This is a genomic window from Ramlibacter rhizophilus (assembly GCF_004681965.1).
Classification (GTDB): domain Bacteria; phylum Pseudomonadota; class Gammaproteobacteria; order Burkholderiales; family Burkholderiaceae_C; genus Ramlibacter; species Ramlibacter rhizophilus.
In genome coordinates this window covers 278,041-390,162 of the sequence record NZ_SMLL01000004.1, presented here as the reverse complement: position 1 = coordinate 390,162, position 112,122 = coordinate 278,041, and the positions used below count along the sequence as shown (strand labels likewise).

General features: G+C 68.8%; 102 protein-coding genes, 1 tRNA gene, 1 other RNA gene and 2 pseudogenes (2 of these 106 cut by a window edge). 18 read left to right on the top strand and 88 right to left on the bottom strand.

Translation table 11 applies throughout. The annotated features are described in order from the left end of the window. From EZ242_RS11755 to EZ242_RS11740, 4 genes are all read left to right on the top strand, one after another. Positions 1-344, top strand: the 3' portion of a protein-coding gene (locus tag EZ242_RS11755) for a gamma carbonic anhydrase family protein (RefSeq protein WP_135285346.1). Its footprint begins 181 nt before the window's first position; only the last 344 of its 525 coding nucleotides appear in the window; the start codon falls outside the window, past its left edge; the stop codon is at positions 342-344. A gap of 123 nt (positions 345-467) precedes the next feature. Then, positions 468-1,493 carry an alpha/beta fold hydrolase gene (locus EZ242_RS11750; RefSeq protein ID WP_135285345.1) on the top strand — a complete coding sequence of 342 codons (1,026 nt, stop codon included), beginning with the start codon at positions 468-470 and terminating at the stop codon, positions 1,491-1,493. Positions 1,494-1,611: 118 nt separating this feature from the next. Then, complete coding sequence (locus EZ242_RS11745; protein ID WP_167784732.1) at positions 1,612-2,544, top strand: extracellular catalytic domain type 1 short-chain-length polyhydroxyalkanoate depolymerase; 933 nt, start codon at positions 1,612-1,614, stop codon at positions 2,542-2,544. A 10-nt stretch (positions 2,545-2,554) separates the two neighbouring features. After that, entirely contained in the window at positions 2,555-3,427 is an 873-nt protein-coding gene (locus EZ242_RS11740) for a class I SAM-dependent methyltransferase (protein ID WP_167784731.1), read from the top strand. Positions 3,428-3,523: 96 nt separating this feature from the next. Here EZ242_RS11740 and EZ242_RS11735 read toward each other — a convergent pair whose 3' ends face one another. Then, positions 3,524-4,303 (bottom strand): SDR family oxidoreductase, encoded by a 780-nt coding sequence (locus EZ242_RS11735; RefSeq protein ID WP_135285342.1) that lies wholly within the window; start codon positions 4,301-4,303, stop codon positions 3,524-3,526. A gap of 512 nt (positions 4,304-4,815) precedes the next feature. Here EZ242_RS11735 and EZ242_RS11730 point away from each other — a divergent pair. The 3 genes and pseudogenes from EZ242_RS11730 (at position 4,816) to EZ242_RS11720 (ending at position 6,743) form a co-directional block, all read left to right on the top strand. Next, positions 4,816-5,979, top strand: coding sequence for an alpha-hydroxy acid oxidase (locus EZ242_RS11730; RefSeq protein WP_135285341.1), 1,164 nt, complete (start codon positions 4,816-4,818; stop codon positions 5,977-5,979). Between the two features lie 115 nt (positions 5,980-6,094). Further along, positions 6,095-6,289, top strand: a pseudogene (locus tag EZ242_RS22415) (3,4-dihydroxyphenylacetate 2,3-dioxygenase); the annotation flags it as partial. A gap of 46 nt (positions 6,290-6,335) precedes the next feature. After that, the gene (locus EZ242_RS11720; RefSeq protein WP_135285340.1) at positions 6,336-6,743 is read left to right on the top strand and encodes a 5-carboxymethyl-2-hydroxymuconate Delta-isomerase; all 408 of its coding nucleotides are present in this window, start codon (positions 6,336-6,338) and stop codon (positions 6,741-6,743) included. A gap of 430 nt (positions 6,744-7,173) precedes the next feature. Here the strand turns inward: EZ242_RS11720 and EZ242_RS11715 are convergent, their stop codons facing one another. The 8 genes from EZ242_RS11715 to hcaB are packed head-to-tail and all read right to left on the bottom strand — an operon-like array spanning position 7,174 to position 16,361. Further along, positions 7,174-9,768 carry a branched-chain amino acid ABC transporter ATP-binding protein/permease gene (locus EZ242_RS11715; RefSeq protein ID WP_167784730.1) on the bottom strand — a complete coding sequence of 865 codons (2,595 nt, stop codon included), beginning with the start codon at positions 9,766-9,768 and terminating at the stop codon, positions 7,174-7,176. Positions 9,769-9,779: 11 nt separating this feature from the next. Beyond that, on the bottom strand, positions 9,780-10,670 hold the full coding sequence (locus EZ242_RS11710; protein ID WP_135285338.1) for a branched-chain amino acid ABC transporter permease: 891 nt from the start codon (positions 10,668-10,670) through the stop codon (positions 9,780-9,782). 3 nt (positions 10,671-10,673) lie between these two features. Then, positions 10,674-11,186 carry an aromatic-ring-hydroxylating dioxygenase subunit beta gene (locus tag EZ242_RS11705; RefSeq protein WP_135285337.1) on the bottom strand — a complete coding sequence of 171 codons (513 nt, stop codon included), beginning with the start codon at positions 11,184-11,186 and terminating at the stop codon, positions 10,674-10,676. Next, positions 11,183-12,493 carry an aromatic ring-hydroxylating dioxygenase subunit alpha gene (locus EZ242_RS11700; RefSeq protein ID WP_135285336.1) on the bottom strand — a complete coding sequence of 437 codons (1,311 nt, stop codon included), beginning with the start codon at positions 12,491-12,493 and terminating at the stop codon, positions 11,183-11,185. Before EZ242_RS11700 ends, EZ242_RS11705 begins: the two co-directional genes overlap by 4 nt. A 12-nt stretch (positions 12,494-12,505) precedes the next feature. Next, the gene (locus EZ242_RS11695; protein WP_167784729.1) at positions 12,506-13,723 is read right to left on the bottom strand and encodes an ABC transporter substrate-binding protein; all 1,218 of its coding nucleotides are present in this window, start codon (positions 13,721-13,723) and stop codon (positions 12,506-12,508) included. Between the two features lie 29 nt (positions 13,724-13,752). Further along, a complete protein-coding gene (locus tag EZ242_RS11690) occupies positions 13,753-14,577 on the bottom strand; it encodes an alpha/beta fold hydrolase (protein ID WP_135285334.1) in 825 nt (274 codons plus the stop codon). Positions 14,578-14,605: 28 nt separating this feature from the next. Further along, on the bottom strand, positions 14,606-15,478 hold the full coding sequence (locus EZ242_RS11685; protein ID WP_167784728.1) for a VOC family protein: 873 nt from the start codon (positions 15,476-15,478) through the stop codon (positions 14,606-14,608). A 22-nt stretch (positions 15,479-15,500) separates the two neighbouring features. Next, positions 15,501-16,361 (bottom strand): 3-(cis-5,6-dihydroxycyclohexa-1,3-dien-1-yl)propanoate dehydrogenase, encoded by an 861-nt coding sequence (hcaB, locus tag EZ242_RS11680; protein WP_135285332.1) that lies wholly within the window; start codon positions 16,359-16,361, stop codon positions 15,501-15,503. 257 nt (positions 16,362-16,618) lie between these two features. On the opposite strand from hcaB, the gene EZ242_RS11675 reads away from it, so the two are divergent. Further along, positions 16,619-17,344 carry a GntR family transcriptional regulator gene (locus tag EZ242_RS11675; RefSeq protein ID WP_135285331.1) on the top strand — a complete coding sequence of 242 codons (726 nt, stop codon included), beginning with the start codon at positions 16,619-16,621 and terminating at the stop codon, positions 17,342-17,344. A gap of 263 nt (positions 17,345-17,607) precedes the next feature. Here EZ242_RS11675 and EZ242_RS11670 read toward each other — a convergent pair whose 3' ends face one another. From EZ242_RS11670 to EZ242_RS11640, 7 genes are all read right to left on the bottom strand, one after another. Next, the gene (locus tag EZ242_RS11670; protein ID WP_167784727.1) at positions 17,608-18,054 is read right to left on the bottom strand and encodes a LuxR C-terminal-related transcriptional regulator; all 447 of its coding nucleotides are present in this window, start codon (positions 18,052-18,054) and stop codon (positions 17,608-17,610) included. Positions 18,055-18,296: 242 nt separating this feature from the next. Continuing rightward, a complete protein-coding gene (locus EZ242_RS11665; protein WP_135285329.1) occupies positions 18,297-19,766 on the bottom strand; it encodes an aldehyde dehydrogenase family protein in 1,470 nt (489 codons plus the stop codon). 58 nt (positions 19,767-19,824) lie between these two features. Further along, entirely contained in the window at positions 19,825-20,583 is a 759-nt protein-coding gene (locus tag EZ242_RS11660; protein WP_135285328.1) for an SDR family NAD(P)-dependent oxidoreductase, read from the bottom strand. A gap of 58 nt (positions 20,584-20,641) precedes the next feature. Beyond that, complete coding sequence (locus EZ242_RS11655) at positions 20,642-21,904, bottom strand: TRAP transporter large permease (protein ID WP_135285327.1); 1,263 nt, start codon at positions 21,902-21,904, stop codon at positions 20,642-20,644. Beyond that, positions 21,901-22,497, bottom strand: coding sequence for a TRAP transporter small permease (locus EZ242_RS11650; protein ID WP_240787059.1), 597 nt, complete (start codon positions 22,495-22,497; stop codon positions 21,901-21,903). The genes EZ242_RS11655 and EZ242_RS11650 overlap by 4 nt, the downstream gene beginning before the upstream one ends. A 62-nt stretch (positions 22,498-22,559) precedes the next feature. Continuing rightward, positions 22,560-23,537: a TRAP transporter substrate-binding protein gene (locus EZ242_RS11645; RefSeq protein ID WP_135285326.1), complete on the bottom strand. Its 978-nt coding sequence runs from the start codon at positions 23,535-23,537 to the stop codon at positions 22,560-22,562. Positions 23,538-23,738: 201 nt separating this feature from the next. Next, complete coding sequence (locus EZ242_RS11640; protein ID WP_240787058.1) at positions 23,739-24,581, bottom strand: fatty acid hydroxylase family protein; 843 nt, start codon at positions 24,579-24,581, stop codon at positions 23,739-23,741. Positions 24,582-24,740: 159 nt separating this feature from the next. Between EZ242_RS11640 and EZ242_RS11635 the strand changes: the two genes are divergently transcribed. Then, positions 24,741-25,367, top strand: coding sequence for a TetR/AcrR family transcriptional regulator (locus tag EZ242_RS11635; RefSeq protein ID WP_135285325.1), 627 nt, complete (start codon positions 24,741-24,743; stop codon positions 25,365-25,367). Here the strand turns inward: EZ242_RS11635 and EZ242_RS11630 are convergent, their stop codons facing one another. The 9 genes from EZ242_RS11630 to EZ242_RS11590 all read right to left on the bottom strand — a co-directional run bounded on the left by EZ242_RS11630 (position 25,368) and on the right by EZ242_RS11590 (position 36,189). After that, the gene (locus EZ242_RS11630) at positions 25,368-26,216 is read right to left on the bottom strand and encodes an AraC family transcriptional regulator (RefSeq protein ID WP_135285324.1); all 849 of its coding nucleotides are present in this window, start codon (positions 26,214-26,216) and stop codon (positions 25,368-25,370) included. Between the two features lie 51 nt (positions 26,217-26,267). Continuing rightward, positions 26,268-27,074, bottom strand: a complete 807-nt coding sequence (locus EZ242_RS11625; protein WP_135285323.1) for an enoyl-CoA hydratase/isomerase family protein — start codon at positions 27,072-27,074, stop codon at positions 26,268-26,270. 39 nt (positions 27,075-27,113) lie between these two features. Continuing rightward, positions 27,114-27,728 (bottom strand): UbiX family flavin prenyltransferase, encoded by a 615-nt coding sequence (locus tag EZ242_RS11620; RefSeq protein ID WP_135285322.1) that lies wholly within the window; start codon positions 27,726-27,728, stop codon positions 27,114-27,116. Next, the gene (locus EZ242_RS11615) at positions 27,725-29,176 is read right to left on the bottom strand and encodes a UbiD family decarboxylase (RefSeq protein WP_135285321.1); all 1,452 of its coding nucleotides are present in this window, start codon (positions 29,174-29,176) and stop codon (positions 27,725-27,727) included. The genes EZ242_RS11620 and EZ242_RS11615 overlap by 4 nt, the downstream gene beginning before the upstream one ends. Before the next feature lie 26 nt (positions 29,177-29,202). Continuing rightward, positions 29,203-30,780 carry an AMP-binding protein gene (locus tag EZ242_RS11610; RefSeq protein WP_135285320.1) on the bottom strand — a complete coding sequence of 526 codons (1,578 nt, stop codon included), beginning with the start codon at positions 30,778-30,780 and terminating at the stop codon, positions 29,203-29,205. Between the two features lie 3 nt (positions 30,781-30,783). Then, positions 30,784-31,305: a (2Fe-2S)-binding protein gene (locus EZ242_RS11605; protein WP_135285319.1), complete on the bottom strand. Its 522-nt coding sequence runs from the start codon at positions 31,303-31,305 to the stop codon at positions 30,784-30,786. Next, a complete protein-coding gene (locus EZ242_RS11600; protein WP_135285318.1) occupies positions 31,302-32,132 on the bottom strand; it encodes an FAD binding domain-containing protein in 831 nt (276 codons plus the stop codon). The genes EZ242_RS11605 and EZ242_RS11600 overlap by 4 nt, the downstream gene beginning before the upstream one ends. Then, the gene (locus EZ242_RS11595; RefSeq protein ID WP_135285317.1) at positions 32,129-35,110 is read right to left on the bottom strand and encodes a xanthine dehydrogenase family protein molybdopterin-binding subunit; all 2,982 of its coding nucleotides are present in this window, start codon (positions 35,108-35,110) and stop codon (positions 32,129-32,131) included. Before EZ242_RS11595 ends, EZ242_RS11600 begins: the two co-directional genes overlap by 4 nt. 104 nt (positions 35,111-35,214) lie before the next feature. Continuing rightward, positions 35,215-36,189, bottom strand: coding sequence for a Bug family tripartite tricarboxylate transporter substrate binding protein (locus EZ242_RS11590; RefSeq protein ID WP_135285316.1), 975 nt, complete (start codon positions 36,187-36,189; stop codon positions 35,215-35,217). Positions 36,190-36,345: 156 nt separating this feature from the next. On the opposite strand from EZ242_RS11590, the gene EZ242_RS11585 reads away from it, so the two are divergent. After that, positions 36,346-37,266: a LysR family transcriptional regulator gene (locus EZ242_RS11585; protein ID WP_135285315.1), complete on the top strand. Its 921-nt coding sequence runs from the start codon at positions 36,346-36,348 to the stop codon at positions 37,264-37,266. A gap of 35 nt (positions 37,267-37,301) precedes the next feature. Here the strand turns inward: EZ242_RS11585 and EZ242_RS11580 are convergent, their stop codons facing one another. From EZ242_RS11580 to EZ242_RS11475, 22 genes and pseudogenes are all read right to left on the bottom strand, one after another. Beyond that, positions 37,302-38,012: an ABC transporter ATP-binding protein gene (locus EZ242_RS11580; RefSeq protein ID WP_135285314.1), complete on the bottom strand. Its 711-nt coding sequence runs from the start codon at positions 38,010-38,012 to the stop codon at positions 37,302-37,304. After that, positions 38,009-38,758 carry an ABC transporter ATP-binding protein gene (locus EZ242_RS11575; RefSeq protein WP_135285313.1) on the bottom strand — a complete coding sequence of 250 codons (750 nt, stop codon included), beginning with the start codon at positions 38,756-38,758 and terminating at the stop codon, positions 38,009-38,011. Before EZ242_RS11575 ends, EZ242_RS11580 begins: the two co-directional genes overlap by 4 nt. Continuing rightward, positions 38,755-39,792, bottom strand: coding sequence for a branched-chain amino acid ABC transporter permease (locus tag EZ242_RS11570; protein ID WP_135285312.1), 1,038 nt, complete (start codon positions 39,790-39,792; stop codon positions 38,755-38,757). Before EZ242_RS11570 ends, EZ242_RS11575 begins: the two co-directional genes overlap by 4 nt. Continuing rightward, the gene (locus EZ242_RS11565; RefSeq protein ID WP_167784726.1) at positions 39,785-40,678 is read right to left on the bottom strand and encodes a branched-chain amino acid ABC transporter permease; all 894 of its coding nucleotides are present in this window, start codon (positions 40,676-40,678) and stop codon (positions 39,785-39,787) included. The genes EZ242_RS11570 and EZ242_RS11565 overlap by 8 nt, the downstream gene beginning before the upstream one ends. Before the next feature lie 18 nt (positions 40,679-40,696). After that, a complete protein-coding gene (locus tag EZ242_RS11560) occupies positions 40,697-41,872 on the bottom strand; it encodes an ABC transporter substrate-binding protein (RefSeq protein ID WP_167784725.1) in 1,176 nt (391 codons plus the stop codon). Positions 41,873-41,903: 31 nt separating this feature from the next. Beyond that, a complete protein-coding gene (locus EZ242_RS11555; protein ID WP_420821250.1) occupies positions 41,904-42,710 on the bottom strand; it encodes an enoyl-CoA hydratase/isomerase family protein in 807 nt (268 codons plus the stop codon). Between the two features lie 206 nt (positions 42,711-42,916). Next, positions 42,917-43,795 (bottom strand): helix-turn-helix domain-containing protein, encoded by an 879-nt coding sequence (locus EZ242_RS11550; RefSeq protein ID WP_135285311.1) that lies wholly within the window; start codon positions 43,793-43,795, stop codon positions 42,917-42,919. 150 nt (positions 43,796-43,945) lie between these two features. Continuing rightward, the gene (locus EZ242_RS11545; RefSeq protein WP_135285310.1) at positions 43,946-44,647 is read right to left on the bottom strand and encodes a fumarylacetoacetate hydrolase family protein; all 702 of its coding nucleotides are present in this window, start codon (positions 44,645-44,647) and stop codon (positions 43,946-43,948) included. A 231-nt stretch (positions 44,648-44,878) separates the two neighbouring features. After that, entirely contained in the window at positions 44,879-45,922 is a 1,044-nt protein-coding gene (locus EZ242_RS11540) for a TRAP transporter substrate-binding protein (protein ID WP_135285309.1), read from the bottom strand. A gap of 70 nt (positions 45,923-45,992) precedes the next feature. Continuing rightward, entirely contained in the window at positions 45,993-46,748 is a 756-nt protein-coding gene (locus EZ242_RS11535; protein ID WP_135285308.1) for an SDR family NAD(P)-dependent oxidoreductase, read from the bottom strand. A 43-nt stretch (positions 46,749-46,791) separates the two neighbouring features. Next, positions 46,792-48,021 carry an NAD(P)/FAD-dependent oxidoreductase gene (locus EZ242_RS11530; protein ID WP_205960633.1) on the bottom strand — a complete coding sequence of 410 codons (1,230 nt, stop codon included), beginning with the start codon at positions 48,019-48,021 and terminating at the stop codon, positions 46,792-46,794. Between the two features lie 5 nt (positions 48,022-48,026). Further along, positions 48,027-48,350: a 2Fe-2S iron-sulfur cluster-binding protein gene (locus EZ242_RS11525; protein WP_135285306.1), complete on the bottom strand. Its 324-nt coding sequence runs from the start codon at positions 48,348-48,350 to the stop codon at positions 48,027-48,029. 34 nt (positions 48,351-48,384) lie between these two features. Then, positions 48,385-49,614, bottom strand: a complete 1,230-nt coding sequence (locus EZ242_RS11520) for a cytochrome P450 (protein WP_135285305.1) — start codon at positions 49,612-49,614, stop codon at positions 48,385-48,387. Positions 49,615-49,756: 142 nt separating this feature from the next. Continuing rightward, entirely contained in the window at positions 49,757-50,650 is an 894-nt protein-coding gene (locus EZ242_RS11515; RefSeq protein WP_135285304.1) for a fumarylacetoacetate hydrolase family protein, read from the bottom strand. A gap of 24 nt (positions 50,651-50,674) precedes the next feature. Beyond that, complete coding sequence (locus EZ242_RS11510) at positions 50,675-51,871, bottom strand: FAD-dependent monooxygenase (RefSeq protein ID WP_135285303.1); 1,197 nt, start codon at positions 51,869-51,871, stop codon at positions 50,675-50,677. Then, a complete protein-coding gene (locus tag EZ242_RS11505) occupies positions 51,868-52,875 on the bottom strand; it encodes a cupin domain-containing protein (RefSeq protein ID WP_135285302.1) in 1,008 nt (335 codons plus the stop codon). Before EZ242_RS11505 ends, EZ242_RS11510 begins: the two co-directional genes overlap by 4 nt. Positions 52,876-52,910: 35 nt before the next feature. Beyond that, positions 52,911-53,747, bottom strand: coding sequence for an IclR family transcriptional regulator (locus EZ242_RS11500; RefSeq protein WP_135285301.1), 837 nt, complete (start codon positions 53,745-53,747; stop codon positions 52,911-52,913). Between the two features lie 340 nt (positions 53,748-54,087). Next, positions 54,088-54,390: pseudogene (locus EZ242_RS22410) on the bottom strand (tyrosine-type recombinase/integrase); the annotation flags it as partial. A gap of 1,341 nt (positions 54,391-55,731) precedes the next feature. Next, entirely contained in the window at positions 55,732-56,889 is a 1,158-nt protein-coding gene (locus EZ242_RS11490) for a hypothetical protein (protein ID WP_135285299.1), read from the bottom strand. Positions 56,890-58,032: 1,143 nt separating this feature from the next. Continuing rightward, complete coding sequence (locus EZ242_RS11485) at positions 58,033-58,479, bottom strand: hypothetical protein (RefSeq protein WP_135285298.1); 447 nt, start codon at positions 58,477-58,479, stop codon at positions 58,033-58,035. Between the two features lie 2 nt (positions 58,480-58,481). After that, positions 58,482-59,762, bottom strand: a complete 1,281-nt coding sequence (locus tag EZ242_RS11480) for a tyrosine-type recombinase/integrase (protein ID WP_167784723.1) — start codon at positions 59,760-59,762, stop codon at positions 58,482-58,484. 193 nt (positions 59,763-59,955) lie between these two features. Next, a tRNA-Ser gene (locus tag EZ242_RS11475) sits at positions 59,956-60,046 on the bottom strand. Between the two features lie 126 nt (positions 60,047-60,172). Between EZ242_RS11475 and EZ242_RS11470 the strand changes: the two genes are divergently transcribed. Continuing rightward, entirely contained in the window at positions 60,173-60,589 is a 417-nt protein-coding gene (locus tag EZ242_RS11470) for a VOC family protein (protein ID WP_240787057.1), read from the top strand. Positions 60,590-60,637: 48 nt separating this feature from the next. Here EZ242_RS11470 and serS read toward each other — a convergent pair whose 3' ends face one another. Further along, on the bottom strand, positions 60,638-61,948 hold the full coding sequence (serS, locus tag EZ242_RS11465; protein WP_135285296.1) for a serine--tRNA ligase: 1,311 nt from the start codon (positions 61,946-61,948) through the stop codon (positions 60,638-60,640). 153 nt (positions 61,949-62,101) lie between these two features. Between serS and EZ242_RS11460 the strand changes: the two genes are divergently transcribed. After that, positions 62,102-62,329: a CsbD family protein gene (locus EZ242_RS11460; RefSeq protein ID WP_135285295.1), complete on the top strand. Its 228-nt coding sequence runs from the start codon at positions 62,102-62,104 to the stop codon at positions 62,327-62,329. A gap of 19 nt (positions 62,330-62,348) precedes the next feature. Here the strand turns inward: EZ242_RS11460 and EZ242_RS11455 are convergent, their stop codons facing one another. From EZ242_RS11455 to EZ242_RS11445, 3 genes are read right to left on the bottom strand one after another with little or no spacing between them, the layout of a single operon-like run. Then, positions 62,349-64,787, bottom strand: coding sequence for a DUF3482 domain-containing protein (locus tag EZ242_RS11455; protein ID WP_135285294.1), 2,439 nt, complete (start codon positions 64,785-64,787; stop codon positions 62,349-62,351). Beyond that, positions 64,787-65,752 (bottom strand): 4-hydroxy-3-methylbut-2-enyl diphosphate reductase, encoded by a 966-nt coding sequence (ispH, locus tag EZ242_RS11450; RefSeq protein WP_135285293.1) that lies wholly within the window; start codon positions 65,750-65,752, stop codon positions 64,787-64,789. Before ispH ends, EZ242_RS11455 begins: the two co-directional genes overlap by 1 nt. Then, a complete protein-coding gene (locus tag EZ242_RS11445; protein ID WP_135285292.1) occupies positions 65,749-66,258 on the bottom strand; it encodes an FKBP-type peptidyl-prolyl cis-trans isomerase in 510 nt (169 codons plus the stop codon). The genes ispH and EZ242_RS11445 overlap by 4 nt, the downstream gene beginning before the upstream one ends. Before the next feature lie 94 nt (positions 66,259-66,352). Between EZ242_RS11445 and radC the strand changes: the two genes are divergently transcribed. After that, positions 66,353-67,030, top strand: a complete 678-nt coding sequence (radC, locus tag EZ242_RS11440; RefSeq protein WP_135285291.1) for a RadC family protein — start codon at positions 66,353-66,355, stop codon at positions 67,028-67,030. Between the two features lie 91 nt (positions 67,031-67,121). On the opposite strand, the gene EZ242_RS11435 is transcribed toward radC, so the two are convergent. The 3 genes from EZ242_RS11435 to EZ242_RS11425 are packed head-to-tail and all read right to left on the bottom strand — an operon-like array spanning position 67,122 to position 69,438. After that, a complete protein-coding gene (locus EZ242_RS11435; protein ID WP_167784722.1) occupies positions 67,122-67,910 on the bottom strand; it encodes a class II aldolase/adducin family protein in 789 nt (262 codons plus the stop codon). A gap of 7 nt (positions 67,911-67,917) precedes the next feature. Further along, positions 67,918-68,901: a Bug family tripartite tricarboxylate transporter substrate binding protein gene (locus tag EZ242_RS11430; RefSeq protein WP_135285290.1), complete on the bottom strand. Its 984-nt coding sequence runs from the start codon at positions 68,899-68,901 to the stop codon at positions 67,918-67,920. Positions 68,902-68,937: 36 nt separating this feature from the next. Further along, on the bottom strand, positions 68,938-69,438 hold the full coding sequence (locus EZ242_RS11425) for an aromatic ring-hydroxylating oxygenase subunit alpha (RefSeq protein WP_135285289.1): 501 nt from the start codon (positions 69,436-69,438) through the stop codon (positions 68,938-68,940). A 120-nt stretch (positions 69,439-69,558) separates the two neighbouring features. Between EZ242_RS11425 and EZ242_RS11420 the strand changes: the two genes are divergently transcribed. Further along, entirely contained in the window at positions 69,559-70,458 is a 900-nt protein-coding gene (locus tag EZ242_RS11420) for a LysR family transcriptional regulator (protein WP_135285288.1), read from the top strand. Between the two features lie 12 nt (positions 70,459-70,470). On the opposite strand, the gene EZ242_RS11415 is transcribed toward EZ242_RS11420, so the two are convergent. The 3 genes from EZ242_RS11415 to EZ242_RS11405 are packed head-to-tail and all read right to left on the bottom strand — an operon-like array spanning position 70,471 to position 76,114. Continuing rightward, the gene (locus tag EZ242_RS11415; RefSeq protein WP_135285287.1) at positions 70,471-71,886 is read right to left on the bottom strand and encodes a TolC family protein; all 1,416 of its coding nucleotides are present in this window, start codon (positions 71,884-71,886) and stop codon (positions 70,471-70,473) included. Beyond that, positions 71,883-74,999, bottom strand: a complete 3,117-nt coding sequence (locus EZ242_RS11410; RefSeq protein ID WP_135285286.1) for an efflux RND transporter permease subunit — start codon at positions 74,997-74,999, stop codon at positions 71,883-71,885. Before EZ242_RS11410 ends, EZ242_RS11415 begins: the two co-directional genes overlap by 4 nt. Continuing rightward, on the bottom strand, positions 74,996-76,114 hold the full coding sequence (locus tag EZ242_RS11405) for an efflux RND transporter periplasmic adaptor subunit (RefSeq protein WP_135285285.1): 1,119 nt from the start codon (positions 76,112-76,114) through the stop codon (positions 74,996-74,998). The genes EZ242_RS11410 and EZ242_RS11405 overlap by 4 nt, the downstream gene beginning before the upstream one ends. 94 nt (positions 76,115-76,208) lie before the next feature. On the opposite strand from EZ242_RS11405, the gene EZ242_RS11400 reads away from it, so the two are divergent. Beyond that, complete coding sequence (locus EZ242_RS11400; RefSeq protein WP_135285284.1) at positions 76,209-76,844, top strand: Smr/MutS family protein; 636 nt, start codon at positions 76,209-76,211, stop codon at positions 76,842-76,844. A 15-nt stretch (positions 76,845-76,859) separates the two neighbouring features. On the opposite strand, the gene EZ242_RS11395 is transcribed toward EZ242_RS11400, so the two are convergent. Together EZ242_RS11395 and EZ242_RS11390 are read right to left on the bottom strand one after the other, a co-directional pair. Continuing rightward, positions 76,860-77,264 carry a group II truncated hemoglobin gene (locus EZ242_RS11395; protein ID WP_135285283.1) on the bottom strand — a complete coding sequence of 135 codons (405 nt, stop codon included), beginning with the start codon at positions 77,262-77,264 and terminating at the stop codon, positions 76,860-76,862. Further along, positions 77,236-77,928 (bottom strand): alpha/beta hydrolase, encoded by a 693-nt coding sequence (locus EZ242_RS11390; RefSeq protein ID WP_167784721.1) that lies wholly within the window; start codon positions 77,926-77,928, stop codon positions 77,236-77,238. The genes EZ242_RS11395 and EZ242_RS11390 overlap by 29 nt, the downstream gene beginning before the upstream one ends. 105 nt (positions 77,929-78,033) lie before the next feature. Between EZ242_RS11390 and ruvC the strand changes: the two genes are divergently transcribed. Then, positions 78,034-78,582 (top strand): crossover junction endodeoxyribonuclease RuvC, encoded by a 549-nt coding sequence (ruvC, locus tag EZ242_RS11385; RefSeq protein WP_135285281.1) that lies wholly within the window; start codon positions 78,034-78,036, stop codon positions 78,580-78,582. Here the strand turns inward: ruvC and EZ242_RS22000 are convergent, their stop codons facing one another. The 26 genes from EZ242_RS22000 to dapF all read right to left on the bottom strand — a co-directional run bounded on the left by EZ242_RS22000 (position 78,583) and on the right by dapF (position 107,382). Then, positions 78,583-78,759, bottom strand: a complete 177-nt coding sequence (locus EZ242_RS22000; RefSeq protein ID WP_167784720.1) for a hypothetical protein — start codon at positions 78,757-78,759, stop codon at positions 78,583-78,585. It lies immediately after the preceding gene. An 8-nt stretch (positions 78,760-78,767) separates the two neighbouring features. Beyond that, the gene (gene lpxC, locus EZ242_RS11380; protein ID WP_135285280.1) at positions 78,768-79,691 is read right to left on the bottom strand and encodes a UDP-3-O-acyl-N-acetylglucosamine deacetylase; all 924 of its coding nucleotides are present in this window, start codon (positions 79,689-79,691) and stop codon (positions 78,768-78,770) included. Between the two features lie 200 nt (positions 79,692-79,891). Then, positions 79,892-81,112: a cell division protein FtsZ gene (gene ftsZ, locus EZ242_RS11375; protein ID WP_135285279.1), complete on the bottom strand. Its 1,221-nt coding sequence runs from the start codon at positions 81,110-81,112 to the stop codon at positions 79,892-79,894. Between the two features lie 162 nt (positions 81,113-81,274). After that, complete coding sequence (ftsA, locus tag EZ242_RS11370; RefSeq protein ID WP_135285278.1) at positions 81,275-82,504, bottom strand: cell division protein FtsA; 1,230 nt, start codon at positions 82,502-82,504, stop codon at positions 81,275-81,277. 9 nt (positions 82,505-82,513) lie between these two features. Then, positions 82,514-83,308: a cell division protein FtsQ/DivIB gene (locus tag EZ242_RS11365; RefSeq protein ID WP_135285277.1), complete on the bottom strand. Its 795-nt coding sequence runs from the start codon at positions 83,306-83,308 to the stop codon at positions 82,514-82,516. Continuing rightward, positions 83,305-84,273, bottom strand: a complete 969-nt coding sequence (locus EZ242_RS11360; protein WP_135285276.1) for a D-alanine--D-alanine ligase — start codon at positions 84,271-84,273, stop codon at positions 83,305-83,307. Before EZ242_RS11360 ends, EZ242_RS11365 begins: the two co-directional genes overlap by 4 nt. Beyond that, positions 84,270-85,685, bottom strand: coding sequence for a UDP-N-acetylmuramate--L-alanine ligase (murC, locus tag EZ242_RS11355; RefSeq protein ID WP_135285275.1), 1,416 nt, complete (start codon positions 85,683-85,685; stop codon positions 84,270-84,272). Before murC ends, EZ242_RS11360 begins: the two co-directional genes overlap by 4 nt. Beyond that, on the bottom strand, positions 85,682-86,752 hold the full coding sequence (murG, locus tag EZ242_RS11350; RefSeq protein ID WP_135285274.1) for an undecaprenyldiphospho-muramoylpentapeptide beta-N-acetylglucosaminyltransferase: 1,071 nt from the start codon (positions 86,750-86,752) through the stop codon (positions 85,682-85,684). Before murG ends, murC begins: the two co-directional genes overlap by 4 nt. Next, a complete protein-coding gene (gene ftsW / locus EZ242_RS11345; RefSeq protein ID WP_240787071.1) occupies positions 86,749-87,984 on the bottom strand; it encodes a putative lipid II flippase FtsW in 1,236 nt (411 codons plus the stop codon). Before ftsW ends, murG begins: the two co-directional genes overlap by 4 nt. Positions 87,985-88,004: 20 nt before the next feature. Continuing rightward, complete coding sequence (gene murD, locus EZ242_RS11340) at positions 88,005-89,516, bottom strand: UDP-N-acetylmuramoyl-L-alanine--D-glutamate ligase (protein WP_135285272.1); 1,512 nt, start codon at positions 89,514-89,516, stop codon at positions 88,005-88,007. 5 nt (positions 89,517-89,521) lie between these two features. After that, positions 89,522-90,700 carry a phospho-N-acetylmuramoyl-pentapeptide-transferase gene (mraY, locus tag EZ242_RS11335; RefSeq protein ID WP_135285271.1) on the bottom strand — a complete coding sequence of 393 codons (1,179 nt, stop codon included), beginning with the start codon at positions 90,698-90,700 and terminating at the stop codon, positions 89,522-89,524. After that, a complete protein-coding gene (locus tag EZ242_RS11330) occupies positions 90,691-92,073 on the bottom strand; it encodes a UDP-N-acetylmuramoyl-tripeptide--D-alanyl-D-alanine ligase (RefSeq protein WP_420821249.1) in 1,383 nt (460 codons plus the stop codon). Before EZ242_RS11330 ends, mraY begins: the two co-directional genes overlap by 10 nt. Next, positions 92,073-93,551: a UDP-N-acetylmuramoyl-L-alanyl-D-glutamate--2,6-diaminopimelate ligase gene (locus EZ242_RS11325; RefSeq protein ID WP_135285269.1), complete on the bottom strand. Its 1,479-nt coding sequence runs from the start codon at positions 93,549-93,551 to the stop codon at positions 92,073-92,075. Before EZ242_RS11325 ends, EZ242_RS11330 begins: the two co-directional genes overlap by 1 nt. Beyond that, on the bottom strand, positions 93,551-95,281 hold the full coding sequence (locus tag EZ242_RS11320) for a peptidoglycan D,D-transpeptidase FtsI family protein (RefSeq protein ID WP_135285268.1): 1,731 nt from the start codon (positions 95,279-95,281) through the stop codon (positions 93,551-93,553). The genes EZ242_RS11325 and EZ242_RS11320 overlap by 1 nt, the downstream gene beginning before the upstream one ends. After that, positions 95,278-95,571 carry a cell division protein FtsL gene (ftsL, locus tag EZ242_RS11315; RefSeq protein ID WP_135285267.1) on the bottom strand — a complete coding sequence of 98 codons (294 nt, stop codon included), beginning with the start codon at positions 95,569-95,571 and terminating at the stop codon, positions 95,278-95,280. The genes EZ242_RS11320 and ftsL overlap by 4 nt, the downstream gene beginning before the upstream one ends. After that, complete coding sequence (rsmH, locus tag EZ242_RS11310) at positions 95,568-96,479, bottom strand: 16S rRNA (cytosine(1402)-N(4))-methyltransferase RsmH (protein ID WP_135285266.1); 912 nt, start codon at positions 96,477-96,479, stop codon at positions 95,568-95,570. Before rsmH ends, ftsL begins: the two co-directional genes overlap by 4 nt. A gap of 11 nt (positions 96,480-96,490) precedes the next feature. Further along, positions 96,491-96,919, bottom strand: a complete 429-nt coding sequence (mraZ, locus tag EZ242_RS11305; RefSeq protein ID WP_135285265.1) for a division/cell wall cluster transcriptional repressor MraZ — start codon at positions 96,917-96,919, stop codon at positions 96,491-96,493. A gap of 324 nt (positions 96,920-97,243) precedes the next feature. Continuing rightward, the gene (hslU, locus tag EZ242_RS11300; RefSeq protein WP_135285264.1) at positions 97,244-98,554 is read right to left on the bottom strand and encodes an ATP-dependent protease ATPase subunit HslU; all 1,311 of its coding nucleotides are present in this window, start codon (positions 98,552-98,554) and stop codon (positions 97,244-97,246) included. 61 nt (positions 98,555-98,615) lie between these two features. Further along, positions 98,616-99,182 (bottom strand): ATP-dependent protease subunit HslV, encoded by a 567-nt coding sequence (gene hslV, locus EZ242_RS11295; protein WP_135285263.1) that lies wholly within the window; start codon positions 99,180-99,182, stop codon positions 98,616-98,618. 59 nt (positions 99,183-99,241) lie between these two features. Further along, positions 99,242-100,969, bottom strand: coding sequence for an STAS domain-containing protein (locus EZ242_RS11290; protein WP_135285262.1), 1,728 nt, complete (start codon positions 100,967-100,969; stop codon positions 99,242-99,244). A gap of 24 nt (positions 100,970-100,993) precedes the next feature. Further along, entirely contained in the window at positions 100,994-101,740 is a 747-nt protein-coding gene (gene dksA / locus EZ242_RS22405; protein ID WP_240787070.1) for an RNA polymerase-binding protein DksA, read from the bottom strand. A 790-nt stretch (positions 101,741-102,530) separates the two neighbouring features. Continuing rightward, the gene (locus tag EZ242_RS11280) at positions 102,531-103,589 is read right to left on the bottom strand and encodes a CobW family GTP-binding protein (protein ID WP_135285261.1); all 1,059 of its coding nucleotides are present in this window, start codon (positions 103,587-103,589) and stop codon (positions 102,531-102,533) included. Between the two features lie 67 nt (positions 103,590-103,656). Then, the gene (locus EZ242_RS11275; RefSeq protein WP_135285260.1) at positions 103,657-104,841 is read right to left on the bottom strand and encodes a class I SAM-dependent rRNA methyltransferase; all 1,185 of its coding nucleotides are present in this window, start codon (positions 104,839-104,841) and stop codon (positions 103,657-103,659) included. Positions 104,842-104,882: 41 nt separating this feature from the next. Then, positions 104,883-105,812, bottom strand: coding sequence for a tyrosine recombinase XerC (locus EZ242_RS11270; protein WP_135285259.1), 930 nt, complete (start codon positions 105,810-105,812; stop codon positions 104,883-104,885). A gap of 14 nt (positions 105,813-105,826) precedes the next feature. Next, positions 105,827-106,528 (bottom strand): DUF484 family protein, encoded by a 702-nt coding sequence (locus tag EZ242_RS11265; protein WP_135285258.1) that lies wholly within the window; start codon positions 106,526-106,528, stop codon positions 105,827-105,829. Continuing rightward, entirely contained in the window at positions 106,525-107,382 is an 858-nt protein-coding gene (dapF, locus tag EZ242_RS11260) for a diaminopimelate epimerase (protein WP_135285257.1), read from the bottom strand. Before dapF ends, EZ242_RS11265 begins: the two co-directional genes overlap by 4 nt. 45 nt (positions 107,383-107,427) lie before the next feature. Here dapF and EZ242_RS11255 point away from each other — a divergent pair, with 45 nt between their 5' ends. Continuing rightward, positions 107,428-109,068, top strand: coding sequence for an MBL fold metallo-hydrolase (locus EZ242_RS11255; protein WP_135285256.1), 1,641 nt, complete (start codon positions 107,428-107,430; stop codon positions 109,066-109,068). Here EZ242_RS11255 and rnpB read toward each other — a convergent pair. Next, positions 109,063-109,395: RNase P RNA component class A (rnpB, locus tag EZ242_RS11250), an RNA gene on the bottom strand. The genes EZ242_RS11255 and rnpB overlap by 6 nt on opposite strands. Positions 109,396-109,461: 66 nt before the next feature. Here rnpB and EZ242_RS11245 point away from each other — a divergent pair. Next, on the top strand, positions 109,462-111,129 hold the full coding sequence (locus EZ242_RS11245) for an NAD(P)/FAD-dependent oxidoreductase (RefSeq protein WP_135285255.1): 1,668 nt from the start codon (positions 109,462-109,464) through the stop codon (positions 111,127-111,129). On the opposite strand, the gene EZ242_RS11240 is transcribed toward EZ242_RS11245, so the two are convergent. Next, positions 111,101-111,988, bottom strand: a complete 888-nt coding sequence (locus tag EZ242_RS11240; protein ID WP_135285254.1) for an amino acid ABC transporter substrate-binding protein — start codon at positions 111,986-111,988, stop codon at positions 111,101-111,103. The two genes, EZ242_RS11245 and EZ242_RS11240, sit on opposite strands and share 29 nt — an antisense overlap. Before the next feature lie 133 nt (positions 111,989-112,121). Beyond that, on the bottom strand, position 112,122 holds a 1-nt sliver of the coding sequence (htpX, locus tag EZ242_RS11235) for a protease HtpX (RefSeq protein WP_135285253.1). 869 nt of this gene lie beyond the right edge of the window; only 1 of the gene's 870 nt is visible here; its start codon lies off the right edge, out of view — the gene reads right to left on this strand; only part of the stop codon is in view: it crosses the right edge, with 1 base visible at position 112,122.

The window sequence follows — 112,122 nt, the reverse complement described above, 5'->3', positions numbered from 1 at the left end:
GCGCCGTCCTGCATGCGGACCCGGGCTACCCGCTGACCGTCGGCCAGCATGTGACGGTGGGCCACCAGGCCATGCTGCACGGCTGCACGCTGGGCGACGGCGCGCTGGTGGGCATCCAGGCGGTCGTCCTGAATGGGGCGGTGATAGGCGCCGACAGCCTCGTAGGCGCCGGCGCGGTCGTGACGGAGCGCAAGACCTTCCCGCCGCGTTCACTCATCGTGGGCGCGCCGGCGCAGGTCAAGCGCGAGCTCACGCAGGCAGAGGTGGCCGGCCTGCGCGCCAGCGCACAGGAGTACGTGCGGCGCGCCGCGCAATTCGCAGAGGAACTGGAGCGCGTGGACTGAAGGCCCGGGGGCCCGCGACACAAGGTCAAGCCCCGCTGCTACGCCCGCACAAGTGAAGCGGCCTTACGTGTTCTCACCCTGTCCGCCGACCCACCGGGTGGGCTATCGCGGTCAAGCTGTCGCATGAAGACCACGACATCGAAGACGCTGCGGCGTCCCGCCTTCCTCCTTTCCGGGCTGCTGGCCGCGACTGCTGCAGCGGCAACAGCCTGGTGGGTCCACCGCAAAGCCATCCGCGCGGACGCTGACCACCCGCCGCAGGGGAAGATCATCGTGATCGACGGGGTGCAGCTGCATTACGTCTCGCGCGGCGAGGGGTCCCCGGTGGTGCTGCTGCATGGCAATGCCGTGACCCACGCCGACTTCGAGGCCAGCGGCCTCATCGACCGACTCGCAAGGGACCACCTCGTCATCGCCTTCGACCGGCCGGGTTTCGGCCACAGCAGCCGGCCACGCGATCGCCTGTGGACGCCTACGGCGCAGGCGGCCCTCGTCCGTCGTGCGCTCGCAAAGCTCGGGATCGACAAGGCGGTCGTGGTGGGGCATTCGATGGGGGCCATGGTGGCGGCCGCGTTCGGGCTTGATCATCCGAGTGCCGTGCGCGGACTCGTCCTGGTGAGCGGCTACTACTACCCGGAAATCCGCTTCGACGCGCTGGCGACGGCCCCCGTCGCCGTCCCGGTGATCGGAGACGTGATGCGCTACACGGTCACCGCACTGGCGGCGCGAACCCTGATCGGTCCCATGGTCAAGGGCATGTTCGCGCCGGCCGCGGTTCCGTCGGGCTTCTTCACGACCGTTCCGCGCGAAACGATGGTGCGCCCCGGGCAGTTGCGTGGCAACGCGGAAGACGCAGCCTTCATGATCCCGCAGGCGCGGACACTTTCGAGCCGCTATTCGCAGCTGCGGGTCCCCGTCACGATCGTCGCAGGCGCCGACGACCAGATCGTCGACCTGGAGGCGCATTCGAGGCGATTGCACCTCGATCTGGTCGACAGCACCTTGATCGTGGTACCGGGCGTGGGGCACATGGTCCACTACGCGGCACAGGAAGAGATTGCTGCTGCGATCGCGAGCTACGAGACGCTGAGCCCTGGCAGGCCGGCACCCCTTCCGGCACAACCGCTCCCTGCGCTCGAAACCGCCTGACAAGCACCCCGTTCGACTCCACGCCCCGACAGCCAGGCGGTGTCCGACCCTGCGGCGCGACACCTGGCGTGCGCGTGCTGCGACCACCCAACGAATCATGCCAAGACCCACAGCCATCATGGCTTCAAAGCAAGCCTCGCCCGACTGCGACCGCGTGGTCGAAGCGGTCTACGTGGATGCCGTCGGCTCCCTCGACTACCAGCTCTACGTCTCCCCCACACGGGTCACGCGTCCACCCTTGTTCGTCATGCTCCACGGAGCAGGCCAGAGTGCGTCGGACTTCGCCCTGGGGACGCGAATGCACGAGGCGGCCCGGGAGTGCGGAGGCATCGCCCTGTTTCCCGAGCAGTCGCGCAGCGCGCATCCGTTCGGCAGCTGGAACTGGTATGACGTCAAGCATCAGCTCGCGTCCGGCGGAGAGCCGTCGATGCTGGCGGGGCTCACGCGACAGATCATTCGCGACCATGCCGTCGATCCGGCGCGGGTCTACGTGGCCGGCATGTCTGCCGGTGGCGCGATGGCGATGATCCTGGGACAGACCCATCCTGAGCTTTTCGCCGCCATCGGAGTGCACTCTGGCATCGCCACCGGGGTTGCTCATGACCTGATGTCAGCGCTCAGGGCGATGAATAGCGGCCCCTGCGGCGTTCAGGCTGCGAGGCTCGATCTGGACGCTGCGCGGTCCTTGCGCGCCGTTCCCACGATCGTGTTCCATGGCGATCGCGATCGGACCGTCCACCCGCTCAACGCCGAGGCCGTGCTGGCGCAAGCGCTGAACCAATACGGCGGACCCAGGTCCTCCGCCGCGGCAGCCGCGACGGCGCCGATGAACGTACTGGGATCGAGAGCCGTCACGCTGGTGAGGCACGCCCGCCGAAACGGCCGGCCAGACGCGGAGATGTGGATGGTGCATGGCGGCGGTCATGCCTGGACCGGCGGAAGTGCGAAGGGCAGCTTCACGGACGAGTCCGGACCCGATGCGTCACGTGAAATGCTGCGGTTCTTTCTCAGGCAAAGCCTCGCGCGCCGCCGGGAGCGCAAAGTTGCTTGAAGTACCGGCCGTGGCCGCCGAGCCCGTGGCTCTCATCCAGAACGTGTCGGACACGGCGCTGTGGGTCGCCACTTACCGCGCCTGCGAGTCCGAACGCCCGGACGCCCTGTTCAAGGACCCGTACGCACGGCGTATGGCGGGCACGCGAGGGCAGGCCATCGTCGATGCGCTTCCGTTCGGTCGTTCGATGGCCTGGTCGATGGTCGTGCGAACTGCAGTCATGGACGAGGCCGTCCTCGAGAGCATCAACCGACGCGGCGTGAGCACCGTTCTCAACCTTGGAGCCGGACTCGACACGCGGGCCTTCAGGCTGCCGCTGCCGCCGTCACTTCGCTGGTTCGACGTGGACCTGCCCGGGATCATCGCCTACCGGCAGCAGTGCCTTGCCGCGGAGGCACCCGCATGCAAGCACGTGCATGTCGCCGCCGATCTGAGTCAGCCTGCGGCGCGTGCACGCGTGCTGCAGGCTGCACGCGACGCGCGCGGCCGATTGCTGGTCATCACCGAAGGCCTGCTGCTCTACCTCACTCCGGAGCAAGTGAGTGCCCTGGCGACACAGCTGCATGGCGAACCGCAGGTGAGCTGGTGGCTGGCAGACCTGGTCACGCCGCTGCTGCAGCAGACCATGGGGGTGGTCTGGCGGTCACAACTGTCTGGTGCGGACGCGTCGTTCCGGTTCGCGCCGTCCGACAGCGCGCGCTTCTTCGAGGCATTGGGCTGGCACGAGAGGGAGTTCTACTCGACCTGGGCCGACTCCATCCGCCTCGGGCGGTCCATCCCGCAGGCCGCGGCATGGGACCGGCTTTCGAAGTGGGCTGGACCCGCCACGCGGGAGGCCGTCAAGCGCATGTCCGGCATCGCGTTGCTGGAGCGCAAGCCGTAGGCTTCAACGCCAGCACCCGCTGATCTCCGGCAGGCGCTGCGGCCACCTAGCAGTGGCAGGGACGGGCACTGTTCGCGCGAGAGAGACGGCATCCCGTCAGAACGTGCCGGGATAAACGCCGCCATCGATCAGCAGGTTCTGTCCGGTCACGTAGGAGGCCTGCTGGCTACAGAGCCAGGCGCAGTACTGGCCGAACTCCATCTCGTTGCCGAAGCGCTTCGCTGGAATCGAGCGGCACAGGGCTTGTTCCACCTCCTCCACTGTGATCCCCTTGTTCTTCGCCTGGACGGGGAAGCTGCTGCGCAGGCGATCGGTCATGAAGCGACCGGGCAGCAGGTTGTTGATGGTGACGTTGGCGAAGACCGTGGTGCGCGAAAGTCCGGCGATGAAACCCGTAAGGCCACTGCGCGCACCGTTTGACAGGGCCAGTATGTCGATCGGCGCCTTGACCGCGCTCGAGGTGATGTTGACGATGCGTCCGAACTTCCGCTCAATCATCGAATCCACGGTCGCCTTGATCAGCTCGATCGGCGTCAGCATGTTGGCGTCGATAGCGGCGATCCAGTCGTCGCGGCTGAACGTGCGGAAGTCGCCCGCTGGCGGTCCACCCGCGTTGGTCACCAGAATGTCCACCTGCCGCGCGGCGGCGAGAACCTGCCCGCGTCCGGGCGCTGTAGTGATGTCGCCGGCCACCGCGATCACTTCGACGCCGGTTTCGTCGCGGATACGGCGCGCGGCTTCCTGCAGCGGCGCATCATGCCGGGCGTTGATGACGACGTTGACGCCTTCGCCGGCCAGCGACCTCGCGCAGCCGTAGCCCAGACCCTTGCTGGCGCCGCAGACCACGGCCCATTTGCCTCTGATTCCCAGGTCCACTGTCAGTCTCCTTGTAGACGCCTATGGCGGCACGATGCCGCGCAAAAAATCGTTCTCAGCACGGCGCCGGACGAAGCAAGACGGTGTGTCGCCCTTGACGGACGTTGCAATTGCCAGCGGCCCATTCTTCTGCGGGAAGTTTTGCCTCGGCCCAAGGAATCGGCTGGCACCCGCTGGCTTCGGTTTCGATGTCCATGCGTCTGCCCGATTGTAGGAACGGCCTTCAAATCGATCCCCGCAAATGGTGGAGAAGTGTCCTGCGGAAAATGCAGCACCCTCTGGGTTGTGGGTTGTGGCTGGTCATCGAATAATCCGACAGGCCTCAATCCGTCGAGTGCGCTTGATCGCAAAGCCGAGCCGGCGCGAGTGACTGGAAATCCACCGCCTTGATGACTCAATCTCGCCTTGGGCGAGCTCGCGGTGCGGCAGGGCCAACTGTGGCTGAAGGACTGCCCGAGATCAGCCTTGATCGATGCGTTCAATTTGGAGCTTGCAACTTAAACAGAACACGCATGAGCACCAGGAAAAGTTTCAACCTGAATGATTTCAGGGGGCTGGCGAAAAAGCGTCTTCCCGCATCGATATTCGCGTATATCGACAATGGCGCCGAGGACGAAGTCTCATTGCGATGGAATCGTGAAGCCTATGAGGCTTACGAGTTCATACCCCAAGTGCTGGTCGACGTCTCAAGCCGGTCTCAAAATATTGAGCTGTTCGGAAAGAGCTACGACAGTCCCTTCGGTATTTCCCCTGTCGGGCTGGGAGCGCTCTACAACTTCAATGGCGATGTTGCACTCGCCGCGGCCGCTCATGCACGCAAGGTTCCGTACATCCTGAGCGGCGCCTCATTGACGCGAATGGAGGAGGTGACTGCGTCTGCCCCAGATGCCTGGTTCCAGGCTTATTTGCCCGGGGATCCTCGTGAAGTTGAAAGGCTTCTCCAGCGCGCGAAGTCGGCGGGAATCAAGGACCTGGTCATCACTGTCGATGTGCCGGTATCCGTCAATCCAGACCGATATGCGCGATTCGGGTTTTCTTCCCCACTGCGACCATCATGGGGCCTGATGTGGCAAGGCGTCACGCACCCCCGCTGGACCATTGGCACGTTCCTCAAGACACTAGCGGTCCACGGAATGCCGCATCTCGAAAACTGGCGCGCGGACCGGGGCAGCCCCATTCTCTCGTCGTCGGCTCAGAGAGACGTCAAGAACCGCGACCGGTTTACATGGGATCACGTCAAACTGGCGCGCGAAAAATGGCAGGCGAACTTGATTCTCAAAGGGATCATGAGCGTATCGGACGCCATCAATTCCCGCTCGATCGGAGTCAATGGGATCATCGTTTCCAACCACGGCGGCCGCCAAGCCGATAGCGTGGCCGCACCCCTGAGCGTTCTTGGCGACATTGTGAAGGCGGTCCCGGAACTGGTTGTCATGATGGATGGCGGCATCAGGCGTGGTTCCGACGTGCTCAAGGCAGTTGCATTGGGCGCACGCTGTGTTTTCGCGGGCCGCCCATTCAATTTCGCACTTGCTGCCGGAGGCAAAGCAGGCGTTGAATCAGCGATTGAATTGCTGCAGGAAGAGATCCACCGCAACATGGCTTTGCTGGGTCTCAAGCACCCATATGAAATGAGCGAAACGCAGATGCGTCTTCGTTCAGTCAGGGCCGGTTGATGCACACCCCGAGACGCCGTCAACGCGGGCATGACAACAGGCACCGAGAGCCTTCTCTGGCGAGACCTCATGAGCGAGCATGCGTTCATCTGCGACGCCGTTTGCAGGTTCGGCCGCCACCAAAGGCCATGGCGAAGGCTTCATGCACGACACCGCCATGCTGATCGGCGCGCCCGGCTGGTCCGACGACGAGGGCCGCGCCGAGGTGGTCACGCCCGACCTCGCCGCCTCGGGCACGGGCCCGATCAACGCCGTGTTCCCCGTCGCGCCGCAAAGCGGCGTCGCCATCCCCCGGCCGCAGGCCTCCTCGGACGAGCGCTGCACCGCAATCAGCAACCGCCTCTCAGGACCCACCGATGCCCCAACTAGTCATCCTCTACACGCCCAACATCGAGCCGAAGACCGACCTGACGGCCCTTTGCCGCGCGCTGGCCGACACGATTCTGGCGGTGCGCGACGAGGCCGGCCTGCAGGTCTTTCCCACCGGGGGCACCCGCGTGCTGGCCTACCCGGCGGCGCATTTCGCGGTGGCGGACGGGCGCGCCGACTACGCCTTCGTGTACCTCAACCTGCGCATGGCCAACGGCCGCAGCGAGGCCGTGAAGCAGCAGGCCGGCCATGCGCTGCTGGCCACGGTCAAGCGGCACTTCGCGCCCATCTTCGAGCAGTCGCTGATCGGCATCACGCTCCAGATCGACGAGAGCCCCGGCCAGGTGTACGACGGCAAGCACAGCACCCTGCACCCCTTGTTCAACCGGCCCTGACGCGGACCCGAACCATGACCCCCGCATGCTCACCCCGGATCCACCTTCTTTCGCGCCTCATCTCGGCTGGCCCGGGCCTGCGCAAGGCTGACCTCCGGGTAAAGACCCAGAGGCAGCACTAAGGCTTGCCTCTCTCGGTTCCCCGGTAGTACCCCCGTAAGGGGCTGGATCGTGATGGACGATCCTGGACCCAGAAAGACAAAAGGCCTTGATTTCGCAAGGCCCTTTGCTGTTCTCTTGGTCTTCCCTGGACCCCTATGAACGGGTCCTTGGCGGAGCAGGAGGCTGTCAAGTGGCGCTTTAATCCTCGGCTCCGAAGCTGCTTCCACTCAGTCCGCCAGCCATTCCGCCACTCGGCTCCAAGCGATCCACGGATGCGCAATCCGTCGGTCAGCGCGCGTACTGGCCTGCCGGAAGTCAGCTCGGGTCCTCACTGCAGGGTAGCTTGCGCCGGGCCCAGAGGTCCTCCAAGATAGGCGTCGAGCAGATCGAGATTGCCGCTGACTTCGCTGGACGCAAGCTCCGAGCGCAGCACGCCGTTCTGCATCACATACACCCGGTCGGTCAGTCGCGCCGCCATTGCGGGGTTCTGTTCGACCAGCATCAGCGCCAGTGTCTTTTCGCTGCGCAGTTGTTCCACCAGTTCGACCACCTCCTCCACCAACCGGGGAGAGAGGCCGAGCGAGGGTTCGTCCAGGATCAGCAAACTGGGGTTGGACAGCAGGCCGCGGGCGATGACCAGCATCTGCTGCTGGCCGCCAGACAAATTTCCGGCCGCCTCGCGCAGCCGCGGTTTGAGCGCTGGCAGCCGTTCCAGCAGCCGGTCCATGTCGGCTTGGGCGGCGGCCTTGTCCTTGCGCAGGCGCTGGCCTAGCCGCAGGTTCTCTTCCACCGTCTGCTGCGCGAACACCATACGGCCTTCCGGAACGTGCGCGATGCCGCTGCGCAGGATGTCGGCCGGGGAGCGCCCGACCAGATCCTGGCCTTGCCACAGGATTTGGCCACTGACGGGGCGTAGCAGCCCGGAGACCGCGCGCAAGGTCGTCGTCTTGCCGGCGCCGTTGGCGCCCAAGACGGCCACCGCTTCGCCCGGCTGCACCCTGAGGGTGACACCGCGCACCGCCGTGCTCGGGCCATAGGCGACCACGAGGTCGCGGATCTGCAGGCCCTGGTCAGCGCCGGCGGCGGAGCCAGCTGGAGGGCGGGCAGCAGCAGTCTGCCTGGCCTCAAGTGTGCCGCCCAGGTACACCGCGGCGACGCGAGGGTCCATCCGCACCTGCTCGGGCGGACCCTGCGCGATCAGGGTACCGGCGTCGAGCACCAGCAACCGGTCGCACAGCGGCATCAGGAAAGCCATGTCGTGGTCGATCACGATCAGCGTGATCCCGGCACGGCAAACACGGGCCAGCAAGGCGGCGAGCGCCGCGCTTTCCACGTGATTGAGGCCGGCTGCGGGCTCGTCCAGCATCAGCACCTCCGGCCGGGCGGCGAGTGCCAGGGCAACGCCGAGCAGGCGGCTGTGGCCATACGACAGCGCCGACACTGGCCGTTGCGCCACGTCACCGATGCCGCAAAAGGCGAGCAGCGCCCCGGCCTGATCCGGGATACCGGTGGCTGCCGCCTCGCTTCTGGCGCGTCCGGCCGAAACGCCCAGCGCCAGTTCCACGCTACTGGCCACGGTCTTGCTGCGAAAGCTCAGGGGATGCTGAAACGTGCGCACGAGCCCTTGGCGGGCAATGGCGTCCATGCTCTTGTCCGTGACGTCGGTTCCGCGCAGCAGTACCCGACCGGCGTCCGGGCTCAGATGACCGGACAGGCAGTTGAACAAGGTGGTTTTGCCGGAGCCGTTGGGCCCGATCACGCCTAGCACCTCGCCCCGGCGCACGGAGAGACTGACCCCGTCAATGGCGCGCACGCCCCGAAAGCTCTTTTGCAGCTCAGTCACTTGCAGCAATTCTTCTCCCAGCGGCGGGCGCGCCGCCGACCTGCTCGCTGTGGGCATGACGGCAACGCGCGGCGCGCCCGCATCCGGCGCAGCGTCCGGTGGCCGCTTCGCCAGGCGGTCCCAGCCGCGTTTGAGCAGTCCCGCAATGCCTTGCGGCGCCAGCACCACGAACACGATCAGGAGCACGCCGTAGGCCAGCCGGTGCAGGTTGGCGTCGCGCACGCCTAGCGGGTGCAGCAACTCGGGCAGGAACTGCACCACCCAGGCGCCCACTGCGGGGCCTCCCAGAAGGTTGGCGCCGCCTATCACCACCATCAGCAGCACGTCGATGAAGGGAAGCGCGCCGAACAGGCTGGGCTGGATCGCCTGCTGGTGGTAGACGTAAGGCACTCCGGCCAGTCCGACCACGGCAGCGGAAATCGCGAAGATGGCGAGCTTGTAGCGCTGCGCATCAAGGCCCAGCGAGCGGGCCAGCAGTTCGCTGTCGCGAATCGCCTCCAGCCGGCGGCCGAAAGCAGATCGGCCTATCCACCAGGTCAGCACTATGGCCAAGTACAGGAAGGTCAGCGCGAGGTAGTACCGCGAAAGCGGCGCGTCGAAGGTAAGGAAGCCCAGCGGCTCCGGCACCCGGAAGACCATGATGCCGAGCGGACCGGCAGTCAGGCTGTCCCAGTTGGTGGCCAGCAGCACGAAGAACTCGCACAAGGCCAGCGTGACTATCATGAAGGTCAGGCCGTGCGTGCGCAGCGAGAACAGACCCAGGGCGACGGCCACAACGGTCGGCAGCAACGCGGCTACCGGCAGGATCGCCCAGAAGCTCCAGCCGGCCTGTTCGGCGAGGATGGCCGTCGCATAGGAGCCTATGCCCCACAGCGCACCGTGCACCACCGAGGCCAGGCCAACGAAGCGCGTGAGCAGGAACAGCCCGTAGGCCAGCACCGAGTAGATCGCCGCATAGGTGGCGAGCGACAGCGTCCGCTGGTCCGCGCGCCACGCCCACTCGACCCCCAGGCCGTACGGCACCAGCAGTGCCGGCGCTGCGAGCAGCACCAGGGCGGCCACCAGGTTGCGAGCTTTCATGCGGGCGCCGCTCATGCCGTACGGGACCTGCTGAACAGGCCCTCCGGGCGCCAAAGCAAAATTGCAACCATCAACACAAACGCGAAGCCGTCACGCCATTCGGCCCCCAGCTTGATTCCGCCGGGCAGCGTCACGCCGTAGCTCGACGCGAAGGTCTCGGTCAGACCGAGCACGACGCCGGCGACCAACGCGCCGGGGATGTTGCCCAGGCCGCCCATCAAGGCCACCGCCAATCCCTTGATCAGAAAGGCGGTGCCCCAGTACGCGCTGAAAGGGAAGATCGCTCCCAGAAGCGAGCCGGCCACCGAGGCCAGCACCGCGCTGAGCACGAAGCCCGCTGAGATCGTGCGGCTCACGTTGATGCCCATGAGGGCTGCGGCCGTGCGGTTCTCGGCCACGGCGCGCATGGAGCGGCCCAGGTCGGTTCGGTTCAAGAGCACGTAGAGCCCGGCCACCAGTGCGGCGGTGGCCGCCAGCAACAAGGCCCGTTCCTCAGTGACGATCACCCCGCCCACGTTCCACGCACCGGTGAGTGGGCTCTGGACCCGGAAGGCCTCGGCCGACCAGGTCAGCACGGTGAGCGTCTGCAGCACAATCACCGCGCCCATCGAGACGATGAAGCCGTTGACAGGTTGGTCAATGGAGCCCCGCAGGATCGCCCGATCCATGACGTACGCCAGCGCAGCCACCGCCAATGCCGCCAGCGGCACCGCGAGCCAGAAGCTCAGGCCGGAGCGCACCAGCGAATAGGCGATGAAGGCGCCGAGCACGACGAACTGGCCATGCGCGAAGTTGATCATCCGCGTGAGGCCGAAAACGAGCGAAACGCCCAGGCCGATCAGCACGTATACCGTGCTGATCGCCAGTCCGTTGATCAGCTGCTGCAGAAACGTGACTGCCATCGCTCAGAGAAACACAGAGAGGTTGTGCGTGGGCAGCGTCGTGGAGTCGAGCAGGATGGTGCGGGCCACGAGCTTCCATTGGCCGTCCAGACGACGTAGCAGGTCGTGCCGTTCCGCGCTGAGCAGGTCGTTGCTGCGGTCGTCCCCGCGCGTGCGGTACAGCAGCAGGTTGGACTTGACGCTGACTTCGTCGGCACCGGCACCCTCGCGGACCCGGACGTTGGTGACGAAGTGGCGTGTGCGCGAACGCGGCTCCTCGGCCCAGGCGGAGCCGGACTCCAGGCGGGCGATGCGCATCTCCAGCCGGTAGCGGGTCTCCTGGAAATGAAAGGCCTCGGCGGAAAAGCCGGCGCCGCTGCGGTTGTCGCGCGTGCTGCGCACCGGCATCCGGTACTCGACCTCCGGGCCCATCATCGCGAGCCAATCGCGGAAGCGGCCGTCGTCCAGCGCCTCCGCTTCCAGCAGCAAGAAATCCTGCACCTCCTGCAGGCGCGCGTCGGCTACGAGCCCGCTCATGTTGCCTCCTGCAGGTAGCGCAGCCACAACTGGTAGAAGCTGCGCTCGGCGGCTTCCGTGTAGTCCATGGAATAAGCTTTCCCGGGGCCGGGCCAGTCGGTCATGAGCGGAAGCGAGGTGGACCCCATCACGTAGCTCAGTTCCTGCGTACCGGCCATGCGGCCGCGGGCCGAGCGCGTGATGCTGGTCCAGTTTTCGGTGTCGTCCTGCTCCAACAGACCGGAGCTGCCGAAACTGAGGACATACGATGTGTACGAGGCGCGCTTGAGCGCCTCCGGTGCGCTCTTGTCGATCAGCATCCAGGACCAGATCTCGATCGTGTCGTGGGCCACCGGCTGCCAGATGCGCAGCGTGAAGTAGGGCACGGGGGCGCCGCCCTGGTCGACGATGGCCGCCGCGGCCAGGAAGCTCAGGTTGGGGAACACGGTGCCGTGCGAGGGGAAGCAGCCACTCTCGAGGATGGCCCTGTGGGCCGGCTCGAAGCGCGCCATCACCTCGGGCCCGTAGCCGCGAGTGCTGCCAGTCCCGGGCGGCATGCGCCGGAAACCAAGGCCGCCGCTATCCGCGTCCACCTGCACGCCGTCAATCAGGAAGTCGGCCGATCCGGGCAACACGCCGACCTTTACAGTGCTGAAGTGCGTCGTCGAGGTGTGGTAGCCATCACCGATGAAATTGCTGGCACCCAGCTTCCAGTTGGCTCTGACTACCCAGCGCTGCGGCTCGCCCACCACCTGCAGACCGGCCTCGCTCTTGCGGGTGTAGAACTCGAGGTAGAAGGCCATGTTGCCGAGGAACTCGGTGAGCGTCGGACCATCACTGCTCAAGCTGGCGAAGATCATTCCGTTCCAGCTTTCGCTGCGCGGCGCTGCCAGCAGCCCCATCTCTTCCTTCTTGATCTCGCCCGGGCCGTAGATTCGGTTCTCGTACGGCACGCCCTGTAGCCGGCCGTCGTTGCGATAGACCCAGCCGTGGTAAGGACAGCGGAATGTCTTGGCGTGGCCGCAGCCTGCTTGCGCCACCCGCATGCCGCGGTGCCGGCAGGAGTTGAACAGCACTCGCACGCCGCCCTCGTCGTCGCGCACGACGATGAACTCGTCGTCCACGATGTGCCGCATGACATAGTCTCCGGGGGCGGGGATCTCGGTTTCGTGCGCCAGGAAGATCCAGGCGCGGCCGAAGATGCGCTCGACTTCGAGCTGGTGCAGGGCCGGGTCACTGAAGACCTTGGCCGGCAACCGGCCGTGGGCGAGCAGTGCCTGCGCCTGGGCGACTAGCTGCTCGCCGGAGTTGGTGTCCATGATTGCCATCAGTGCGCGCTCCTATTGGCTCCAGCCGTTCTTCACCTTGATGGAAGAAATCGAGGGAGTGATGGAGGACTCGACGTCCTTGTAGACGTGAATGGAGACGTTGCTGCTGTCGGCGATGATCAGTCCGATCGGCCCGCGCAGGGTGTGATTCGGCAGGATCTGCGCGCGGCCGAACGAACCTTCGTAACTCGCCCCCTCGAGCGCCTTGGCGATCGCGGTGTTGTCATCGACAGTGCCAGCCTTCTCGATGGCGCGCGCAAGCAGCTGGATGAAGTCGTAGTAGGCCGCAGCGATGCCGACCTGCGCCGGCTCCCCGCTCTTCATCCTCCCGAACAGGGTGGCCGCCTTCAGGAACTCAGGCGGCGTCAGACCCTCGGTAAAGGGAGCGCGAAAGTCGGCCAGCACCAGGCTGGAACTGCCGAGCGGGCCGATCTGCTTCAGGTCCACCGGGCGCATGGTGTAGTTCCATAGCACCGAGCCGGCCTTCAGCTGGACGGCTTGCCGGGTAGCCGACAGTACTTGCGCCTGGGTGCCGATGTAGATGATGTCCGGATTTTTGCCCTTGAGGGTGGTGAGCGGACCCGAAAAGTCGGTGGTGGACACGTCGACCATTTCGGCGCCCACGAACTCCAGGCCGTGCTGCTTGGCCGCTGCCTGCACGGCCGCGGTCATGAACTTGCCGCCTGGGTCGGTGTAGTTCAGGGCCGCGACCCGCCTGGCGTTTGGAAAGTGCTGCTTGATGCCCCCGAGCCAGCCACTGATGACGGGCTGGGCCAGTTCCACCGTGCCAAACAGGTAGGGATGCTTCTGCGGGCCTTCGATCATCAGCGGGTTGGTGACCCGCGGCGCGGCGCCGAAGGAGATGATCCTGGCGTCGGACAGCGCCCGGTACGCCACCTCGGTGGCGAACGAGGGCAGCAGGACGGCCGTGGCGCCGTCGGCGATGATCTCCTTGGCGGCGGCGAGCGTCGCGGCCGGCTCGCCGCGCGTGTCTATACCCTTGTACGCGAGCTCGTACCTCTTGCCCTTGACCGTGACACCGCCGGCCTCATTTATCGCGCGGACGGTGGTTTCGACGGCATGGCTGGTCGAATCGGTCATGATCGATCCGCCACCGGCGCCGGTGCGCTGTGTCAGGTCACCGATCAGGATTTTGCCGGCGAAGGGACCGCGTGCCTGCGCGGCCGCTGAGGCCGGGACCAGTGCCAGCGCGGCGAAGGCGAGCGCCATGCAGGGCGCGATTGCTCTCAAGGCTTTTCTCATTTTGCGTCTCCTTCGAGGAAGTCAGCGACCAGCCGGTTGAAGCGCGCGGCGTGCTCGACCTGGGCCCAGTGGCCGCAACGTGAGAACACATGGAGCTCCGCCCCCTGGATCGCACGCAGGAACTTGAAGGCCGCCTCAACCGGAACGAAGCGGTCGTCCTGTCCCCACACCAGCAGCGTCGGAACCGTGATCCGCGCGAGCTCGTGGCTCATGTCCTCGAGCGGCCCGCGATTACGCATGAATGCCAGGTGCTCGGGGTCCGTGCTGGCAGCGAAGCGCTCCTCCAGCAATTCGTCGGTCAAAAATGAGGCGTCGAACACGAAGGTCGTGATCAGCGCCCGCATCGCTTCCTTGGATGGGTTCTGGAAATACGCGCGCATGGCACGGATGCCTTCCGGCGGCTGCGGCGCCAGGGTGCCGAGGCCGGCGCCGGCCGCACCCATCAACACCATCTTCGTCACACGATCCGGGTTGTCGAGCGCGAAGCGCGCTGTTGTAGCGCCGCCCATCGAGTTGCCGATCATGGCCGCCGTGCGGATCTCCAGCTTGTCGAAGAAGTCCTTCAGGACCTTGCTGTTGTGGGCAAGCGGACGCTCGACCACACCGGTCGGCTTGTCGGAGCCGCCGAAGCCGGGCAGGTCCGGCAGGATGACCCGGTGCCGGCGCGACAGCGCCTCCAGGTTGCCGCGGTAGTTGCTCCAAGCGGTGGCGCCCGGCCCGGCGCCATGCAGGCACACGAGCGGCTCACCGGAGCCCTGCTCCAGGTAATGGATGCGCGTGGTTCCCGCTTGGACGTATTTCGATACTGGCTTCGGTTGCATCAACGTATCTCCTGCTATTGTTTATGGTTCACCGCCGGCGCCGCACATGGCCCCAGCGGCTGGTCTTTTCGTGCCGCACGACGCTCCATGCCTGCGGTTCGACCTGCATGCCGCCAAAGCCGATTTCCACTTCGATGCCACCCGGCATCTGGGCATAGAACGAGAGCATTCCGTCGTTGGTATGGCGGCCCAGGGTCGCGTTTACGGCGTCGGCAGCCTGCACACGGTCCAAGGCGCGGCCCAGGTCGTCCAGGTCGCGGCACTCCAGCATGAAGTGGGCAAGGCGCTTCGGGTCGGGCATGCCGAGCAGCGCCACCGTGTGATGCCGGCTGTTGCAGTGCAGGAACTGCAGTTCCGCCGGCGGGCGCCCGGGGATGTACAACGGGATGTAGTCGGACACCGCCATGCCCAAGCCCTCGCAGTAGAACTCGGCGCTGCGCTCAGGGACCGGGGTCTTCAGCACCATGTGCCCCAGGCCTTGGGCGCCCGTGACGAAACCGCCGTGTCCGAGCGGCGTCCGCAACGGACGGTGGTTCTCCTCCGTCGCGCCGTAAAACAACTCGATCTCCAGTCCGCTGGGGTCGCTGCAATGGGACAGGCCGGTGACGCCTCGTTCGCGCGCAAGCGCCGCGTCCCGACGGGCTGCAGTTCCCCGCTCGGCCAGGTGTCGCTCGAGCCGCTCCAGGTCTGTGGCGGCGCCCACTTCCAGGCCGGCGGCCACCACGTCGTTGCGAGGCCCGCGTTGGGCCTCGATACGCCAGCTGCGGGAGTCGATTCGCATGCGCACCGCGTCTTCACCGCGCTGCTGCACTTCGACGCCCAGCATGTCGGCGGCGAAGGCCGCAAATGCCTCCAGCTCGACGACCTCGAACACGAGATACCCCAGATTGCGGATGCTCATTGGCAAATCTCCCACGGCCCGCTCATGCCGGCTCCGGCAAGTTGTACAAGGCCGGCAGACCGTCGCCGCCGCGCGGTTGCGCCAGACCGCGGATGCCGAGGCCGCCGTCATAGTTGAGGATCGCGCCGGTGGCCGGCACGTTGTCCTGCCGGCTGGCGAAGAAAACGTAGGCGCCGGCATATTGGTCGGGTGTCGGCACCTGTCTGGTCGGCAGCCTCGCCTCCGCCTTGGCCGGCAGGTCCAGGTCGTGCAGCGAGCACATTTCCATGCCGAGCGCGGCGAGGCCGCGCAAGTCGGTATCGATGACGCCGGGCGCGACGCCGTTCACGCGCACGTGCGGGGCGAACTCGTAGGCGAGCTGGCGCACCAGCCCGAGACCGGCGTGCTTGGTTGCCGTGTACAGCGGCCCCCCGCCACCTGTATGGAAGGCAGCGTTGGACAAGGTCAGGATCACCGAACCGCGGCTGGCCACGAGGGCCGGCAGCGCCGCCTTCGCGGCTAGCAGCGGACCCTTGACGTTGACCTGGAAGATCTCGTCGAAGGCGGCGTCGATCTGGCGTTCCGGCAGTTCCGCCAGCGGCACGCCGTAATCCCAGATCCCCGCGTTCGCCACGAGGCAGTCCAGTGCGCCGAAGCTTGACAGCGCCAGGGCCACCGCCGCCTGGTTGGAAGCCAGCGACCGGACATCACCCTCGCAGGGAGCGACAGCGGCGCCGAATTCCTCGGTGAGCTCGCGCAGGCGGGCGGCGGACCGGTCCAGCACAACCACCCTGCCACCTTCAGCAACGAACCGCTTCACCACGGCACGACCCAACCCCGAGGCACCACCGGTGACAAGCGCTACCTGTTCGGCCAATCTCCGGGACACGCTTCCTTCGGCCATCGAGACTCCGTTCCTGCGACGCGCCGGATCCGGCGCGACTAGCGGCGACTCTAGGAGAGTCTTTATCGAGAATCACTTGGGAATAACCCTCGTGCAGGGCTAAATTCTCCAATGAATCTGTCGAAGATGAGACGGCATCTTGGGCGGTTTATCGAGAATAAAGGTCTGGACCACCTGGACGCGCAGCAGGCGCGAAGGGGGATCAAAATGCCAGGCGCTGCCCAGCCTCGTCGGGGCTGGCCACGAAGGAGCGAGACATGGACACACCGGGTGAAGACCCGCGCACGCTGATCGAGACGACCTACGAGCGGCTGCGCAACGACATCATGGGAGGGCGACTCACACCCGGGACCAAGCTTCGGGTCGAGCACCTCAAGAGCGGGTATGAAGTCAGCAGCGGAACGCTTCGCGAAGCACTTTCCCTGCTGGTGTCGGACGCACTGGTGGAAAGCGAGGGGCGGCGGGGCTTCCACGTGGCTTCGATGTCCTTGGCCGACTTGGAGGACATCACCCGCACCCGCGTGCTGATCGAATGCGAAGCCCTGCGCGAAAGCATGCGGCACGGAACGGCGGTCTGGCGAGCACAAGTGACCGAATCCTTCGAGCAACTCTCGCAAGCCGCAGCGCGCCTGGGCTCCGGCACTTCGTTCGAGGTCTGGGAAATGCGCAACATGGCCTTCCACGAGGCGCTGGTCTCGGCCTGTCCTTCGCGCTGGCTGCGCCACTTTCGCGCCATGCTGTACCAGCACTCGGTACGCTACCGGCGGCTGTCCGTGCCGGTCCAGCCGCAAACTCACCGCGGGGTGGAAAGCCGTTCGGCCTCGGCACCAGTGAGGGCGCACCAGGAACACCAAGCGATCTTCGACGCCGTGATGGCCGACGACCCGCAGCGCGCCACTGCCGCCCTCGGCTGGCATATCTACCTGTCGATCACCCGCATCAAGGCGCTGGGCCTGCTGTCTGATGGGAGCGCGGAAGCCTGACGGCGGCAAAGTGCCCATCGAGCTTCACCGTGCCAACCGGCCGCCGCGCCTAAGACACACGAGATTGAAAGGTTGTTGCTCGCCTTGGCGGAGGCTGTGTCTGCCAAGGTTCAGAGCGAGTTGCACGCACAGCGTGGTCCGCGTAGCAGTCCGCCAGATCATCCCCCAGCGAAGCCTTTCTCCTCTGTACGTGTGTAATCAAGAGGCAAGCTGATCCGACATGTGGCCAGCGCCGCTCCGCTTTGGTGCGGCCGCCCCCGAAGTCAGAGTTTTACTAGGCCTTTACGCACCGCATAGGGAGTCAGGCTTGCGACGTCATTCAGCTGCAGCCGCTGCATGATGCGCGCCCGGTGTACGTCCACGGTCTTCGGGCTCAGGCCGAGCTCGTAGCCAATCTCTTTCGTGGATTTGCCCTCAGCGAGCACTGTGAGGATCTGAACCTGACGAAAGGTAAGCTCGTCGTCGGCGCTGGCTCGCGGCGAAGGCACCAGTTGCTGTGCGAGTTTTCCTTCGAAGAAGCTGCCTTCCGTCATGACGCAACGCAGCGCCTGTTCCAGCGCGGCGGGGGCAGAGTCTTTCATGAGATAACCGCAGGCGCCACTCGCCACAGCGCGACGCACAAAGTCCAGGTGGCTATGCATGGATAGCACGATCACACGCAAGTCGGGATAGCGCCTTGTGATGTGCCCGATAGCCTCAACGCCATCCATTCCAGGCATTCCCCGGACCGCACCAGGTCGTGATCATCGGCGAGCACCACGCGGATAGGTGCAAATACATAGACGACGTATGGGCTTCGAAAGGGCTAGCCGGCTGGCCACGTCCTTGAGCGAGAAGTACTCGCCCTCCCGGCCACCCGCCGGTTCGGCTGACCGCTCTTGGCCGAAAGCAAAAATTGCTGCGCCTCGAGCGAAGTCGTCAGGAGAACGCCGGTTCCTGGCCAACATCCGGCTCACGTGGCTGCCGTGTTTGGCTTTACACGTCCGATGTCCTCATAAACGTGCTTGGTTTCGAGGAACTCCAGCAGCGCCTCGGCTCCGTGCAGGCGGCCGTAGCCACTGGCGCCGAAGCCGCCGGTTTCCGCCTCGGGTAGCAGCTTGTTGTGAGTGTTGATCCACACCGTGCCGCTGCGCAAGGCACGCGCTACGCGGCGGGCACGCGCGCCGTCGTGCGTCCACACGCTCGCAGAGAGGCCATAGCGCGTCGCGTTGGCCCGCGCGACAGCGTCGCCCTCTTCCCGGAAGCTTTCGAGGTTGAGGACCGGTCCGAAGAATTCCTCCTGCACAAAGGGCGAATCTAGGGCGCTGACCTGGATCAGGCTGGGCCGGATGAAGGCGCCGCGCGAGAGACGGCCGTCCAGCACCTCGCCGCGCACGATCACGTCCCCGTGCTGGCGCGCCTGATCGACGAGGCGGGCGATACGGTCGCGATTGGCGATGTCGATCTGCGGTCCCATCTGGCTTTCCGGCTCGGTAGCCGGCCCCACCGCCATGCTGCGGAACTGCGTGGCCAGTTCGTCTCGCATGGGCTCGATCAGGCTTTCGTGCACCAGCACCCGGTCAAGCGCGGTGCACTGCTGGCCCGCGGCAATCGTGGCGGCGGCCGCCAGCTGCGCGGCGATGGCCTTCGGGTCCGCATCGGCGAACACGATGGCGGGCGCCTTGCCGCCGAGTTCCAGGTTCAGGCGCTTGAGCGTCGGTACGGCAGCGGCCATGATGCGCTGGCCGACTTGAACGCTGCCGGTGAAGCTGATCACGTCCACGTCGCTTGAAATCACCAGCGCCTCGCTCGGCTGGCTGCTGGTGCAGCTGTAGAAATTGACCACGCCTCGCGGGAGGTTCGGAATCTCGGTCAGGCATCGCAGCAGCTCGGTCTGGAACAGTGCCGACTGCGGCGCCATCTTGATCACGCTCGTGCACCCGGCCGCCATCGCCGGCGCGAGCGAGCGCACCAGCAGGATCGCGGCAGCATTCCAGGGCACGATGATGCCCGCCACGCCGGCCGCTTCGCGGCTCAGCACGGACAGGGCGCCCGGCTCGACCTCGGTGGTGCGGCCGAAGATGGTGCGTGCCAGCCCCGCATAGAAGCGGATCTCGGACACGGTGCCGGCCAGCTCGGCTTGCGCCGGCTTCAACAGCTTGCCGGTTTCACGGGCGAGCAGCAGCGCCAGTTCATCGGCGCGCAGCTCGACGCGGTTGGCGAACTCCAGCATCACGGCCGCCCGCAGGCGCGGCGCATGCGCCCAGTCGCTCTGCTCGAACGCACGGCGAGCGGCGCTGATGGCGGCTTCGGCGGTGCCGACGTCGGCGTCGGCGAACTGGCCGAGCACGAGGCCGGTGGAGGGGTCGATGCTGTCGGCGGCGGCCCGGCTGGCGACCGGCGTCCATTGGCCGCCGATCCAGGGTTGCGCGATGGGGGTCATGTCTGTTGTCTCTCCGATAAGGCCGCACTGCGGCAGGTTCATCCCGGTGCCGGCGGCCTCAATGCATGACCGAGCCGCCATCCACCACGATCGTCTCGCCCGTCATGAACGCGCAGGCGTCCGAGGCGAGGAACAGCAGCGGCTCGACCAGGTCTTCCGGGGTCTGGTCGCGCTTGATGGCGCGGCTGGCGATCACGGGGCCGGTCAGCTTCTCGCGCAGGTCTGCGTTCTGGATCACCCCTTCGCTGAGCACCAGGCCGGGCGCCAGCGTGTTGACGCAGATGCCGTCGCCGCCGACTTCGCGTGCCAGCGCCCGGGTCAGCGCCAGGATGGCGCCCTTGGACGTCACGTAGTGCAGCAGGTTCGGCGTGCCCTTGAACGGTGTCCCGGATGAAATGTTGATGATGCGTCCGTAGCCTCTGCTGCGCATGAACGGCACCACGGCCTTGGCGCAGACGAAGGGCCCGCGCACGTTGACCGCCATCACCTTGTCCCACTCGGCCACGTCGATCTCGGAAAACGGCTTCAACTGCAAGGAGGCGTACACCGCCGCATTGTTGACCAGGATGTCGATGCGGCCGAAATGTTCGTTGACCGCCTCGGCCATTGCCAGGACCGAAGCTTCGTCGGCGACATTCACCTGGACGGCCATCGCACGGCCCCCATCGGCTTCGATTTCCTTGGCCAGCGCCGTGCCGTCCAGGATGTCGGCGATGGCGACGCGCGCGCCTTCGGCCGCCATCGCACGCGCGTAGGCAGCACCTATCCCTTGCGCGCCGCCGGTGATGATGGCGACGCGATCTTTGAGCTTCTGCATGGACTTCTTCCGATGAATGGAGGGATGGACGGCGCCGCAGGCGCGACGCCCGAATCGGTTAACCGATGAATGCGGTCACCAGGTACGGCTGCCAGCACAGCAGGATCAGGATCAGCAACGTGGCAACCAGGAACGGCATCAGCGGGCGCAGGATTTCAGCCGGCGTTGCACCGGTCACGCGCGCGGCCACGTAGAGGGCCGTGCCGACCGGCGGCGTCAGCAGGCCCAGCGTTAGGTTGATGCAGATGATCACGCCGAAGTGGTAGGGGTTGATGCCGTACACCTGGGTCGCCACCGGCAGCAGGATGGGCACCAGCAGGATCAGGGCGGCGATGCCATCGATCACGGTGCCGACCGCCAGCACCAGGGCGGTGACCAGCAGCATGAAGGTGAAGGGGTCGGTGGTGATCTGCTGCAGCAGCAAGGCCAGTTGCTGCGGGATCTTCTCGAACACGATAACCCAGCCGAAGACGCCGGCTGCGGCCACCAGGGCCAGCACCACCGCGCTGTTGACGGCCACCCGCAGCAGCATGTCGCCGATGCGGTCGAAACGGATTTCGTTGTGCGCGAAGATGCCCACCAGCACGGCCATCAGGGCGCCGACCGCCGCCGCTTCGGTCGGCGTCGTGATCCCGCCGAGGATGCCGCCGATCATGACGATCGGCACCAGCAGCGATGGAATGGCGGCCCCGATGTTGCGCAGCTTCTGCTGGCGTGACAGGCGCTCGCCCGGCGGATACTTGTACCGGTAGCCCAGCAGCGCGACCACGCAGATGAAGGCAGAGGCCATCAACATGCCGGGCACGATGCCGGCGATGAACAGGTCGCCGATCGAGATCTGGGCCAGTACGCCAAAAATCACGAACAGCATGGACGGTGGAATCACCGGGGCGAGCAGGGCGCCGGCACAGGTCGTGGCCGTCGCGAAGCCGCGCGGATAACCCTGCTTTTCCATCTCCGGCACCATCACCTGCGCCATCACCGCGACCTGCGCATTGGCCGAGCCCATGATGGAGGCAAGGAACATGTTGGCCAGGATGTTGATGTAGGCGAGCCCGCCGCGCACGTGGCCCACGAACACCGAGGCCAGCGCGACCAGCCGGCGCGTGATGCCGCCTTCGTTCATCAGTTCGCCCACCGCCAGGAACAGCGGGATGGCGAGCAGGCCGTAGTTTTCGAGGCTGGCAAAGAACTGTTGCGGGAACGACAGGTAGAGCACCGGATTGCCGCTTGCATAGATGTAGGTCAGCGCGACCATCGCCAGCACCAGCGCGATGGGAAGGCCGAGAAACAGCAGGGAGGTGAAGACGGCCGCGATCATTGGTTTGCTCCACTGTTACCGGCCAGCGGGGCCGGCAAGCCGGACGCGATGCCCACCGAGGCGGGCGTCGCCACGGTTCGCAGCAGGTTGGAGAGCGCATGCACGCTGGTGGTGACAGCCACCAGCGGCACGACCAGCCAGAACCAGAACTTGGCGACTCCGAGCGTGGCCGTGGTGTCCTGGTACATGAAGTTGAAGGTCTGGCCGGAGAACTCGCGCGTGTCGAATCCGACGCGCATCAGCGTCAACGGATCGAACCAGCGGTAGCACAGCACCAGCAGCGTGATGCCGAACACCAGCACCAGCAGGTCGATCAGGATTCTCATGATCTTCATCAGCAAGGGCGGCACCGCATCGACCAGCATCGTGACGGCGACCGCATCGCGCGTCTTGAGGGTCAGCGACATGCCGATCATCGCCAGCCACACCATGACCAGGACGGACAGTTCGTCTATCCAGTAGATCGGGCTGCGCATGGCGCGACCGGCCACGTTGGCCAGGACCATCAGCGGCAGTGCCAGGGCGATCAGGCGCACCACGCCGCGTTCTGCTTGGGCGATGCGGTCGCTCAGGTTCGTAATGGTTTTCAGCACGGAAGTCTCCAGCTTGAAGGCGGCGCAGGGGCGCGGCGTGCCCCTGCGCCGCCTCCGTGCCGTTACTTGATGGCGGCGGCTTCGCGGCGCAGCTCGGCCAGCACCGGCGTGCGCTTGAGCCAGATGTCTTCCCACTGCTTGAGCGTGTTGCCGAAGAACTCGGGACCGACCTTCACCACCTTGACCTTGGTGCCCTGCACGCTCTTTTCCATCTCCTGCTCCACCTGGACGTATTTGTCGAACAGGCCGTTGAGATGCTTGCGCGCGGCGCCGGCGACCAGGTCGCGGTCAGCCGGCGACATGGTCTGCCACAGGCGGCCGGAGACCAGGCCCACGACCGGGAACATCATGTGGTTCGACTGCAGCAGCGTGTTGCCGCGCTCGTAGAACTTCATGCGGTACACCAGTTCCATGTCCGCATCCACGCCATCCACCTGGCCGTTGGCCAGCGAATCGTAGACGTCGGTCAGCGGCATCGGGGTCGAAGCCGCTCCCAGCAGCTGGTAGAAGTCGCGCACCGGCGGGAACGGCGTGATGCGCATCTTGCGGCCCTTCAGGTCGGCGGCGGCGTTGGTCGGGAACGCATTGAGCATCAGCCGCATCGAGGCCACGCCGTAGCCGACCCCCACCGCGCCGACTTCACGCGGCAGGCGCTCGAGCATCTTCTGCGCGGTCGGGCCGTTCAGCAGCACGCCGGCCTGCTTGACGTCCTTGACGAGGTAGGGGGCGAACAGCGCGCTGTAGTCGGGCACGCGGTTGGTGATTTCGGCGGCGGTCATGAAGGCCATGTCGAGCGCGCCGGTCTGCAGTTGCTGCAGCATCTGCGCCTCGTTGCCGAGCTGGCCCGAGGGGAAGATCGTGACCGAGTACTTGCCGTTGGACTTCTGCTTGAGTTCTTCGCCCATCGCGACCGCGGCCTTCGACCATTCGTGGCTGGCCGGCACGATCAGCCCCAGGCGCATTTCCTTGGCGCTGGCTGTCGCGCCCGCGGTGAGGCCGGCAGTGACGGCGAGGATGGCAAGCAGCTTGTTGAATTTCATGGGTCGTCTCCTTGTGCTGATAGGTGGGGTGCTCTCGGGTTGCGATGGCTGCCCGCCATCGCAATGCTTCTCGATTTGGACTCTACGAGCCGGTGCGCGGCGCGGCATTGTCAGAAGCTCCGGGCTTTTGCCATGGAGTCTTGATCGATGTGCGGTTGCAGCGTCGGATCGCGGCCGCGGGACGAAGGCAAGCCCGCTTGCCTACCCGCGCCTGGCGTCCTGAATGCCGGGCCTTGCCAGCGGGGCGGCCTCTTCGGCACCGTCGTCGGCCGCCTGCGCCTGGCCGGCGCGCGTGACCTGCTGCGACCGCAGCTTGGCCTGGTCTTCCTCCTTGCGCGCCTCGTCCGACATGCCGTTGAACAGCGTGCCGAGCAGACCCTTGTTCAAATCGCTGGTGCCGAACAGCGCATCGCAGATGGGGAAGGTGAGGTTGAAGTTGCGGGTGTGCATGAAATCGGGGTTGTGATGAAGCACGTGCATGCGGCGCACCGTGTTGACCAGCGGCAGGCGATCCAGGATCGGATGCTCGAGATGCGACAAGGTGTGCAGGCCTTCGTACATCAGGAAGTACGACGCCATGGTCAGCATGGCGATGTATCCCGCATTGGCCGACCACAGGCTGCCGACCAGCAGTGCAGCCGGCAGGGCCGCCAGCACGAACAGCACCGGCGCGAACGGCGGGAACAGCAGCGCGCGCCACTCCTTGTGGCCGTCGTAGTCGAGCGTCTTGTGCGAGAAGAACTGGTGGTGGGTCGCGACGTGGCGCTTGTAGGCCGGCTTGATCCAGCTCTTCGGGCTGTGGAGAAGGTAGCGGTGCCCGGCCCATTCCGCCCAGTTCCCGAACAGAAACATCGGCACCACGACGAACAGCCATTCCTGCCAGGTCGTGTTCTGCAACTGCGCCGCGCAGTACCAAACCACGCCGATCGTGAATGCCAGCGTGAAACCCAGGTGCATCTCGCCGCGGTACCAGCCGGGGGTATCTTCCACGTACTGTTTCCTGTAGGACAGGGACCGTGCAACGATTTCCTCTTCCCGATTCATGGTGACTCCTTTCATTTCGCACAGCAGTCCGGCGCGGGCGCACCGGACTGGCCTTTCGGCAATCAATTAAGTACACTGCCTTAGATAAGTCTACACCCTTAACTAACCATGTCAACCTTGAAACCAGTGCGCTCCGACGGGAAGGAAACCCGAGCGCGGATGAAGGCGGCCGCACAGCGCCTGTTCGCGCTGCACGGCATCGACGGCGTGACGGTGGCCGACATCGTTGCGGCGGCCGGACAGCGCAACAAGGCTTCGCTGCAGTACCACTTCGGCTCGAAAGAAGAACTGGTCGGCGAACTGCTGGTCGATGGCGCGCAGAAGGTGGATGCCGTCCGCCAGGCCCTGCTCGACCAGATGGCGGCGGCCGGCGGTCCGCGCCATGTGCGTGAGGTGCTGGATGCCTTCATCCGGCCGGTCTACGAGCTGACGGTGACCGAGGCCGAAGGCAGTACCTACCTGCGCTTCCTGTCGAACGTGCAGCTCACGCACCGCGCGCTGTTCCGCGCCTACATCGGAACCAAGTGGAATACAGGCTATCGCCGCTGCCTCGAGCATTTCCGCCAGCTGCTGGCCGACATCCCCGAGCCGCTGCTGGAGCAGCGCATGTCGCTGGTGGCGATCTACACGACGTCGGTGTTCTCGATCAAGGAAGCGCCGGCGGACGAGCCGCACGCGTCGAGCCGGCTGTGGAGGCGCAAGTTCACGCTGGACAACATCCTCGACACCTTCGAGGCGATGCTGGTGTGCGCACCTTCGGCGGCGACGCTGGACAAGCTGGGATAGTCAGTACAGCTGCACCACGCGCCGGTATTCGCTGGGCGTGACGCCGACCTGGCCGCGGATGAAGCGCGTGAAGTGGCCCTGGTCGGAAAAACCCAGGTCCTGCGCGAGACGCCCAAGGGTGGTCCGATCGTCGGCCTGCGCCAGGCGCCGGCAGGCGGTCTCGGCGCGCAAGGTGTTGACGTAGACGTGCGGCGTCATCCCGGTGCAGCGGCGAAAGCGCACGAAGAACTGGGCGCGCGACAGATGCGCCGAGGCGGCAAGCCGGTCCGCATCCAGCGGCTGGCCCAGGTGCTCGCCGATGTGGGTGAGCGCGCGCTGGATGCGCGAATCGGGCAAGCGCAGCCCTTCCGGCCGCATCAGGTCCTGGATGCTCTCCCATGCCGAGAACTGTTCGCTGATGGCCAGCATCAGCTCGAACAGTGCGCTCTCCAGGCGCTCCTGCTTCATCGGAATCGGCGACATCAGGTCACCGGTCAGGTCATCGGCCAGCTTGCGGATGCGGGGAGTGATCTGGACGCAGGGCCGCGGAAAGAAGCGGGGATGCGCTGCCAGGCGCAGCGGGTCGTACAGCGTCGCCAGCCACCTGGGTTCGATGTACAGCGCCAGGTAGACGGTGCGCGGAAAGTCCGGTTCGCTGTAGAAGTAATGGGGCTCCCAGGCGTTCACCAGGATGGCGGTGCGGTCGGTGACCGGCAGCCGCTCCTCGCTGACGTAGAAGGCGGAATCGGCGCCGCTGGCCTTGAAGATCACGTGGCACTGCGAGTGCGCATGCGACACCAGCGGGGTATCCATGTCGAGCAGTGCCAGCCGACCGAATTCGCCCTGCGCGATCCTGAGTGCTGTCGTCATTGATCCTCCTGAAGGAACCTTGCCGTCGCACCGTCGGAGCCGACCTGACGTTCAGGAGCCGACGAACTTGGGATTGCGTTTGCCGTGGAAGGCCTCGACGCCCTCGCGGAAGTCATCGGAGCTGCGCAGCCGGCTGTAGCAATGGCCTTCCAGCTCGATGGCCACGGTCAGCGTGGAGTCTTCGGTGTCGTTGAGCAGCTTCTTGGCGGTGCGCTGCGCGATGGGCGAGAAGGCGCGCAGCTCGTCGACCAGGCGATCGGTGGCCGCTTCCAGCTCGGCATCGGGCACGCATTCGGTGGCCACGCCCCACTCGTAGGCCTGCTGGCCGGGAATGCGGCGCGAGCGCATCACGATGTCCTTGGTGCGGGTGATGCCCACCATCTTCTGCAGGCGGGCCGATCCGCCGGAGCCGGGGATCTGCCCCAGCTTCTGCTCGGGCAGGGCGTAGCGCGTGGTGTCGGTCACCAGGCGGAAGTCGCAGGCCAGCGAGATCTCGAAGCCGACACCGAAGCAGTAGCCGCGGTTGGCGGCGATCACCGGCTTGCTGCAGCGCGCGGGCGCGGCGATGTTCCAGGCCAGCTTGGAGACGTGCTCCGGTGACGCTTCCAGGAAGCCCTTGATGTCGCCGCCGCTGGAGAAGTGCTCGCCTTGGGCGCGCAGCACGATCACCCGCACGGCCGGGTTCTCGTCCAGGGACTCGAACACCAGGCGCAGCTGGTCGCGCTGGGCCATGGAGATGATGTTGAAGGGCGGGCGGTGCAGCACGATGTCGGCGCGCTCGCGCGCGGCGTCGATCTGGACGCTGAAGCCGTCCAGTTCTTCGAGCAGGGTCTGGGCGGGGTGGGTCAGTCGGGTCATGGAAGGTCTCTTGGGAATGGATGGAACTGGAGAGGTGATTCAGGCATGGGGCTCGTGCACCCGTGCGGCGGGCTCGGACCGGCGCAGGCCCTCCCAGCGCTTGACGAGATCGCTGTGGTCCACGTCGAACAGGTCCAGCACGCGGCCGACGGTGTGGTTGACCATGTCGTCCAGCGACGCGGGACGCACGTAGAACGCCGGCACGGGCGGGAACACGATGGCGCCCATCTCGGTCACAGCGGTCATGTTGCGCAGGTGCGCCAGGTTCAGCGGCGTCTCGCGCGCCAGCAGCACCAGCCGCCGGCGTTCCTTCAGCACCACGTCGGCGGCGCGGCTGACCAGGTTGTCGGCCAACCCATGCGCGATGCCGGCCAGCGTCTTCATCGAGCAGGGCGCCACCACCATGCCGGCGGTGCGGAAGGACCCGCTGGAGACGGTGGCGCCGATGTCCTTGACGCTGTGCACTTCGTCGGCCAGGGCCTCGATCTCGCTGCGCTTGAGGTCCACCTCCTGCGAGGCGGTGAGCGCGCCGGAGGCGGACATCACCAGGTGCGTCTCCCACCCGGGAAGGGCGCGCAGCACCTGCAGCAGGCGGATGCCGTAGATGGCACCGCTGGCGCCCGTGATCGCCACGATCAGGCGCCTCGTGGTCATCTCTGCACCTCGCCGGTCATGAAGTCGACGCGGGCCGAGGTGTCGATCTGTGCGGCCAGGTCTTCGGTGTCCTCGCCCGGCACGCGCACCTTGGTGAAGACGTGCTCGTGGTAGACCACCGGCCGGGTGGCGTCCAGGCCCATCTTGGCGCTCATGCCCTGCAGGTGGGACGGCGGCGCGCTGTCCTCGCCGAATTCCTGCCCCACCGTGGTGGAGGGATCGAGCACCGAGCCTTGCGCCCCGGCGATCACGACCAGATCGCGGTCCGCCTGGAAGCGCGTGGCCACGGCCCATTCCACCTGCAGCGGGTCGTGCACCTCGACGTCGTCGTCCACCACCACCACCTGCTTGATGTCGTAGTGGGCGCCGAAGGCCGCGCAGATCACGTTCTTGGGCTGGCCCTCGTGGGTCTTCCTGATCTTCACGAACAGGTGGTAGCGGCCGACGCCGCCGATGGACAGGTGCACGTCCAGCACGTTGGGGAAGCTGCGCTGCAGGTGCGCCAGCAGCGTCGCCTCGCGCGGGATGGAGCCCAGCAGGAGGTGCTCCATCTCGGCCGGCACGATGGTGTGGAAGACCGGATCGCGGCGATGGCTGATGGCGTCCACCTGGATCACCTCGCGGTGCTCGCGCGCGCTGTAGTACTTGGGGAACTCGCCGAACGGGCCTTCCAGCTCCTTGACCCCCGGCAGGATGCGGCCTTCGATCACCACCTCGGCGTCGGCCGGCACGCGCACGTCGTTGGTCAGGCACCTGGCCACGCGCAGCGGCGCGCCGTGCAGGGCTCCGGCGATCTCCAGCTCGTCGCAGTCGAGCGGGGCGATGGCCTGCGAGGCCAGCAGCGTGAGCGGATCCACGCCGATCGCCACCGCCACTTCCAGCGGCTGCTGGCGCGCCTCGGCCTCCTTGTAGAAGGCCCACAGGTGGCGCGGCAGCATCAGCAGGGCCATGCGGTCCTTGGCGTGGACCTGAATCCGGTTGATGGAGACGTTCTGCACCCCGGTCTTCGGGTTGCGGGCGATCACCAGGCCGGCGGTGATGTAGGGGCCGTTGTCGTGCTCGCTGTGGGTGGGGATGGGCAGCACCTGGCGCGGATCGACGCCCTTGTGCACCACCTGCTGGCACAGCGCCTCGCCCCCCGGCACTTCCTGCCAGGGCAGGGGGTTCTCGGCGGCATGGCGAAAGCGCTGCAGCAGTTGCGACTCGGGCACGCCCATGGCTTCGGCGATCCAGCCGCGGCGCGACATGAAGCCCGAGACCACCGGCACCTCGTGCCCGCCGGGGCGGGGGAAGTAGGCGGCCTGCCGCCCATCGAGCCGCTTGGCGATGGCGGCCAGCTGGTGTTCCAGCTTCACGCCTTCGCGAATGACGGCCACGCGGCCGGTGTCGGACAGGTGGGCGAGCCAGCGGCGCAGGTCGGAGTAGGGAGCGGGGGCGGAGGTGGTCATGGGCGGATACGGGGGAGGAGTCGGATTCAGGCGGAGCGGTTCTCGCCTGCCTGCAGGGGCGTGTACTCGCCAGCCACGAGCTTGCGGCGCAGCACCTTGCCGACGGGGGACTTGGGGATCTCGGAGACGAACACGTACTCGCGCGGCCGCTTGAAGTTGGGCAGGTCGGAGCTGCGGCAGTGCGCATCCAGTGCCTGCGCGTCCAGCGACCCGCCGCCCTCGCGGGTGGTGACGAAGGCCACGACACGCTGTCCCCAGCGCTCGTCCGCCAGGCCGGCCACGGCCACTTCGCCCACGCCGGGGCACAAGGAGATGACGGACTCGATGTCGACCGGCGAGATGTTCTCGCCGCCGCTGATGATCATGTCGTCCACCCGGCCGGTGACGTACAGGTCGCCGTCTTCGTCGAAGTAGCCGGTATCGCCGGTGAAGTACCAGCCGCCGCGCAGCGACTTGGCATTGGCGTCCTCGCGTTTCCAGTAGCCCTCGAAGGCTTCGTCGCCACGCAGGTCGGCAATGATCTGGCCCTCGACCCCGGGGGCCACGCGGTCACCCGCATCGGACGAGTCCAGGCGCACCACGCGCAGCCGGGTGTTGATGCCGGCGCGGCCGGCGCTGCCGGGTTTGTCCAGCGCCTGCTGGTCGATCGAGAAGGTGTACACCTCCGAGGAGCCGTAGTGGTTGACGAAGAGCTCGGGCTCGAAGGCCGCCTGCAGGCGCTTGAGTAGCGCGTCGTGCATGGGGGCGCCGGCAAAGCCGAGTTTCTTCACCGAGGCGATGTCGGGCCCGGGGCCGGTGCCGTGCCCGGCGCGCTCGCGCTGGGTCAGGAGGTCGTGGTAAAGGGTGGGCACCAGGTACAGGCAGGTCAGGCGCTCGGCCTCGACCAGGGCCAGCGCCGCCTTCGCGTCGAAGCGGGGCAGGCAGGCGAACACGCCGTCGACCAGGGCCATGGCGAGCAGGGAGCGCACGCCCATCGTGTGGTACAGGGGCATCACGCCCAGGGTGCGGTCACCGCGGCGGTACAGGTTCTGCGCCACGTGCGCCAGCGCCGCGGCGCGCTCCTGGCGGTGGCGGCGCGGCACGCCCTTGGGTTTGCCGGTGGTGCCCGAGGTGTAGAGCATCAGCGACAGGTCCTCGGCATCGGCCGCGGCCTGCAGGGGCGACGCGGGCCCCGCCAGCAGGGCGTCCCAGTCCAAGGTGGCATCCTGGCCTTCGAGCGGGCCGACGCCGATGCGCGGCAGCCCGCGGGCGCCGCCGCTGGCACGGGTGGCCTCCTCGCTGGAGGCGTCGAAGAACACGGCCTTGGCCTCGGCGTCGGCCAGGCAGTAGTCGATCTCGTCGGACTTGGCGCGCCAGTTCAGCGGCACGATCACCGCGCCCAGGAACTGGCAGGCCCAGTGCAGCGTGGCCGCCTGGTGGCGGTTCTGCAGCACCGACAGGAGCCGGTCGCCGCGGCCGAGCCCCAGGCGCTGCAGACCGGCCACGGTGCGGGCGATCTGCTCGTGCCACTGCGCATAGGTGAGGCGCACGCCGCTGTCCACCAGGGCGAGCGCGTGCGGGCTGCGTTCGACGCTTTGCAGGAAGGTCGTACCGAGGTCGAGCATGGATCAGTCTCCGGTGTGGGGGGCGGCCGCGGCCTGGCGGCGCAGCGACGCGGTTTCGAGCACCGCCGCCACGATGGGCGTGTAGCCGGTGCAGCGGCACAGATGGCCCGACAGCATGTCGCGCACCTGGGCTTCGCTGGGATGAGGGACGCGGCGCAGGTAGTCGTCGCAGCTCATGAGGATGCCGGCGGTGCAGAAGCCGCACTGCAGGGCGTGGTGGCGCTTGAAGGCCTCCTGCAGGTCGGACATCGGCCCATCGGCATCGCACAGGCCCTCGACCGTGTCGACGCGGCGGCCGTCGACCTGCAGCGCCAGCGCCAGGCAGGAGCGGCCGGCCACGCCGTCGATCTGCACCGTGCAGGCGCCGCACACGCCGTGCTCGCAGCCCACGTGCGTGCCGGTCGCGCCCAGGCCTTCGCGCAGGAAGTCGGACAGCAGCATGCGGGGCTCGCAGGCGGCGCTGCGTGCGGCGCCATTGAGCGTCAGCCGCACGGTGTGCTGGCGGTCGCGGGTGCACTGCTTCATCGGGGAGTCTCCGTGGCTTGGGCGATCACCTGCGCGCCGAGCTGGCGCACGAGGTGGCGGCGGAAGGTGGCGCTGGCGTGCGCGTCGTCCTGGGCTTCGAGCTCCCAGGCAAAGTCGTTGAGGGCGGCGGCCAGCTCGGCGCCGCGCAGGCCGGCCGGCCACTGCGCCAGGCGTGGCCGGTCGGACACGCCGCCGATGGCGAGGCACAGGCCGCGCGCGTCGAGCACGGCGGCCGCCGAAACGATGGCGAAGTCGCCATGCCGGCTCGAGAACTCCGCGAAGGCGCTGCGCTGGCCCGGCTGGGCCAGCGGGAAGCGCACCTGCTCGAGCAGCTCGTCGGGCGCGCGCGCCGTCATCAGCATGCCCTGGAAAAACTCGGCCGCGGGCAGGGTGCGGCGCTTTTTCGCGTTGCGCAGCACCACCTCGCCGCCCAGCGCCAGCAGCACCAGCGGGATCTCGGCGCTCGGGTCGGCGTGGGCCACGGAGCCGCACACGGTCCCGCGGTTGCGCACCTGGAAATGCGAGATGAAGGGGAAGGCCTGCGACAGCAGCGGCACTTCGCGCGCCAGGGTCGGGCGCCATTCCACGCTCCCCTGCGTGGCCGCCGCCCCCACGGCCAGCATGCCGCCTTCGCTGCGCACGAAGTTCAGTTCGTCGCTGCGCGAGATGTCGATCAGCACGCTGGGCTGCGCCAGCCGCATGTTGAGCACGGCCATCAGCGACTGGCCGCCGGCCAGGATGCGGGCCTCGGGGCCGAGCGCCTTGAGCTGTTGCACCGCTTCGTCGGCGGTTTCCGCGCGCACGTAGTCGAAGGCTGCGGGCTTCATCGCGCCACCCCCAGGCCCGCCAGCAGGCGTGCCCACCAGGAGCCAGCAGGCGCGCTGGCGCCTTTGCCGCCGGCCTGCCGACCGAGTTGCTCGAACAGCTCGCGCAGCACGATCCTGGCCGCACCCTCCAGCATGCGGCCACCCACGGCCGCCACCTTGCCCGAGACTTCGGCCTCGTAGTCGTAGCGCAGCAGCGTGCCGCCATCGCGCGGTTCGAGCGTGACCAGGCCAGCGCCCTGGGCCGCGCCCATGCTGGACAGGCCGGAGCCGGCCAGCCGCAGGCGGCGCGGCGGCTCCAGGTCGCTCAGCGCGATCTCGGCGGCGTAGCGCGCCTTGATCATGCCCACGCCCACCGTCACGTCCGCGCGGTAGCGGTTGGGGCCGGTCTGCTGCAGCGCGTGGCACCCCGGGATCACCTTGGCCAGGGCCGCCGGGTCGAGCAGCACGGCGAACACCGCCTCGGGTTCGGCCGGCAGCAGGATCTCGCCCTGCGCCGCCAGCGCCTTGCCGGCCTTGCCGGCCTTGCCACCCGCGGGCCGGGCCGGCATGGCGCCCCCGGAGGGCGGCGGATCGTCCATGCCCAGCAGGTCCATCACGCGCGAGGGGGTCAGCGGCAGCGTGACGCTGGCCACGCCCAGCGCGTCGGCCACGGCGTTGGCGATGCACGGCGGCGTGCTCATGTTGTTGCCCTCGCCCAGTCCCTTGGCGCCCAGCGGCGTGAAGGGGCTGGGGGTCTCCAGGTGCACGATGACCGGGTCGGGCACCTCGCAGGTGGTGGGCACCAGGTAGTCGGCGAAGGTGCCGGACTGGAAGCTGCCGTCGCTGCCATAGCGGAACTCCTCCATCAGCGCGGCGCCCAGTCCCTGGGCGAAGGCGCCGCGGATCTGGCCGTCGGCCAGGGCCGGGTTCAGCAGGGTGCCGGCGTCGTGCGTGGTCACGTAGCGGTCGATGCGCACGCGGCCGGTGGCGCGGTCCACCTCGACGGCGCAGATGTCGAAGGCGAAGCCGTAGGCCGCCGAGGTGTTGACGCGGTCGTCCTCGTCCGGGGCCGTGAGCTGCGGCGGGGTCCAGAAGGCCGTCTCGCGCAGGCCCACGGGCTCGCCCTCGGGCAGCAGGGCGGGCGCCCAGTGCGGGCTGGCCGCCAGACGGCCGAAGGGCTGGCCGCGCTCGGGCGCATCCTCCGGATAGACCTTGCCGCCCGCGAAGACGACCTGGTCGGGCTCGCATCCGAACTGCGCGGCGGCGATACGCGCGAGCTTGTCCCGCAGGCGCTGGCAGGCCAGGTGCAGCGTGCCGGCCACAGCACCGGCGAAGCGACTGGAGTAGTTGCCGGCGGCGACCGACCAAGCGTCCTTGGCGGTGTCGAACTCGATGTTCACCGACACCTCGTCCGGCTCGAGGCCGAACACGTCGGCCGCCAGCTGGGCGCACACGGTGCGGTGGCCCTGGCCGGCCGGCGCGGACGCGATGACCACGCTCAGGCCGCCCAGCGGATCGATGCTCACGGTGGCCGCGGCGATGGCGCCGTTCTTCGGACCCGCCTTGGCGCGCTGCTCGCGCGGCAGCACCGTCGTGATGTAGCCCATGTTCGAGACGGAGGGCTCCACGATGGCGGAGAAGCCGATGCCGTACAGCCGGCCCTCGGCGCGGGCGGCGGCCTGGCGCTGGCGCAGTTCGTCGAGGCGGCCCTCGCGCAGTGCCAGCTCCAGGGCGCGCTGGTAGTCGCCGGAATCGATCAGCGCGCCGGCGGCGGCCCGGTAGGGAAACGCCTCGCGCGGAATGAAGTTGCGGCGGTAGATGTCCAGCGGGTCGAGGTTCAGTTCGACCGCGATGCGCTGCACCAGGCGCTCCAGCGCGAAGTACACCTGCGGTCCGCCGAAGCCGCGCACCAGCCCGGAGGGCGTCCGGCTGGTCAGCACCACCCGGTTGCGCACGCTGAGGTTGGGGATGTCATAGGCGCCGGTCAGGCAGCCGTGCATGCGGTAGAAGGTGGCCGGCTCGGGGGCGCGCAGGTAGCCGCCGCAGTCGTCGAACTGGTCCAGCGACAAGGCGGTGATGCGGCCGTCGGCTTCCACCGCCGCCGCCGCGTGGCACAGGCGGCCGGTGGCCGAGGTGGCGGCGGTCAGGTGCTCGAGGCGGTCTTCCACCCACTTGACGGGGGCGCCGGCCTTGCGCGCCGCCAGGCACATCAGCACCGCCGGATTGAGCACGGCCTGCTTGACCCCAAAGCTGCCGCCCGAATCCGGGAAGGTGCGGTGGCGCAGCTTGTTGCCCGGCACCTTGAGCGCCATCGCCATCACGGTGTGCAGCGAGAACGGGCCCATGAAGTTGGACTGCACGTCGTAGCCGTCCTGCTCGGACAGGAACTCCGCCACCACCACCGCGCATTCGATCGGCGTGCAGGAGTTGCGCGGGTAGTCGACCGTGAGCGCGACGTGGTGCGGCGCGCGGGCGAAGGCCTGTTCGGGGTCGCCGTAGCGGAAGCTGCGGTCGCTCACCACGTTGCTGCCGACCTTCTCGTGCAGCACCGGTGCGCCCTCGGCGATGGCGGCGCGGATGTCCACGACCGGCGGCAGCGTCTCGTAGTCGGCCTCCAGCAGGTCCAGCGCGTCCTCCGCGAGGTAGCGGCTCTCGGCCACCACCACGGCGACCGGCTCTCCCACGTAGCGCACCTTGTCCACGGCCAGCGCCCACAGCTCCATCGGCGCCTTCACGCCGACGATGAAGGGCTTGGACCAGCGTTGCACGTCGGCGCCGGTCAGCACGGCGCGCACGCCGGGCAGGGCCAGCGCCTTGTCGGCACGAACGCCCAGCAGGCGGGCATGGGCATGCGGCGAGCGCAGCACCGCTGCGTGCAGGGTGCCGGGGCGCACGGGCGCGTCGTCACCGTAACGGCCGCGGCCCGTCAGCAGCGGACGGTCTTCGACGCGCTGCGTGCGTCGGCCCAGGTGGGGGGGAGCAGTGGGTGTTTCGGGCATGCGGGGGTGTCGGCGCGTCGCTCGGCTTGCGTTGCTGCAGCAGGCGGCGGAGGCCGATGGCTGCGGGCCGGTCAGGAAAGCGGATCAGGACAGTGCACGGCCGCTCAGTCCACCGTGATGTTGCGGTCGCTCACGACCTTTTTCCAAAGGGCCATCTGGCCATCGATGAAGCTGCGGAACTGCGCCGGTGTTCCGCCGTCGGGCACCACGCCTTGGGCGGCGAAGGCTTTCTTCACCTCCTCCTCGTGCAGCATCCGGTTGAGGTCCGTGTTGAGCTTGTCGACGATGGCCTTCGGGGTGCCGGAGGGCACCACGAAGCCATGCCAGGAAGAGACCTCGTAGCCGGCGATTCCGGCTTCTGCGGCCGTGGGCACATCAGGCAGCAGGGGCGAGCGCTTCGGCGCCGCGATGGCGAGCGGGCGCACGCGGCCGGAATGCATGAAAGGCATCGCGTGCGGCAGCAGGTCCAGGGCCACGTCGAACTGGCCACCGGCCAGGTCCGTGAGCATGGGGGTGCTGCCCTTGTACGGGACCTGACGCATCTGCGTGCCCGTGGCGCTCTCGAGCAAGGCCATCGCCAGGTGGTTCGAGGAGCCGGCCCCAGAGGAGCCATAGGTCAAGGCATTCGGCCTGGCGCGGGCCGCGGCAAGGACGTCCTGGGCGCTGCGGTACGGACTTTGCGCGTGGGTCACCAGCAGCATGGGCGAGCGCCCTGCCAGCATCACCGGCGCGAAGGCCTTCTGCGTGTCGTACGCGATGTTCTTGTACAGCCAGGGGTTGGCGGCGTACGGGAACTGCACGACCAGGATGGTGTGGCCGTCGGGCGCCGCGCCGGCCACTTCCTTGGTGCCGATCATGGTGCCGGCACCCGGCTTGTTGTCGACGATCACCGGCTTCTTCCAGTAGTCGCCCAGGTGCTTGGCCGCGAGCCGGCCCAGCGTGTCGTTGAAGCCGCCGGCCGGATAGGGCACGACGATGCGTACCGGCTTGGTCGGGTACTCCTGCGCCTGGGCGGCACCGATGCCGCAGGCGGCGAGGACCGCGAGCATTTGCAGCGCTTTGCGGGGGGTGGCGAGCATGAGCCTTGTCTCCTTTGTCTAGTACGCAGTCCCGCTCGTGTTCTCCGTGCGTGCGGGATGTGGGGGGTGTCCTGTGGGGCAGTCTAGAAACCGGGGGGTATCAGGTCAATTAACGTTTTATGATCCTCCGATTCAGTTTGAGTGATAACCGCCCGCATGGAATTCCGGCAGATCCAGTACTTCATCAGCCTGTACGAGGAAGGCTCGGTGACCCGGGCCGCACGGCGCCTGCACATCGTGCAGTCGGCACTCAGCATGCAGATGGCCAAGCTCGAGGAGGAGGTGGGCCAGCGTCTGTTCGTGCGCAGTCCGCAAGGCATGCAGCCCACCACCGAAGGGCGCCGCCTGTACCGCCTGTTCCTGCCGGTGGTGACCGATTTCCAGCGGGCGCGCGAGCAGGTCGTCGAAGCCACGGGTGAGCTGACCGGGGAGGTGCGCGTCGGGATGATCGCGACCATCGCCCAGGGGGTCCTGGTCGATGCGCTCATGGAGTTTTCCCCGGCACACCCGAAGGTCGAGCTGTCCATGACGGACGGCTTCAGCGGCGACCTCATCGATGCAGTGGCCGTGGGAAAACTCGATGCGGCTGTCGTCAACAAGCCGCGGCGGCCCCTGACGCTCAAGACCGAAACCATCGCCGAGGAGGACCTGCTCCTGGTGACCGGGCCGGCGCACGCGGACGTGCCCGCATCCCTGAGTTTCCGCGAGATGGCGGCTTTCAAGCTCGTGTTCCCAACGCGCCAGCACGGCCTGCGGGCGATCATCGAGAGCTTCGCCCAGGCGGAGGATGTGAATCTGAGCCCGAGCGTGCAGATCGATTCGATCAGCGCCATCGTGAAGCTGGTACGAGAGAGCGATTTCTGCACGCTCCTGCCCGATGTCGCCGTACGTGGCCAGCTCGAACGCGCGGAATTGAAGGGACATCGCTTCGTCTCCCCGCGATTGAGGCGGCAGATCGTGGCCGTAACCGATCCGAGACGGCCGCTCAATCCTGCCGCCGCCGCGTTCCTCTCGGTTCTGCGGCGCCACCTCGTGGGCCTGGGGCCTGTGCCGTCCGACGGTGACCGGCGGCCGTGAGGCCCTGGTGGCCGCGCCGGCACTTTCCGCGTGGCTCATACGCTGAGGCGGCTCAGCAGCGCCGCCCGCCCCTCGTCGTTCGAGGAATCGCCCTGGGCCACCACCTGGCCGCGCTCGATCAGGTAGTAGCGCGTGGTCAGCCGCACCGCCCGGTGCACGTTCTGCTCGACCAGCACGATCGGAATCCCTTCGCGGGCGAGCTGCCCGATCAGCGCGAACAGCTCCTCCACGATCATCGGCGCCAGTCCCTCCGTGGGCTCGTCGATCAGCAGCAGCCGCGGCGCACCGGCCAGCACGCGCGCGATCGCCAGCATCTGCTGCTCGCCGCCCGACAGCGTGGTCCCCATCTGGCGCCGCCTTTCGGCCAGCCGCGGAAAGCGCTGGTAGATCTCGTCGAGCTGCGCGCGCGACGCGGCCCGGCTCCGCGCCGGACACTGCATCTGGCCGAGGCGCAGGTTCTCCTCGACAGTGAGGCCGGGAAAGATTCGCCGGTCTTCTGGCACCAGCCCGATGCCGCGCCGGCAGATCCAGTCCGGGGCCAGGCCACGCAGGCTCTCGCCGTCGAACAGCACCTCGCCCCGCGATGGCGGCACCCACCCGGCGATGGTCTTGATCACCGTGGTCTTGCCTACGCCGTTGCGCCCGAACAGCCCGACCACCTCACCCTTGCCGACGCGCAGGTCGATGCCCTGCAGCACGTGGCTCAGGCCGTAGTGCGTGTGGACGCCCTTCAACTCCAGCATCAGTGTGCCTCCCCGAAATAGGCGGCCTGGACCGCGGCATTGGCCCGAACTGCGGCCGGTGGGCCTTCGGCCAGCTTCTGGCCCTGGTGCATCACGACGACATGGTCGGAGAGGTCCATCACCAGGTCGACGTCGTGCTCCACCAGCAGGATGGCCAGGCCTTCTTTGCGCGCAAGTCGGCGGATCAGCACCTCGGTGTCACGCGTGTCGGCATGGCTCATGCCCTGCGTGGGCTCGTCCAGCAGCAGCATGCGCGGTCGCGACGCCAGCGCCACGGCGATCTCCAGCCGACGCTGCTCGCCGTGCGAGAGGAAGCCGGCGACTTCGTCGGCCTTGCCGGTCAGATCGAATTGCACCAGGAGTTCCTGCACCCGTTGCGCCGCCACCGCCCCGCGGGAGAGGGGCCGCAGGAGCCCCTGGCCTTGCTCGAGATATTGCGCGGCCAGGCGCAGGTTCTCGCGCACCGGCAGCTCGAAGAACAGGTTCGTGATCTGGAACGAGCGCGAGAGGCCGGCCGTCAGCATGCGGTGCGGTGGCAGCCCCGTCACCTCGCGTCCTTCGAAGCGCACCGTGCCCGCGCTCGGGCGAATTGCACCGCTGATGAGGTTGAAGAGGCTGCTCTTGCCCGCCCCGTTCGGCCCGATCACTGCGGTGATCTTCCCGGCCAGGGCCTGGAAGCTCACATCCTGCACCGCCCTGAGCGCCCCGAACTGCACGCTCAGGCCCTCGACCGCAAGAATGACGCTCACGCCACCTCCTTCGCATGCCTGGACCCATGCCGCGCGTCCAGCCACCGCTGCAGGACGGGCGCGCCGTAGCCGACCAGGCCGCGCGGCATCAGGATCACGACGACGACGAAGAGCACGCCGATCACGATCTGGTGGTGGGCCGTGTACGAGCCCAGGACCGAGCGCAGGCCCGTGAGCAGCGAGCTACCGTAAAGCGGCCCGATCAGGGTTCCCGTGCCCCCGACGATGACGTTGATGACCGCGCTGCCGGAGACCTCGAAGAACATCAGCTCCGGCGAGACGAAGCCGCGCAGCATCGGATACAGCGCGCCGCTTCCGCCAGCGATGACGGCCGCCAGCACGAAGGCACCCAGTTTGTAGCGCCACGGATCGAAACCGAGGAAGGCCACGCGATGCTCGTTCGTGCGGATCGCATCCAGAAGCCGCCCGAATGGCGTGTCCATCAGGTAGCGCAGACCGAGGTACACCGCGGCCATGCAGGCCAGCACCATCAGGAAGAATCCCGCCGGCGAGGCGGAGGTGAGGCCTGGAGCAATGACCGCTCCCGGAACGCCGATGATGCCGTCGGAGGCCCCAAGCTCGCGTGTGTTGTAGACGACCTTGGACACCACCTGCGCCAGTCCGAAGCTGATGAGAGCGAAGTACACACCCTTGGCGCGGATGGCGATCACGCCGCCCACCAGCCCGGCAGCCGTGCTGGTCAGGACCGTGATCCCCAGCGCGATCCAGAAGGAGGCGCTCCACTCCTTGAGCACCAGTGCGGAAACGTAGGCACCCAGCCCGAAGAACAGCGCCTGCCCGAGCGGCAGCAGGCCGGTGCGTCCGAGCAGCAGGTCGACCGAGAGCGCCAGGCCGCCGAAGATCAGCGCCTCCGTCGCCAGGCGGAGGAAGAAGACGTCGCCCACCAGGACGGCGGCAGCGGCGAACACCAGCGCGCCGCCGAAGAAGGCTGTTGCCAGCCATCGCATCGCGCTCCAGCGGCGCCGCCCGGAGCTCAGCGGCGCGGTCACGGTGGTGAGGACCGTGTCATGCATGACCGAGCTTCCCGAACAGTCCTTGCGGCCGCCACATGAGCACCAGCACCATGATCCCGAACAGCAGGGGGTCGCTCCAGACCGGCGATATGACGAGGCTGGAGAGGGACTGCACCTGCGTGAGCAGCAGGCCCGCCAGCACCGCGCCCTTGATCGAGCCCATGCCGCCGATGATCACGACGCTGAACGCGATCAACACGAAGTCGCGGCCCATGGTGGGGAACACCGAGTAGATTGGCGCCAGCAGCACGCCGGCCGTGGCCGCCAGCGCCGCGCCGAATGCAAACGTTGCGGCATACACGCGCGCGACGGGCACGCCCAGCGATGCGCTCATCTGGCGATCGAACGCAGCTGCCCGCACCACCGCGCCCAGGGAAGTGCGGAACACCAGCAGCCAGACCGCCGCAATCAGCGCCCCGCCGAACAGCATGACGAACAGGCGGTAGTTGGGGAAGAAGAGGCCCACCATTTCGGTCGCCCCCGTGATCGGCGACTCCATGCGCACGGGGTTGGCGCCGAACACGATCTTCAGCAGGTCTTCCAGCACCACGGCCAGGCCGAAGGTCAGCAGCAGCGTCAGCGTATGCCGGTCGCGGCTGTGGAAGACGCGCTGCACCAGGCCACGCTCAGTGAGGTAGCCCAGCACCGCCATGATGAGCGGCGCCAGGGCCAGTGCCGCCCAGAACGACAGGCCGAGGCCGAGCAGCACCACGGCAAGGTAAGCGCCCATGGCGTAGAACTCGCCGTGCGCCATGTTGATCACGTCCAGCAGGCCGAAGATGATCGTCAGGCCCAGCGCCATCAGCACGACGGCCACCCCGATGGACAGTCCGTTGATCATCTGCGGCGCCAGCACGAACTGAAGCCATTCCAGGGCAGCATTCATGGCAATCTGCTCGTTCGTTCAGAAGCGGGTGCAGGTGTCCGGCCCGATGGCGGCCTCTGCCTTGACGCGGCCCACCATCTCGAACTTGCCGTCCTTGACCCGCATGGCGTACATCTCCTGCATGGCCTGGTGGTCGCCCGCGCGCATGGTCTTGAGCCCTTGCGGAGTACTCCACTGCAGGCCGCGCATGGCTTGGCGCACCTTGTCGGTATCGGTGCTCCTGGCCTTTTCCACGGCAGCCTTGTAGAAGAACAGCACGCCATAGCTGTCGGCCCCGTACAGGTCGGGCGCCGCCTTGTTGGCGGCCTGGAAGTCGGCGACGAACTTCTTGTTCTCCGGCGTGTCGATGGCGGTGGCATACCCGACCCCGGTGACGAAGCCATCGGCCGCCTTGCCGATCGCCGGCAGGTTCTGTGAAGTCACCGTCCCGGACGCGCCGACCACCTGCACGTTGCGGGTGAGGCCGAACTCCGCCAGCTGCGTGAACAGGCGAACCGTATCGTTGCCGGCCACCGAGGTGTAGATGACCGCCGGGCGGGCAGAGCGGATCTGGCCGAAGAAGGGCGAGTAGTCCTTGTTGCCCAGGGGAGCGAACACCTCGCCCACAGTCTTGGCGCCCTTGTCCTCGGCGGCCGACTTGAACGCGGCCACGGTGCTGCGGCCCATCTCGTAGTCCGGACCGAGGTAGAACACATTGGCGTTCGGCTTGGTCGACGCCATCCAGTCGGCCAGTGCCGCGGACTGCATGCCGGCCCGTGCATTCACCCGAAAGACGTTGGGCGAGCACTTGTCGGCGGTAATGCTGTCGGCGAAGGAAACGGTGGTGGCCATCAGCCGGTCGTTGCGCTCGGCCACCTGCCCCACGGCCAGGGTGGCGCCGGAGTTCACCGTGCCGGTCAGGAAATCGACCTTGCCCAACTGGAACAGCTTCTCGGCCTTCTGCACGGCGACCGCCGGATTGGCCTCGGAGTCTTCGTAGATCAGCTCGATGGGCCGGCCGGCGACGCCGCCGGCGGCGTTGATCTGGCGGGCCGCGAGGTCGAGGCCCCATTTGACCTGCTGGCCGATGCCGGCATAGGTTCCCGTCAGCGGCGTGACGACGCCGACGCGGATGGGCCCGGTCTGGGCCAGGGCGGCGCCTCCCAGCGCGGAAAGCGCCAAGGCCGAGGATGCCAGGGTGATGATGCGTTGCATGGCTTGTCTCCTTAGGTTGAGCGGGAACGAATCAGGTGCCGACGAAGTTCGGCTTGCGCTTGTCTTGGAAGGCTTCCACGCCGTTGCGGAAATCGTCCGAGCTGCGCAGCCGCGAGTAGCAGTGGCCCTCCAGCTCGATGGCGATCGACAGCGGCGAGTCCTCCGTGTCGTTCAGCAGCTTCTTGGCGGCTCGCTGCGCCAGCGGCGAGAAGCGCCTGAGCTCGTCGACCAAGGCATCGGTGGCCGCTTCCAGCTCACGGTCCGGCACGCATGCGCTGGCCACGCCCCAGTTGGCGGCCTGCGGGCCGGGAATCCGGCGTGAACGCATGACGATGTCCTTGGTGCGCGTGATCCCCACCATCTTCTGCAAGCGGGCGGAGCCGCCGGAACCGGGTATCTGCCCCAGCTTCTGTTCGGGCAGGGCATACAGGGTTGTCGGCGTGACCAGCCGGAAGTCGCAGGCCAGCGAAAGCTCGAAGCCGACGCCGAAGCAATAGCCGCGCGCCGCCGTCACCACCGGCTTGCTGCAGCGCGCCGGAGCCGCCACATTCCATGCCAGCCGGGAAACATGCTCCGGCGTCGCCTGCAGGAAGCCCCTGATGTCGCTGCCGCCGGAGAAATGCTCCCCCTCCGCCCGCACGACGATCACCCGCACGGCCTCGTCGGCCTCGAGCGCCTCGAAGGTGATGCGCAGCTGCTCGCGCTGCGGCATGCTGATGACGTTGAACGGCGGCCGGCACAGCACCAGGTCCGCGCGCTGGCGGACCGGGTCGATCTCGACCCGGTAGCCGTCGAAGGCCGCGGCCAAGGTGAGCGCGGGATGGCGCAGGTCGTGCAGTCGCATGGGGGCCTCCACGCGCTCGATGCGCTGACCGACGAAGCCACTGCCCGCTTTCGCAAGCTCGGACTGTTGGTGCATTGCTGTCTCCTTGTGAGGAGTGTCAGCAGAGCGACGAGAGGAGCGCTAACGCATGCGTCCGGGGGAAGACCGCCCCGTCCGGCGACTGACCAAAAAATCCGGCGATTTGTGCGCGGGACGCCTTTTCAGATCAGTTCCGACGCTTGTCCTGCGGGAGGTTCGAACAAATTGACCTTGCGGCGGTAGTCCGTGGGCGTGATGCCCAGGTGCGCGCGGAAGAAGCGCGAGAAATGGCCTGGGGCGGAAAAGCCCAGGTGCTCAGAAATCTCGGCCACTGGTTCCTGGCTGAGCGTGAGCCGCTCGACGGCCGCCTCGAACCGCAGCACGTTGGCGTAGACCAGCGGGGTGACTTGCGTATCCCGCTGGAACAGATGGAAGAATTGGGCCCGCGAGAGTCCCGTCGCGGCTGCGACACTGTCCATATCCAGCTCGCGCGCCACATCGCGCCGCATCAGGGCGATCGCTTGGCGAACCCTCGGATCGATGGCGACGGGCGGCTTGCTCCGCAGCAGGCTGGCCAGGTCGCGCCAGCCCGTGTAGCTCTCAACCACAGCGATGATGAGATCGAACAACAGGCCTTCCAGCCGTCCGGGAGATACCTCGTCGTCCCACCACAGTTCGAGGACGAACTCCTCTGCCATCTTTCGGGTGGCCGCAGACAGGTGCACGCTCTTGTGGGGAAAGAAGCGGGGGTGGGCCGACAACGCCAGCGAGCGCTGGATCTCGGCCAGCCAACTGGGCTCGATGTAGAGCGCCAAGATCAGCGTGTGCTGTCCAGGCGGGGCGTCGTGTTCATAGGCATGGTGCTCCCAGGCGTTCACCACCACCGCCGATTCGTCGGTCAGGGGCGCGCGCTCCCCGCGTACGCGAAAGGCGCTGTCCGCCCCTCCCGCCTTGATCAGGATGTGGCAATGATGATGTGCGTGGCCGACCAAGGGGGCGTCCATGTCCAACAGGGCAACGCGGCCGAAGCGCCCCTGGAAAATCTTGACGGCTGAGGACATTGTTGTCTCCTGCCGACACCATAGCGGTTGTGGTGTGGCCTGAACAGCTGGGGCGAACACTCGAACATCGCTCAGGTTGATTGCTCCGCTGGGCGATTGGCGGGTGCGCCCGGTCGGATTCGGATCCTAGCAACGGCGGATTGAGGAGCCCTACTCCCTTGCCCCGATCGTCAATGCAAGCTCGCCGACGCCCTCGATAGAGCCTGTGATCCGGTCCCCGGGCACGACCGGACCCACGCCCTCGGGTGTCCCGGTGAAAATGAGGTCCCCAGGTTGCAGGTGGTAGAAGAGGGAGAGGTCCGCGATGATTTCGCGGATGTTCCAGATCAACATGTTCAAGCCGGACTTCTGCCGCACCTGGCCGTTCACTTCCAAGGCCAGGGCGCCCCGATCCAGGATGACACCCGGCATCGGAACAATCTCGGAGCAGACCGACGACTGTTCGACGTCCTTCCCGAGGTCCCAGGGGCGCCCCTTGTCCCGCGCCGCCAGTTGCAGGTCGCGGCGGGTCATGTCCAAGCCACAGGCATAGCCGTACACGAGCTCGTGCGCGGCCTCCGCCGGGACGCGAAACCCTGGTTTTCCGATGGCGACCACCAGTTCCATTTCGTGGTGGAAGTTGCCCGTCTCGCTGGGGTACGCGACGGTCGCGCCCGAATGCGTGAGCGTCTGCGGTGACTTTGTGAAATAGAACGGCCGCTCAGAAGACTTGTCGACAGGCTTGCCCATTTCAACGGCATGCGCATGGTAGTTGCGGCCGACGAAGAACAGGCGCGCGACGGGAAACCGCTGCGGCACGCCGCAAACGGGCAGCGAGGGTGTCGGCGCCGGTGGGAAGAGGTACTGGGTCATTTGAATGGGGATGCAGGAATTCGCGGGGGGCTGGCTCAGGGGCGGATTCGATCGACGCCCGGCTTTCGGAGCAATGGCGCTTCGTCGGCCAGGAACAGGAAACCTGTGACGGTCCGCGTACACGTTTTGATGTCGCTGGCGCGGCGGGGCCTCCCGTCGCCACGACGCGCCATCGAGCCGACGGGAGCGGCCGCTCCGCGCGGCCGCATCCGTGGTGACTGCCGGCTCGGGTCAGCCGTTCTTGCTGTACTTGGTGATCAGCGACTTGGCCGTCGCGAGCAGCTTCTTGCCGTCGAAACCCTTCTTGTTCATGTCCGCGACCCACTCCTCGTCCACGCTGCTGGTGAGCTTCTGGAACTGCGCGGTCTCCGCGGGGCCGATGGTATGCACGACGTTCCCTCGCTCGATCGCCTGCTTGCGGGCAATCGGGTCATAGTCCTGCTGCACCTTGCCCATCCAGGCGGACACGTCGGCGCCGGAGTTGGCGTCGATCACCTTCTTCAGGTCCGGCGGCAGCGACTCGTACTTGGGCTTGTTCATCGACATGACGAACACCGAGGTGTAGAGCGCCGGGCTCGAATCCGGGAACTCGCTGTGGTACTTGCACAGCTCCAGCACCTTCACCGAAGTCGTGACTTCCCAGGGCAGGGCCACGCCGTCGACCGTTCCCTTGCTCAGCGCGTCCGGAATAGCGGGCAGGGGCATGCCGACGGGAATGGCGCCGGCGTGGCCCAGCAGGCGGGTCGCCATTCGGGTCGGTCCGCGCATCTTCACGCCCCGCAGGTCAGCGGGCGACTTCACCAGCTTGCTGCGCGTATGCAGCAGGCCGCGACCGTGCGTGTGGAAGGCCAGCACGCGCGTATCCTGAAACTCGTCGCGCATCATGGTCGTGTAGAACTCCCAGGCCGCGCGGGACGTGCCTTCGGCGTCCTTCATCATGAAGGGCAGCTCGAACACCTCGGCGCGCGGGAAGCGTCCGCCCGTCAGGCCCGGCAGGGTCCAGGAGATGTCGACCACGCCGTCACGCGCCTGGTCGTACAGGTTGGGCGGCGTGCCACCGAGCTGCATCGCCGGATAGGCCTCGAACTTGATGCGGCCGTTGGAGTCCTTCTCCACCTTGTCCATCCACGCCTTGTGGATGTACAGCCAGACATTGGACGCGGGCGACATGAAGGTGTGGAACTTCAACGTGACCGTCTCCTGGGCGAAGCCGTGGAGTGCGGGGGCGCCCAGTGCGATGGCGGCGCCGGATTTGAGCAGTGAACGTCGTTGCATGGCTTGTCTCCTTTTCTAAATCTTGCGGTTTGCAGGGGTGATGAAGCACGAAAGGCGGTGAGGAACTCCTTCAGAGGAAAACACTGCCACCGTCCACGGCCAGCGTCTGGCCCGTGACGAAGGCAGCGCCGTCGCTGACCAGGTAGGCCAGCGCTCCCACGAGATCGCCCGCGACCTGGTCACGCTGGATGCAGCGGCCCGTCGTGCGGGCGTTGTCGCCAATGCGGTTGTGCAGGTCGTTCTGCAGCACGCCGTCGCTGAGCGTGAACCCGGGCGCGATGGCGTTGACGGTGATCCTGTCCTTGGCCAACTCGCGCGCCAGCGAGCGCGTGAAAGCGATCACCGCGCCCTTGCTCGCGACATAGTGGGCCATGTTGGGCGGCCCTTTCATCGGCACGATCGAGGCGATGTTGACCACCCGGCCGCGACCGCTGCGGCGCAGCGCCGGCAGCACTGCCTTGGCGCAGTTGAAGGGCCCGAGCGTATTGACCTCCATCACGCGCATCCATTCCGCGTTGCCGATCTGCTCGAAGGGCTTCAGGGCCAGCGTGGTGAAAAGGCCAGCGTTGTTGACCAGCACGTCGACCCCGCCGAACTCGCTTTCGGCCGAGCGGGCCATGGCGGCCACGTCGTCCTCGCTGACCACGTCGGTCCGCACACCGACGGCCTGGGCACCCTGCTCCCGCAGCCTGCCCGCGGCCTCATCGGCCCCCCGCAGGTCGGCCACCACGATGCGGTGACCCAGGTTGGCGAGGTGCTCGCAGAAGGCAAGGCCGATGCCGCTGGCGCCGCCGGTGACGATCACGGTCTTGGGACTTTCAGTCATGGCAAGAATCTCCTGGTCGTTATGTGGGGTGTCCTGCGGCCGGTCAGGCGGCCATGGCCACGAGGCTCGCGAGCTTCACGCTCGCGTCGGCCGCCTGCTCGGGCGTGACCGCGATGCCGGCCGCCAGGAGTTTGCGGGCGGCCATGTGGTCCGCCGCGCTGTTGACGGACTCGATGGCGGTGAGCCGGTCGCCGCGAAAGCGCAGGACGGAGAACTTGCCGTCCGCGATGGAGCCGCGAAGCACCGACGCATCGGCCGGGTCGGCGACACCGGCGATCTGCAGCCGGTTCTGCCCTTGGTCGCTCCAGAACCAGGCCACCTTTCGGTACCGCACCGGACGGCCAACGACCCGCGCGGCGATGCAGCGCGCCTGATCGACCGCGTTCTGCACGGACTCTATGCGGATCGGCGGCGCGCCGTCCGCGGCGGGAAAGCGCGCGCAGTCGCCAAGCGCGGAGATCGCGGGGTCACTGGTCAGCAGGTAATCGTCCACCAGGACGCCGCCTTGCACCGAAAGCCCGGACTCACGGGCCAGCGCGTCATCGGGCTCGACGCCCACGCCGATGACCACCACGTCTGCGGGCAGAACATCGCCGCGATGTGTCTGGACAGCGCACACCCGGCCAGCCTCGCCGAGAAAGGCTTCGGCACCGGTCGAGAAATGAAAACGGACGCCGCGCGCTTGCAGTGCTACGGACAGGAATGCCGCTGCATCGGCCGACACGGAGCGCTGCAGCGCCCGCTGCGCGAATTCGACGACCTCGACCTCGAGCCCGAGCTCACGCGATGCCACAGCGATCTCAAGCCCGATGAACCCGGCCCCGACGACCACCACCCGATGGGCCTGCCCGAGCCGCTGTTTCAGCAGCTGCGCATCGGCCAGGGTGCGCAGAGCCTGCACGCCCTCGAGCTCGGCGCCGGGACTACGCGGCATGCGTGGGACGGCGCCGGTCGCCAACACAAGGTGGTCGTACGCTCGGCGGGCACCGCTCGCGAGCGTCACGCGCCGTGCCACGCGGTCGATGCCGGTCACGCGTTCGCCCGCAAGCCACTCGATGCCGCGCTCCTCATAGAACGCGTCTGGCCGCAGGGGGAGTTGGGCCTGCGGGGTCTTGCCGGTAAGAAAGCCCTTGGACAAGGGTGGGCGCTGGTAGGGCGAGACCGGCTCTGCGCCCACCAGCGTCACTGGCCCGGCATAGCCTTCCTCGCGCAGGGAGGCCGCAGCCTGGAAACCGCCCTGCCCGCCGCCGACGATGATGACGCCAGCGTCCATCGGCATCAGACCTGGTGCGAGGGGATGTGGACGACGATCTCGTCCACGCCCGGCGCGACCACGAGCTGGCAGCCAAGGCGGCTGTTGTCACGCCTCCCGCTGGCGGCGCTGTCCAGCATTTCGTTCTCCACCTCGCTCACCGGCGGCACGGCCGCCGCGCTGGACTCGTCGAGGTAAACGTGGCAGGTGGCGCACATGGCGGCGCCGCCGCACTCGGCCACGATGCCGGGGATGCCGTTGGCAACGGCGGTCAGCATGACGGTCGCGCCGGGCGCGACCTCGACGGAGCGGCGCTCACCGCCGGGCTGGACATAGGTGATCTTCGGCATGGGTGCCCTGGAAAGATGACTCGCGGCAGGAGCGTCACGCGGCGGTGATGCGCACCGGCATGCTGGTGTAGCCGCGAACCGAGTTGTTGTAGTGGATGACCGGCGTGCCTTCGGCCTCGAAGGACTTCACGCGCCGGGCCAGCGCAGTCAGCACGATCTCACCTTCCAGGCGGGCGATCATCTGCCCCGCGCAGCCGTGCACGCCCGTGCCGAAGGCCATGTTGCCCGCCGCGCGGCGCGTGACGTCGAACCGGTCCGCCGTATCGCCCCAGCGCCGGGGGTCACGGTTGGCCGACCCGATGAACACGCAGACCTTCTGTTCCGGCCCCATCGTCACGCCGGCCACCTCCACCTCGCGCGTGGTGGTGCGATAGAAGGAGTGGAAGGTGCTTTCATACCGCAGGACTTCCTCCAGGGCCTGCCGGGCCATCGACGGGTTCGCATGCACCAGGGCCCACTGATCGGGAAAACGCGTGAACGACCGGATCGCGTTGCACAAGGTGAAGACCGTGGTGTCCAGACCGGCCGAGAGCAGCGTGCGCACCAGCATCGGCGCTTCCTCCGGCGCCAGCAGGCCCTCGTCGGCCGCCTCGTACAGGCGGGCACCGAAGCCGCCGGGCGTGAGGTTCTCGCGCTTGCAGACCTCGGCGATCCAGTCGATGGCGCCGGATTGGGCCTTGGCCAGGCACTTCCGGAAGCGCTCGTTCACCGGCCCGAAGGCGTTGAAGACCATGTCGCCATAGGGCAGCAGGTACTGCTCCCGGCCCTCGGCCGGGATGCCGACCGCATCGGCGAAAACCTTCAGGGGGTAGGCCTCGCACAGGTCGGTGACCGCGTCGAACCGGCCCTTCTCCAGCAGCCGGTCCACCAATCGATCCGCCTCCTGCTCGAAGCGGGCCCGCAGCGGCCCGATGGACGCCGGCGCCAGCAGCCCGGCCACGACCTTGCGCGTGCGGCCATGCATCGGCGGGTCCACTTCCAGGATGATGCTGGGCTTGCGCCAGGGCTCGGTCGTGTGGAAGTTGGCGAGGCCCACACCCGCGCTGGAGCAGAACGTGACCGGATCGCGCAGCACCGCATCGATCTCGGCATGCCGGGCCAAGCCGTAGGCCTCGTAGCGCGAGAGGTAGAACACCGGCCCGAGCTCGCGCAGCATCTCGTAGTGCGGGTACGGGTCGTCCAGGGCCGCGTCGGCGTAGGGATCGAAGTCGGTGCGGGGAACCGCAACGGCCGCTTCCCGGTCCACGGGTGCAGTGGTCTGCATGTCTGCTTGTCTCCTTGTGCCGTGTCATCGTGACCGAGCGGCACCTGACAAAAAGTCTAGGGCCGTCTTGATCTGGGTCAATGAATTCGGACTGCTTGTGCGCATGGCGAACTGCCGTGAGCGGTTTCGCCTGCGCGCAGCTTCACCCGGCGCCAACCTGGCGGGGCTTCACTTTGAAGCTCATCTCCCCAATCCCTTCGCAGGCCACACGCACTTCGTCTCCAGCGACCACCGGCCCCACCCCCTCGGGCGTTCCGGTGAGGATGACGTCGCCGGGATGCAGCGTGTAGGCGCGCGAAGCGAACTCGATCAGGTCCGGGATGTCCACGGTCATGGACCCGGTGGACGTGTGCTGTCGCAGCGTGCCGTTCACCCATAGCGACATCGTGAGCGCGTGCGGGTCGCTGATCTCGTCGGCAGTCACGAGGCAGGGGCCGAGCACGGTGTAGCTGTCCGGGGACTTGCGGTAACTGCGCTCTTCCACCCCGCGGACTGTCATGTCCAGGCCGATGAGATACCCCGCCACGTGCCGCATGGCGTCGGCGCGGGCGATCTCGCGTCCAGGCTTGCCGATCACCACGCCGAGTTCGATCTCGTGGTCGGTGCGCCGCTCCGGAAACACGATCTCCACGCCCTCGCGCGGGCCGACGATGGACGAGCTCGCCTTGAGAAAAAGGCCGTACTTGTCGACCGGGCGGTCGACCCCGTCGAGGGCCTTGGCGTGCACGCCGTGGTCGACACCCGGGTCCTTGGTGTCCTGCTGCACATGCAAGCGGTAGTTGGCCGGTGCGGCCATGACCTTGCTCGGCTGCGTGATGGGGCTGTCCAGCGCCACGCTGGCGAGGGCTTGCCGCGCCGCCTCAGGCCGCAGGCGCCGTGCGGCCGAGAGCACGGCATCGAGATGACCGACAAGCGGATCGCCCGGACGGCCGGGCCAGCGCACGGCCGGCAAGGCATCGAGCGCGGCAGTGACGTCGAAGACGGCGTCGCCTTCGATGAGGCCGAGGCGGTCGTGGTTGAAGCGGCAAATTTTCATTTGGGGGGTTGGGTCACGAGAGGTTCAGGGAGCGGGCTGCATCGGCGTCCAGAGCCAGTCGAGGCAGCTATAGAAGTCTTCGGGCCGGCGCTCGCCCCACTGCAAGGCGCGGACCTCGGCGTCAAGGCCGTCACAGTGGTAGATGTCCCAGAGCGCGCGCGACTCGAGTTGAACGCGCGCGGTGCGCAGGAAGCGAGCCCGATTCAGTCGCTGGAAGGCGGCCGCGTAGTCCTGGCCCGCCTCCTGCAGCAGGTCCCCCAGCAGCGCTGCATCCTCGACGGCCATGCCGGCGCCCTGCGCCAGGGACTGCAGGGTGGCATGGGCCGCATCGCCCAGCAGGGTCACCCGTCCATCACACCAGCGGCGGATCGGATCGCGGTCTGCGATCGCCCAGCGCCGGCCGAGATTCACGCGGGCGATGAGCTCGCGCGGCTCCGCCTGTGCGTCGGCCATGACGCGGGCGAGGTGCTCGCGGTAGGCGGGGCTGTCACTCTCGACGCCCGGCGGCACGCGCACGACCAGGACGATGTTGAGCTCGGTGCGTTCCCGCAGCGGGTAGTAGATGACGTGCACGCCCGCGCCGCTCCACATGGTGACGCCGGTGCGGCGGCGCGCGAGTTGCGGCGCCTCCTCCATCGGGACGATGGTGCGGTGCGCGACATAGCCCGTGTCACGCGGGGCGTCCCCCGGCTGCATCTGTGCACGGATGCGTGAGCGCAGTCCGTCGGCGCCGATCACGGCCGCCGCCTCGACCTCGCGGCCCTCGGCAGTGAGAACGGCGAGCCGCTCGCCTTCCTGCCGGTAGCCGGTCACGGCCGTGGCCTGGTTCAGCGCGACGTTCGGCAGCGCCTTGCAGGCGGCCAGCAAGAGCTCGTGCAGGTCCACCCGATGGATCGCCATGTACCTGGAGCCGGCATAGCGGCGGGCGAAGGCCTCGGTATGCAGCGGGATGTCCGCAATCTGCGCGCCGCTGGAGAGATCGAGCCAGCGGATCTCGGTGGGCAGATACCCCTTCTGGAGCACCGCCTCGCCCAGCCCCAGGCGCTGGAGCAGCGGTAGCACGTTGGGGCCGATCTGCACGCCGTAGCCGATGGCGCCGATCTGGTCGGCCTGCTCCAGCACCGACACCGGGCGCCCTTGGCGGCCGAGGGTCAATGCGGTGGCGAGCCCGCCGATGCCGGCGCCGACGACCACCACCGGGAGTCCGCCGACACCTTTCATTGCGCGCCCCCCTGCGCTTCGAGCAGCTCGAGGCGGTAGTAGCCGCAGTGCCGCATCAGCTTCTCGTCGGTGAGTTCCACGATCACCGCCTCCTTGTCGGCCCGGTGCCGCAGCGGCACGGCCATCGGTGCTGCGATGACATCGCCGAAAGCCCAGTCGAAGCGGGCCTCTCCGAGCTCGCTCGTGCCGCGCCCCTGCAGCACTACAAAGATGGAGCTGGCGCTGTGGCGGTAGGGCGCGCCCTGCCAACCCGCCGCCATGCGATGCACCTTGATGCCAATGGTGGGCATGGAAGGCGCCGGCAGTTCCACGGTGGCGCCGAACAGGCGCGATTGCCCCGGGGTTTCGGAAGCGGCCTGGGCCTGCAGGGCCTGCTGCGTGTCCGCCCAGGCAAAGCGCATCGCCGAGCTTGCCTCCTCGGTCACCTCGGCTTCCCAGCCCTGCGGATGCTCCTCGCTCGCCATCGGCTCCAGCAGGTGCACCAGGGGAATGTCCAGGCAGTCGAACCAGAACGCCTGCTCCGTACCTTCGTGGCCATGCCCGTGCCAGCAACCACCGGGCGTGAGCACGATGTCGCCGGTTTCCATCGGGTGCTTGCGTCCGTCCACCACCGAGTACGACCCGCGTGACTCGAGGATGACGCGCAACGCATGGGGCGAGTGGCGGTGGGCGCGCGCCCGCTCGCCCGGGAGGATGGACTGGTAGGCCCCGATCAGCGTACGAGTGGTGCCGAAGTCGTTACCCTCGACGGGGTTGCGCAGAATGAAGTTGCGACGCTCGGCCTGGTCGGTCCCGATCACACGGCCGGCCGCTACGAGCGCAGGCCGGATGCGTGAGTACTGCCAATGCGCCGGAACGAAACTGGAGCGGGGCCGCGGCCACATGAGAGGCCGCGGGTGGCGGATCCAGCCAGGGACGCAGTGCACCTGCGCGATGTCTTCGATCAGTTCCTCGACGGTGCCGACCGGGCCAGCCTCGCAAGAAGAGTCTTCGGAGAAGTTCATGGTCGTCCTCTCAGGATCGTGACTGCCGTCGTCCTTCAGCTCGCATCGGCCATCGCATGGCCCAGTCGCTGGCTCACCGATTGCGCAGCCGCCCGCAGCACCTTCGCATTGGGGCCGTCCGGCCGTAGGTCGAAGGTCTCCGCGACGCCGAGCGCTACGACGACGGCAGCCACCTGGCCGTTCGCCTCGAACACCGGCGCCGCGAGACTGCCCACGCCCTTGAGCGGTTGGTCCCGCAGCCAAGTGCAACCATGCGGCCGGTAGCCGGCCAGCATGGCTTCCACGGCCTTGCGGTCGGGCAGTTCGCGGCGCTGCTGCGCGGTGGCAGCGGCAAGCTCGCGCGTGATCACCGCCTCGACCACGGCCGAACGCTGGAAAGCCGCGAAAGCCCGTCCCGTGGCGGACCACAGCACCGGCATGACGAAACCGGCCCGTACATTCACCACGATGGCCTGCACGGGCTCCTCCCAACGCACGATCACCGGGCCCTGGTTGCCCATCACGGCGACCAGGCAGCTCACGCCCAGGTCCTCGGTCACCTTCGCAATCTCGGCCGTGCACAGGCGCAGCACGTCCGACTGCCGCTGGGCCGCCAGCCCCAGAAAGATCGCCTCGCTGCCGAGGAAGTAGCGGGCGGTGATCGGGTCTTGCTCGACGAAACCGGAGCTGACCAGACTGGAGAGGTAGCGGTGCACCTTGGCCGGGTGTTCCTGCAGCTGCAGGGCCAAGCGGGTCAGGGTTGCGGCCCCGCCCAGTGCCGCCAGAGCCTTCAGCACGGTCACGGCGACCTCAGCCGATTGCACCTTTTGACCACGCCCGCGGTCCGACGCGGGCGGCGTGGCGGTGAGCGGAGTCGTCGTGGCTCTGGGCATCAACAATTTACGCAAAGCATAAATTCATTATGCACAGCGTAGTTCGCTGGTCAACGCCGAGCGCGTAATCCAGCGCGCCGGCACGCAGCACCTGCCAACGCCAGCAGCACGCGGCGTCAATCTCCGGTGAGGCTACCGATGTCCCGTCCGCGTGGTCGCGGGCTCAACAAGTTGGCTGGATGGTTCGTGCCAAGCTCGTGCAGCGGCAGCTGCGTCGCTGGGTACGCTGCCCGGCGCGCTTGCACACCTGCTTCACACCCCGACGACCGAGTCGGAACGAGGCCCTAACGTGCTCGGGGTTGAGGTGCGCTTGAGCGGTCGGCTCCTGGCCGAAAGCGGCCTAGATCTCCGTCTGCTCCGAGATTTCGAGTGCGTCATCCACCTCAATCCCCAGATACCTGACAGTGCTCTCCAGCTTCGTGTGACCGAGCAGCAGCTGGATTGCCCGGATGTTCTTGGTCCGCTTGTAAATCAGCGTCGCCTTAGTGCGCCGGAGCGAGTGCGTGCCATACCTGTTCTGATCAAGCCCGATGCAGCTCGCCCAGCCCTTCACGATCCGGCTGTACTGGCGCACCGACAGGTTCCGCTCAACACGCCGACCGGGGAACAGGTAGCTGTCTGCAGTGTCGGCGACATCATCAATGACGAGCGCCACTGCGGGAGAGACCGCGCGGGAGTCGCGCACATGTCTCGCCTGGTGAACGACCTTCTCGATGTCTCCCGCGTCACCGGTCAGCCTACGCGGCGGTTGTGCCGACTCCTGACGGCGTCTTGTCCGAGACCGGACCGCTGCATCTGGCGGCGGACGCGAGCGCCGCAGAGCAGCTGCGCCAGGAATTCCGGCGATTGAACGTTGCGGGCATTGACGAGCACAGTGAGCTGGCGGGGGTCACCCCGAATCTGTCGTCGCCTGAGGTCTGCTTCTTGGCCGAGAGCAAACCTTCTCGAGGTGCCTGAGGTGGAACCCGTAGCGGACAACAGGTGGGAGGGCTGACCGTGAGGCGAAGGCGGGTCACGTTGGGCGGACGGTGGATCCGCCAAGTCTCCTTGCAAATCCATAGTTACCTATGGCAGTTCGCTCCAAAGATTGTCCTCCAGCGGACCATCATTCTTCGCCTCGACAACTTCCAAATCGAGCCATCCGAATCGGGCAGCGAGGTCCCGACAGTCCTCCGCAGCCGATCGGGATGAAAATGTACCGATAACACTGCGTTTGTCTTTCCGCTTCGCGGCCGTAGGCTGCTCGGGCTGACATGCTGTTGGCGGGAAACCGCGAACCTGCCAACCTTTGTGGTACGAGGCACCGGAGTCCACCACCTTCCTACTGGACTTCACGGCGATGTTGTCCTTGCTCATTTTCTTTCCCCAATCCGCGTAGCTTTGGTCATGGGCAGCGACTCGCTAGCAGCCGTGAGATAAACGTTCAGCAATTGGAAGTAGCGCTCCTGTAGCCGCAAGTACGTCCTGAGGTGAGTACGCGGCTGGCGTTGGCCCTCACCATTTGCGACTCCCGGCTGCCACCCCATTTCGCGCCGGAGTCGTTCAACAGCCAGCCTCAGCCGCTCTGTTCTGCCAGTTCTCTGTGACTTGTAGGAGAGCTCACGACACGTTCTGCAAGCGAACTCCCCGTCACATTCGTACAGGACCGCAACCCGCCGTCCACATTCCAGGCTCGGGCACTGCCACCAGAGGCGCCGCCCACCGAAGTGGCAGCTCGTTATCAATACGTTGACCAGGGATTCAAGCGGGAAGCAGGTGAGAGAGGGTGACCACGTCCGAACGGTCGCCTGGTAGCTCACGCGCAGTTCAACTAGGACGCGTATCTGCCCTGCCCGCCCACGTTCACGAGTTACCTCGAGTGTTGTGCCCGGTGTGCCAAAACCCGACCGACAAAGCTGACGTATATCCAACTTCGTGCACTGATTTGTGAGCTGTCTCGTTTTCATGCGATGCGAAATCAATAGGAAAATCAACAGAACCGCCTCTACCCACAATTGACCCTTCTCACCAGCTTGTAGCGAGTGGCCTGCTTACCCACCCCTTTTTTGACGACGGTCAGGACTCCGTCCAGCGTTAAAGCCTTCAACATCAGCGCGGCGTACTTGAAATCCACCCCCAAGATGACACCGGCTGTTCTGACGGACAAGAAGAACGGTTGGTCACCGTGAGCATCTTGCAGCGCTGCGCAGACGTGGATCAGTTGTTTGTCGCGACCTATGTAACCGCGAGAGGCGAGGTCGTCGGGTAGCGGTGCTTCGAAGTCGACCCCCTTCAACAACTCCGCAAGACCGCGTCCGGGGGGGAACTTCACGCGAGTCCAGGCGTACTCGAACTCCGCCCAGGAGACCGAGAATTCTTTAGTCGCGATAAACGGCGATGCCATGCGATACCAGACCTGGACGACGGCACGGCGCTGTTCCTGCGTGGCATGCGGCATAGCTGCCTTCACAAGTCGAGCGAGATCAAAAAGTCGCCGGTTGCGCTCGCCCTCGCCAGAAGGGAGGGTGTGCGCCACCTGGTCCACAGAGAGACACGGAGAAAACTGAGATGGCAGAGAGGTGGAAAGCAACTCCCGGGGGGGATTGCTTCTGTTCTCCTCTGTACTCTTCTGTGGAGTCTCCGCTTGAGTGAGTAGCTCGTTCAGGCCCTGCAGCGGGGCTAAGGGCCCGTTTTTCCAGTGACGCCCGGTCACTGTTAGGTAGCGGCCGCTTGCGTAGGCCTCGAATCGCACCCCTTCAAGAACTCCTTTGAAGGAGCCGTTCAGCTCTGCGCGGCCAAACGCCCGCAGTCCGGTGTTAGAGGGACTCCGTTCGATGTAGCCGCACCCGAGCCGCTCGAGTAGCGAGAGCGCGCGCTCGTCTGGTTGATCGCCTACAACGCACTTGTCGAGGTCTAGGCCGACAATGCCGTCGCCGTTCAAGGCGAATCCAACCCCCAGGTATCCTCCCTCGGAATATGCAGTTTGCGCCTGCTCAAATGTCGACCAATACGTTGGGTCGGTGACGTCAGCCTTGCTTTTGATGGCCGTTGCCAAGTACGGCACTTTCGCGCCGCGCCACACGAGCCATCGCGCCAGCTCTTTCAGCTCGGGCGGAATCCCTGGGAAGTTCGGCGGCAGTACTTGACCCGGTGCGTAAATCATGTGTGAGACCTTTGGATAGTCCGACCCTGGTAGCAGCCGACCTCGTCGCGCGGGCTGGGTCTTTCGGATGCTCTCGCCTGCAGTACGCGGGAGAAGCTGCACGGCCCGAGTCGGGTCCAAAGAAAAGCGGAAACTAAATCTGCAGAGTCGCCAGCTTCTCGCGCTGCGCGTCGCGCTTTCACTAAGCTACTTCGCGGTGCGCTTCATGCGATCTATGCGCTCCCGCAGTGGTTCGGCCTTCGTGACCTGGCGTGGCATGTTCGCAATTGCTTGCTCCAGTTCCGCCCGCGCCCAGCGAAGCAGTCTCGGCCCTAGGACGATCGGTTTTGGGCACCAGTCCTGATCTCGCAAGTCTTGGAACTTGCGATGACTTACGCCAAGCGCCTGTGCGGCCTCCTGCTCCGTTAGCAGCAGCAGTGGAACACTCTCCCGCACTGCACCGATACCTCGCCGGACATACGCGTCGACTGAGGAAGCCTGGCCGCAGGCACCACTTCTGCCACATTCACTCGAGCGCGTCATCGCTGCGCCTCTGCCGAGTGCTTGTTGCGCCTGTACATCCAGTCCACCACGGCACCCAGGCTGTGAAATGCTCGCGTCCCGACCTTGCAAAAGACCGGCCCTTCACCGCGGTGGCGCCACGTGGCGACGATCTCCACCGCCGTGTCGGCAAGTAGGGCGAGGTCTTCGTCAGTGATGCAGCCAAGACCGGCGGCAAGCTCGGACGATCGTTGTGCCTCATTTGCTCCATCCTCTCACCTTCCTGATGTATGCCCGCGCGTGCATGCGGTGCGGAAAGGATCAGAGCCAGTGCAGCCTTTGTCACCGGCAAAATCTTCGGGTTTCTGTCGTCGAACTTGAGAGGGGCGGCAACCGCATCTTCATTGCCTGAGTGAATCGTGGGATCGATGGGTTGAGACCGACAGCGATTTCGGCAGCCGTCCTGGTGCAAGCAACTTGTGCGCGAGCGGGTGCGGCCAGTTGAAATACCACGAGCGCTGCCCAGCCTGGGCGCAACTGCAGTAATGGTGCGCGGCGTGGCGGTCCGTGATGTACGTTCTGCCGCTGCTGAACAAGACATACAGCGCGTCAGCAACGCGCGCTTGCCCCTACATTCCGGCCCTTGGAGAGCAGGCGGTCAGGTTAGTCGCCGCGATACCGCATGGCCTCAAGTCCATACGGCCATCGATCTTCTGCTTTCACCATTTTCCGCGCACGGGCTAGACGCCTTTCAATTGTTCTTCTTTCAAGATGGAACATACGCTCCAATTCGCGGAGCGTGTCCTCGCGGGATAGCTGCTGGCGGACGAAGTCGTGCACGTCGAGCAATACGACAAGGTCTTCATAAGGAACTTGCGGCCGACCCGAGCTGCCTTTGCGCTGGCACTTTTCAAGGACTTCCGAAAGCCGAGCATCGCGCGTTGTGAACGACACAATCGCGCGAACAGCTGCTTCCGCGAAATTTCGGTCAACAAGCATGTGCTGCATGACTGCAAATAGCAGCAAGGAAGGCTGCCGGAACCATGCGGATCCAGGCTGCTCATCACTTTCGAGCTCAGTACCGCGACCGACGTAGTAGTAGAGAGGCATAGCTAAGAGTCACCTGACAAAAGAAAGCGCGCCCAAGATTCCATTAGAGTTCGCCGTTCGGTCGTGAACTGCGCCCGGTTGTAGGCGGCTTTTACCCGATCCGCTTCCTTGTGCGCCAAGCATGCCTCGATTACGTCAGGGCGTGCCGCACCGGTGTCGTATGCCCAGGTGGAGAACGTCGCCCGACACAACCCGTGAACCGTTGTTTGAGCGCGTGCGCTCAGACGGTCCAGCGTCGCGAGTAGCGCCATGTTGGACATAGGCTTGCCTGGCTTTGTGGGAGAAGGAAACAGCAGCGCTGTATCCAGACCGCGTTGTCCAAGCACGATCTCTCGCACGTCCTCCGAGAGGTGGACTACGTGAGCTTCCCCAGCCTTCATGCGCTCGGCTGGAATCGTCCACGTGTTCTCGACCAAATCGAACTCGCTCCATTCGGCGCCGAGCACCTCCGATGTGCGCGCAGCTGTGAGCAATGCCAGTTCCAAACAACGCGCCGAGACTCCTTGCGTCTTCCTTAGCTTAGCCATCAGCGTCGGCGCCTCGCGGTATTCGAGCGCCCTGAGTTGTCTTGATCGCCTCGCGGGGAGCACCTCCCGCATCTTGCGCCGGATTGCAGCCGCCGGATTGCTCGTGCAATGACCGTGAAAGATCGCATCCTCGAAGATCGCGTCCAGCCGCTGTCGGATGCGATTGAGTGTCTCAGGCACTGTGCTGCCGGTGACGTTCCGGGCCCGCTCATGGGGGCGCACGGTTTGGAGTGCTGCTAGAAGCGCCGCCGGCGTAATCTCTGCGATGGGCTTGTGCCAAGTGTCCAACAGCATGTGGTTCTCCAGAGAAGCCAACCATTGCGCTGCATGCTTGCTTGACAGCCGAGGCTCAATGACGCGCTCGTGATATTCACGAGCGGCTCGGCAGAGGGTAAGGTGCTGGCGCTTTTGCTTTGCCCTTGCTGCCTCCTCCGCATCGCGGGCAGCTGCACGCTGGTGATCCCGCTCGGTAATGGGGTCACGACCTTCCTGCACCTGATCGCGCGCTTCACGTGCCAACTTGCGAGCAAGTGCGAGGCTGCCGCCTGCGTCCGCTGAGCTGCTCCGCCTAGCAGCGCCCAACCCCATCTCGCGCCGTCGCCCCGCCGGTGAGGTGTACCGAAGAACCCAGCTGGACGATACGCCGCGCACGCGCAGCATGAGCCCTCCCCCGTCTGAGTGATCTCCTTCGCCCGCCGATTGCACCTGCCGAACCGTGAGCAGATGCAGCTTGGCTGTCCTGCCATTGAGCTTCATGTCAATCCCTTCACAGCATTCCAGTCCGCCAGACATTCCGCCAGAAGCCGCCGACTGCTCTGTGCGCGTTAGCGCGCGCTGAGTGCGTGTTGAGAAAGTCTGCTAGGGGAAAAAAATGCAGTCAAATCAATGACTTAGGATTTTTCTCCTGCGCGTTAACAGCGGCTCAGTGCGTGTTAACGGTGGAGTATCCTGGCGGAGCAGGAGGGATTCGAACCCTCGATACGGTGAAACCGTATACCGGATTTCGAGTCCGGCGCATTCGACCACTCTGCCACCGCTCCTGATGTGATGGTTTCGCTGTGGTGCGAAGCCGGCGATTGTAGCGGATGCAAGCAGGCGTCCGGAGGGCTCGGCAGCGCGGCGCCGCGGGTCTACGATCCGTGCCCCGCCCTGTCCTGGAGACCTCCATGAAGCAGATCGAAGCCTACCTCTTCTTCAACGGCAACTGCGAGGAAGCGCTCGAGTTCTACAAGCGCTGCCTCGGCGGTGAGATCACCACGCTGATGCGCTACGAAGGCACGCCCATGGATAACGGGCAGCTGCCGCCCGGCTGGAAGCAGAAGGTGATGCATTCCACCTTCGAGAGCGAAGGCGCCCGGTTCATGGCCAGCGACGGCATGCCCGGGCAGCCGGCGCCGAGCTACGGCGGGTTCGCGATGTCCGTGTTCGTGCCGGGCGATGCCGCGAACGCCCGCAAGGCCTTCGAGGCGCTCAGCGAAGGCGGCAAGGTGACCATGCCCTTCGAGCCGCCCTTCTGGGGCGGGCACTTCGGCATGCTCACCGACCGGTTCGGCATCCCCTGGATGGTGTCCTCGGAGCATTGAGCATCGACGGGCGCGCGCCGGTTCCGGCGCAGCGCTGCCGCGCGGCGCTCAGCCCCCGATCCGCTCCATCCCGCCCATGTAGGAGCGCAGCACCTCCGGCACGGTGATGCTGCCGTCCGCGTTCTGGTAGTTCTCGATGACGGCCACCAGCGCACGGCCGACGGCCAGGCCCGAGCCGTTGAGCGTGTGCACCAGTTCGTTCTTGCCCTGGGCGTTCTTGAAGCGCGCCTGCAGGCGGCGGGCCTGGAAGGCTTCGCAGTTGGAGACGGAGCTGATCTCGCGGTAGGTGCCCTGCGCGGGCAGCCACACTTCCAGGTCGTAGGTCTTGGCGGCGCCAAAGCCCATGTCGCCGGTGCACAAAAGCATGACGCGGTAGGGCAGGCCCAGCTGCTGCAGCACGGCTTCGGCGTGGCCGGTCATTTCCTCCAGGGCCTGGTCGCTCTGCTCGGGGTGGACGATCTGCACCATCTCCACCTTGTCGAACTGGTGCTGGCGGATCATGCCGCGCGTGTCGCGGCCGGCGCTGCCCGCTTCCGAGCGGAAGCAGGGCGTGTGCGCCGTGAGCCGGATGGGAAGCTGCGCCTGCGCAACGACTTCGCCGCGCACGAAGTTCGTGAGCGAGACCTCGCTGGTGGGAATGAGGTACAGCGCCGCGTCCTCGCTGGCCACCTCGCCTTCCTGGCCGCCCTTCTTGGCGGCGAACAGGTCGGCCTCGAACTTGGGCAGCTGCCCGGTGCCGCGCAGGGTCTCGGCATTGACGATGTAGGGCGTGTAGCACTCGGTGTAGCCATGCGCCTGGGTCTGCAGGTCCAGCATGAACTGCGCGAGCGCGCGGTGCAGGCGTGCGATGGATCCCTTCATCACAGTGAAGCGCGCACCGGCGAGCTTGATGCCGGTCTCGAAGTCCAGCCCCAGGGGCTCGCCCAGTTCCACGTGGTCACGCACGTTGAAGTCGAAGTCGCGCGGGGTGCCCCAGCTTCGCACCTGCACGTTGCCCTCTTCGCCCTCTCCCACGGGCACGCTCTCGTGCGGCAGGTTGGGCACGGCCAGTAGCAGCTCCTGCAGCTCGGGTTGCAGTTGTTCCAGGCGCGCGGCGCTGCGCTCCAGTTCGTCCTTGATGCTCGCCACCTGCGCCATCACTTCGTCGGCGCTCTCGCCCTTGGCCTTGAGCTGGCCGATCTGCTTGGACAGCTGGTTGCGCTGCGCCTGCAGCTCCTCGGTACGGGTCTGCAGGACCTTGCGCTCGGCCTCCAGGCGACGGAAGGCCTCCACGTCCAGGAAGGGCTGCGGGCTCTTGCGCGCCTCCAGGCGGCGAACGACGGCGTCGAGGTCCTTGCGAAGCAGGCTGATGTCAAGCATCGGGCGATTCTAGGTGGGCCGCCCGCTCCGCTTGATGAGCTCCTACCGCCCCGTAGGCGGGGCCGCACAGCCAGGCGTGGGCACGGCCTGCATCCCGCACGCTCCGGTCTGCCTAGCCTGAAGGCTCTCGAGTATTCCTTTAAGGAGAGCGATATGAACAAGGATCAAGTCAAGGGCCGCGTGGACGAGATGGCCGGCAAGGCGCAGAAGAACCTGGGCGACGCGACGGGAAGCCACGAGCACGAAGCCAAGGGCATGGCCCGCGAGGCCAAGGGCAAGGTGCAGAAGAACTGGGGTGATGCCAAGGACGACGCCCAGAAGTCCACCGAGCATCGCACCGACACCCACACGGACACCACGCACCGCAAGGGCGGCGTGTAAAGGTCCCGCTTCGGGGCGCCTAGTTCCGCAGGCGCCCCATCACCTCGCGCGCCAGCGAGGCCAGCAGCCCGGCCAGTTCGCCGGGCGCTTTCACGTCCGGAGGCTGGCTTCGCAGCCGTTGCCACAGGGCGTGCAGCTGGGGCCGGCGTCGCTCCACGCAGGCCACCACTTCGGACCGCCACGCGGCAGGCACGGCTTCAGGGCCGCTGCCTGCGTCGCTGTCCGCGTCGCCGCGCATGACCACGGCCAGGTACTGCAGCAGGCTCATCTCGCACAGGGCCTGCAGCATGGGCTCGCTCAGTTGCACCAGCGTGCCCCCGCCGGGTGCGGCGCGGTTCTTCAGGGCCGCGGCGACGAAGGCCGCGCCCCCGCCCACCAAGGCGCCCAGCGCCGCACCGGCGCCCAGGCTCAGGCCGCCGGTGATGAGGTCGATGCCCACGCCGGCCGCAGCGCCGCTGGCCGCGCCCGCCATGCCGGCCTGCGGCGCATCGACCGACTGCCGCACCACGAAGCGGTCCGTGCGCCAGGCCGCGGCGTCCTGCGCCGGGGCCGGCGGCAGGCCATGCAGCCGGCGCAGCTGGGTCATGCTGCGCGCCTGGGACTGCGCCAGTCGCTGCATCAGGCCCGCCATGGCTTCCTCGCGCGCCTGCACGCCGGCTTCGCGCTCACCGGCGTCGACGATGCGGCGCCAGCCCAGGGGACCGGAAGCGACCGTCTGCACGTCGGCGGCCGCCTGCTGCAGCGGCTCGGCCAGCAACGTCATGGCCTGCTGCAGCCGGTCTTCGTGCCGCGTGCGCCAGGTCGCGAAGAGGCGCTGCGCCCCGGCGGCCTTGTGCTGCGGCAGATGCCGCGCGATGGCTTCGCGCAGGGGCTCTTCCCAGGCCCACACGCCCATGCTGGCGTGCAGGGGCAGGCATTCGAAGGGCAGGCGCGCGGTGTCGGCCGTCGCGCACACGGAGGCTTCCTGCGCCGGGTCCGCCAGCAGGAGGATCACCGGCCGGGGCAAGGCATGCAGGTGCGGCAGGATGGTCTCCAGTTCCTGCGAAGTGCCCAGCGCCACCAGCCACAGGTCGGCCAGCGGGCGCGGCACCGTGAGGGCCGCGCGGGCCGGCGGCTCCCACCAGGCCTGCAGGCGGGCGAGCCAGCGCGCGGGGGAGCGCGCGGCGGCCGGCACGGTGGCCGCGGCGCTCGCCGCGCCCGTGGAACTCGGGGCCTCGGCGATGCGGGGCGCCTCCTTCACCGCTTCCGAGGCCGGTGCGTCCAGCGCGGGCACGAATTCACCGGCCAGCAGCTCGTCGCCGCGGTCGGTGCGGATCGGGGCCGCGGCCGCCTCCGGCGCGCCGGGTGACAGGGAGGCTTCGGCCCACAGGCGCCGCAGGCGCTCGCGCAGCGGTGGCTCGGCAGCGGCCCAGACGATGGCCACCCGTGCCGGGCTCACGCGCGCGAGCACCTGCGTGAAGTAGGGCTCGTTCAGGTCGATCTGCAAGCTGCGCGCGAGCCAGCGCCGGCGCGCGCCGGCATAGAGCGCGAGCAGCGTGCGCGGCAGCACCACCAGCAGGCCCAGCAGCCCCAGGTACAGCGCGATCCAGTGCCGCGCCTCGGCCTGCCCCACCGCCACGCCCGAGCGGAAATGCAGGCGCTCCAGCTCCGCAAGCGTGAAGCCCTCCAGCGGCAGCACCGCCACCACCGGCGCGAAGAGGACGGACAGCAGCGCATGCACCTGAGGCAGGTCCAGCAGCGTGCTCTCCCAGCCCACGCGGTACTCGCGCACCAGGCCGCCCAGCACGATGGACAGGCCCACCCCCACGGCCCAGGCCGCTGAGGACACGTGCAGGATGCGCGCCACGCGCCAACCCTCCAGGGGGCCGGCGATGCGCCACCACTGCGCGTGAAAGCGCGTGAAGACATCGGCGCGTACGCGCCGCCCGCGCGGTTCGCTGCGGTGCCCCAGCAGCTCGCGCAGCAAGGCGGCGAGCCCGCCCGGGCCGCTGCTGCGGCGGCGACGGTTCCACAGCGGCCGCAGCAGCAGGCCGAGGTAGATCAGCAGGTTCCAGAACAGGAAGGCCAGCAGCGGCGGCGACAGCAGGTTGACCTGGGCGGGGTTGTCGATGCGTTCCAGGCCCGCGCCCAATGCCAGGGCCAGCAGCGGCAGGCCCCAGCCGAGCCAGCGTTGCCAGGGCTCGGCATGCTCCAGCGAGGCCAGGCGCGGGTCGCGGCGGCGCACGATGTCGATCAGCCGCCGCGCCCGTTCGTCCAGGTAGGGCCCCGGCTCGGGCGCCTGCGCGGGCTGCGCGCCCGCGACCGCATGCAAGGCCTCGCGCTCCAGCTGCTCGCGCTCGACGGCGCTGACGAAGCGGCCTTCCGTGTCCGACTCGTCCACCGCCTGCGCCAGCAGCAGGCGCCGGGCGCAGCCGGCATCGACGACGAGGAGCGTGTCCGAGGCCTCGCGCACCCGCATCAGGCTCCGGGCGCGGCCGGCAGCTTCAGTCCCTTGGGCAGGGGGAACTTCACGGTCTCCTGGATGCCGTCCATGCGGCGCACCGAGACCCCGCCCAGGCTGCGGATGCGCGCCACCAGGGCCTGCACCAGCACCTCCGGCGCGGACGCCCCGGCCGTGAGGCCCACGCGGGCCTTGCCCTCCAGCCACTCGGGGCGCAGCTCGTCGGCGTTGTCCACCATGTAGGCGGGAACACCGCGCTTGCGCGCGACCTCGGCCAGGCGGTTGCTGTTGGAGCTGGTGGGGCTGCCCACCACCAGCACCACGTCCACCTCGGCCGAGAGCAGCTTCACGGCGTCCTGCCGGTTCTGCGTGGCATAGCAGATGTCCTGCTGCTTGGGCTGGCGCACCTGCGGAAAGCGCGTCCTGATGGCCGCCATGATCTCGGCCGCGTCGTCCACGCTGAGCGTGGTCTGCGTGACGACGGCCAGGCGCTCGGTCTGGCGCGGCTGCACGCGCGCGACGTCGGCCACGTCCTCCACCAGGTGAATGCCCTCGTCGAGCTGGCCCATGGTGCCTTCCACCTCGGGGTGGCCCTTGTGGCCGATCATGAGGAACTCGTAGCCCTCGCGCGCGAGCTTGGCCACTTCCACGTGCACCTTGGTGACCAGCGGGCACGTGGCGTCGAATACCTCGAAGCCTCGCCCCTGCGCCTCGCGCTCCACTGCCTTGCTCACGCCGTGCGCGGAGAAGACCAGGGTGGCGCCGGGCGGCACCTCGGCCAGGTCCTCGATGAAGACGGCGCCCTTGGACTTGAGGTCGTTGACGACGAAGGTGTTGTGCACGATCTCGTGGCGCACGTACACCGGCGCGCCGAACTTGGCGAGCGCCGCCTCGACGATGTCGATGGCCCGGTCCACGCCGGCGCAGAAGCCCCGGGGTTCGGCCAGCAGCACTTCGGAAGGTGCGCGGTTCTCAGCGCTCATAGCACCCCGATCACGCGCACCTCGAAGGTGACGGGCTGGCCCGCGAGCGGGTGGTTGAAGTCGAACAGCACGGCGTCCGAGCGGCCGTCGCCGTCACCGTCATGACCCACCTGCCGCACGGCGCCGGCGTAGCTGCCCAGGCCGTCGGGCGTGGGGAACTGCACCACGTCGCCGACGCGGTAGTCCTCGTCCGGGTCGCCCATCTTCGCGAGCAGGCTGCGCGCGACCCACTGCACCATCTCCGCGTTGCGCTCGCCGAAGGCCTGGCCCGCCGGGATGTCGAAGGTGGCGTGGGCGCCCTCCTCCAGGCCGATGAGGCGCTCTTCCACGGCGGCCGACAGCTCGCCCGAGCCGAGCGTGAGCGTGGCGGGCTTGCCCGAGAAGGTGTTGATGATGTCCCCGGCCGGGCCGGCCAGCCGGTAGTGCAGCGTGAGGAAGGAGCCCGGGGCGACGCGGGCGCCGGTGGGCGCGGAAATAGGCGCGGAAATGGGCGCGGTGGTGGCCATGGATGTCCCGATAAACTGGCCGCCATTGTAGAAACCCGTCCGCGCCGGCCGGGCCACGAGCGGTAATGGGCCCCGGCTTGCGCCATGAATTCCCATGCCCCTGCACCAGCTGCCGCTCGACGCGCGACCGCGCGAAAAACTCCTCAGCCACGGCGCCGCCGCACTCTCCGACACCGAACTGCTGGCCTTGCTGCTGCGCACCGGCCTGGCCGGCAAGGGCGTTTTCGCCCTCGCCCAGGAGCTGGTGGACGCCTTCGGCGGGCTCTCCGGGCTGCTTCATGCCGGGGCCGAGGACCTGCGCCGCATCAAGGGCCTGGGCGGCACGGCCAAGCGCAGCCAGCTGCTGGCGGTGCTGGAACTCGCCCGCCGCGCCGTGGCCCAGCAGCTGCGCCAGCGCGAGCTCTTCGATTCACCGACGGCGGTGCGGCACTACCTGCAGCTGCACCTGGCGCACCGGCCGCACGAGGTCTTCGCGGTGCTGTTCCTGGATGCGCAGAACCGGCTCATCGTCATGGAAGAGATGTTCCGCGGCACGCTGACCGAAACCAGCGTGTACCCGCGCGAGGTGGTGATCCGCGCGCTGGCGCTGCAGGCGCATGCCGTGGTGCTGGCGCACAACCACCCCAGCGGCTGCGCCCAGCCCTCGCGCGCGGACGAGGCGCTCACCCGCACGCTGCGCGCCGCGCTGGGCCTGGTGGACGTGCAGGTGCTGGACCACTTCATCGTGGCGCCGGGGGTGGCGGTGTCGATGGCGGAGCGGGGGATGGTGTGAGGGCTGGGGGGTGGGCGAATGCCCTTCGACAAGCTCAGGGCGAACGGGAATTTTTGGCTCAGGGCGAAGGGGGACAGGTCCAGGGCGACTCCTATCCCGCAAACCCCTCATCCAGACTCCAGGCCCAGCGCAGCATCGCGTTCCACAGCAGCGTGTTCTGGTCCCCCTTGCGCGCCGTGCGCTCGTACTGCTCGCCGGCACGGTCCGCGATGGCAGGGTCCGGCCGCAGCAGCTCGGCCCCGGTGGACTGGGCGGCCACCTGCACCTCGCAGGCACGCTGCAGCATGTAGTGCTCGGCGAACGCGTCGCCGATGGTGGGCCCGCACACCAGCAGGCCGTGGTTGCGCAGGATCATCACGTTGCTCGTGCCCAGGTGCTCGGCCAGGCGGCCGCACTCATCCCGGTCGAGGGTGATGCCCTCGAAGTCGTGATAGGCCACGCGCCCGGCATAGAACATCGAGTTGAAGCTCAGCGGCAGCAGGCCCTCGCGCTGGCACGAGACCACCTGCCCCGCCGTGGTGTGCGTGTGCATCACGCAGTGCGCGTCCTCGCGCGCGGCATGCACCGCGGCGTGGACGACGAAGCCGGCCGGGTTCACCGGCCAGGGGCTGGGCTCGACCTTGTTGCCGTCCAGGTCGATCTTCACCAGCCGGCTGGCCGTGATCTCACGGTACATCAGCCCGAAGGGGTTGATGAGGAAGTGCGGCGTTCCGGGAACGCGCACGGTGAGGTGGTTGTAGATCAGCTCGTGCCAGCCCAGCTGCGCGAAGAGGCGGTAGGCGGCCGCGAGCTCGCAGCGCACGCGCCATTCCTCCGGTGCGCAGGCCGCGGGACGGCGCTGCGCGAAGCGGGCGTGCAGATCGAGAAGGTCGTCGCTCATCGTGGCTTCAGGCAGACGGCGTGAAACCGATGCTGCGGGCCACGCCGGCCCAGAACTCACTCTCGGCCTTCTGCAGGGCGCCCAACTCGGCGGGCGTGGTCGGCATCGGCTCCATGTAGAGCTTCGCGAGGCTGTCGATCACGTCCTTGTCCGCCAGGCCGCTGCGGATGCTGGCGTTCAGGCGCTGCACCACCTCCTGTGGCGTGCGCGCCGGCACGTAGTAGCCGAACCAGCCGACCACCTGGACGTCCTTGTAGCCCTGCTCGGCGAAGGTGCCGACGTCGGGCGTGAACCGGCCGCGCTGCTTGCCGCTGGTGCCCAGCAGCCTCACCTTGCCGGCCTGGGCCTGCGACATGAATTCCCCCGTCGGCCCGATCACGGCGGCCAGCTGACCGCCGACCATGTCCAGGATGGCGGGCTGCGAACCGCGGAAGGCGATGTGCTGGACCTTCACCTTGCCGGCATCGGCCAGGGCCGCGCCCATGAAGTGCGCGGCCGAGCCGTTGCCCGCCGAGCCGAAGTTCGCCTGCGCCGGATTTGCCTTGGCCCAGGCCAGGAAGTCGGGCACGGTCTTGACCGACGCCGGCACCATCGGGCCGACGGCCAGGGCGTAGTCGAAGCTCACCGCGCCCGAGACGGGCGCGAGGTCGGCCACCGGGTCGTAGGGCAGTTTCTTGAAGGTGTGCGGATGCAGCGCCAGAGGCGAGGCCGGCGTGAGCAGGATGGTGCTGCCGTCGGGCGCGGCGGTGTTCACCGCCTGCACGGCGATCTGGCCGCCCGCGCCGGTCTTGTTCTCGACGATGACGTTGCGGGCGTAGGCCGGCGCCATCCTGTCGGCCACCCGGCGCGCGACCAGGTCGATGGTGCCGCCCGGTGCGAAGCCGATGATGACCTTGGCGGTCTCGGGTGACTGCGCCCAGGCGGAGCGGCCGAAGCCTGCGAGGGCCACGGCGGCAGCGCTTGCGTGGACGAAATGACGGCGTGTGAACATGCGTTCTGTCTCCTGGTGGTTCTTGGGGATGGCGAACTAAAAATGCGAAGCAGCGCCCGGCAGCGGCGATTCCTCAGGCGTCCGTGGCGACCTGCTGCGGCGGCTTGACGACCGCCACCGGCACGGCCGCCTTGGCCGACGCTTGCGCCGCGAGCTCGGCGCCACCAGCTTCTCGAAGGTGCGCCGGAAGTGCGACAGCGCCGCATCGGCGACCACCGCCACCATCGTGAACTCCGGGTCGGCGTCGAGCACCTTCTGCTGCGCCTCGATCAGGTGCTTGTCTTCCATGAAGCCCTCGATGAGGCTCTGGTGCAGCGAGCGCGAGACGTGGTGGTTCTCGCCCTCGAAGTTGTTCAGGCAGGTCCAGAAGAAGTGCGTGGTGCGGCGCGTCTCCGACGTCATGAACTGGCAGTTGCGGTATTCGCGGCTGCCCTCGCGCTTGCCCTTTTCCGAGCCGCTTCCCGCCGGCGAGAACATCGACTCGTCGATCAGCTCGTGGTCCCAGGCGGCCACGTACCAGCAGTTCTTCAGGAACATCGCCAACACTCCTCGCGGACGCGTGGCCCGCCTTGTCTCCAGGGGAATGGGACAATCCTAGGCCGCGCGGGCGGCCCGATAAAGCGGCGCCGCTGTCCGCTGTGTTCCGAAACCTGAACGATGAACTGGGACGACTTCGACGCTTTCTGCCAGGTGGTGGAGCACGGCGGCTTCAGCGCCGCGGCCCGTGTGCTGGAGCGCCCCAAGTCCAGCCTCAGTGCGGCCGTCACGCGCCTGGAGACCGGACTGGGCACGCGCCTGCTGGAGCGCACCACGCGCCAGCTGCGCCTGACCGATGCGGGCGAAACGCTGTACCGGGACATCGCCCGGCCCTTCGCCCAGCTGCGCGAGAGCGCGGTGGATGCGCTGGCCCAGGGCGGGGCCGTGCAGGGCACGCTGCGCGTGGCCGCGCCCTACGAGTTCGGCGCCCACCACCTCGCCTCGGTAGCCTGCCTGGTGATGGCCGCGCACCCGTCGCTGAAGGTGCACATCGACGTGGAGCATGCACGCGTGGCGCTCTTCGAGCGGCAGTACGACATCGTCTTCTCGGCCATCGAGCACAGCTTCGCGCCCTCCACCGTGGTCACGCGCCGCGTGTATTCACTGGAACGTGGCCTCTTCGCCTCGCCCGAGCTGCTCGCGCGCCATGCGCCCCTGGCTTCGCCCGAGTCCCTCGAGCAGCTGCCGCTGCTGGCCGGCGGCGAGGACAGCGCCTGGAGCTTCACCGGACCCGGTGACGCCGACGCTGAAGTGGAAGTGGAGGTGCGCAACCCGCGCCTTCGCAGCGGCAATGCCGGCGTGCGCCTGCAGGCAGCCATCGCCGGACTGGGCGTGGCGCGCATCACGCGCACCTTCTGCGCCCAGGCCGTGGCCGAGCGGCGGTTGGTGTCCGTGCTGCCCGAGTGGCGCTGCATGCCGCTTCGCATCCATGCCCTGCTGCCCGGGCGCAGGCTGGTGCCGGCCAAGGTGCGCGTGTTCCTGGACGCGCTGGAGGAGGAGGCGCACGCGCAGGGGCAGTAGCCGCCCACGGTTTCAGGGCGGCGCGATCAGCCCCATGGCCTCGAAGGCCCGCACCGCCGCCGCGGCGGACTCCGCCCGCGCCTCGATCAGCAGGCGCTCGCTGGTGAGCGCCGTGCGCTGGGCATCGACCACGTCCAGGTAGTTGGTCAGGCCCACGCGGTAGAGCGTCTGCGCCTGCTCCTGCGCGGCGTTGGCGGCCACCGTGCCGCGCCGGGCCGCCGTGATGCGCGCCAGGGCGCCCTCGCGGGCGAGCAGCGCGTCTTCCACCTGGCGCAGCGCGAGCAGCAGCTGCTGCCGGTACCGCAGCTCGGCTTCGCGCAGGCGCGCCTGCGCGAAGCCCACGCCGGCGGCTGCCTCACCGCCATCCAGCAAGGGCGCCTCGACCAGCGCGGCCAGCGTCGCGGCCAGCAGCTCCAGGCCCGCGCCGCCCGTGGCCGCGCCCACCAGCAGCGTGCCGGGAAGGCGAAGTCGCGGGCGCAACGCCACCTCGGCCACCCCCACCTCGGCGGCGGCCGCGACCAGGGCCTGCTGCGCAGCCCGCAGGTCCGGGCGCAGGCGCAGCAGGTCCAGGGGCGCGGCCACCGGCTGCGCGCCTTCCAGCGCCGGCAGCTCGCGCAAGGCTTCGCGTGCCTGCGTGGCTTCGAAGCTCAATCCCGGCGCGACGGGCTGCGGCCGCTCGCCGGCCAGCACCTGCAAGGCCGCGAGCGCCTGGCCGGCGCGCACCGCCGCCGCTGCGAGCGCCGCTTCGGTGACTGCCAGTTCCGCGCGTGCCCGTTCGCGATCGAGCACCGGCGAGATCCCCGCCTCCACCCGCACCGAGGTCACGCGCAGCCCCTCCTGCAGCACCTCGGCCGTGCGGGCCAGCACGCGGTGGTCGTGCAGCGCGAGGCGCCACTCCAGGTAGGCGCGCGCCGCCAGCCCGGCGGCCGCGAGGCGCTGCGCATGGACGAGTTCGCCGGCACGCAGCACGCCGGCTTCTGCGGCCTGCTCGGCCAGGCGCAGCCCGCCCCAGGGGTCCAGGTCCCAGTCCAGGGCGAGGCCGGCGGCCGGCTGCACGCGGCGCTCGCCGGACTCGCGCTGCAGGCGCAGCTCCAGCTCGGCCTGGCCCTGCACGCGCGGGCCGCGCGCGGCCCGCGCCGCGAGCAGCAGGGCGCGTGCCTGGGCGAGCTGCTGCCGCGCGATGGCGATGTCGGTGTTCGCATCCAGGGCCTGCTCCACCCAGCGGGCGAGTTGCGGGTCGTCGAAGCGCCGCCACCAGTGCAGGTCGGCCGGCTCGGGCGCCGGTGCGTCCGCGGCCTGCATGCGAAAGCGCTCCCCGGGTGCGAGCGCGATGTCGGGCGCCTGCACCCGGGCCGGGCCGACGGGCGGCAGGGCGCAGCCGGCCACGAGGAGCAGCGCACCGAGCCCTGCATGCCGGCGCGCCCTCACCCGCCCTCCCCCTGCGCGGCGGCGGCCTCCAGCTCGCGGTCCAGGCGTTCGCCGGCATTGGCCCGCGGCCGCGAGAAGCGCGCCAGCCCGAGGTACAGCACCGGCGCGAGGAACAGGGTGAAGACGGCGGCGAGGGAAAGTCCGCCGAAGATCACCCAGCCGATGGCCGCGCGCGACTCGGCGCCCGCACCGCTTCCGAGCAGCAGCGGCACCGCCCCCAGCACCGTGGAGGCCATGGTCATGGTGATGGGCCGCAGGCGCGTGCGCGCGGCCTCGTGCGCGGCCTCGCGCACGCTGCGCCCGGCATCGCGAAGCTGGTCGGCGAACTCGACCAGCAGGATGCTGTTCTTGGCCATCACGCCCACCAGCAGCAGCAGGCCGATCTGACTGTAGATGTTGACCGAGGTGCCGCTCAGCCACAGCGCGAAGACGGCCGCCGCCAGGCCGAAGGGCACGGTGAGCAGCACCACCGCCGCGCTGGTCACGCCCTCGAACTGCGCCACCAGCACCAGGAAGACCACCAGCAAGGCGATGGCGAAGGTGATGGCCACGTCGCGCCCCGTCTCCTCCAGCGTGGCCGCGTCGCCCCGGAACAGCAGGCCCATGCCCTGCGGCAGTTCGCGCGCGGCGAGCTCGCGCAGCTCGCTCACGGCCTGCTGCAGCGGCATGCCCTCGCGCGTGACGGCGCTCATCTCCACGGCCCGACGCTGTCCCAGGCGGTCCAGCTCCGCCGCGATGGCGGTTTCCTCGAAGCGCACGAACTGGCCGAGCGGCACCAGCGCACCGCCCGCCTCGGGCGAGGCGCGCACCTTCAGCCGCAGCAGGTCCTGCGGGTCGGCGCGCTCGCGTTCGCGGCTTTCCAGCATGACGGGCAGGTTGCGGTCGTTGATCGTGAGCTCCGTCACTTCGGTGCCGCCCACCAGCGCGCGCAGCACGATGTCCAGGCCCTGCACCGGAACGCCCAGCTCGGCGGCGCGCTGCCGGTCCACCTGCACGGCCAGCTGGGGCTGCGTGGCCTGGTAGTCCACCCGCACGTCGCGCAGGCCCGGCAGCTCGGTTTCGATGCGGCGCGCGAAGGCATCGGCCGCCTGCGCGATGCGCGTGTAGTCGTCGCCGGTGACGGCCATCTGGATGCTGCCGTCGCCACCGCCCACGCCCAGGCTGTTGCCGCTGCGGATGCGCACCAGCGCGCCGGGCAGGCCCTCCAGCGCGGCGCGCACGCGCGTGGCCAGCTGGGCCTGCGAGACCTCGCGCTGGTCCCAGGGCACGAGCGGCGCGACGATCTCGGCCCGGTTGAGGTCCCAGCGGCCGGCGATGGTGAAGACGCTCTCCACCAGCCCTTCGCGCACCAGGGGCTGGATGGCCGCCAGGGCGCGCTCCAGCTGCCGGTCCGTGTAGGCCAGGCTCACGCCGTCGGGCCCGTCCAGCCGCACGACCAGCACGCCGCGGTCCTCGGGCGGCGTGAGCTCGCTCGGCAGGCGGGGATACAGGGTGAAGGCCGCGGCCGCCAGCAGCACGCACAGGCCCACCACCCAGGCGCCGTGCCGCAGGCACAGGCCGATCGCGCGGTCGTAGGCGCGAATGGCCGCGTGCCCCGCGGCCGAGGCGCGGCGCCAGACCGGCCCGGGCGCCCGCGCCTCGGGCAGGCGCGAGGCGATCATGGGCCCCATGGACAGCGCGACGAAGGAGGAGATCGCCACCGCGATGGCCATGACGAAGCCGAACTCCGTGAACAGGCGCCCGGCCGTGGACGGCAGGAAGGAGATGGGCACGAACACCGCCACCAGCGTGGCGGTGGTGGCCACCACGGCGAAGAACACCTCGCGCGTGCCCAGCACCGCCGCCGCCCGCGCGCCCAGGCCCATGCCGCGGCGCCGCTGCACGTTCTCCAGCACCACGATGGAGTCGTCCACCACCAGGCCGGTGGCCAGCAGCAGCGCCAGCAGCGTGAGCAGGTTGAGCGAGAAGCCCAGCAGCCAGATGGCGCCGAGGGTGCCGACGAGGGCGATGGGAATGGCCACCGCCGGCACCAGCGTGGCCCGCCACTGGCCGAGGAAGGCGCCCACCACGGCCACCACGATGAGCACCGCGCCGGCCAGGCTCCACAAGACCTCGGAGATGGCGCCCCGGATGAAGACCGCATCGTCGGACACCACCTGGATGCGCAGGTCCGCGTTGTCCCGGTTGATGCGCGCCACCATGGCGCGCACGCCCTCCGAGATGGCGACCGTGTTGGACTGCGCCTGGCGCACGATGCCCAGGCTGATGACGGTGCGGCCGTCCAGCCGCACGTAGGAGGTGGCGTCGGCCGGGGCGTAGAACACCTGCGCCACCTCACCCAGCGCCAGGCCGGGACGCAGGCGCAGGCGCCGCACCTCCTCGGGCGTGGCCACCGAGGCATTGGCGCGCACCAGCAGGTCCTGCTCGGGCGAGCGCAGGCTGCCGGCGGGCACGTCGGCCCGGGCGCTGCGCAGCAGGCCGGCGAGGTCGTCCACCGTGACGCCGTGCGCCGTCATGCGCAGCGGATCGACCCGCACGCGCATGACGCGGCGCCGCTCGCCGAAGGGCGTCACGTCGGCCACGCCGGGCACGGAGACCAGCTCGGGCTCGATGCGGTCCTCCACCACGCGCGAGAGCTCGTCGATGGCCAGGGTGGGGCTGGAGACGGCGAGCTGCATGACCGGCTCGGCGTCGGCGTCGGCCTTGACGATGGTGAGGTTCTCCAGGCCCTCCGGCAGGCTGCCTTCCACCCGGGCGATGGCTTCGCGCACGTCGTTGGCCGCGTCCACCAGGTCCACGCCGGGGTTGAACTCGATGATCACCCGCAGGTTGCCCTCCTCGCTGGCCGAGCGGACCAGCGCGACGCCGGGCACGCGCGCGGCCGCCCCCTCCAGCACGCGCGTGACGTCGGCGTCGAGCGTCTCGGGTGCGGCGCCGGGGTAGTCCGCGCGCACGGCCACGATGGGCCGGTCGATGTTGGGCAGCTCCCGCACCTCCACGCCCATCCAGGCGCCGATGCCCGCGATCACGATCAGCAGGTTGAGCACGACGACCAGCCACGGCCGGCGCACCGCGAGGCTGGGGAGGCCCCCCGCATCGCCGCCGTGCTTCATGGCACGGCCCTGCCCGTGACAGGCCGGGAGCCGGACTCGGGCTCGACCACCTGCACCGCGCGGCCGGGCCGCAGGCGCTGCACGCCTTCGACGATGACCGGCTGGCCCGGCTGCAGCGGCCCGTCCACCAGCACCCGGCCCTGCTCGCGCCCGAGCGAGCGCACCGGCACCTGCTCGGCGCGGCCTTCGCGCACGGTCCAGACATGCGCGCCTTCGCGCCCGTACTGCAGGGCCAGCTCGGGCACGGCCGGGCGCGGCTGCCCCGGCAGCGCGAGCCGCACCTGCAGGGACATGCCCGGGCGCAGCAGGTCCTGCGGGTTCGCGACGGCCGCGCGCAGGCGCAGGTTGCGCGTGCGCTCGTCCACCCGGCTGTCGATCTGCGTGATGCGGCCCTCGAAGCGCCGGCCCGGCCAGGCCGGATGCTCCACGCTCAAAGGCTGCCCCTGGCCCAGGCGGGCGGCGTGCGCCTCCGGCACCTCGAAGCCCACCAGCACCGTGCTGCGGTCATCCAGCGTGGTGATGGGCGTGTCGATCGCGACGCGGTCGCCCGGCTCCACGTCGGTCAGCCCGACCACGCCGCTGAAGGGTGCGCGCAGGGTGCGGTCGGCGACCGCCTCGCGCGCCTGCTGTTCCTCGATGCGCGCCAGGCGCAGCGCGCTCTCGGCCTCGTCGATCAGGCTGCCCGGCACGGCACCGGTGCCGCGCGTGGCCTCGTAGCGCGCGAGCAGCCGCCGGGCCTGTTCGCGCCGGGCCGCGGCCGCGTCCAGCGCGAGCCGCTGCGTGCGGTCCACCAGGCGCAGCAGCACCTGGGCGGCCTCCACCCGCTGGCCCGGCCGGAAGCGCAGCTCGGCCACCTCGCCGGACACGGCCGGATACAAGACCACCGAACGTGCGGCCGCCGCATTGCCCAGCAGCTCCAGCGCCTCGGCGCCGGTAGCCTCGGTGACCTGTTCCAGCACGACCGGCACGGGCGGCGCCTCCTGCTCCATGGCCACGGCCTGCGCGGCGGGCACGGGGCGCGGACGCTGCCACAGGCCGCTGTAGAAAGCCAGGGCCAGCAGCACCAGCACGAGCAGGAGCGAGGCAACGATGAGGACCGGGCGCGAGGGTCGCATGAGGGTGGGCCGAAGGGACGCGGGTCATCTTAGGCGAGCGGGGGTGGGCGTGGGTCGGGGCCCTTAACATCCCGAGTCAGCCAGGAGATTGCTCATGAAAGCCAGGTCGCTCCAGGACCTGCAGGCCATCCAGCGCCACCTTGCCGAGGCGCGCGAGCGACGCGCCGCCGAGGACGCGGCCCGCAAGCAGGCCGAGCAGCGCGCGCAGGCCGAAAAGACCCTGTTCGTCCGCGCGGCCGGGAAAGTGCATCCCCTGCCCGCCCACGGCCGCGTGCTGCTCCAGCCGGACCAGCCGCTGCCCATCGCGGCCCAGCAGCAGCTGGACGAACAGCGCGTGCTGCGCGAGTCCATCAGCGACGAGTTCGACGCCAGCACGCTGCTGGAGGTGGATGAGGCGCTGAGCTTCCGCCGCCCCGGCGTGGGGCCGGACGTCACGCGCAAGCTGCGCCGCGGCGACTGGAGCATCCAGCGCGAGATCGACCTGCACGGCCTGCGCCGCGAGGCGGCCCGCGAAGCGCTGTCGGAGTTCATCCGCGAGGCCTTCCGGCTGGGCCTGCGCTGCGTGCGCGTGGTGCACGGCAAAGGTTTGGGATCGCCCGGCAAGGCACCCGTGCTCAAGGGCAAGGTGCACGGCTGGCTGGTGCAGAAGAACGAGGTGATGGCCTTCGTGCAGGCGCGCGCGGCCGAAGGCGGCGCCGGCGCGCTGGTGGTGCTGCTGCGGGCGGGCTGAAGCCGCGGGCGCGGCTCAGGCGTTGCGGTTTCGCATCCAGTCGGCCGTGTTCATGAAGGACGCGCGCAGGCGCTCGCGCAATGCCGGGTCCACGCCGGTTTCCGCCATGGCCTGGTCCATGCACGCCACCCACTGGTCGCGTTCGGCGATGCCGATGGAAAAGGGCATGTGCCGCATGCGCAGGCGCGGGTGGCCGAAGCGCTCGGTGTAGTGGCTGGGCCCGCCCAGCCAGCCGCAGAGGAACCAGAACAGTTTCTGCCGCGCCTGGGCCAGGTCGCTGCCATGGGCGGCGCGCAGCTGCGCATAGCCGGGCTCCAGGTCCATCAGGTCGTAGAAGCGCTCCACCAGCGCGCGCACCTTCTCCTCGCCGCCGATCCACTCGAAGGGGGTGTCATAGGGCGGTTTCTCTTGAATCTGCATGCCCGGATTGTCCCCGAGCGCGCCGGGCCGAGCGCTCCAGGGGCCGCAGCAGCCAGGCCGTGGCCTGGCGCGCGACGTCGGCCGGGACCACATGGCCGCCGTCGAACTCGCGCAGGCTCACCTCGCAGCCGGCCGCACGCAGGCGCGGGGCGATGATGCGGCTGCAGCGCGTGATGGGCAGCACCGTGTCGTGCGTTCCGTGCGAGATGAACACCGGTGGCGCGCCCGTGGGAACGGTGCGCGGCACGAAGCCGGGCGAGAGCGCGACGATCCGGCTGAACAGGTCGGCCCGCGCCAGCCCCAGACCCAGCGCGCAGGAGGCGCCGTCGGAGAAGCCGCCGATGACCACGCGCTCCGGGTCGAGCCGGAAGCGCGCGCGCACCCAGTCGAGCGCACCTTCGATGCGCTCGGTGTCCGCGCCCTGTTCGCCCAGGACCGTGTCCCAGGTGGAACTGGCCGAGGCCGGCGCCAGCACCAGCACGCCGGACTGGCTGGCCCAGGGCTCCAGCAGGTTCAAGCCCTGCTCCGGACCGGCGCCCGAACCGTGCAGCATGACCGCGATGGGCCGCGGTCCGCTGTCGCCCTCGGGCGTGGGGGGAACGTGCAGCAATGCGGGGCGCAGCTCGTCGTCGCTGCCGATGCGGTGAATTTCATGGTGTTGCATGGATGATCCGGGTCCCTCACTCGATGCCCTCATGCGGCAATCGGCGTGCCCGCCATGGCGCACAATCGGCCACCTCAGCCACGGCCATCGGACCCTTCTTCGCGCATGCGCATCCTCGGCATCGACCCCGGCCTGCAGACCACGGGCTTCGGCGTCATCGACGCAGACGGCAGCGCACTCGACTACGTGGCCAGCGGCACCATCCAGACCACGCACCTGCCGCGCGGCGACCTGCCCGGGCGGCTCAAGGCCCTGTTCGACGGCATCGCCGAAGTGCGCCGGCGCTACGAGCCCGAAACGGCGGCCGTGGAGATCGTCTTCGTCAACGCCAACCCCCAGTCCACGCTGCTGCTGGGCCAGGCGCGGGGTGCCTGCGTGACCTCGCTGGTCGCCTGTGGCCTGGCGGTGTCGGAATACACGGCGCTGCAGATGAAGCGGGCGGTGGCGGGCCACGGCCGCGCCGGCAAGCCCGAGGTGCAGCAGATGGTGATGCGGCTGCTGCGCCTGCCCGGCCTGCCCGGGCCGGATGCGGCCGACGCACTGGGGCTGGCGATCACGCACGCGCACGCAGGGCAGGCGCTGTCACGCCTGGCCGCGGCGACGCCGCTGGCGGCGCGCAACACCGGGCGTTATCGCGCCGGGCGGGGCTTGTAGTCACCCGAAGCGTTGGACGGCCAGCACCGCGAAGAAGCCGAAGGCGCCGATCAGCGTCCACTTGAGAATGACGATCCCCAGGCGCTTGTAGCGCGCGCGGCCCGTGACGGCATAGACCGCGAAACAGGCGCCCGCTGCCAGCAGCAGCAGCAGGATGACGATGCGAAACAGCGCCATCGAAGCGCCTACCAGGCGCGCGCCGGCAGGCCGAAGCCCACGGGCGCCCGGCGCTCGTCCTCGAAGCTCACCAGTTCCCAGCACGCCTGCTGCGCCAGCAGGGCGCGCAGCAGCTTGTTGTTCAGGGCATGGCCCGAGCGGAAGGCCGAGTACGCGGCCAGCAGCGGCTTGCCCACCAGGTACAGGTCGCCCATGGCGTCGAGGATCTTGTGCTTGACGAACTCGTCGTCGTAGCGCAGGCCGTCGGAGTTGAGCACGCGCCAGTCGTCCATGACCACCGCGTTGTCCAGCCCGCCCCCCAAGGCCAGGCCGTTCGCGCGCATCATCTCCACGTCCTTGGTGAAGCCGAAGGTGCGGGCGCGCGCGATGTCGCGGGTGTAGGAGTCGCGGCCCAGGTCGAACTCGTGGCGCTGGGCGGTGGAATCGACCACGCGGTGGGCGAAGTCGATCTCGAAACTGAGCTTGAAGCCGTGGTGCGGGTCCAGCCGCGCCCACTTCAGGTTCTCGCCCTCACCCTCGCGCACCTCGACGGGCGCGAGCACGCGGATGAAGCGCTTGGGCGCCCTCTGCAGCTCGATGCCGGCGCTTTGCAGCAGGAACACGAAGGAGGAGGAGGAGCCGTCGAGGATGGGGACTTCCTCGGCGGTGATGTCCACGTAGAGGTTGTCCAGCCCGAGGCCGGCGCAGGCCGACATCAGGTGTTCGACGGTATGCACCTTGGCCGAGCCGCTGGAGATGGTGGAGGCCATGCGCGTGTCGGTCACCGCCTCGGCCGTGACCGGGATGTCCACCGGCTGGGGCAGGTCCACCCGGCGGAACACGATGCCCGTGTCCGGCGGCGCCGGCCGCAGCGTCAACTCCACCCGCTGGCCGCTGTGCAGGCCCACGCCCACGGCGCGGGTCAGGGACTTGAGGGTGCGTTGCTGCAGCATAGGGCCGGGATTTTACGGGGGGCACCCTCGGGCTCGAGGTGGGCCTTGGCTAAGGCGGTGATAGGCGAAGGGCCAAGGGGCTGGCGAACGGGCCCCCATCCCAGCCTTCCCGCAGTGGGGGAAGGAGAAGGACCCCCTCCCCCTCTGGGGGAGGGTTGGGGTGGGGGCCGCGGGCGCAGACCACACCGCGAGCCCCGCGCTCAGTCGGCTTGTTTCCGCAGGAACGCGGGGATCTCGAAGTCGTCCATCCCCCCCGAGGACAGCGCGTCCACCTTCGCCGCCGCGGTGGTCCGGTTGGTGCGCCACACGCTGGGCACCGACAGGCCGCCGTACTCCTGTGCGGGAGCGACCGTGGCGGCCCGGCCTCCGGTCATCTCGCCAAGCGTCGGCATGTTGAAGGCCACGTCGTGCGTGCCCGTGCGCAGCACCTGCAGCGGCGGCGCCGTGCGGCGCTGCTGGCCCTGGCGCGACAGGCCCGTGGCCACCACCGTGACGCGCACCTGGTCGCCCAGCTCGTCGTCGTAGGCGGTGCCGTAGATCACGTGCGCGTCGGGCGAGGCGTAGGCGCGGATGGTGTTCATCGCGAGCTTGGACTCGGACAGCTTCAGGCTGCCCTTGGCCGCGGTGATCAGCACCAGCACGCCCTTGGCGCCGGAGAGGTCGATGCCTTCCAGCAGCGGGCAGGCCACGGCCTGCTCGGCGGCGATGCGCGCGCGGTCGGGGCCGGAGGCCACGGCCGTTCCCATCATGGCCTTGCCCGGCTCGCCCATGACGGTGCGCACGTCCTCGAAGTCCACGTTCACGTGGCCCGGCACGTTGATGATCTCGGCGATGCCGCCCACGGCGTTCTTCAGCACGTCGTTGGCATGCGCGAAGGCTTCGTCCTGGGTGATGTCGTCGCCCAGCACCTCGAGCAGCTTCTCGTTGAGCACCACGATCAGCGAATCGACGTTGGCCTCCAGCTCGGACAGGCCGTTGTCGGCGTTGGTCATGCGCCGGCCGCCCTCCCAGTCGAAGGGTTTGGTGACCACGCCGACGGTGAGGATGCCCATCTCCTTGGCCACGCGCGCGATCACGGGCGCGGCGCCCGTGCCGGTGCCGCCGCCCATGCCGGCGGTGATGAACAGCATGTGCGCGCCGGTGATGGCCTCGCGGATCTGTTCCACGGCGGCCTCGGCGGCCTCGCGGCCCTTCTCGGGCTTGCTGCCCGCGCCCAGGCCGCTCTGCCCGAGCTGGATGGTCTTGTGGGCGGCCGTGCGGGCCAGGGCCTGCGCGTCGGTGTTGGCGTTGATGAACTCCACGCCCTGGACCTGCCGCTCGATCATGTGTTCGACGGCGTTGCCGCCGCCGCCTCCCACCCCGATCACCTTGATCTGGGTGCCCATGTTGAACTCTTCGCTCTCGATCATTTCGATGCTCATTTGTGAACTCCTCGAAGGGGTTGCAGTTGCCTATGTCTGAAACTGTTGGAATGTCTTAGCCGGTGAACGAACGAGGGGGCGGTCCGGTGCACCGCCATCGCTCGCTTCGTCGTCGTTTTCGTGGCGGGCTGCCCCGCGCGAGCCATCGTTTGTGGGGATGCATCAGAAGTTCCCCACGATGAACTCTTTGAATCTTCCGAAGGCCGTTTTCATCGACCCGTTCTTCTGCGCGACTTTCAGGCCGCGCATGCGTGCGATGCGCGCCTCCTCCAGCTGCCCCATCACGGTGGCCGCGCGGGGCTGCGCCACCATGTCCGACAGGGCCCCGATGTACTTGGGCACGCCGCGCCGCACGGGCTTGAGGAAGATGTCTTCGCCCAGTTCGACCATGCCCGGCATGACCGCACTACCGCCGGTGAGCACGATGCCCGAGGACAGCACCTCCTCGAAGCCGGATTCGCGGATCACCTGGTGCACCAGCGAGAAGATCTCCTCGATGCGCGGCTCGATCACGCCCGCGAGCGCCTGCTTGGACAGCATGCGCGGGCCGCGGTCGCCCAGGCCCGGAACCTCGACCTGCTGGTCGGGGTCGGCCAGGAGCTGCTTGGCGTAGCCGCTCTCGACCTTGATGTCCTCGGCGTCCTTGGTCGGCGTGCGCAGCGCCATCGCGATGTCGCTGGTGATGAGGTCGCCGGCGATGGGGATGACGGCGGTGTGGCGGATCGCGCCGCCGGTGAAGATGGCCACGTCGGTGGTGCCGGCGCCGATGTCCACCACCGCGACGCCCAGCTCCTTCTCGTCCTCGCTCAGCACCGCATAGCTGGAGGCGAGCGGGTTGAGCATCAGCTGCTCCACCTCCAGGCCGCAGCGGCGCACGCACTTGACGATGTTCTCCGCCGCGCTCTGCGCACCGGTGACGATGTGCACCTTGGCCTCCAGCCGGATGCCGCTCATGCCGATCGGCTCCTTGACGTCCTGGCCGTCGATGACGAACTCCTGCGGCTCCACGAGCAGCAGGCGCTGGTCGGTGGAGATGTTGATGGCGCGGGCCGTCTCGACCACGCGGGCCACGTCGGCGGGCGTGACCTCCTTGTCCTTGACGGCCACCATGCCGCTGGAGTTGATGCCGCGGATGTGGCTGCCGGTGATGCCGGTGTAGACCCGCGTGATCTTGCAGTCGGCCATCAGCTCGGCCTCCTTGAGCGCCTGCTGGATGCTCTGCACGGTGGCGTCGATGTTGACGACCACCCCGCGCTTGAGCCCGCTGGACGGCGCGATGCCCAGCCCCGCCAGCTTGAGCTCGCCACCCGGCATGACCTCGGCCACCACCGCCATGACCTTGGCGGTGCCGATGTCCAGGCCGACAACCAGGTCCTTGTATTCCTTCGCCATCGTGTTCCTCTACTTTTTCTGCTGTGCATCCGCACCCACGGTGCTGACGCCCCTCAATCGAATCGCATACCCGTCCGCGTGCCGCAGGTCCGCGGCCACGAGCGCCTCGGGCCGGCGCCCGTAGCGCCCCGCCGCCTGCGTGATCGTGAGCACGAAGCGCTGCGCGCGCGCCTGCACTTCCTCGGTGCTGCCCCGGCCCAGTTCGACCTTGGCGCCGCTGTCCAGGACCACCTGCCAGCTGCCGCGCCCGGTCAGCGTGAGCTGCTCGATGGGCAGCTCGATGCCCTGGAACAGGGGCGCGAGCACGCGGTAGGTCGCGAGGACCGCGGCCGACTGCGAGGCCGGGCCGGACAGGCGTGGCAGCGCCTCGACGTCGATCTCGCCCACGTTGGCCTCGAACACCTCGCCGTGGGAGTTGACCAGCGTGGCGTCGCCGTCGGCGCCCCACAGGGCCACCGGCTGGTGCTCCTCCAGCACCACGCGCAGGCCGTTCGGAAACGCGCGCCGCACCACGGCCTGGCGCACCCAGGGGACGTCCACGAAAGCCTGGCGCACCTGGGCCAGGTCCACGGTGAAGAAGTTGCCCGCCAGGCGCGGCGCGACGTTGGCGCGCAGGGTCGAGGCGCTGCTGTGCGCCACGTCGCCGGCGACGGTGATGTGGCCGAGCGAGAAAAGCGGATGGCGCAGCGCCCAGGTCCCCAGGGCGGCAACGGCCATGAGCGCCACGGCCGCGAACAGCAGCATCGCGGTGGCGTTCATGAGGCGCACGTCCATGGGGACGACCGGGGCGGCGCGCGTTCTCATCGCTTCGCGGCTCCCTGCGGGTCGAGCGCGGCGCCTTCGAGCAGCTGCAGGCACAGGGCCTCGTAGCTGATGCCGGCGGCGGCGGCGGACATGGGCACGAGCGAATGCCCGGTCATGCCCGGCGAGGTGTTGAGCTCCAGCAGCCAGGGCTTGCGCGTGGCCGCGTCGATCATCACGTCGATCCGGCCCCAGCCGCGCGCACCGAGCACGCGGTAGGCCTGCAGCACCAGCGCCTGGATGGCCGCCTCCTCGCCTTCGGGCAGGCCGCAGGGCACGAGGTACTGCGTGTCGTCGGTGAAGTACTTGTTCTGGTAGTCGTAGTTGCCCTCGGGCGCGACGATGCGGATCACCGGCAGCGGCTTCGCGTCGTCGCCCGCGCCCAGCACCGGGCAGGTGACCTCGTCGCCGGCGATGAACTGCTCGCACAGCACGTCGCAGTCCAGCGCCGCGGCGCGTTCCACGGCCTCGGCCACGTCGGCGTCGCGCGTGACCTTGGTCAGGCCGAGCGAGGAGCCCTCGCGCGCCGGCTTGACGATCAGCGGCAGGCCCAGCTCACCGGGCACGGCGGCCACCTGCTCGGAGGTGTAGGCGCCCTTTCGCAGCAGCACGTAGCGCGGCGTGGGCAGGCCCTCGGCCAGCCAGACCCGCTTGGTCATGACCTTGTCGATGGCGATGGCCGAGGTCATGACGCCCGAGCCGGTGTAGGGGATGCCCAGGAGCTCCAGCGCACCCTGCACCGTGCCGTCCTCGCCGAAGCGGCCGTGCAGCGCGATGAAGGCGCGCTTGAAGCCCTTGCGCTTGAGTTCCGACAGGTCGCGTTCGGCGGGGTCGAAGGCATGCGCGTTCACGCCCTGGCCCTGCAGGGCCTTGAGCACGCCGGCGCCGGACATGAGCGAGACCTCGCGCTCGGCGCTGCGCCCGCCCATGAGGACGGCCACCTTGCCCAGGGCCTGCGCCGCGCTCATGCCGCGCTCCCCGACAAGTCCACCAGCCGGGCCGGCACGCCGCCGATGGAGCCCGCGCCCATGCACATGACCACGTCGCCGTCGCGCGCGATCTCGCGGATGGCCTGCGGCATGTCGCCGATGTCGTCCACGAAGATGGGCTCGACCTTGCCTGCCACGCGCACGGCACGGGCGAGCGAGCGCCCGTCGGCCGCGACGATGGGCGCTTCTCCGGCCGCGTACACCTCGGCCAGCAGCACCGCGTCGGCATGGCCCATCACCTTGACGAAGTCCTCGAAGCAGTCGCGCGTGCGGCTGTAGCGGTGCGGCTGGAAGGCCAGCACCAGGCGCCGGCCGGGATAGGCGCCGCGCGCGGCGGCCAGGGTGGCGGCGAGTTCGACCGGGTGGTGGCCGTAGTCCTCGATCACGGTGAAGCGGCCGCCGCCGTTGGCGGGGGACACGGGCAGCTCGCCATAGCTCTGGAAACGGCGGCCCACGCCGCGGAATTCGGCCAAGGCCTTGCAGACCGCCGCGTCCGGAACGTTCAGCTCCACGGCGACGGCGATGGCCGACAGCGCGTTGAGCACGTTGTGGTGGCCCGCGAGGTTGAGCCTCACCTGCAGGTCCGGCAGCACGACGCCATTGCGCCGCTGCACGGTGAAATGCATCTGCGGGCCCACGGCACGGATGTCCACGGCCCGCACCTGCGCGTCCTCGCTGACGCCATAGCTGGTGATGGGGCACTGCACGTCGGGGACGATCTCGCGCACCACCGGATCGTCCACGCAGAGGATGGCCGTGCCGTAGAAAGGCATGCGGTGCAGGAAGTCCAGGAAGGCGCCCTTGAGCCGGCCGAAGTCGTGGCCGTAGGTCTCCATGTGGTCCGCGTCGATGTTGGTCACCACCGACATGACCGGCATCAGGTTCAGGAAGGAGGCGTCGGACTCGTCGGCCTCCACCACGATGTACTCGCCCGCACCCAGCTTGGCATTGGCGCCCGCGCTGTTGAGGCGCCCGCCGATGACGAAGGTGGGGTCCAGGCCGCCCTCGGCCAGCACGCTGGCCACCAGGCTGGTGGTGGTGGTCTTGCCGTGCGTGCCCGCGATGGCGATGCCCTGCTTCAGGCGCATCAGCTCGGCCAGCATCATGGCGCGCGGCACCACGGGGATCTTGCGGGCCCGGGCGGCGACCACCTCGGGGTTGTCGGCCTGCACCGCCGTGGACGTGACCACCGCGTCGGCGCCCTGGATGTGCGCGGCCTCGTGGCCGATGCAGGTGCGCACGCCCAGGCCGGCCAGGCGGCGCAGCGTGGCGCTGTCGGCGAGGTCCGAGCCGGAGATCTGGTAGCCCAGGTTGAGGAGGACCTCGGCGATGCCGGACATGCCCGAGCCGCCGACGCCGACGAAATGAATGTGCTTGACGGCGTGCTTCACCGCTTGCTCTCCTGCACCAGCTGCTCGCACGCGGCGACGATCGCGGCGGTGGCGCCGGTCTTCTCCACCGCCTTGGCGGCCTGGGCTTTCTGAATGAGTTCGGCCCGGTTGACCCGCGCCAGCAGGCTGGCGAGCCATTCGGGAGTGAGTTCGCGCTGCTGCATCAGCCAGCCGCCACCGGCATCGACGATGAAGCGCGCATTGCTGGTCTGGTGGTCGTCCACCGCGTGCGGAAAGGGCACGTAGACCGCAGCCGCACCCACCGCGGCAATCTCGGTGACGGTGCTCGCGCCGGCGCGGCAGACGATGAGGTCGGCCTCGGCATAGGCCCGCGCCGTGTCCTCGATGAAAGGCGTGAGTTCGGCCTCCACCCCGGCCGACTGGTAGTGCGTGCGCAGCTCCTCGATCATGCGCACGCCGCTCTGGTGCAGCACCTGCGGCCGGTGCGAGGCGGGCAGGCGCTTGAGCGCCTGCGGCACCAGCTCGTTGAGCGCGCGGGCGCCGAGGCTGCCGCCCACCACCAGCAGGCGCAGCGGGCCGCTGCGCGCGCCGAGCCGCTCGGCCGGCGGCGGCTGGCGCAGGAAGCTCTCGCGCAGCGGGTTGCCGATGCATTCGGCCTTGGACAGCACGCCCGGAAAGGCGGTGAAGACGCGGTCGGCCACGCCCGCAAGCACCTTGTTGGCCATGCCGGCGCGCGAGTTCTGCTCGTGCAGCACCAGCGGCTTGCCCTGGAGCACGCCCATCATCCCGCCCGGGAAGCTGATGTAGCCACCCAGCCCGAGGACCACGTCGGGCTTGATGCGGCGGATCACGCGCGCGGCCTGCCAGAAGGCGCGCTGCAGCTTGAGCGGCAGCAGCACGTAGGTCTTGATGTCCTTGCCCCGCACGCCGCCGAAGGACACCGGCTCGAAGTCGAAGCCGCGCTCGGGAACGAGGCGGCTTTCCATGCTCTCGGGCGCGCCCATCCAGACGACGAGCCAACCCTTCTCACGCAGGGCCTCGGCCACGGCGAGGCCGGGGAAGATGTGGCCACCGGTGCCGCCGGCCATGATGAGGGCCGTGCTCATGGACGGCCGCCTCTCATCAGAACGCGGTTCTCGAAGTCGATCCGCAAGACGACCGCCAGCGCCACGAGGTTCATCAGGATGGCGGAGCCGCCATAGCTCATGAGCGGCAGCGTGAGGCCCTTGGTGGGCAGGGCCCCGAGGTTCACGCCCATGTTGATGAAGGCCTGGAAGCCGATCCACACGCCGATGCCCTGCGCGACCAGGCCGGCGAAGAGGCGGTCCATGGCGATGGCCTGGCGGCCGATGTGCATGATGCGTCGCGTGAGCCAGAGGAAGGCGACGATCAGGCACAAGAGGCCGATGAAGCCGAACTCCTCGCCGATGACCGCGAGCAGGAAGTCGGTGTGCGCCTCGGGCAGCCAGTGCAGCTTCTCCACGCTGCCGCCCAGTCCCACGCCGAAGATCTCGCCCCGGCCAATGGCGATGAGCGAGTGCGAGAGCTGGTAGCCCTTGCCCAGCGCGTGCTTTTCGCTCCAGGGATCCAGGTAGGCGAAGATGCGCTCGCGCCGCCAGTCCGACAAGGCGATCATCACGCCGAAGGCGACGACCAGCACGGCGGCGATGAGGAAGAACATGCGCGCGTTGACACCGCCCAGGAACAGGATGCCCATGGCGATGACCGCGATCACCAGGAAGGCGCCCATGTCCGGCTCGGCCAGCAGCAGCAGGCCCACGACGCCCACGGCCACGGCCATGGGGAGCACCGCGCGGAAGAACCGCTCCTTGACCTCCATCTTGCGGACCATGTAGTTGGCCGCGTACAGGACGACCGCGAGCTTGGCCAGCTCCGAGGGCTGGAAGTTGATGAAGCCCAGCGAGATCCAGCGCCGCGCGCCGTTGACCACGGAGCCGATGCCCGGCACCAGCACCGCGATGAGCAGCACCAGCGCGCCCACGAAGAGCCAGGGGGCGAGCCGCTCCCAGGTGGCCACGGGGATCTGGAAGGCCAGCAGCGCGGCCACGAAGCCGGTGGCGATGGCGATCAGGTGCCGCGTGAAGAAATGGAACTGGCTGTAGCGCGCGAAGCGCGGGTTGTCGGGCATGGCGATGGAGGCCGAGAACACCATCACCAGGCCGAACATCATCAGGCCCACGGCCACCCAGACCAGCGCCTGGTCGAAGACCTGCGCGCGGGCGGGCGCGGCCTGGCGGGAATAGCCGGACAGCCGCACCGGCAGCGGCCCGCCCTCGCGCGGCGTGCCGGCGACCAGGCGGCCGAAGCGGTCGGCGATGCCGGAAGTCAGGCGCGCGATCACGGCTGCACCTCCAGCACCACGCCGGCGTCGTCGGCGACCTGCTGCACGGCGGCGCGGAAGACGCGGGCGCGGTGCCCGTAGTTGTCGAACATGTCCAGGCTGGCGCAGGCGGGCGACATGAGCACCGCGTCGCCGGGCTGCGCGCGCTGCGTGGCGATGCGCACGGCGTCCTCCAGCGTGTCGGCGCTGGCCAGCTCGACGCCGCAGGCGCCGAGCGCCTCGCGCAGCCGCGGCGCATCGCGCCCGATCAGGACCGCCGCGCGGGCATGCCGCGACAGCGGCTCGGCCAGCGGCGAGAAGTCCTGCCCCTTGCCGTCGCCGCCCAGGATCACGACCAGCCGGCGCTCGGCGCCCAGGCCCTGCAGCGCGGCCACCGTGGCGCCCACGTTGGTGCCCTTGCTGTCGTCGAAGTACTCGACGCCCTCCACGATGCCCACGGGCTCCACGCGGTGCGGCTCGCCCCGGTACTCGCGCAGGCCATACAGCATGGGCGCGAGCGGACAGCCCCAGGCCGTGGCCAGCGCCAGGGCCGAGAGCGCGTTGACGGCGTTGTGCCGGCCCCGGATGCGCAGCGCGTCGGCGGGCATGAGTCGCTGCAGGTGCAGTTCCTCGGCCTCGTCCTTGCGGCGCTTGTGCGTTTCGTCGGACTCCAGGGCGCGCACCAGCCAGGCCATGCCGTTGACGTTCTCGATGCCGAAGTCGCCGGGGCGCTGCGGCAGGTCGCCGCCGAAGGTGATGCAGGGGCGCTGCTCCATGCGGCCGCCCTTGAGGCGCACCGGCGCCGGCCGCATGGCCATGACGACCGGGTCTTCGCGATTGAGCACCATCATGGCGCCCTGGCCGAAGATGCGCGCCTTCGCCGCGGCGTACGCGGCCAGGTCGCCATGCCAGTCCAGGTGGTCCTGCGAGATGTTCAGCACCGCGGCGGCGCTGGGCTCGAAGCCCTCCACGCCCTCGAGCTGGAAGCTCGAGAGCTCCAGCACCCAGGTCTGGGGGAGCGCCTGCGCATCACGCTTGGCGGCCAGCGTGTCCAGCAGCGACGGGCCGATGTTGCCGGCCACCGCCACCGTCCGGCCACAGCGCTCGACGAGCTGCCCCGTGAGCGACGTGACCGTGGTCTTGCCGTTGGTGCCCGTGATGGCGATGAGGGCGGGCGCGTAGCCCTGCTCGGCCTTGAGCGTGGCCAAAGCCTCCATGAAGAGGTCCAGCTCGCCGCCGATGCGCAGGCCCCGGGCGCGGGCTGCCTCCTGCACCGGGGCCACCTGTGCGGGCGACAGGCCGGGGCTGCGGAAGACCGCTGCCGTGTCCCCCGCCAGGAGCGCCGCGTCGAGCGGGCCGGCGATGAAGCGCGCCTCGGGCACGGCCTCGCGCAGGACCACCAGCTGCGGCGGCGCCTCCCGGGTGTCGGCCACGGTCACGCGCGCGCCCTCGCGAGCGCACCAGCGCGCCATGGCCAGGCCCGAGGCGCCGAGGCCGAGGATGAGGACGTGCTGATCGTGGAGGGCCATGGCGCTCACCGCAGCTTCAGGGTGGACAGGCCCACCAGGCACAACAGCATGGTGATGATCCAGAAACGCACGACCACCTGCGTCTCCTTCCAGCCGCTCTTCTCGAAGTGGTGGTGCAGCGGCGCCATCTTGAGGATTCGCCGCCCCTCGCCGAAGCGCTTCTTGGTGTACTTGAAGTACATCACCTGCACCATGACCGACAGCGCCTCCACCACGAAGACGCCGCCCATGATCGCCAGCACGATCTCCTGGCGCACGATGATGGCGATGGTCCCGAGCGCGCCGCCGAGCGCGAGTGCGCCCACGTCGCCCATGAAGACCTGCGCCGGGTAGGTGTTGAACCAGAGGAAGGCCAGGCCGGCGCCGGCCATGGCGGCGCAGAAGATGAGGAGTTCGCCCGCGCCGGGGATGTAGGGGAACAGCAGGTAGCGCGAATACACCGCACTGCCCGTGACGTAGGCGAACACGCCCAGGGCCGAGCCGACCATCACCACCGGCATGATGGCCAGGCCGTCCAGGCCGTCGGTGAGGTTGACGGCGTTGCTCGCGCCCACGATCACCAGGTAGGTGAGGATCACGAAACCGAACACGCCCAGCGGATAGCTCACTTCCTTGAAGAAGGGCACCAGCAGGCCGGCCTTGGGCGGCAGGTCGACGTCGAAGCCCGAGACGACCCAGTTGAAGAACAGCTCCACGACGCGCAGGTTGGAGCTTTCCGAGATGCTGAAGACCAGGTAGACCGCGGCGATGAGGCCGATGACGGATTGCCAGAAATACTTCTCGCGCGAGCGCATGCCCTCGGGGTCCTTTCGCACGACCTTGCGCCAGTCGTCGGCCCAGCCGATCATCCCGAAGCCCAGGGTGACGATCAGCACGATCCACACGAAGCGGTTGGCCAGGTCGAACCACAGCAGGGTGGAGATGGCGATGGAGATCAGGATCAGGACGCCGCCCATGGTGGGCGTGCCGCTCTTGACCAGGTGCGTCTGCATCGCGTAGTCGCGCACCGGCTGGCCGATCTTGAGTTCGGTCAGGCGGCGGATCACCCAGGGCCCGGCGCCGATGCCGATCAGCAGGGCCGTCATGGCGGCCATCACGGCGCGGAAGGTGATGTACTGGAACACCCGCAGGAATCCGAATTCCGGCGAGAGCGACTGCAGCCAGATGGACAGGCTCAGGAGCATGCGGGTCCTCCCGGCGACGGCGCTGCCTCGGCCAGCGCCTGCACCACCCGCTCCATCTTCATGAAGCGCGAGCCCTTGACCAGCACGCTGCCCAGCGTGGGCAGCAGCGCCTGCGCCTCGGCGAGCAGATCCTCGATGCGCTCGAAGTGCCGCCCGCGCATGCCGCGCGCCTGTTCGCCCAGCGTGAACAGGTGCGGGATGCCACGCGCCCGCGCGTAGTCGCCGACCTCGGCATGGAACTGCGGCCCCTGCTCGCCCACCTCGCCCATGTCGCCCAGCACCAGCAGCTGCGGCGCGGGCAGTTCGGCCAGCACGTCGATGGCCGCGCGGACGGAGTCGGGGTTGGCGTTGTAGCTGTCGTCCACCAGCGTGATCGAGCGCTCGCCGAGCGTGAGCGCCAGCGCCCGCGAACGGCCCTTGACCGGCTCGAAGGCTTCCAGCCCCTGGGCGATGGCCTCCAGCGGAGCGCCCGCGGCCAGCGCGCAGGCGGTGGCCGCCAGGGCATTGACCACGTTGTGGCGGCCGGCGATATGGAGTCGGAACTGCAGCGGCCCCCGGGGCGTCTGCGCCCGGACCTTCCAGTGTCCCTGTTGCCATTCAGACCCGGCCAGAACGATGTCCGCGGCGGGCGCCTGCGCCGCGCCGCTGAACGTGATGCATGCGCGGGTGCCGGCCATCTGCCGCCACAGCGCGCTGAATTCGTCGCCGGCCGGGAAGACGGCGCTTCCGCCTTCCGCCAGCGAAGCGAACACCGACCCGTTCTCGCGCGCGACCGCCTCCACGCTGGCCATGAACTCCTGGTGCTCGCGCTGGGCGTTGTTCACCAGGGCCACGGTGGGCCGGGCGATGCGGGAGAGATAGTCGATCTCGCCCGGATGGTTCATGCCCAGCTCCAGCACCGCCACCCGGTGCGCGTCGCGCAGGCGCAGCAGCGTGAGCGGCAGGCCGATGTCGTTGTTGAAGTTGCCCTGCGTGGCCAGGGCGGCGTCGCCCTGCCAGGCGCGCAGGATGGCCGCGACCATCTGCGTGACGGTGGTCTTGCCGTTGCTGCCGGTGACGGCGATGAGCGGCAGCGAGAAGCGCGCACGCCAGGCGGCGGCGAGCTGGCCGAGTGCCAGGCGCGTGTCGTCCACCTCCACCCCGCTCATGCCGGCGGGGATGCGGCCGCGGTGGGCCAGCACGGCGGCCGCGCCCTGGGCACGCGCCTGCGCCAGCAGGTCGTTGGCGTCGAAGCGCTCGCCGCGCAGGGCCACGAAGAGGTCGCCGGCCTGCAGCGTGCGCGTGTCGGTGTGCACGCGGGCGACCGGCGTGGAGCCCTCGCCCACCAGCGTGGATGCGGGCAGCCAGTCGAGGGCTTGCTGCAGCGTGAACATCATGCGGCGGCCCTCCGCGCCAGCGCGGCGCGGGCGTGTTCGCGGTCGTCGAAGGGCAGGCGCGTGCCGGCCACTTCCTGGAAGGTTTCGTGGCCCTTGCCGGCCAGCAGGATGAGGTCGCGAGCGTCGGCGGCCGCCACGGCGCCGGCGATGGCGCGGGCGCGGTCGGCATCGACCTCGACCGCCTCGCGATGGGACAGGCCCAGAAGGATCTGGCTGATGATGTTCTCCGGTTTCTCGCTGCGCGGGTTGTCGCTGGTGACGACCACGCGGTCGGCGTGCTTCTCGGCGATGGCGGCCATGAGCGGGCGCTTGGTCGCGTCGCGGTCGCCGCCGCAGCCGAACACGCACCAGAGGCGCCCGCCGCGCGCGGCGGCCAGGGGGCGCAGCGCGGCCAGCGCCTGGTCCAGCGCGTCGGGCGTGTGCGCGTAGTCCACCGCGACCAGCGGTCCGCCCGCCGCCCGCAGCACCTCCATGCGGCCCGGCACGGGCAGCAGCGCCGCGCAGGCACGCACGGCCTCGGGCAGCGCAACGCCCAGCGCGCGCATCGCGCCGATCACGCCCAGCAGGTTGCTGATGTTGTAGTCGCCGATGAGGCGGGTGGCGAGCGGCACGCGCTGGCCGTCCTCCACCACCTCGAAGGCCAGGCCCTCGTGGCCGTGCTCGATGGACTCGGCCCGCAGGCGCGCCGCGGTCCGGCAGGAGACGGTCCACAGGTCCAGGCGCGCGGCCGCGAGCGAGTCGGCCAGTGCCGCGCCGCGCTCGTCGTCGATGTTGAGGACCGCGGCCTGCAGGCCGGGCCAGCGAAAGAGTTCGGCCTTGGCGGCCCAGTAGGCCTCCATGTCGCCGTGGTAGTCCAGGTGGTCGCGGCTGAAGTTGGTGAACACCGCGACGCGGATGCGCGTGCCGGCCAGGCGCTGCTCGACGATGCCGATGGACGAGGCCTCGATGGCGCAGGCGGACAGGCCCTGGTCGGCGAAGCGGCGGAACCAGGACTGCAGCAGCACCGCGTCGGGTGTGGTCAGGCCCAGGCCCTGGACCTCGGGCGGCCGGCCCACGCCCAGGGTGCCGACCACGCCGCAGCCGGCGTCGGGCCGGGCGGCGCTCAAGGCCTGCGCCAGCCACCAGGCGGTGGTGGTCTTGCCGTTGGTGCCGGTCACGGCCACGACGTCGAGCCGCGCGCTGGGCTCGCCGAGGAAGGCGGCGGCGATGGGGCCGCTGGCCGCCTTGAGGCCCGGGTAGGCGGCCACCGGCGCGCCGCCGAAGTCGAACGCTTCGACGCCTTCGGCCTCCACCAGGCAGGCGGCCGCGCCCTGGGCCAGGGCCGCGGCCACGTGGCGGCGGGCGTCGGTGCTTGCGCCGGGCCAGGCGATGAAGCCGTCGCCGGCCTGCACGCGGCGGCTGTCGGTGTGCAGCTGCCCGCATTCGCGGGCAGCGAGCCACAAGGCGGCGTCCTGGGGCTGGTCGAAGCGCAGCATCAGAACGATTCCTCCACCGCCACGACGACCTGCGGCTTGACGCTCATGTCGGGCTGCACGCCCATCATGCGCAGGGTCTGCTGCACGGTGGCGCTGAACACGGGCCCGGCGACGGCACCGCCGTAATAGGTGCCGCCGCTGGGCTCGTCGATCATCACGGCGACCACGATGCGGGGCTTGTCCACGGGCGCGATGCCGACGAAGAAGCCGCGGTACTTGCCCGCGGCGTAGCCCTTGCCTTCCTGCTTGCGCGCGGTGCCGGTCTTGCCGCCCACCGAGTAGCCCACGGTCTGCGCCTGCGGCGCGGTGCCGCCGGGGCCGGCGGCCATGTGCAGCATCTGCCGCACGGCCTGGGCATGGCGGGCCTCGAACACGCGCACGCCGGCGGCGGGCTGTTCGGTCTTGAGCAGCGTCACCGGCACCAGCTCGCCGTCGCGCGCGAAGACGCTGTAGGCGCGGGCCAGCTGGAACAGGCTGGTGGACAGGCCGTAGCCGTAGCTCATGGTGGCCTGCTCGATGGGCCGCCAGGTCTTGTAGGCACGCAGCCGCCCGCTGACGGCGCCGGGGAAAGGCACCTGGGGACGCTGGCCGAAGCCGACTTCGGAGTACAGCTCCCACATGTCGCGGGGATGCATCTGCATCGCCATCTTGACGGTGCCGACGTTGCTGGACTTCTGGATCACCTCGGCGACGCTCAGCACGCCGTGCGGGTGCGCGTCGTTGATGGTGGAGCCGCCGATGGTCAGGCGGCCGGGGGCCGTCTGGATGGGGGTTTCGGGCCGCACCAGCCCGCGCTGGAGCGCGAGCGCGGCGATGAAGGGCTTCATCGTCGAGCCGGGCTCGAAGGTGTCGGTGAGCACGCGGTTGCGAAGCTGGGCGCCGGTGAGGTTGACGCGCCGGTCGGGCGAGTAGCTGGGGTAGTTGGCCAGCGCCAGCACCTCGCCGCTTTGGGCGTCGAGCACCACCACGCTGCCGGCCTTGGCCTTGTGCTGGACCACCGCGTCGCGCAGCTTCTGGTAGGCGAAGAACTGGACCTTGCTGTCGATGGACAGCTGCAGGTCGCGGCCGTCCACCGGCGGCACCTGCTCGCGCACGTCCTCGATGATGCGGCCGAGCCGGTCCTTGATGACGCGGCGCGAGCCGGCGCGTCCGGCCAGCTCCTTGTCGAAGGCCAGCTCGATGCCTTCCTGGCCCTGGTCCTCCACGTTGGTGAAGCCGACCACGTGCGCGACCGCTTCGCCCTCGGGGTACTGGCGCTTGTATTCCTTGCGCTCGTAGATGCCCTTGAGCCCCAGCGCCGCGATCTGCTTGGCCACCGCTTCGTCCACCTGGCGGCGCAGCCAGACGAAGCTTCTTTCCTCGTTGGCGAGCTTCTTGCGCAGGTCGGCCAACGGCATGTCCAGCAGCTTCGCGAGCCTGGCCAGCTGCGCGTCGTCGGCGTCCACGTCTTCCGGGATGGCCCAGATGCTGGGGGACGGCACGCTGGTGGCCAGCAACAGGCCGTGGCGGTCCAGGATGCGGCCGCGGTTGGCGGGCAGCTCCAGGGTGCGGGCGAAGCGGACCTCGCCCTGGCGCTGGAAGAAGGCATTGCCGAAGACCTGCACCCAGGCGGCGCGGCCGGCCAGCACGGCGAAGGCCAGTGCCATGCCGCCGACGATGAGCTTGCTCCGCCAGACCGGCGTCTTGCTCGCCAGCAGCGGGCTGGAGGTGTAGAGGACGCTGCGGGTCATTTCCTGGCGACCTCCGGCGCGGAGGCAGCGCCCTGCGTGACGTACTGCGTGATCGCCGGCGAGGGCGGGCGCATCTGCAGCTGCTCCTTGGCCAGGCGCTCGACGCGCAGCGGCGTGGCCTGGCCGCGCTTGTCGGCCATGAGCCGCTCGCGCTCGGTGTCCAGCCGCCGCGCCTCGGACTGCGCGCGTTCGATCTCGGTGTAGAGGCGCCGCGAGTCGTACTGCACGCGCACGAGATAGAGCGCGCTGGCCAGCACGGCCAGCAGCAGGACGATGTTCAGGCGCATCATGCCGAGGTCCTCTCGGCCACGCGCATGATCGCGCTGCGCGCGCGCGGGTTGGCGGCGACCTCGGCCGCCGAGGGCTTGACGCGGGCCAGGGCACGCAGCTTCAGGGGCACGCCCGGTGCGAAGGGCGCGCGGCGGTCCACCACCTCGCGCGAATGGCGCGCGATGAACTGCTTGACGATCCGGTCCTCCAGCGAGTGGAAGCTGATCACCACGAGCCGGCCCTGGGGTTCCAGGAGGTCCAAGGCAGCCTCTAGCGCCTGCTCGAGCTCTTCAAGCTCGGCGTTGATGAAAATCCGAAGAGCCTGAAATGTGCGCGTTGCAGGGTCCTGGCCCGGCTCGCGGGTTTTGACCGCACCAGCCACGAGCTGGGCCAGCTCGGCGGTGGTTGCAAGAGGGCCCCGTTCCTGTCGGCGAGCCACAATCGCCTTTGCAATCGGAACAGCAAACCGTTCTTCGCCATAGTCACGAATCACCTGCGCAATCTGGCCGAGCTCGGCCCGTGACAGCCACTGGGCCACGCTCTCGCCGCGCGTGGTATCCATGCGCATGTCGAGCGGGCCCTCGTGGCGGAAGGAAAAGCCCCGGGCGGGGTTGTCGATCTGCGGCGAGCTGATGCCCAGGTCCATCAGCAGCCCAGTGGCGCTGCGGGGCGCCAGCTCCACCAGGTGGGCGAAGCCCTGGTGGCGGATGGAAAAGCGCGGGTCCTGCAGGCGCGCGGCCTGCGCCACCGCCTCCGGGTCCTTGTCGAAGGCCGTCACGCGCCCCTGCGGACCGAGGCGCGAGAGCAGCAGGCGCGTGTGCCCGCCGCGGCCGAAGGTCGCATCGACGTAGTGTCCGTCCGGCCTGGTGACGAGCGCTTCGATCGCTTCGTTCAACAGGACGGTGGTGTGATTCCATTCGGTGTCCACCGCCTGCGCCGTCAGAAAGAAAAGTCCTTGAATGCATCGGGCATCTCACCGGCCATGGCTTCGGCCTCCTTGGCGTCGTATGTCGCCTTGTCCCAGAGCTCGAAGTGATTGCCCATGCCCAGCAGCATCGTCTCGCGTTCGATGCCGGCTGCCGCACGCAACTCCGGTGAGATCAGCACGCGGCCGGCGCCGTCGATGTCGACGTCCATGGCGTTGCCCAGGAAGATTCTCTTCCACCACTGCGCCTGCATGGGAAGGGCCGCGATGCGTTCACGGAATTTTTCCCATTCGGGTCGTGGAAAGACCATCAGGCAGCCATGCGGATGGCGCGTGATGGTGAGCTGGTTGCCCGCGGTGGCGCTCAGCACGTCGCGATGCCGGGTCGGCACGGAAAGCCGACCCTTGGCATCGAGAGTGAGTGAGGACGCGCCCTGGAACACCGCTTTGCTTTCCCGAGGTGGAGACGGTGCAGCCCTGGGATTTCAGGACACTTTTTCCCACCAAACTGCACTTAATCCCACTGTAGCAGGAAAACTCAACGGCGCAAGACGTGCTCGCGTGGAAAAAGTCAATGGAATCAAGCACTTAGAACGCAAATTTGGCGTAGCGAAACGCAAATTCGCGTTCTAAATGAAGAACTTACAGGTTGCTGTGAAAGTAGCGTCTGAGGTGCCCGCGAGCTGCCTGCGGCGGCGCGGACGTGCCGACAGCCCAACACGGTCCACGGCCGCGCAACAGGTCGGACTGGTGCGCTGCGGCTGGCGTCAGAGGATGTAGCGCGACAGGTCTTCGTCCCGGCTCAGCTCGGCCAGGCGGCTGTCCACGTAGGCGGCGTCGATCGTGAGGGTCTGGCCACTCAGGCGCGTCGCCTCGAAGCTGATCTCGTCCAGCAGCCGCTCCATGACCGTGGACAGGCGCCGCGCACCGATGTTCTCGGTGCGCTCGTTGACCTCATAGGCGATGCGGGCCAGCCGGGTGATGCCGTCGGGGGTGAACACGAGCGTGACGCCCTCGGTGGCCAGCAGCGCCTGGTACTGCTTGACCAGCGAGGCATGGGTCTGGGTGAGGATGGCCTCGAAGTCCTCGACGGACAGCGAGGCCAGCTCGACGCGGATCGGCAGGCGCCCCTGCAGCTCGGGGATCAGGTCGCTCGGCTTGGACAGGTGGAAGGCGCCGCTGGCGATGAAGAGGATGTGGTCGGTCTTGATGGGGCCGTACTTGGTGGCGACGGTGGTGCCTTCCACCAGGGGCAGCAGGTCGCGCTGCACGCCCTGGCGCGACACGTCGGCCGCGCTGGTGCCCTCGCTGCGCGAGGTGACCTTGTCGATCTCGTCGATGAAGACGATGCCGTTCTGCTCGGCGTTGTGGATGGCCTCGGCGCGGATCTCCTCCTCGTTGACCAGGCGCGCGGCCTCCTCGTCGGTGAGCTGGCGCAGCGCGTCGCGGATCTTGAGCTTGCGCGTCTTGCGCCGCCCGGCTCCGAGCTGGCCGAACATGCCCTTGAGCTGCTCGGCCATGTCCTCCATGCCGGCGGGCCCCAGGATCTCCAGCGGCGGCTTGGCGTCGCTCAGCTCGACCTCGACATCCTTGTCGTCCAGCTGCCCTTCGCGCAGCTTCTTGCGGAAGGCCTGCCGGGTCGCGTTGTCCTCGTGCGCCTGGGTGCCCGGAAGCAGCGCATCGAGGATGCGCTCCTCGGCCGCATCCTCGGCGCGGGTGCGCACCTTGCGCATGGCCGCCACGCGGGTCTCCTTGACGGCCATCTCGGCCAGGTCCCGGATGATGGAGTCCACGTCCTTGCCGACGTAGCCGACCTCGGTGAACTTGGTGGCCTCGACCTTGATGAACGGCGCATCGGCCAGGCGCGCCAGCCGTCGGGCGATCTCGGTCTTGCCGACGCCGGTCGGGCCGATCATGAGGATGTTCTTGGGCGTGATCTCCGGGCGGAGCTTCTCGTCCACCTGCTGGCGGCGCCAGCGATTGCGCAGCGCGATGGCCACCGCGCGCTTGGCCTGCTGCTGCCCGACGATGTGCCGGTCGAGTTCGGAGACGATTTCCTGGGGGGTCATGGAAGACATAGGGCGTGGAGGCTGGAAGCGAGGAGGAGACGTGCGGGCAAACCGGACTGCGGCCAGGGCGCTAGCCCCTGGCGCCCTCCCCCAGCACCTCCACCGTGTGGTTCATGTTCGTGTAGATGCACAGCTCCCCCGCGATCTCCAGCGACTTCTTGACGATGTCCTGGGCCGGGAGCTCGGTGTGCTCGAGCAGGGCACGCGCGGCGGCCTGGGCGTAGGCGCCGCCGGAGCCGATGGCGATGATGCCGCGCTCGGGTTCGAGGACGTCACCGTTGCCGGTGATGATGAGCGAGGCGTCCTTGTCGGCCACCGCCAGCATGGCTTCCAGGCGCCGCAGGACGCGGTCGGTGCGCCAGTCCTTGGTGAGCTCGATCGCGGCACGCACCAGGTGGCCCTGGTGCTTTTCCAGCTTGCCCTCGAAGCGCTCGAACAAGGTGAAGGCATCGGCCGTGGCGCCGGCGAAGCCGGCCAGCACGCGGTCGTGGTAGAGCTTGCGCACCTTGCGGGCCGAACCCTTGACCACCACATTGCCCAGGGTGACCTGGCCGTCACCGCCGATCGCCACCTGCCAGCTGCCATCCGGGGCGCGACGGCGCACGCTCACGATGGTCGTTCCGTGAAACTGTTCCATCGCAGCGAACTGGGGACGGTGCCCGCGAATGCAAGCCGACCAGGGAAACCGTTGCGATTTCAGTCGCGGCGCAGGGCGATGCGGGCCGTGCCGTCGATGCCCACCACCGCGAAGAAGGCGGCGACCAGCCGGTGCACGCCGGTGAACTGCAGCAGGCAGCCTTCGGCCTGCCGTGCGGTGCACCAGTTGAGCAGGCTTCCGGCCGCGCCGAAATCGATGCGCACCAGGCGGGCGCAGTCGACGGACAGCGATTGGCCGGCGGACACGGCGGGCAGCCGGGCCAGCAAGGCGGTGGCATCGTCCTGCAGGGCACCGGCGAGTTCGCCCTGCGGCATGGGAGCGAAGCGCGAGGCGGGCTCGCCGAAGCCGCTGGCCGGCACGCTGGCCACGGAGTCGGCATAGGGCTCGCGCGGGAACGCGCTGGCCGGCGCCGCGGACTGGCCGTCGGCATCCAGGGCCGCGACCCGGCAGCGCGGCGCCTCCCAGGACGGTGGCGACACTTCGTAGGCGATGCAGAAGTCCATGGCCACCATCTCGAACTCGTCCGGGCGGTTGAGCAGGCGAAGCGCCTCCATCCGCAGGCGCCACCAGGCCGCCGGAACGCTGGCGTCGGCTGGCGGGGTGCGCGCCTTCAAGGCAGCTTCCAGGCATTCGGCGGCAACGAAGCGCAGTGCCACGGGTTGGGCGGCCCACTGGCCCAGCAACTGGGCCAGCGGCGCCAGGGCGCTTTCATCGATGCTGCCCAGCCGGCCCCAGGAGAGACGCCAGGGCTGGGGGGCGCGCGCGAGCGCCGCCTGGAGCAGGGGGAAGGCGGCGGCCGTGAGCACCGGCGGGCAGGTCCAGTCCACCGGCGTGACCGGCGCGGCAGGCCCGGCCGGCTGCGCCGGGCCGCCGCGGGCCGGGCCACCGAAGGCGATCCACTGCGGGGCCGAGCGGCCGAAGCGCTCGGCAAAGCTCAGCGCGGCTTCGTCGAAACGTTCCTGCCGGCCGGTGGCGCGGTAGAAGTCGAACAGCACGAGCCAGGTCTCGACATGGTCCTGCCGTGTGCCACCGGCGCCCACCAGGGCCTGCAGGCCGGCTTCGACGCCGGCGTCGTCCCCCTGGGCGAAGCGGATCGCGACGTCTTCGAGCTCGGCGTCGTGGGTGAACTCCTCCACCGGCGCAAGCTCCGGCGAGAAGTCGAGGGTCGACGCCAGAACGCTCGGCGGCTGCGCCGACGGCGGCAGGACGTTGGGCACCGTGGCCGGCAGGGTGGCCTCCACGGTCAGGGGCTGCGTCTGCGCGTGCAGCAGCGGAAGCTCGATCGAGAGCCCCTCCGACGGGCTGAAGCCGCCGACACGGCTGCCCGGCAGCCCGGTGGGACCGGAGCTCGTCAGCGGCGGGATCGTGGAGCGCGACAGGCCGCCCGTGGTGGTGGGCTCCCCATTGCGGGTCTTCCACCACTGCTGCGACATCTGCGCCTCGATCTCGTCGATCTTCTTGAGCGTGCTGGCGCGGTCGTCCGGCCGAGAAGGCAAGGAGCTCTGGAAGAAGGAAGGCCTGGCCGCGGGGTCGTTGCCCGCGATGACCTCGCTGCGGCGCAGCTTGCGCAGCATGTCGAACTCGCGGCGGCGCACGAAGTCGTTGCGCCGCTTGCGCTCGATCATCTCCTTGAGCATCTGCCGGGAGTAGCCGCTTTCGCGCTCCTCCTCGGGCAGCTCCAACCCCGACCAGCCCGATGCGGGGTTGCGCACGAACTTGATGACCTTGGCGAAGAGCCCGGGGTTCTCGTCCTTGGGGTCGGACATGGCAGCGCGGCGCCGAGGAAAAGATCAGTCGCCGAACATCTTCTGCTTGAGCTCACGCCGCTGCTGCGCTTCCAGCGACAGCGTGGCCGTGGGGCGGGCCAGCAGGCGGCCCACGCCGATGGGCTCGCCGGTCTCGTCGCAGTAGCCGTAGTCGCCCGCGTCGATGCGGGCGATGGACTGCTCGATCTTCTTGAGCAGCTTGCGCTCCCGGTCGCGCGTGCGCAGTTCCAGCGCATGCTCTTCCTCGATGGTGGCGCGGTCGGCCGGATCCGGCACGATGACCGTGTCCTCGCGCAGATGCTCGGTGGTCTCACCGGCGTTGGCCAGGATGTCCCGCTTGAGGGCGACCAGCTTCAGGCGGAAGAACGCCATCTGCTTGTCGTTCATGTATTCGGCGTCGGGCATGGCCAGCACCTCGGGATCCGTGAGCTCCTCGGGGCTCTTGGTTTTCCAGTTGTTGGCGAGCTTGGGGTCTTTGCTGACCTGGGCGAGGGGGGGCGACTTGAGCACGGGAGGACTTGGCGTCTGGATGTAGCTGGCCTTGGGCGCCGTGGAGGCCACGGACTGCGCCATGGAGGGCACCGTGATCTGGGCCAGCCGGGCGGAAACCCGGCCGGCGCGGGGCGGCACGGCGCCCTGGGGCGCGGCTGCGGCAGCTACGGGGGTGGAAGAAGGAACGCGCACCTCGGGCGCAGCCGCGGCCGGAGCCGTGGACTTCGCCGGGGAGGCAGCGATGGCGGAAGCGGCAGCCACGCTCTTGCGGGCAGCCACCGGGGTGGATGGTTTCGGGGACGCGGCGGGCGCGCCCTGGGCGAGACCCTTGGTGGGGGTCTGTACCGGCGCCGCCTTGGCGGGCGCGGCTTGGCGGGTCGGGGCGCTTCCCGCCGCCGATGCGGTGGCCGGGCGCGCGGGGGCCGGGCGCTTGGCCACGGCCTTGGGGGTGGAAGGCGGGGCGGCCTTGCCGGCCGGCTTGGCCGGCGCCTTGGACACTGGCCGGGCGACGGGTTTCTTGGCGGCGGACTTGGGCGCGGCCGGGCGGGCCGAGGCCGGCGCGGCGGAGCGGGTGGCGGCCTTGGCGGCCGGCTTGGCGGCGGCGGGCTTGGCCGCGGCCTTGGCGACGGTGCGCACGGAGCCCTTGGCAGCGACGGCGCGGGCCGGCGTCTTGGCCGAGGCGGCCTTGGCGGCGACGCGCGCCGTGCCCACCGCCTTCTTCGCAGCGGCCTTGACGGGGGCGCTCTTGGCGGCTGGTTTCTGCGCCTTGGCGGCGGCCTTCGGTTGCGGCTTCACTTCCTGCCTCCTCGCGGCTGCGGCCCTGGCCAACCGCGGGCGGCTGGCACCGGACCCTCTCTTCCCGGTTGATGTAAGGCCTGCATCGGCCCGAGTTATACCTGCTTTGTCTTGCAGCTCGGCCGTTCCGCGCGCCGAAGCCGAGGGAAAGCCCATGAGTTGCAGGAGTGAGACAAGCATTCGCCGGTCCGTTACAAAGCGCGCAAGCCTAACTCAAACGGGAACAGTCGCCGCTCCCTGTTTGCCCGGGTGTTGCGTTGCCGCAAGCGCAGCATCACACCAGGCATTGCTGCAGCCCCTGCAGGAAGATGTCGCGCGGCAGGTCCAGCCCGATGAAGACCATCTTGCTCTGCCGCTGCTCGCCTTCAGCCCAGGCCGGTCCCAGGTCGCTGCCCATGAGCTGGTGGACGCCCTGGAAGATCACCTTGCGGTCGGTGCCCTGCATGTGCAGCACGCCCTTGTAGCGCAGCATGCGCGGGCCGTAGATGTTCACGATGGCGCCGAGGAAGTCCTCGAGGCGCGCAGGATCGAAGGGCCGCTCGGACCTGAAGACGAAGCTCTTGACGTCGTCGTCGTGATGATGGTGGTGGCCATGGCCGCCGTGGGCGTGCGAAGGATGGTCGCAGTGCTCCCCGTGCGCGTGGTCATGGTCGTGGTGCGCGTGGTCGTGCTCGTCTTCCTTGAGGAAGTCCGGGTCGATCTCGAGCTTGGCGTTGAGGTTGAAGCCGCGCAGGTCGAAGACCTGCGCGATGGGCACCTCACCGAAATGCACCCGCTGCTGCGGTGCGCGCGGGTTCATGTGCCGAAGGCGGTGCATGAGCGCCTCGGTCTCGTCACCCGAGACCAGGTCGGTCTTGCTGAGGAAGATGCGGTCGGCGAAGCCCACCTGCCGGCGCGCCTCCTGGCGGTCGTTGAGCTGCTGGGCCGCGTGCTTGGCATCCACCAGGGTGAGGATGGAGTCCAGCAGGTAGGTCTCGGCGATCTCGTCGTCCATGAAGAAGGTCTGCGCCACGGGGCCGGGGTCGGCCAGGCCCGTGGTCTCGATGACGATGCGCTCGAAATCCAGCAGGCCCTTGCGCTTCTTTTCCGCCAGCAGCTGCAGCGTGGCGCGCAGGTCTTCCCGGATGGTGCAGCAGATGCAGCCGTTGCTCATCTGCACGATCTGCTCGTCGGTGTCGCTGACCAGGATGTCGCTGTCGATGTTCTCTTCGCCGAACTCGTTCTCGATGACGGCGATCTTCTGGCCGTGCGCCTCGCTCAGCACGCGCTTGAGCAGCGTGGTCTTCCCTGAACCGAGGAAGCCGGTGAGGATGGTGGCGGGAATGAGGCTCATGGTCGCACGCGCGGGTCGAAGGGACCGGGAGTGTAGCGAGGTTGGAACTGCTCGGGGCCCGCGAGGTTCAGTCCTTGCGGCATACCACCAGCCCCTTGAGGTATTCGCCTTCCGGAAAGACGAGGGTCATCGGGTGGTCGGGCGCGCCGCCGAGGCGCTCGGTGATGTAGCCGTCGACGCCCGCATCGATGCCGGCCGAGGCCACGATCTTGTGGAACAGGTCGAAGGGAATGCCGCCCGAGCAGGAGAACGTGAACAGCACGCCGCCCGGCGCGAGCAGTTTCAGCGCCAGCCGGTTGATGTCCTTGTAGGCCCGGGCGGCGCGCTCGGCATGCGCCGCCGTGGGGGCCAGCTTCGGCGGGTCCAGCACGATGGCGTCGAAACGCTCGCCCTGCTCGATGAAGCGGCGCAGGCTGGCGTTCACGTCGGCATCGAGGAACTCGGCGCGCGCGGGGTCCAGCCCGTTGAGTTCGAGGTTCGCGCGGGCGCGCGCCAGGGCCGGGGCGGAGGAGTCGATGGAAACCACCTGCTGCGCGCCCGCCACCAGCGCCGCGACGGTGAAGCCGCCGGTGTAGCAGTAGCAGTTCAGCACCCTGCCCGTGCCGAGGCGCCGTACCGTGTCGGCCAGGCGCTTCCGGTTGTCCCGCTGGTCCAGGTAGAACCCGGTCTTGTGGCCCGTGGCGATGTCCAGCGTGAGGCGCCAGTCGTGCTCGCGGATGGTGAGCTCGGTCGGCCCCTCGCCGCGCAGCCAGCCCGTGGCGGGGGCGAGCCCCTCGAGCTGCCGGGCACTGGCGTCCGATCGCTCGTACAGGCGCGAGAGCCCCGTCTCGGCCAGCAGGGCGTCGGCGATGACGGCCTTCCAGCGCTCGACGCCCGCCGAGAGGAACTGCGCGACCAGCGTGTCGCCGTAGCGGTCCACGATGAGACCGGGCAGGCCGTCCGATTCGCCGTGCACGAGGCGCAGGCTGTCGCTGTCGATGGCGAAGCGGCGACGGGCCTGCACGGCGCGCGCGATCGTGCGGGTGAAGAAGGCCGCGTCCACGCGCTCGGCGGCGTCGAAGCTCCAGGCCCGCGCGCGGATGCGCGAAGCCGGGCTGAAGGCCGCCCAGGCGAGGAAACGCCCGTCGTGCGCGTCGATGCGCACCGTCTCGCCCGGATCGGCACCGCCTTTCGCCATGGCGGAATCGAAGACCCAGGGGTGGCGGCGCAGCAGGGAACGGTCCTTGCCTTCCTTCAGGCGGATGGATTTCATGGCCGCGATTGTCCGCTCGCGGGCGGACGCACGGCGGTTCCTCAGGGCTTGCGGCGTGCGCGCGGGTGCGCTGCGTCGTAGGCCTTGGCCAGGTGCTGGAAATCCAGGCGGGTGTAGACCTGCGTGGTGGCGATGCTGGCGTGGCCCAGCAGCTCCTGCACGGCGCGCAGGTCGCCGCTGGACTGCAGCACGTGGCTGGCGAAGGAGTGCCGCAGCATGTGCGGATGCACGGGCGTGGCCAGGCCCGCCTGCAGGCTGCGCCGGCGCAACAGGCGCCAGACGGCCTGCGCCGAAAGCCGCCGCCCGCGCGCGTTGAGGAACAGGGCCGGATCCTGTGCCACGCCGCGCACGTCGATCCAGGCGCGCAGGGCCGCCAGCGCCTTGCGTCCGACGGGCACGCTGCGCCGCTTGGCTCCCTTGCCCAGCACCTGCGCCTCACCGGCGTCCAGATCGACCCAGCCGGCCGCGGCTGCGGTGGCCTGCAGGTCCAGCCCCACGAGCTCGCCGACCCGCAGGCCGCAGCCATAGAGAAGCTCCACGATGGCCGCGTCACGCGCTTCGTCGCGCGGATGGCCGTCCTCGTCGTGGTAGTCCGCCAGGGCCACCGAGTCGTCCACGCTCAAGGCCTTGGGCAGGGGGCGCGGCGCGCGCGGCGCCCGTACATCCACCACCGGGTTGGCCGGGATCAGGGCCTCGCGACCGAGCCATGCGTAGAAGCCCCGCCAACCCGAAAGGATGAGGGCGATTCCGCGGCCGCTGCGTCCCGCGGCATTCATCTGCGCCACCCAGCGCCGCACGTGCGCCGGCTGGACCTGCAGCAGGCCCACGCCGGCCTGCGACGCATTCGCCTGCAGCTTGCGCAGGTCCAGCGAATAAAGCTCGACGGTGCGCGCGGCCAGGCGCTTGCCCACCCGCACATGCTCGAGATAGCGCTCGACCAGCGCGGCGTCGTCGGCGGGCGTGGCGGCCATGTCCGGCCAGGCTTTCAGTCCGCGCGCAGCCGGCCCAGCGCCGCGCTTGCGAGTTCGGCGATGCGCTCCAGGAAATCGGTGCCCATGCCGCTGGCAAAGCGCTGCGGATCGGGCGAGGCCAGCACCAGCATGCCGAAAGCGGGCGTGGTGCCGGTGACCTGCCCTTCGCGCAGCGGAATGAGGGCCAGCGACATGGCCATGGAAGGATCCTCCAGCCAGCCCACCGCCTCGAAGCCCGCATTGACGCCGCAATAGGGCTGCGTGAGCGAGGTCGCGAAGGTCTTCGCGTCCTCCGTCACGCCCTGCGCGAAGGGCTCGTCGGCGAAGCGGTCCGGCACGCCCCAGACCTTGATGGCGACCTGCGGCACCATGAACTGGCTCCTGATCTCGGCGGCGATCGTCGCAGGCAGGGCATTGCCCGCGCGCACGAGCAGCAGCTGCCGCGCCCAGCGCTGCAGGCGGTCGGCGATGATCATGTTCTCGTTGCCGTGGCGGACCATCTCCATCACGCGCTGCTCCAGCACGCGGATCTTCTCGCGCAGCATCTCGGCCTGGCGCTCCTGCAGGCTCACCGCGCGATTGCCGTGCGGGCTGGTGAGCTGCACGCTCGCCAGCAGCTCGGCATGGCGCATGAAGAAATCGGGCGTGTTCGCCAGGTAGTTGGCGATGTCGTCTTCGGTGATCGGGTGCATGTCGTTCTTGTTGATGCTGCTCATTGCGGTATCTCCACTTCCCCTTCAAAGACCGTCGTGGCCGGGCCGGTCATCAGCACGGAGTGCCCCGGGCCGGCCCACTCGATGGTGAGAACGCCGCCGCGGGTGTGGACGTCCACGCGATCGTCCAGCCGGCCGAGGCGGATACCCGCCACCACGGCGGCGCAGGCGCCCGTGCCGCAGGCCAGCGTCTCGCCCGCGCCGCGCTCCCACACGCGCAGGCGGATCGCGGCGCGGGAAAGCACCTGCATGAAACCGACGTTGACCTTGCGGGGAAACGCCGGGTGCGTCTCGACGAGCGGCCCGAGCGAGGCGACCGGCGCCTCGTCCACGGCGTCCACCTCCAGCACCGCGTGCGGGTTGCCCATGGAGAGCACCGCGAGCAGCGGCGCGTGCCCCGCGACCGGCAGCGCCCAGCGCTCCCAGCCCGGCTCGGGGTGCGGCGCGAGGCCGGTGGAGTCGAAGGGCACGCGGGCCAGGTCGAACTCGGGCAGGCCCATGTCCACCGTGACGCGGCCGTCGGGCAGCATGCGCAGCTCCAGCAGCTGGTTCACGGTGCGCACGCGGATGGTGTCCTTGTCGGTCAGGCCGCGTTCGCGCACGAAGCGCACGAAGCAGCGCGCGCCGTTGCCGCAGTGCTCGACCTCGCCCCCATCGGCGTTGTGGATCACGTATTCGAAGTCGATGCCCGGTGCGGGCGAGGGCCGCACGGAAAGGATCTGGTCCGCGCCGACGCCGAAGTGGCGATCGGCCAGCCAGCGGTACTGCGCCGGCCCGAGCTTCAGCGGTGCGCGGGTCTCGTCCAGCACCACGAAATCATTACCGGCGCCCTGCATCTTGGTGAAGCGGACTCGCATGGGCCGCATTATGGGCGTGCCTCGCCCGCGCTTCGATAATCGGCCATGGTCCGACCCAGCCAACTGCTCCATCCCCAGCGCGAACCGGCATCGCCGCGCCCCGCCGCCACCGTGATCCTGATGCGCGACTCGGCCGCCGGTCTCGAGATCCTCATGACGCGACGCTCGGCCACGGCCAGCTTCGCCCCCGGCGCCTACGTCTTCCCCGGCGGCGGCATCGACGCGGCGGACGCGGCCGCGCACGAGCTCGCCGAGCGCCGCCCGGGCCAGGACGATCGACGCCTCACCCAGGCACTGGCCGCCATCCGCGAGAGCTTCGAGGAACTGGGGCTGCTGCTGGCGCGCCACGCCGACGGGCGGCCGGTGCAGGCGGGCGACCTCGCCGCGCTGGACCGGCAGGGGCCCTTCTACGAGCAGTGCCGCGCGCGCGGCTGGCGCCTGCGGGCCGACGAGGTGTTCCTGCTCGCGCACTGGGTCACCGACCGCGACCTGCCGCGCCGCTTCGACGTGCCTTTCCTGGTCGCGCGCATGCCCGAGGGACAGCAGCCCCTGGCCGACGAGGCCGAGCAGTTCGAGCCCGTGTGGGTGCGACCCGCCGAGGCGCTGGAGCGGCACCGGGCCGGCAGCTTCTTCATGATCTTCCCGACCATTCGCACCCTGGAGCGGCTGGCCGCCTACGCGAGCGTGCAGGCGGTGCTGGACGCCTGCGCCGGCGAGCAGGCGCTGTGGACCAGCTGCCCGCGGGCTGGCCTGCTGGACGGGCGCGAGGCGCGCTACATGGAGCACGAGATGCCCTACGGCGAGCTGGCACTGGTGTGCCCGGACGGCCAGATCGTCCATGCCCTGGACTGGCAGCACGAGCGCCCCGTGCCCCTGCTGCGCCACCTCGCGCGCCTGACGGCCGGCAACCGCGGCATGATGACCGGCCCGGGGACCAACAGCTACCTGGTCGGCGAGACGGCGACCGGCTATGCCGTCATCGACCCCGGCCCCGCCGACGCCGCGCACCTGCAGCGCCTCTTCGAGGCGGCGGGCGGCGACATCCGCTTCATCGTCTGCACGCACTCGCACCCGGACCACGCGCCCGGCGCGCGGCCGCTGCAGGCGATGTGCAAGGCGCGGCCCCCCATTGTCGGCCTGCCCTCGGCACCGACCGCCGGGCCGGAATCGGCCTTCACGCCGGACCGCTGCGTAGAGGACGGGGAGGTGCTGCGCCTGGACGGCGGCGAGCTCACGCACAGCCTGCAGGTCGTCGCGACCCCGGGCCACGCGGCCAACCACCTGTGCCTGCTGCTGCGCGAGGACGCGCTGCTCTTCTCCGGCGACCACGTCCTCAACGGCAGCACCACCGTGGTGAACCCGCCCGACGGCGACATGAGCGCCTACCTCGACTCGCTGGACCGGCTCGCCGCGCTGTGCGAGGCCGAAGGCGTGGCCTTCATCCTGCCGGCGCATGGCCATGTCATCGGCAACGCGCCCGAGGCCATCGCCCGCTTGAAGGCGCATCGTCTGCAGCGCGAAGCCAAGGTCGCCGCCGCCATGCGGGCCTTGCCGGAAGGCGACCTGGATGCCTGGGTGCCGCTGGTGTACGAGGACGTGCCCGAGCGCCTGTGGCCGGTGGCCCGGCGCTCGCTGCTGGCGCACGTGGAGCGGCTGCGCGCACTCGAAGCGAAACAGAAAGTGTGAAGCCCGCCGATACGCCGGATTCTGTGCGTCACGGTTACCCGTGACGTGACCGCCATTCCTCTGGGCCGTGCGTCGCCGACACGGCTCGGTGCTACCTACCCGCCAGCTCCCCGGGACACAGATCACCGCTGGCCTATTTGGTATTGCTGCGCGTAGAGATTGCCCGTTTCACCCCTCGCGCACCGAAGCGCGCGAGGACTCGTCTCTGTTGCTCTGATCCTCACCTCACGGTGGACAGGTGTTACCTGCTACGCTGCCCTGTGCAGTCCGGACGTTCCTCCAGTGCGGCCTCTCGGCACTTGCACCAGCGGCGGCCTGGCGGGCTTCACGGGCGCTATTATCGCCCTCCCCTTTCCGATGGCTTTGGCCCGATCACCACGGGCCCGCAAGACCATGATCCGCATCTCCGAAATCAAGCTGCCGCTCGCGCAGGCCGAGCAGCCCGAGGCGCCGCTGCGCGCGGCCGTCCGCCAGGCCCTCTCCCTTCCCGACGACGCGCTGGTCCGCGTCAAGGTCTTCAAGCGCAGCTTCGATGCCCGCAAGGCCGAGCTGATGGCGGTGTACATCGTCGATGTCACCCTGGCCGATCCGCTGCTGGAGCCGGCCGTGCTCGCCCGCGCCGGCGACCATCCGCACATCGCGCCCACACCGGACATGCAGTGGCATCCGCCGGTGAGCGTCCGGTCCGCGCCCGAGCCGCGACCGGTGGTGGTCGGCTTCGGGCCCTGCGGCATCTTCGCGGCGCTGGTGCTGGCGCAGATGGGGCTTCGGCCCATCGTGCTCGAGCGTGGCAAGAGCGTCCGGGAGCGCACCAAGGACACCTGGGGCCTGTGGCGCAAGCGTGAGCTGCAGCCAGAAAGCAATGTGCAGTTCGGCGAAGGCGGCGCCGGCACGTTTTCGGACGGCAAGCTGTACAGCCAGATCAAGGACCCCCGCCACCTGGGCCGCAAGGTCATGGGCGAATTCGTCAAGGCCGGTGCGCCCGAGGAGATCCTGTACGTCGCGCACCCGCACATCGGCACCTTCAAGCTGGTGAAAGTGGTGGAGAACCTGCGCGCGCAGATCATCGCGCTCGGGGGCGAGGTCCGCTTCCAGCAGCGCGTCACCGACTTCCACATCGAGGACGGACCCGGCGGCCGGTGCCTGCGGGGGCTCACCGTGCTGGACCAGGCGACGGGCCAGGCACAGGAGCTTCGCGCCGACCACGTGGTGCTCGCCCTCGGCCACAGCTCGCGCGACACCTTCGAGCGCTTGCACGCGCGGGGCGTGTTCCTGGAGGCCAAGCCTTTTTCCGTGGGCTTTCGCATCGAGCATCCGCAGGGGCTGATCGACCGCGCCCGCTGGGGCCGGCATGCCGGCCATCCGCTGCTGGGCGCGGCCGACTACAAGCTGGTGCACCACGCCAGCAACGGCCGCGCGGTGTACAGCTTCTGCATGTGCCCGGGCGGCACGGTGGTGGCCGCGACCTCCGAGCCGGGCCGGGTGGTCACCAACGGCATGAGCCAGTACTCGCGCAACGAACGCAATGCCAACGCCGGCATGGTGGTGGCCATCGAGCCGCGCGACTTTTCCGGCACCGACCCGCTGGCGGGGGTGCGGCTGCAGCGCGAGCTGGAGTCGCGTGCCTTCGAGCTCGGCGGCGGCAACTATGACGCGCCCGGGCAGCTCGTCGGGGACTTCATCGCCGGTCGGGCGTCGACGGCCTTCGGCGAGGTGATCCCTTCGTACAAGCCGGGCGTGCGCCTGGGCGACCTGCAACCGAGCCTGCCCGCCTTCGCCATCGAGGCCATCCGCGAGGCGCTGCCCGTCTTCGGACGCAAGATCCGTGGCTTCGACCGCCACGACGCGGTGCTGACCGGCGTGGAGACGCGCACCTCGGCGCCCGTTCGCATCACCCGCGGCGATGACTTCCAGAGCCTGGGGCTGCGAGGGCTGTATCCCGCCGGCGAAGGCGCCGGCTACGCCGGCGGCATCCTTTCGGCGGGGGTGGACGGGATCAAGGTGGGCGAAGCCGTGGCCCGGCAGCTCGCTGCTACTTCCGGCGATCCAGTTCGGCCTTGAGTTCGCCCGAGAGCGGCATTTTGAAACCCGTCGGCGTGACCGCGTTCGGATGCACGAACCAGGCGTCGTAGAGGGCCTGCAGGCGGCCGCTGCGGATGCTCTGCGCCAGGGCCTCGTCCACCGCGCGCTGCAGGCGGTCGTCGCGAGGCATGGCGATGGCAATCGGCTCGGTCGACAGCACCTCGGGCAACAGCGTGAAGCGCTGCCGGTCGGCCTCCTTGGCCACCGATCCGAGCAGCAGCAGTTCGTCGCGGGCCCAGGCCTGCGCTTGCCGCAGGCGCAGCTGCGCCAGGGCGGCGTCCGTGCTCACGACGCGGGACAAGCGCAGGTCCAGGCCGTGCCGGTCGCTGGCGCGCTGCACCGCCGCTTCAGCCGTGGTGCGGCCCAGCACCGCCACGGTGGCGCCCTTGAGATCGGCCAGGCGACGCGGCCCGTCCTCGCCCAGCACCAGCAGCTTCACCGCCGCGACGAAGATGGGCGCGGAAAAATGCATGCTCGCCCGGCGCTGGGGCGTGTCCGACACGCTGGCGCACATGAGATCCACCGAACCGCCACCGACAAAGCGCGCGAGCTGGTCCTGCGACACGGGCAGCAGGTTCACCCGCAGCGCCGGGATGCCCAGTGTCTGGCGCAGGTGCTCGGCGATGACCTGGGTACACAGCTCCACGCTGTAGCCGGCCGGACTGCCATCGGCCAGGAAGGAGAACGGGGGCGAGTTCTCGCTGTAGCCCACGTTGACCTGGTTGCGCGTGGCGATCCGCTGCAGCACGTCCTGCGCCATGGCCAGGCCGGGGGCGAGCGCACAGCATGCGGCGATCCACAGGCTGCGCAGCAGGCGGACCTTGGAATGAAATGACATGGCTACTCCAGTTCTCTCGGGAGCGCCGATGTTACGCAATATGAACTAGCTAAGCCGGGATTTGTCGCGCTTTCCGGCGCGTCGCTTGGCCTCGGGGCCACAAAAAAGCCGCCTCGCGGCGGCTTTCTGCGGAT

Excerpts from the sequence above, each read along its gene's own strand:
- EZ242_RS11750 (WP_135285345.1), top strand. The coding sequence starts at position 468 with ATGAAGACCACGACATCGAAGACGCTGCGGCGTCCCGCCTTCCTCCTT.
- EZ242_RS11745 (WP_167784732.1), top strand. The coding sequence starts at position 1,612 with ATGGCTTCAAAGCAAGCCTCGCCCGACTGCGACCGCGTGGTCGAAGCG.
- EZ242_RS11730 (WP_135285341.1), top strand. The coding sequence starts at position 4,816 with ATGAGCACCAGGAAAAGTTTCAACCTGAATGATTTCAGGGGGCTGGCG.
- EZ242_RS11720 (WP_135285340.1), top strand. The coding sequence starts at position 6,336 with ATGCCCCAACTAGTCATCCTCTACACGCCCAACATCGAGCCGAAGACC.
- EZ242_RS11715 (WP_167784730.1), bottom strand. The coding sequence starts at position 9,768 with ATGAAAGCTCGCAACCTGGTGGCCGCCCTGGTGCTGCTCGCAGCGCCG.
- EZ242_RS11710 (WP_135285338.1), bottom strand. The coding sequence starts at position 10,670 with ATGGCAGTCACGTTTCTGCAGCAGCTGATCAACGGACTGGCGATCAGC.
- EZ242_RS11705 (WP_135285337.1), bottom strand. The coding sequence starts at position 11,186 with ATGAGCGGGCTCGTAGCCGACGCGCGCCTGCAGGAGGTGCAGGATTTC.
- EZ242_RS11700 (WP_135285336.1), bottom strand. The coding sequence starts at position 12,493 with ATGGCAATCATGGACACCAACTCCGGCGAGCAGCTAGTCGCCCAGGCG.
- EZ242_RS11695 (WP_167784729.1), bottom strand. The coding sequence starts at position 13,723 with ATGGCGCTCGCCTTCGCCGCGCTGGCACTGGTCCCGGCCTCAGCGGCC.
- EZ242_RS11690 (WP_135285334.1), bottom strand. The coding sequence starts at position 14,577 with ATGCAACCGAAGCCAGTATCGAAATACGTCCAAGCGGGAACCACGCGC.
- EZ242_RS11685 (WP_167784728.1), bottom strand. The coding sequence starts at position 15,478 with ATGAGCATCCGCAATCTGGGGTATCTCGTGTTCGAGGTCGTCGAGCTG.
- hcaB (WP_135285332.1), bottom strand. The coding sequence starts at position 16,361 with ATGGCCGAAGGAAGCGTGTCCCGGAGATTGGCCGAACAGGTAGCGCTT.
- EZ242_RS11675 (WP_135285331.1), top strand. The coding sequence starts at position 16,619 with ATGGACACACCGGGTGAAGACCCGCGCACGCTGATCGAGACGACCTAC.
- EZ242_RS11670 (WP_167784727.1), bottom strand. The coding sequence starts at position 18,054 with ATGGATGGCGTTGAGGCTATCGGGCACATCACAAGGCGCTATCCCGAC.
- EZ242_RS11665 (WP_135285329.1), bottom strand. The coding sequence starts at position 19,766 with ATGACCCCCATCGCGCAACCCTGGATCGGCGGCCAATGGACGCCGGTC.
- EZ242_RS11660 (WP_135285328.1), bottom strand. The coding sequence starts at position 20,583 with ATGCAGAAGCTCAAAGATCGCGTCGCCATCATCACCGGCGGCGCGCAA.
- EZ242_RS11655 (WP_135285327.1), bottom strand. The coding sequence starts at position 21,904 with ATGATCGCGGCCGTCTTCACCTCCCTGCTGTTTCTCGGCCTTCCCATC.
- EZ242_RS11645 (WP_135285326.1), bottom strand. The coding sequence starts at position 23,537 with ATGAAATTCAACAAGCTGCTTGCCATCCTCGCCGTCACTGCCGGCCTC.
- EZ242_RS11640 (WP_240787058.1), bottom strand. The coding sequence starts at position 24,581 with ATGAATCGGGAAGAGGAAATCGTTGCACGGTCCCTGTCCTACAGGAAA.
- EZ242_RS11635 (WP_135285325.1), top strand. The coding sequence starts at position 24,741 with ATGAAGGCGGCCGCACAGCGCCTGTTCGCGCTGCACGGCATCGACGGC.
- EZ242_RS11630 (WP_135285324.1), bottom strand. The coding sequence starts at position 26,216 with ATGACGACAGCACTCAGGATCGCGCAGGGCGAATTCGGTCGGCTGGCA.
- EZ242_RS11625 (WP_135285323.1), bottom strand. The coding sequence starts at position 27,074 with ATGACCCGACTGACCCACCCCGCCCAGACCCTGCTCGAAGAACTGGAC.
- EZ242_RS11620 (WP_135285322.1), bottom strand. The coding sequence starts at position 27,728 with ATGACCACGAGGCGCCTGATCGTGGCGATCACGGGCGCCAGCGGTGCC.
- EZ242_RS11615 (WP_135285321.1), bottom strand. The coding sequence starts at position 29,176 with ATGACCACCTCCGCCCCCGCTCCCTACTCCGACCTGCGCCGCTGGCTC.
- EZ242_RS11610 (WP_135285320.1), bottom strand. The coding sequence starts at position 30,780 with ATGCTCGACCTCGGTACGACCTTCCTGCAAAGCGTCGAACGCAGCCCG.
- EZ242_RS11605 (WP_135285319.1), bottom strand. The coding sequence starts at position 31,305 with ATGAAGCAGTGCACCCGCGACCGCCAGCACACCGTGCGGCTGACGCTC.
- EZ242_RS11600 (WP_135285318.1), bottom strand. The coding sequence starts at position 32,132 with ATGAAGCCCGCAGCCTTCGACTACGTGCGCGCGGAAACCGCCGACGAA.
- EZ242_RS11595 (WP_135285317.1), bottom strand. The coding sequence starts at position 35,110 with ATGCCCGAAACACCCACTGCTCCCCCCCACCTGGGCCGACGCACGCAG.
- EZ242_RS11590 (WP_135285316.1), bottom strand. The coding sequence starts at position 36,189 with ATGCTCGCCACCCCCCGCAAAGCGCTGCAAATGCTCGCGGTCCTCGCC.
- EZ242_RS11585 (WP_135285315.1), top strand. The coding sequence starts at position 36,346 with ATGGAATTCCGGCAGATCCAGTACTTCATCAGCCTGTACGAGGAAGGC.
- EZ242_RS11570 (WP_135285312.1), bottom strand. The coding sequence starts at position 39,792 with ATGCATGACACGGTCCTCACCACCGTGACCGCGCCGCTGAGCTCCGGG.
- EZ242_RS11565 (WP_167784726.1), bottom strand. The coding sequence starts at position 40,678 with ATGAATGCTGCCCTGGAATGGCTTCAGTTCGTGCTGGCGCCGCAGATG.
- EZ242_RS11560 (WP_167784725.1), bottom strand. The coding sequence starts at position 41,872 with ATGCAACGCATCATCACCCTGGCATCCTCGGCCTTGGCGCTTTCCGCG.
- EZ242_RS11550 (WP_135285311.1), bottom strand. The coding sequence starts at position 43,795 with ATGTCCTCAGCCGTCAAGATTTTCCAGGGGCGCTTCGGCCGCGTTGCC.
- EZ242_RS11545 (WP_135285310.1), bottom strand. The coding sequence starts at position 44,647 with ATGACCCAGTACCTCTTCCCACCGGCGCCGACACCCTCGCTGCCCGTT.
- EZ242_RS11540 (WP_135285309.1), bottom strand. The coding sequence starts at position 45,922 with ATGCAACGACGTTCACTGCTCAAATCCGGCGCCGCCATCGCACTGGGC.
- EZ242_RS11535 (WP_135285308.1), bottom strand. The coding sequence starts at position 46,748 with ATGACTGAAAGTCCCAAGACCGTGATCGTCACCGGCGGCGCCAGCGGC.
- EZ242_RS11530 (WP_205960633.1), bottom strand. The coding sequence starts at position 48,021 with ATGGACGCTGGCGTCATCATCGTCGGCGGCGGGCAGGGCGGTTTCCAG.
- EZ242_RS11525 (WP_135285306.1), bottom strand. The coding sequence starts at position 48,350 with ATGCCGAAGATCACCTATGTCCAGCCCGGCGGTGAGCGCCGCTCCGTC.
- EZ242_RS11520 (WP_135285305.1), bottom strand. The coding sequence starts at position 49,614 with ATGCAGACCACTGCACCCGTGGACCGGGAAGCGGCCGTTGCGGTTCCC.
- EZ242_RS11515 (WP_135285304.1), bottom strand. The coding sequence starts at position 50,650 with ATGAAAATTTGCCGCTTCAACCACGACCGCCTCGGCCTCATCGAAGGC.
- EZ242_RS11510 (WP_135285303.1), bottom strand. The coding sequence starts at position 51,871 with ATGAAAGGTGTCGGCGGACTCCCGGTGGTGGTCGTCGGCGCCGGCATC.
- EZ242_RS11505 (WP_135285302.1), bottom strand. The coding sequence starts at position 52,875 with ATGAACTTCTCCGAAGACTCTTCTTGCGAGGCTGGCCCGGTCGGCACC.
- EZ242_RS11500 (WP_135285301.1), bottom strand. The coding sequence starts at position 53,747 with ATGCCCAGAGCCACGACGACTCCGCTCACCGCCACGCCGCCCGCGTCG.
- EZ242_RS11490 (WP_135285299.1), bottom strand. The coding sequence starts at position 56,889 with ATGATTTACGCACCGGGTCAAGTACTGCCGCCGAACTTCCCAGGGATT.
- EZ242_RS11485 (WP_135285298.1), bottom strand. The coding sequence starts at position 58,479 with ATGCCTCTCTACTACTACGTCGGTCGCGGTACTGAGCTCGAAAGTGAT.
- EZ242_RS11480 (WP_167784723.1), bottom strand. The coding sequence starts at position 59,762 with ATGAAGCTCAATGGCAGGACAGCCAAGCTGCATCTGCTCACGGTTCGG.
- EZ242_RS11470 (WP_240787057.1), top strand. The coding sequence starts at position 60,173 with ATGAAGCAGATCGAAGCCTACCTCTTCTTCAACGGCAACTGCGAGGAA.
- serS (WP_135285296.1), bottom strand. The coding sequence starts at position 61,948 with ATGCTTGACATCAGCCTGCTTCGCAAGGACCTCGACGCCGTCGTTCGC.
- EZ242_RS11460 (WP_135285295.1), top strand. The coding sequence starts at position 62,102 with ATGAACAAGGATCAAGTCAAGGGCCGCGTGGACGAGATGGCCGGCAAG.
- EZ242_RS11455 (WP_135285294.1), bottom strand. The coding sequence starts at position 64,787 with ATGCGGGTGCGCGAGGCCTCGGACACGCTCCTCGTCGTCGATGCCGGC.
- ispH (WP_135285293.1), bottom strand. The coding sequence starts at position 65,752 with ATGAGCGCTGAGAACCGCGCACCTTCCGAAGTGCTGCTGGCCGAACCC.
- EZ242_RS11445 (WP_135285292.1), bottom strand. The coding sequence starts at position 66,258 with ATGGCCACCACCGCGCCCATTTCCGCGCCTATTTCCGCGCCCACCGGC.
- radC (WP_135285291.1), top strand. The coding sequence starts at position 66,353 with ATGCCCCTGCACCAGCTGCCGCTCGACGCGCGACCGCGCGAAAAACTC.
- EZ242_RS11435 (WP_167784722.1), bottom strand. The coding sequence starts at position 67,910 with ATGAGCGACGACCTTCTCGATCTGCACGCCCGCTTCGCGCAGCGCCGT.
- EZ242_RS11430 (WP_135285290.1), bottom strand. The coding sequence starts at position 68,901 with ATGTTCACACGCCGTCATTTCGTCCACGCAAGCGCTGCCGCCGTGGCC.
- EZ242_RS11425 (WP_135285289.1), bottom strand. The coding sequence starts at position 69,438 with ATGTTCCTGAAGAACTGCTGGTACGTGGCCGCCTGGGACCACGAGCTG.
- EZ242_RS11420 (WP_135285288.1), top strand. The coding sequence starts at position 69,559 with ATGAACTGGGACGACTTCGACGCTTTCTGCCAGGTGGTGGAGCACGGC.
- EZ242_RS11410 (WP_135285286.1), bottom strand. The coding sequence starts at position 74,999 with ATGAAGCACGGCGGCGATGCGGGGGGCCTCCCCAGCCTCGCGGTGCGC.
- EZ242_RS11405 (WP_135285285.1), bottom strand. The coding sequence starts at position 76,114 with ATGCGACCCTCGCGCCCGGTCCTCATCGTTGCCTCGCTCCTGCTCGTG.
- EZ242_RS11400 (WP_135285284.1), top strand. The coding sequence starts at position 76,209 with ATGAAAGCCAGGTCGCTCCAGGACCTGCAGGCCATCCAGCGCCACCTT.
- EZ242_RS11395 (WP_135285283.1), bottom strand. The coding sequence starts at position 77,264 with ATGCAGATTCAAGAGAAACCGCCCTATGACACCCCCTTCGAGTGGATC.
- EZ242_RS11390 (WP_167784721.1), bottom strand. The coding sequence starts at position 77,928 with ATGCAACACCATGAAATTCACCGCATCGGCAGCGACGACGAGCTGCGC.
- ruvC (WP_135285281.1), top strand. The coding sequence starts at position 78,034 with ATGCGCATCCTCGGCATCGACCCCGGCCTGCAGACCACGGGCTTCGGC.
- EZ242_RS22000 (WP_167784720.1), bottom strand. The coding sequence starts at position 78,759 with ATGGCGCTGTTTCGCATCGTCATCCTGCTGCTGCTGCTGGCAGCGGGC.
- lpxC (WP_135285280.1), bottom strand. The coding sequence starts at position 79,691 with ATGCTGCAGCAACGCACCCTCAAGTCCCTGACCCGCGCCGTGGGCGTG.
- ftsZ (WP_135285279.1), bottom strand. The coding sequence starts at position 81,112 with ATGAGCATCGAAATGATCGAGAGCGAAGAGTTCAACATGGGCACCCAG.
- ftsA (WP_135285278.1), bottom strand. The coding sequence starts at position 82,504 with ATGGCGAAGGAATACAAGGACCTGGTTGTCGGCCTGGACATCGGCACC.
- EZ242_RS11365 (WP_135285277.1), bottom strand. The coding sequence starts at position 83,308 with ATGAGAACGCGCGCCGCCCCGGTCGTCCCCATGGACGTGCGCCTCATG.
- EZ242_RS11360 (WP_135285276.1), bottom strand. The coding sequence starts at position 84,273 with ATGAGCGCGGCGCAGGCCCTGGGCAAGGTGGCCGTCCTCATGGGCGGG.
- murG (WP_135285274.1), bottom strand. The coding sequence starts at position 86,752 with ATGAGCACGGCCCTCATCATGGCCGGCGGCACCGGTGGCCACATCTTC.
- murD (WP_135285272.1), bottom strand. The coding sequence starts at position 89,516 with ATGGCCCTCCACGATCAGCACGTCCTCATCCTCGGCCTCGGCGCCTCG.
- mraY (WP_135285271.1), bottom strand. The coding sequence starts at position 90,700 with ATGCTCCTGAGCCTGTCCATCTGGCTGCAGTCGCTCTCGCCGGAATTC.
- EZ242_RS11330 (WP_420821249.1), bottom strand. The coding sequence starts at position 92,073 with ATGTTCACGCTGCAGCAAGCCCTCGACTGGCTGCCCGCATCCACGCTG.
- EZ242_RS11325 (WP_135285269.1), bottom strand. The coding sequence starts at position 93,551 with ATGCTGCGCTTCGACCAGCCCCAGGACGCCGCCTTGTGGCTCGCTGCC.
- EZ242_RS11320 (WP_135285268.1), bottom strand. The coding sequence starts at position 95,281 with ATGACCCGCAGCGTCCTCTACACCTCCAGCCCGCTGCTGGCGAGCAAG.
- ftsL (WP_135285267.1), bottom strand. The coding sequence starts at position 95,571 with ATGATGCGCCTGAACATCGTCCTGCTGCTGGCCGTGCTGGCCAGCGCG.
- hslU (WP_135285264.1), bottom strand. The coding sequence starts at position 98,554 with ATGTCTTCCATGACCCCCCAGGAAATCGTCTCCGAACTCGACCGGCAC.
- hslV (WP_135285263.1), bottom strand. The coding sequence starts at position 99,182 with ATGGAACAGTTTCACGGAACGACCATCGTGAGCGTGCGCCGTCGCGCC.
- EZ242_RS11290 (WP_135285262.1), bottom strand. The coding sequence starts at position 100,969 with ATGTCCGACCCCAAGGACGAGAACCCCGGGCTCTTCGCCAAGGTCATC.
- EZ242_RS11280 (WP_135285261.1), bottom strand. The coding sequence starts at position 103,589 with ATGAGCCTCATTCCCGCCACCATCCTCACCGGCTTCCTCGGTTCAGGG.
- EZ242_RS11275 (WP_135285260.1), bottom strand. The coding sequence starts at position 104,841 with ATGAAATCCATCCGCCTGAAGGAAGGCAAGGACCGTTCCCTGCTGCGC.
- EZ242_RS11270 (WP_135285259.1), bottom strand. The coding sequence starts at position 105,812 with ATGGCCGCCACGCCCGCCGACGACGCCGCGCTGGTCGAGCGCTATCTC.
- EZ242_RS11265 (WP_135285258.1), bottom strand. The coding sequence starts at position 106,528 with ATGAGCAGCATCAACAAGAACGACATGCACCCGATCACCGAAGACGAC.
- dapF (WP_135285257.1), bottom strand. The coding sequence starts at position 107,382 with ATGCGAGTCCGCTTCACCAAGATGCAGGGCGCCGGTAATGATTTCGTG.
- EZ242_RS11255 (WP_135285256.1), top strand. The coding sequence starts at position 107,428 with ATGGTCCGACCCAGCCAACTGCTCCATCCCCAGCGCGAACCGGCATCG.
- EZ242_RS11245 (WP_135285255.1), top strand. The coding sequence starts at position 109,462 with ATGATCCGCATCTCCGAAATCAAGCTGCCGCTCGCGCAGGCCGAGCAG.
- EZ242_RS11240 (WP_135285254.1), bottom strand. The coding sequence starts at position 111,988 with ATGTCATTTCATTCCAAGGTCCGCCTGCTGCGCAGCCTGTGGATCGCC.